At 70.6% G+C, this 115,343-nt stretch carries 104 protein-coding genes, 1 tRNA gene and 1 pseudogene (1 of these 106 running past the window's edge); 62 read left to right on the top strand and 44 right to left on the bottom strand.

Going from position 1 to position 115,343, the window contains the following annotated elements; genetic code table 11:
- The 5 genes from Aco03nite_RS22120 to Aco03nite_RS22100 all read left to right on the top strand — a co-directional run.
- A protein-coding gene (locus Aco03nite_RS22120) for a peptide ABC transporter substrate-binding protein (RefSeq protein ID WP_203797448.1) crosses the window boundary here: on the top strand, positions 1–421 show its 3' portion. Its footprint begins 1,214 nt before the window's first position; the window shows 421 of its 1,635 coding nt (coding positions 1,215–1,635); the start codon falls outside the window, past its left edge; its stop codon occupies positions 419–421.
- Positions 422–526: 105 nt separating this feature from the next.
- Positions 527–1,453: an ABC transporter permease gene (locus Aco03nite_RS22115; RefSeq protein WP_203797447.1), complete on the top strand. Its 927-nt coding sequence runs from the start codon at positions 527–529 to the stop codon at positions 1,451–1,453.
- Positions 1,446–2,312, top strand: a complete 867-nt coding sequence (locus Aco03nite_RS22110; protein WP_203797446.1) for an ABC transporter permease — start codon at positions 1,446–1,448, stop codon at positions 2,310–2,312. The genes Aco03nite_RS22115 and Aco03nite_RS22110 overlap by 8 nt, the downstream gene beginning before the upstream one ends.
- 8 nt (positions 2,313–2,320) lie before the next feature.
- A complete protein-coding gene (locus Aco03nite_RS22105) occupies positions 2,321–3,352 on the top strand; it encodes an ABC transporter ATP-binding protein (RefSeq protein ID WP_203797444.1) in 1,032 nt (343 codons plus the stop codon).
- Positions 3,345–4,319, top strand: coding sequence for an ABC transporter ATP-binding protein (locus Aco03nite_RS22100; protein ID WP_203797442.1), 975 nt, complete (start codon positions 3,345–3,347; stop codon positions 4,317–4,319). The genes Aco03nite_RS22105 and Aco03nite_RS22100 overlap by 8 nt, the downstream gene beginning before the upstream one ends.
- 29 nt (positions 4,320–4,348) lie before the next feature.
- Here Aco03nite_RS22100 and Aco03nite_RS22095 read toward each other — a convergent pair whose 3' ends face one another.
- Both Aco03nite_RS22095 and Aco03nite_RS22090 read right to left on the bottom strand, forming a co-directional pair.
- A complete protein-coding gene (locus Aco03nite_RS22095) occupies positions 4,349–4,645 on the bottom strand; it encodes a chorismate mutase (protein ID WP_203797440.1) in 297 nt (98 codons plus the stop codon).
- Positions 4,646–4,879: 234 nt separating this feature from the next.
- Positions 4,880–6,643, bottom strand: coding sequence for a bifunctional metallophosphatase/5'-nucleotidase (locus Aco03nite_RS22090; RefSeq protein WP_203797438.1), 1,764 nt, complete (start codon positions 6,641–6,643; stop codon positions 4,880–4,882).
- Positions 6,644–6,729: 86 nt separating this feature from the next.
- Here Aco03nite_RS22090 and pcrA point away from each other — a divergent pair, with 86 nt between their 5' ends.
- Positions 6,730–9,156: a DNA helicase PcrA gene (gene pcrA, locus Aco03nite_RS22085; RefSeq protein ID WP_239145336.1), complete on the top strand. Its 2,427-nt coding sequence runs from the start codon at positions 6,730–6,732 to the stop codon at positions 9,154–9,156.
- Between the two features lie 94 nt (positions 9,157–9,250).
- On the opposite strand, the pseudogene Aco03nite_RS53070 reads toward pcrA, so the two are convergent.
- Positions 9,251–9,535: pseudogene (locus Aco03nite_RS53070) on the bottom strand (M23 family metallopeptidase); the annotation flags it as partial.
- Between the two features lie 521 nt (positions 9,536–10,056).
- Positions 10,057–10,800 carry a M23 family metallopeptidase gene (locus tag Aco03nite_RS22075; protein WP_203797436.1) on the bottom strand — a complete coding sequence of 248 codons (744 nt, stop codon included), beginning with the start codon at positions 10,798–10,800 and terminating at the stop codon, positions 10,057–10,059.
- A 375-nt stretch (positions 10,801–11,175) separates the two neighbouring features.
- Here Aco03nite_RS22075 and icmB point away from each other — a divergent pair, with 375 nt between their 5' ends.
- The 7 genes from icmB to mdh all read left to right on the top strand — a co-directional run bounded on the left by icmB (position 11,176) and on the right by mdh (position 18,942).
- Positions 11,176–11,580 carry a coenzyme B12-dependent isobutyryl CoA mutase small subunit gene (gene icmB / locus Aco03nite_RS22070; protein ID WP_203797434.1) on the top strand — a complete coding sequence of 135 codons (405 nt, stop codon included), beginning with the start codon at positions 11,176–11,178 and terminating at the stop codon, positions 11,578–11,580.
- A gap of 493 nt (positions 11,581–12,073) precedes the next feature.
- On the top strand, positions 12,074–13,252 hold the full coding sequence (gene sucC / locus Aco03nite_RS22065; protein WP_203797432.1) for an ADP-forming succinate--CoA ligase subunit beta: 1,179 nt from the start codon (positions 12,074–12,076) through the stop codon (positions 13,250–13,252).
- 4 nt (positions 13,253–13,256) lie between these two features.
- On the top strand, positions 13,257–14,138 hold the full coding sequence (gene sucD, locus Aco03nite_RS22060; RefSeq protein WP_203797430.1) for a succinate--CoA ligase subunit alpha: 882 nt from the start codon (positions 13,257–13,259) through the stop codon (positions 14,136–14,138).
- Between the two features lie 106 nt (positions 14,139–14,244).
- Positions 14,245–15,663, top strand: coding sequence for a cell division protein PerM (locus Aco03nite_RS22055; protein ID WP_203797428.1), 1,419 nt, complete (start codon positions 14,245–14,247; stop codon positions 15,661–15,663).
- 30 nt (positions 15,664–15,693) lie between these two features.
- Entirely contained in the window at positions 15,694–16,311 is a 618-nt protein-coding gene (gene purN / locus Aco03nite_RS22050; protein WP_203797426.1) for a phosphoribosylglycinamide formyltransferase, read from the top strand.
- The gene (purH, locus tag Aco03nite_RS22045; RefSeq protein WP_203797425.1) at positions 16,308–17,873 is read left to right on the top strand and encodes a bifunctional phosphoribosylaminoimidazolecarboxamide formyltransferase/IMP cyclohydrolase; all 1,566 of its coding nucleotides are present in this window, start codon (positions 16,308–16,310) and stop codon (positions 17,871–17,873) included. Before purN ends, purH begins: the two co-directional genes overlap by 4 nt.
- Before the next feature lie 115 nt (positions 17,874–17,988).
- The gene (gene mdh / locus Aco03nite_RS22040) at positions 17,989–18,942 is read left to right on the top strand and encodes a malate dehydrogenase (RefSeq protein WP_203797424.1); all 954 of its coding nucleotides are present in this window, start codon (positions 17,989–17,991) and stop codon (positions 18,940–18,942) included.
- 59 nt (positions 18,943–19,001) lie between these two features.
- Here the strand turns inward: mdh and Aco03nite_RS22035 are convergent, their stop codons facing one another.
- The gene (locus tag Aco03nite_RS22035; RefSeq protein ID WP_203797423.1) at positions 19,002–19,526 is read right to left on the bottom strand and encodes a hypothetical protein; all 525 of its coding nucleotides are present in this window, start codon (positions 19,524–19,526) and stop codon (positions 19,002–19,004) included.
- 132 nt (positions 19,527–19,658) lie between these two features.
- Between Aco03nite_RS22035 and Aco03nite_RS22030 the strand changes: the two genes are divergently transcribed.
- The 3 genes from Aco03nite_RS22030 (at position 19,659) to Aco03nite_RS22020 (ending at position 24,548) form a co-directional block, all read left to right on the top strand.
- The gene (locus Aco03nite_RS22030; protein WP_203797422.1) at positions 19,659–20,876 is read left to right on the top strand and encodes an NADP-dependent isocitrate dehydrogenase; all 1,218 of its coding nucleotides are present in this window, start codon (positions 19,659–19,661) and stop codon (positions 20,874–20,876) included.
- A 30-nt stretch (positions 20,877–20,906) separates the two neighbouring features.
- Positions 20,907–23,540, top strand: coding sequence for a bifunctional acetaldehyde-CoA/alcohol dehydrogenase (adhE, locus tag Aco03nite_RS22025; RefSeq protein ID WP_307837653.1), 2,634 nt, complete (start codon positions 20,907–20,909; stop codon positions 23,538–23,540).
- Between the two features lie 120 nt (positions 23,541–23,660).
- Positions 23,661–24,548 carry a carboxypeptidase-like regulatory domain-containing protein gene (locus Aco03nite_RS22020; protein ID WP_203797420.1) on the top strand — a complete coding sequence of 296 codons (888 nt, stop codon included), beginning with the start codon at positions 23,661–23,663 and terminating at the stop codon, positions 24,546–24,548.
- Between the two features lie 56 nt (positions 24,549–24,604).
- On the opposite strand, the gene galT is transcribed toward Aco03nite_RS22020, so the two are convergent.
- The 4 genes from galT to Aco03nite_RS22000 form a co-directional block, all read right to left on the bottom strand.
- A complete protein-coding gene (gene galT, locus Aco03nite_RS22015; protein WP_203797419.1) occupies positions 24,605–25,690 on the bottom strand; it encodes a galactose-1-phosphate uridylyltransferase in 1,086 nt (361 codons plus the stop codon).
- A complete protein-coding gene (locus Aco03nite_RS22010; RefSeq protein WP_203797417.1) occupies positions 25,687–26,463 on the bottom strand; it encodes a DeoR/GlpR family DNA-binding transcription regulator in 777 nt (258 codons plus the stop codon). The genes galT and Aco03nite_RS22010 overlap by 4 nt, the downstream gene beginning before the upstream one ends.
- 70 nt (positions 26,464–26,533) lie before the next feature.
- A complete protein-coding gene (locus tag Aco03nite_RS22005) occupies positions 26,534–27,448 on the bottom strand; it encodes a glycosyltransferase family A protein (RefSeq protein WP_203797416.1) in 915 nt (304 codons plus the stop codon).
- Entirely contained in the window at positions 27,448–28,380 is a 933-nt protein-coding gene (locus tag Aco03nite_RS22000; RefSeq protein ID WP_203797415.1) for a sulfotransferase, read from the bottom strand. The genes Aco03nite_RS22005 and Aco03nite_RS22000 overlap by 1 nt, the downstream gene beginning before the upstream one ends.
- Positions 28,381–28,442: 62 nt before the next feature.
- Between Aco03nite_RS22000 and Aco03nite_RS53065 the strand changes: the two genes are divergently transcribed.
- Positions 28,443–30,296, top strand: coding sequence for a WecB/TagA/CpsF family glycosyltransferase (locus Aco03nite_RS53065; RefSeq protein ID WP_239145334.1), 1,854 nt, complete (start codon positions 28,443–28,445; stop codon positions 30,294–30,296).
- A 194-nt stretch (positions 30,297–30,490) separates the two neighbouring features.
- Here the strand turns inward: Aco03nite_RS53065 and Aco03nite_RS21985 are convergent, their stop codons facing one another.
- The gene (locus Aco03nite_RS21985) at positions 30,491–31,072 is read right to left on the bottom strand and encodes a DUF4262 domain-containing protein (RefSeq protein ID WP_203797414.1); all 582 of its coding nucleotides are present in this window, start codon (positions 31,070–31,072) and stop codon (positions 30,491–30,493) included.
- Positions 31,073–31,191: 119 nt separating this feature from the next.
- On the opposite strand from Aco03nite_RS21985, the gene Aco03nite_RS21980 reads away from it, so the two are divergent.
- Positions 31,192–31,566, top strand: a complete 375-nt coding sequence (locus Aco03nite_RS21980; protein ID WP_203797413.1) for a VOC family protein — start codon at positions 31,192–31,194, stop codon at positions 31,564–31,566.
- Here Aco03nite_RS21980 and Aco03nite_RS21975 read toward each other — a convergent pair.
- The 8 genes from Aco03nite_RS21975 to cysC form a co-directional block, all read right to left on the bottom strand.
- Positions 31,556–32,548 (bottom strand): glycosyl hydrolase, encoded by a 993-nt coding sequence (locus tag Aco03nite_RS21975; RefSeq protein WP_203797412.1) that lies wholly within the window; start codon positions 32,546–32,548, stop codon positions 31,556–31,558. The two genes, Aco03nite_RS21980 and Aco03nite_RS21975, sit on opposite strands and share 11 nt — an antisense overlap.
- Positions 32,541–33,275: a methyltransferase domain-containing protein gene (locus Aco03nite_RS21970; RefSeq protein ID WP_203797411.1), complete on the bottom strand. Its 735-nt coding sequence runs from the start codon at positions 33,273–33,275 to the stop codon at positions 32,541–32,543. The genes Aco03nite_RS21975 and Aco03nite_RS21970 overlap by 8 nt, the downstream gene beginning before the upstream one ends.
- Complete coding sequence (locus tag Aco03nite_RS21965) at positions 33,272–34,762, bottom strand: lipopolysaccharide biosynthesis protein (RefSeq protein WP_239145333.1); 1,491 nt, start codon at positions 34,760–34,762, stop codon at positions 33,272–33,274. Before Aco03nite_RS21965 ends, Aco03nite_RS21970 begins: the two co-directional genes overlap by 4 nt.
- Positions 34,759–35,637, bottom strand: coding sequence for a sulfotransferase family protein (locus Aco03nite_RS21960; protein ID WP_203797521.1), 879 nt, complete (start codon positions 35,635–35,637; stop codon positions 34,759–34,761). Before Aco03nite_RS21960 ends, Aco03nite_RS21965 begins: the two co-directional genes overlap by 4 nt.
- 5 nt (positions 35,638–35,642) lie before the next feature.
- Positions 35,643–36,872, bottom strand: a complete 1,230-nt coding sequence (locus Aco03nite_RS21955; RefSeq protein WP_203797410.1) for a hypothetical protein — start codon at positions 36,870–36,872, stop codon at positions 35,643–35,645.
- On the bottom strand, positions 36,869–38,236 hold the full coding sequence (locus Aco03nite_RS21950) for a hypothetical protein (RefSeq protein WP_203797408.1): 1,368 nt from the start codon (positions 38,234–38,236) through the stop codon (positions 36,869–36,871). Before Aco03nite_RS21950 ends, Aco03nite_RS21955 begins: the two co-directional genes overlap by 4 nt.
- A complete protein-coding gene (locus Aco03nite_RS21945) occupies positions 38,233–39,891 on the bottom strand; it encodes a Wzz/FepE/Etk N-terminal domain-containing protein (protein ID WP_203797406.1) in 1,659 nt (552 codons plus the stop codon). Before Aco03nite_RS21945 ends, Aco03nite_RS21950 begins: the two co-directional genes overlap by 4 nt.
- 91 nt (positions 39,892–39,982) lie before the next feature.
- The gene (cysC, locus tag Aco03nite_RS21940) at positions 39,983–41,503 is read right to left on the bottom strand and encodes an adenylyl-sulfate kinase (RefSeq protein WP_203797404.1); all 1,521 of its coding nucleotides are present in this window, start codon (positions 41,501–41,503) and stop codon (positions 39,983–39,985) included.
- Positions 41,504–41,684: 181 nt separating this feature from the next.
- Here cysC and Aco03nite_RS21935 point away from each other — a divergent pair, with 181 nt between their 5' ends.
- The 6 genes from Aco03nite_RS21935 to Aco03nite_RS21910 all read left to right on the top strand — a co-directional run bounded on the left by Aco03nite_RS21935 (position 41,685) and on the right by Aco03nite_RS21910 (position 47,380).
- Positions 41,685–43,004: a glycoside hydrolase family 26 protein gene (locus tag Aco03nite_RS21935; protein ID WP_239145332.1), complete on the top strand. Its 1,320-nt coding sequence runs from the start codon at positions 41,685–41,687 to the stop codon at positions 43,002–43,004.
- 89 nt (positions 43,005–43,093) lie between these two features.
- Entirely contained in the window at positions 43,094–44,008 is a 915-nt protein-coding gene (locus Aco03nite_RS21930; protein WP_203797401.1) for an ABC transporter ATP-binding protein, read from the top strand.
- Positions 44,001–44,867, top strand: coding sequence for an ABC transporter permease (locus Aco03nite_RS21925; RefSeq protein ID WP_203797399.1), 867 nt, complete (start codon positions 44,001–44,003; stop codon positions 44,865–44,867). The genes Aco03nite_RS21930 and Aco03nite_RS21925 overlap by 8 nt, the downstream gene beginning before the upstream one ends.
- Positions 44,864–45,817, top strand: a complete 954-nt coding sequence (locus tag Aco03nite_RS21920) for an ABC transporter ATP-binding protein (protein WP_203797398.1) — start codon at positions 44,864–44,866, stop codon at positions 45,815–45,817. Before Aco03nite_RS21925 ends, Aco03nite_RS21920 begins: the two co-directional genes overlap by 4 nt.
- On the top strand, positions 45,817–46,527 hold the full coding sequence (locus Aco03nite_RS21915; RefSeq protein ID WP_203797397.1) for an ABC transporter permease: 711 nt from the start codon (positions 45,817–45,819) through the stop codon (positions 46,525–46,527). The genes Aco03nite_RS21920 and Aco03nite_RS21915 overlap by 1 nt, the downstream gene beginning before the upstream one ends.
- 202 nt (positions 46,528–46,729) lie before the next feature.
- Complete coding sequence (locus Aco03nite_RS21910; RefSeq protein ID WP_203797396.1) at positions 46,730–47,380, top strand: SMI1/KNR4 family protein; 651 nt, start codon at positions 46,730–46,732, stop codon at positions 47,378–47,380.
- Between the two features lie 48 nt (positions 47,381–47,428).
- Here the strand turns inward: Aco03nite_RS21910 and Aco03nite_RS21905 are convergent, their stop codons facing one another.
- From Aco03nite_RS21905 to Aco03nite_RS21880, 6 genes are all read right to left on the bottom strand, one after another.
- Positions 47,429–47,746 (bottom strand): helix-turn-helix domain-containing protein, encoded by a 318-nt coding sequence (locus Aco03nite_RS21905; protein WP_203797395.1) that lies wholly within the window; start codon positions 47,744–47,746, stop codon positions 47,429–47,431.
- Positions 47,739–48,107 carry a type II toxin-antitoxin system RelE/ParE family toxin gene (locus tag Aco03nite_RS21900; protein ID WP_203797394.1) on the bottom strand — a complete coding sequence of 123 codons (369 nt, stop codon included), beginning with the start codon at positions 48,105–48,107 and terminating at the stop codon, positions 47,739–47,741. The genes Aco03nite_RS21905 and Aco03nite_RS21900 overlap by 8 nt, the downstream gene beginning before the upstream one ends.
- Positions 48,108–48,226: 119 nt before the next feature.
- A complete protein-coding gene (gene ppc, locus Aco03nite_RS21895; RefSeq protein ID WP_203797392.1) occupies positions 48,227–51,025 on the bottom strand; it encodes a phosphoenolpyruvate carboxylase in 2,799 nt (932 codons plus the stop codon).
- A gap of 100 nt (positions 51,026–51,125) precedes the next feature.
- On the bottom strand, positions 51,126–52,070 hold the full coding sequence (locus Aco03nite_RS21890; RefSeq protein WP_203797390.1) for a glycoside hydrolase family 6 protein: 945 nt from the start codon (positions 52,068–52,070) through the stop codon (positions 51,126–51,128).
- Positions 52,052–54,001, bottom strand: a complete 1,950-nt coding sequence (gene glxA, locus Aco03nite_RS21885; protein WP_203797388.1) for a radical copper oxidase GlxA — start codon at positions 53,999–54,001, stop codon at positions 52,052–52,054. The genes Aco03nite_RS21890 and glxA overlap by 19 nt, the downstream gene beginning before the upstream one ends.
- Complete coding sequence (locus Aco03nite_RS21880) at positions 53,998–55,800, bottom strand: glycosyltransferase family 2 protein (RefSeq protein WP_239145331.1); 1,803 nt, start codon at positions 55,798–55,800, stop codon at positions 53,998–54,000. Before Aco03nite_RS21880 ends, glxA begins: the two co-directional genes overlap by 4 nt.
- A 216-nt stretch (positions 55,801–56,016) precedes the next feature.
- Between Aco03nite_RS21880 and mfd the strand changes: the two genes are divergently transcribed.
- The 4 genes from mfd to Aco03nite_RS21860 all read left to right on the top strand — a co-directional run bounded on the left by mfd (position 56,017) and on the right by Aco03nite_RS21860 (position 63,057).
- Positions 56,017–59,634 (top strand): transcription-repair coupling factor, encoded by a 3,618-nt coding sequence (mfd, locus tag Aco03nite_RS21875; protein ID WP_203797386.1) that lies wholly within the window; start codon positions 56,017–56,019, stop codon positions 59,632–59,634.
- Positions 59,635–59,730: 96 nt separating this feature from the next.
- Positions 59,731–60,426 (top strand): hypothetical protein, encoded by a 696-nt coding sequence (locus Aco03nite_RS21870; RefSeq protein ID WP_203797383.1) that lies wholly within the window; start codon positions 59,731–59,733, stop codon positions 60,424–60,426.
- Positions 60,423–61,382 (top strand): nucleoside triphosphate pyrophosphohydrolase, encoded by a 960-nt coding sequence (locus Aco03nite_RS21865; RefSeq protein WP_203797382.1) that lies wholly within the window; start codon positions 60,423–60,425, stop codon positions 61,380–61,382. Before Aco03nite_RS21870 ends, Aco03nite_RS21865 begins: the two co-directional genes overlap by 4 nt.
- 58 nt (positions 61,383–61,440) lie before the next feature.
- The gene (locus Aco03nite_RS21860) at positions 61,441–63,057 is read left to right on the top strand and encodes a DUF885 domain-containing protein (RefSeq protein WP_203797381.1); all 1,617 of its coding nucleotides are present in this window, start codon (positions 61,441–61,443) and stop codon (positions 63,055–63,057) included.
- A gap of 193 nt (positions 63,058–63,250) precedes the next feature.
- Here Aco03nite_RS21860 and Aco03nite_RS21855 read toward each other — a convergent pair whose 3' ends face one another.
- Positions 63,251–63,916: a PilZ domain-containing protein gene (locus Aco03nite_RS21855; RefSeq protein ID WP_203797380.1), complete on the bottom strand. Its 666-nt coding sequence runs from the start codon at positions 63,914–63,916 to the stop codon at positions 63,251–63,253.
- A gap of 168 nt (positions 63,917–64,084) precedes the next feature.
- Between Aco03nite_RS21855 and eno the strand changes: the two genes are divergently transcribed.
- The 17 genes from eno to Aco03nite_RS21770 all read left to right on the top strand — a co-directional run bounded on the left by eno (position 64,085) and on the right by Aco03nite_RS21770 (position 77,553).
- Positions 64,085–65,368 (top strand): phosphopyruvate hydratase, encoded by a 1,284-nt coding sequence (gene eno / locus Aco03nite_RS21850; protein WP_203797379.1) that lies wholly within the window; start codon positions 64,085–64,087, stop codon positions 65,366–65,368.
- A 102-nt stretch (positions 65,369–65,470) separates the two neighbouring features.
- Positions 65,471–66,049, top strand: a complete 579-nt coding sequence (locus tag Aco03nite_RS21845) for an FtsB family cell division protein (RefSeq protein ID WP_203797378.1) — start codon at positions 65,471–65,473, stop codon at positions 66,047–66,049.
- Between the two features lie 10 nt (positions 66,050–66,059).
- Positions 66,060–66,563, top strand: coding sequence for a DUF501 domain-containing protein (locus tag Aco03nite_RS21840; RefSeq protein WP_203797376.1), 504 nt, complete (start codon positions 66,060–66,062; stop codon positions 66,561–66,563).
- Positions 66,560–67,054, top strand: a complete 495-nt coding sequence (locus tag Aco03nite_RS21835; protein ID WP_203797374.1) for an amino-acid N-acetyltransferase — start codon at positions 66,560–66,562, stop codon at positions 67,052–67,054. The genes Aco03nite_RS21840 and Aco03nite_RS21835 overlap by 4 nt, the downstream gene beginning before the upstream one ends.
- Before the next feature lie 46 nt (positions 67,055–67,100).
- Positions 67,101–68,012 (top strand): Ppx/GppA phosphatase family protein, encoded by a 912-nt coding sequence (locus Aco03nite_RS21830; protein WP_203797372.1) that lies wholly within the window; start codon positions 67,101–67,103, stop codon positions 68,010–68,012.
- A gap of 125 nt (positions 68,013–68,137) precedes the next feature.
- Positions 68,138–68,467, top strand: a complete 330-nt coding sequence (locus Aco03nite_RS21825; protein WP_203797370.1) for a PadR family transcriptional regulator — start codon at positions 68,138–68,140, stop codon at positions 68,465–68,467.
- Positions 68,464–69,414: an HAAS signaling domain-containing protein gene (locus Aco03nite_RS21820; RefSeq protein WP_203797368.1), complete on the top strand. Its 951-nt coding sequence runs from the start codon at positions 68,464–68,466 to the stop codon at positions 69,412–69,414. Before Aco03nite_RS21825 ends, Aco03nite_RS21820 begins: the two co-directional genes overlap by 4 nt.
- Positions 69,415–69,476: 62 nt before the next feature.
- Positions 69,477–70,190, top strand: a complete 714-nt coding sequence (locus Aco03nite_RS21815) for a uracil-DNA glycosylase (protein ID WP_275415884.1) — start codon at positions 69,477–69,479, stop codon at positions 70,188–70,190.
- Positions 70,191–70,231: 41 nt separating this feature from the next.
- Positions 70,232–70,924 carry a DUF4129 domain-containing protein gene (locus tag Aco03nite_RS21810; protein ID WP_203797366.1) on the top strand — a complete coding sequence of 231 codons (693 nt, stop codon included), beginning with the start codon at positions 70,232–70,234 and terminating at the stop codon, positions 70,922–70,924.
- Positions 70,921–71,508, top strand: a complete 588-nt coding sequence (locus tag Aco03nite_RS21805; protein ID WP_203797364.1) for a hypothetical protein — start codon at positions 70,921–70,923, stop codon at positions 71,506–71,508. Before Aco03nite_RS21810 ends, Aco03nite_RS21805 begins: the two co-directional genes overlap by 4 nt.
- Positions 71,509–71,521: 13 nt before the next feature.
- Positions 71,522–72,511 (top strand): AAA family ATPase, encoded by a 990-nt coding sequence (locus Aco03nite_RS21800; protein ID WP_203797362.1) that lies wholly within the window; start codon positions 71,522–71,524, stop codon positions 72,509–72,511.
- The gene (locus tag Aco03nite_RS21795) at positions 72,504–73,862 is read left to right on the top strand and encodes a DUF58 domain-containing protein (RefSeq protein ID WP_203797360.1); all 1,359 of its coding nucleotides are present in this window, start codon (positions 72,504–72,506) and stop codon (positions 73,860–73,862) included. The genes Aco03nite_RS21800 and Aco03nite_RS21795 overlap by 8 nt, the downstream gene beginning before the upstream one ends.
- A 3-nt stretch (positions 73,863–73,865) precedes the next feature.
- Positions 73,866–74,432, top strand: coding sequence for a hypothetical protein (locus Aco03nite_RS21790; RefSeq protein WP_203797358.1), 567 nt, complete (start codon positions 73,866–73,868; stop codon positions 74,430–74,432).
- A gap of 87 nt (positions 74,433–74,519) precedes the next feature.
- Positions 74,520–75,890 (top strand): NAD(P)/FAD-dependent oxidoreductase, encoded by a 1,371-nt coding sequence (locus Aco03nite_RS21785; protein ID WP_203797356.1) that lies wholly within the window; start codon positions 74,520–74,522, stop codon positions 75,888–75,890.
- An 82-nt stretch (positions 75,891–75,972) separates the two neighbouring features.
- A tRNA-Leu gene (locus Aco03nite_RS21780) sits at positions 75,973–76,057 on the top strand.
- Between the two features lie 183 nt (positions 76,058–76,240).
- Positions 76,241–77,080 (top strand): Bax inhibitor-1/YccA family protein, encoded by an 840-nt coding sequence (locus tag Aco03nite_RS21775; protein ID WP_203797354.1) that lies wholly within the window; start codon positions 76,241–76,243, stop codon positions 77,078–77,080.
- Positions 77,081–77,238: 158 nt separating this feature from the next.
- The gene (locus tag Aco03nite_RS21770) at positions 77,239–77,553 is read left to right on the top strand and encodes a hypothetical protein (RefSeq protein ID WP_203797352.1); all 315 of its coding nucleotides are present in this window, start codon (positions 77,239–77,241) and stop codon (positions 77,551–77,553) included.
- A 66-nt stretch (positions 77,554–77,619) separates the two neighbouring features.
- Here Aco03nite_RS21770 and Aco03nite_RS53060 read toward each other — a convergent pair whose 3' ends face one another.
- From Aco03nite_RS53060 to Aco03nite_RS21750, 4 genes are all read right to left on the bottom strand, one after another.
- Complete coding sequence (locus Aco03nite_RS53060) at positions 77,620–78,933, bottom strand: hypothetical protein (RefSeq protein WP_239145330.1); 1,314 nt, start codon at positions 78,931–78,933, stop codon at positions 77,620–77,622.
- Positions 78,934–78,984: 51 nt separating this feature from the next.
- Positions 78,985–80,229, bottom strand: a complete 1,245-nt coding sequence (locus Aco03nite_RS21760; protein WP_203797350.1) for an acetyl-CoA C-acetyltransferase — start codon at positions 80,227–80,229, stop codon at positions 78,985–78,987.
- Between the two features lie 83 nt (positions 80,230–80,312).
- On the bottom strand, positions 80,313–81,104 hold the full coding sequence (locus tag Aco03nite_RS21755) for an SGNH/GDSL hydrolase family protein (protein ID WP_203797348.1): 792 nt from the start codon (positions 81,102–81,104) through the stop codon (positions 80,313–80,315).
- Between the two features lie 16 nt (positions 81,105–81,120).
- Complete coding sequence (locus Aco03nite_RS21750) at positions 81,121–82,164, bottom strand: SGNH/GDSL hydrolase family protein (RefSeq protein WP_203797345.1); 1,044 nt, start codon at positions 82,162–82,164, stop codon at positions 81,121–81,123.
- A gap of 153 nt (positions 82,165–82,317) precedes the next feature.
- Here Aco03nite_RS21750 and Aco03nite_RS21745 point away from each other — a divergent pair, with 153 nt between their 5' ends.
- The 3 genes from Aco03nite_RS21745 (at position 82,318) to Aco03nite_RS21735 (ending at position 84,533) form a co-directional block, all read left to right on the top strand.
- Positions 82,318–82,662 (top strand): YkvA family protein, encoded by a 345-nt coding sequence (locus tag Aco03nite_RS21745; protein WP_203797344.1) that lies wholly within the window; start codon positions 82,318–82,320, stop codon positions 82,660–82,662.
- 3 nt (positions 82,663–82,665) lie between these two features.
- Positions 82,666–84,024, top strand: a complete 1,359-nt coding sequence (locus Aco03nite_RS21740) for a cystathionine beta-synthase (RefSeq protein ID WP_203797341.1) — start codon at positions 82,666–82,668, stop codon at positions 84,022–84,024.
- A gap of 182 nt (positions 84,025–84,206) precedes the next feature.
- Positions 84,207–84,533 (top strand): hypothetical protein, encoded by a 327-nt coding sequence (locus tag Aco03nite_RS21735; RefSeq protein ID WP_203797339.1) that lies wholly within the window; start codon positions 84,207–84,209, stop codon positions 84,531–84,533.
- 326 nt (positions 84,534–84,859) lie between these two features.
- Here Aco03nite_RS21735 and Aco03nite_RS21730 read toward each other — a convergent pair whose 3' ends face one another.
- The 4 genes from Aco03nite_RS21730 to Aco03nite_RS21715 form a co-directional block, all read right to left on the bottom strand.
- Positions 84,860–85,363: a GNAT family N-acetyltransferase gene (locus tag Aco03nite_RS21730; protein WP_203797337.1), complete on the bottom strand. Its 504-nt coding sequence runs from the start codon at positions 85,361–85,363 to the stop codon at positions 84,860–84,862.
- 2 nt (positions 85,364–85,365) lie between these two features.
- Positions 85,366–86,259, bottom strand: coding sequence for a ribonuclease Z (locus Aco03nite_RS21725; protein WP_203797335.1), 894 nt, complete (start codon positions 86,257–86,259; stop codon positions 85,366–85,368).
- A gap of 283 nt (positions 86,260–86,542) precedes the next feature.
- The gene (gene ppk2, locus Aco03nite_RS21720) at positions 86,543–87,484 is read right to left on the bottom strand and encodes a polyphosphate kinase 2 (protein WP_203797333.1); all 942 of its coding nucleotides are present in this window, start codon (positions 87,482–87,484) and stop codon (positions 86,543–86,545) included.
- A 44-nt stretch (positions 87,485–87,528) separates the two neighbouring features.
- On the bottom strand, positions 87,529–88,950 hold the full coding sequence (locus Aco03nite_RS21715; protein WP_203797331.1) for a CYTH and CHAD domain-containing protein: 1,422 nt from the start codon (positions 88,948–88,950) through the stop codon (positions 87,529–87,531).
- A gap of 93 nt (positions 88,951–89,043) precedes the next feature.
- Here Aco03nite_RS21715 and Aco03nite_RS21710 point away from each other — a divergent pair, with 93 nt between their 5' ends.
- Entirely contained in the window at positions 89,044–89,217 is a 174-nt protein-coding gene (locus Aco03nite_RS21710) for a hypothetical protein (RefSeq protein ID WP_203797329.1), read from the top strand.
- Here Aco03nite_RS21710 and Aco03nite_RS21705 read toward each other — a convergent pair.
- From Aco03nite_RS21705 to Aco03nite_RS21685, 5 genes are all read right to left on the bottom strand, one after another.
- Complete coding sequence (locus Aco03nite_RS21705; protein WP_203797327.1) at positions 89,214–89,534, bottom strand: hypothetical protein; 321 nt, start codon at positions 89,532–89,534, stop codon at positions 89,214–89,216. The two genes, Aco03nite_RS21710 and Aco03nite_RS21705, sit on opposite strands and share 4 nt — an antisense overlap.
- A 122-nt stretch (positions 89,535–89,656) precedes the next feature.
- Positions 89,657–90,166, bottom strand: a complete 510-nt coding sequence (locus Aco03nite_RS21700; RefSeq protein ID WP_203797326.1) for a GNAT family N-acetyltransferase — start codon at positions 90,164–90,166, stop codon at positions 89,657–89,659.
- Between the two features lie 6 nt (positions 90,167–90,172).
- The gene (locus Aco03nite_RS21695; protein ID WP_203797325.1) at positions 90,173–90,454 is read right to left on the bottom strand and encodes a type II toxin-antitoxin system TacA family antitoxin; all 282 of its coding nucleotides are present in this window, start codon (positions 90,452–90,454) and stop codon (positions 90,173–90,175) included.
- 233 nt (positions 90,455–90,687) lie between these two features.
- A complete protein-coding gene (msrA, locus tag Aco03nite_RS21690; protein WP_203797324.1) occupies positions 90,688–91,341 on the bottom strand; it encodes a peptide-methionine (S)-S-oxide reductase MsrA in 654 nt (217 codons plus the stop codon).
- Between the two features lie 2 nt (positions 91,342–91,343).
- Positions 91,344–91,790, bottom strand: coding sequence for an HIT family protein (locus Aco03nite_RS21685; RefSeq protein WP_203797323.1), 447 nt, complete (start codon positions 91,788–91,790; stop codon positions 91,344–91,346).
- Between the two features lie 24 nt (positions 91,791–91,814).
- Here Aco03nite_RS21685 and Aco03nite_RS21680 point away from each other — a divergent pair, with 24 nt between their 5' ends.
- Genes Aco03nite_RS21680 through ilvA form a run of 3 tightly spaced genes read left to right on the top strand, consistent with a single transcriptional unit; the run spans position 91,815 to position 95,621 of the window.
- The gene (locus Aco03nite_RS21680; protein WP_203797322.1) at positions 91,815–92,966 is read left to right on the top strand and encodes a cystathionine gamma-synthase; all 1,152 of its coding nucleotides are present in this window, start codon (positions 91,815–91,817) and stop codon (positions 92,964–92,966) included.
- A gap of 27 nt (positions 92,967–92,993) precedes the next feature.
- Entirely contained in the window at positions 92,994–94,352 is a 1,359-nt protein-coding gene (locus tag Aco03nite_RS21675; protein WP_203797319.1) for an amidase, read from the top strand.
- Between the two features lie 24 nt (positions 94,353–94,376).
- Positions 94,377–95,621: a threonine ammonia-lyase gene (gene ilvA / locus Aco03nite_RS21670; RefSeq protein WP_203797317.1), complete on the top strand. Its 1,245-nt coding sequence runs from the start codon at positions 94,377–94,379 to the stop codon at positions 95,619–95,621.
- A gap of 60 nt (positions 95,622–95,681) precedes the next feature.
- Here ilvA and greA read toward each other — a convergent pair whose 3' ends face one another.
- Both greA and Aco03nite_RS21660 read right to left on the bottom strand, forming a co-directional pair.
- The gene (greA, locus tag Aco03nite_RS21665) at positions 95,682–96,218 is read right to left on the bottom strand and encodes a transcription elongation factor GreA (RefSeq protein ID WP_203797315.1); all 537 of its coding nucleotides are present in this window, start codon (positions 96,216–96,218) and stop codon (positions 95,682–95,684) included.
- A 134-nt stretch (positions 96,219–96,352) separates the two neighbouring features.
- Positions 96,353–96,772: a DUF4307 domain-containing protein gene (locus tag Aco03nite_RS21660; protein WP_239145329.1), complete on the bottom strand. Its 420-nt coding sequence runs from the start codon at positions 96,770–96,772 to the stop codon at positions 96,353–96,355.
- A gap of 118 nt (positions 96,773–96,890) precedes the next feature.
- Between Aco03nite_RS21660 and mca the strand changes: the two genes are divergently transcribed.
- The 4 genes from mca to Aco03nite_RS21640 all read left to right on the top strand — a co-directional run bounded on the left by mca (position 96,891) and on the right by Aco03nite_RS21640 (position 101,731).
- A complete protein-coding gene (gene mca / locus Aco03nite_RS21655; RefSeq protein WP_203797311.1) occupies positions 96,891–97,772 on the top strand; it encodes a mycothiol conjugate amidase Mca in 882 nt (293 codons plus the stop codon).
- Between the two features lie 80 nt (positions 97,773–97,852).
- Positions 97,853–98,143: a hypothetical protein gene (locus tag Aco03nite_RS21650; RefSeq protein ID WP_239145340.1), complete on the top strand. Its 291-nt coding sequence runs from the start codon at positions 97,853–97,855 to the stop codon at positions 98,141–98,143.
- 243 nt (positions 98,144–98,386) lie between these two features.
- Positions 98,387–100,885 carry a putative bifunctional diguanylate cyclase/phosphodiesterase gene (locus tag Aco03nite_RS21645; protein WP_203797300.1) on the top strand — a complete coding sequence of 833 codons (2,499 nt, stop codon included), beginning with the start codon at positions 98,387–98,389 and terminating at the stop codon, positions 100,883–100,885.
- A 234-nt stretch (positions 100,886–101,119) separates the two neighbouring features.
- A complete protein-coding gene (locus Aco03nite_RS21640) occupies positions 101,120–101,731 on the top strand; it encodes a DUF3455 domain-containing protein (protein WP_203797298.1) in 612 nt (203 codons plus the stop codon).
- A 15-nt stretch (positions 101,732–101,746) separates the two neighbouring features.
- On the opposite strand, the gene Aco03nite_RS21635 is transcribed toward Aco03nite_RS21640, so the two are convergent.
- Genes Aco03nite_RS21635 through Aco03nite_RS21625 form a run of 3 tightly spaced genes read right to left on the bottom strand, consistent with a single transcriptional unit; the run spans position 101,747 to position 103,209 of the window.
- Entirely contained in the window at positions 101,747–102,106 is a 360-nt protein-coding gene (locus Aco03nite_RS21635; protein WP_203797295.1) for a hypothetical protein, read from the bottom strand.
- Between the two features lie 39 nt (positions 102,107–102,145).
- The gene (locus tag Aco03nite_RS21630) at positions 102,146–102,946 is read right to left on the bottom strand and encodes an MBL fold metallo-hydrolase (RefSeq protein WP_203797293.1); all 801 of its coding nucleotides are present in this window, start codon (positions 102,944–102,946) and stop codon (positions 102,146–102,148) included.
- Between the two features lie 47 nt (positions 102,947–102,993).
- Positions 102,994–103,209 (bottom strand): CDGSH iron-sulfur domain-containing protein, encoded by a 216-nt coding sequence (locus tag Aco03nite_RS21625; protein ID WP_203797291.1) that lies wholly within the window; start codon positions 103,207–103,209, stop codon positions 102,994–102,996.
- Positions 103,210–103,280: 71 nt separating this feature from the next.
- Here Aco03nite_RS21625 and Aco03nite_RS21620 point away from each other — a divergent pair, with 71 nt between their 5' ends.
- The 4 genes from Aco03nite_RS21620 (at position 103,281) to purE (ending at position 108,004) form a co-directional block, all read left to right on the top strand.
- The gene (locus Aco03nite_RS21620; RefSeq protein ID WP_203797289.1) at positions 103,281–104,246 is read left to right on the top strand and encodes an iron-containing redox enzyme family protein; all 966 of its coding nucleotides are present in this window, start codon (positions 103,281–103,283) and stop codon (positions 104,244–104,246) included.
- Positions 104,247–104,319: 73 nt separating this feature from the next.
- Entirely contained in the window at positions 104,320–106,323 is a 2,004-nt protein-coding gene (locus Aco03nite_RS21615; RefSeq protein WP_203797287.1) for a thioredoxin domain-containing protein, read from the top strand.
- A gap of 40 nt (positions 106,324–106,363) precedes the next feature.
- Complete coding sequence (locus Aco03nite_RS21610) at positions 106,364–107,506, top strand: 5-(carboxyamino)imidazole ribonucleotide synthase (protein WP_203797285.1); 1,143 nt, start codon at positions 106,364–106,366, stop codon at positions 107,504–107,506.
- A complete protein-coding gene (gene purE / locus Aco03nite_RS21605; protein ID WP_203797283.1) occupies positions 107,507–108,004 on the top strand; it encodes a 5-(carboxyamino)imidazole ribonucleotide mutase in 498 nt (165 codons plus the stop codon).
- 3 nt (positions 108,005–108,007) lie between these two features.
- On the opposite strand, the gene Aco03nite_RS21600 is transcribed toward purE, so the two are convergent.
- The gene (locus Aco03nite_RS21600; protein ID WP_203797281.1) at positions 108,008–113,017 is read right to left on the bottom strand and encodes an SCO7613 C-terminal domain-containing membrane protein; all 5,010 of its coding nucleotides are present in this window, start codon (positions 113,015–113,017) and stop codon (positions 108,008–108,010) included.
- A 225-nt stretch (positions 113,018–113,242) separates the two neighbouring features.
- Between Aco03nite_RS21600 and Aco03nite_RS21595 the strand changes: the two genes are divergently transcribed.
- Complete coding sequence (locus tag Aco03nite_RS21595) at positions 113,243–114,397, top strand: acyl-CoA dehydrogenase family protein (protein WP_203797280.1); 1,155 nt, start codon at positions 113,243–113,245, stop codon at positions 114,395–114,397.
- 434 nt (positions 114,398–114,831) lie between these two features.
- Positions 114,832–115,343, top strand: a 512-nt coding sequence (locus Aco03nite_RS21590) for a condensation domain-containing protein (protein ID WP_203797276.1), incomplete at its 3' end; no start/stop codon positions are given.

Here is a 115,343-nt window from a genome sequence, read left to right as displayed (position 1 = left end):
CGGCCAGATCACCGCGTCGCTCGGCGTCACCTGCGTCGGCAACCCGGTGGGTAAGTTCGCCGACCTCCAGGCGATGGCCCGGGCCCACGAGCCGATCGGTATCTTCCGTCTCAGCTGGTCGATGGACTACCCGCTGATGGAGAACTACCTCGGCCCGCTGTACAGCTCGAAGGGCTCGTCGAACTTCTCCGGCTTCGCCAGCGCGAAGTTCGACCAGCTGCTGAAGCAGGGCTCGGCGGCGTCCACGCCGGCCGCGGCGATCAAGAAGTGGCAGGACGCCGAGGACATCCTGGTCCAGCAGATGCCGTTCATCCCGCTGCGCTTCTCGAACAACGTCTACGGCTACTCGGAGAAGGTCACCAACGTCGAGATCGACCTGTTCATGAAGGTGAACCTGTACGAGATCGAAACCATCGCCTGATCTGATCGGCGAGAACAACGGTGGCGTCACGGGGAGCAAACGACCGTGACGCCACTACTGTGTTGACGTTCTACTGATCTCCGTCGCCGAAGAGGCCGAAACCGAATGTTCCGCTACATCGTGCGGCGCTTACTACAGATGATCCTGACCTTCTTCGGGGCCACCTTCGTAGTCTTCGCGCTGATGTTCGCCAACCAGGACGACCCGATCCAGGCGCTGGCGGGCGAGAAGCCGGTCAGCGACAACGTGCGTGCCGTGCTGACCGAGCGGTACCACCTGGACGAGAGTTTCCCGGTGCAGTACTGGTACTACATGAAAGGCCTGCTCACCGGCGATCTGGGCCGGTCGATGGCGGGCCGGGACATCGGCGAGATGCTGTCCGGCGCCTGGCCGGTGACACTGAAGCTGTCGGCTCTGGCGATCGTCGTCGCGGCGCTGATCGCGATCACCGCGGGGGTCTGGTCGGCGATCCGGCGCGGCGGCTTCTTCGACAACAGCACCCTGCTGATGACCCTGCTGCTGCTGGCCGTGCCGATCGTGGTGCTCGCCCCGGTGGCCCAGCTGGTCTTCGCGATGGAGCTGCGCTGGTTCCCGGCGACCACGACGGCCCGGGCCGGGCTCTACGACCTGCTGCTGCCGGCGGTGGTGCTCGCCTGTTCGGTGATGGCCACCCAGCTGCGGGTCACCCGTACCTCGGTGGTGGAGAACCTGCGGGCCGACTACGTGCGGACCGCCCGGGCCAAGGGCCTGACGCCGCGCCGGGTGACCTGGGTGCACGTGCTGCGCAACTCGCTGATCCCGGTGATCACCCTGATCGGTGTCGACCTGGGCATGCTGATGTCCGGCGCGATCATCGTCGAGGAGGTCTTCAACATCCCGGGGGTCGGCTTCAACCTGGCCCGCGGCATCCGCGCCGAGGACGGCCCGCTGGTGGTCGGTTTCGTCAGCGTCCTGGTCGTCGTCTTCCTGGTCGTGAACCTCGTCGTCGACCTGCTCTACGCCGCCCTGGACCCGAGGATCCGTTATGAGTGACACCCGCAGTCGTAGCCTGGCCGGGGACGCCTGGACGGACCTGCGCCACAACAAGATCTTCTGGGCGTCCGGCGTGCTGGTCGCCCTGATCCTGCTGATGGCGGTCGTGCCGTCGCTGTTCACTTCGGCCGATCCCGCCGTCTGCACGCTGGCGAACCAGAATCAGGGACCAAGTTCAACCGCCTGGTTCGGGTACGACTTCCAAGGCTGCGACGTCTTCGCCCGGACCGTGTACGGCACCCGTGACTCGCTCGAGGTCGGCCTGCTCTCCACCCTGCTCGCCGGTGTTCTCGGCCTGATCGTGGGGATGGCCGCCGGCTGGTTCGGCGGGGTCGTCGACGCGGTGCTGTCCCGGCTGACCGACATCATGCTGGGCGTGCCGCTGCTGCTGGCCGCGGTGGTCTTCTCCGGCCGGCTGTCCAGCCCGTTCGAGGACGGCGTCTTCGCGGTGACACTCACCCTGGGCCTGCTGACCTGGACCGCGGCGGCCCGGGTGATGCGGTCCGCGGTGATCACGGCGAAGTCCCAGGATTACGTGGCGGCCGCCCGGATGCTCGGCGCCGGCCCGGCCCGGCTGGTGTTCCGGCACGTCCTGCCGAACTCGATCGCCTCGTTCATCGTGGTGATCACGATCCTGCTGGGCACCAACATCGCCGCCGAGGCGACGCTCTCCTACCTCGGTGCGGGGCTCGGCGGCGACGCGATCAGCTGGGGCCTGCAGATCGCCGAGGCCCGGAATTACGCCCGGATCGCGGCGTCCCCGCTGGTCTGGCCGTCCGTCTTCCTCGCCGTGACCGTGCTGGCCTTCATCATGCTGGGCGACGCCATCCGCGACGCCTTCGACCCGAAGCTGCGGTGACCCACACCATGACCGACATCAAGGGGCAGGTGGACGCCCTGCCGGGGACCGACCCCCGCGCGCCCCTGCTCCAGATCAACGACCTGCACGTGGAGTTCCACACCCGGGACGGTGTCGCGAAAGCCGTCAACGGGGCGAGCTTCTGGCTGAACCCCGGCGAGACCCTGGCGATCCTCGGCGAATCGGGCTGCGGCAAGTCGGTGACCGCCCAGGCGATCATGGGCATCCTGGAGACCCCGCCCGCTCACATCACCCAGGGCGAGGTCCGGTACCGCGGCGTCGACCTGCTGAAACTGCCGGAGGCGCAGCGCCGGAAGGTCCGCGCCAACCGGATCGCGATGATCTTCCAGGACGCGCTGTCCGCGCTGAACCCGGTCTACTCGGTCGGTTTCCAGCTCGCCGAACTGTTCCGGGTGCACCGCGGGATGTCCCGCGGCGACGCGCGGAAACGGGCCGTCGAACTACTCGACCAGGTCCGGATCCCGGGCGCGAAGAGCCGCGTCCACGACTACCCGCACCAGTTCTCCGGCGGCATGCGGCAGCGCGTCATGATCGCGATGGCGCTGGCGCTCGACCCCGAGGTGCTGATCGCCGACGAGCCCACCACCGCGCTCGACGTCACGGTGCAGGCGCAGATCATGGGCCTGCTCGCCGAGCTGCGACGCGAGCGGAACATGGGTCTCGTGCTGATCACCCACGACATGGGTGTGGTCGCCGACGTCGCGGACCGGATCTCGGTGATGTACGCCGGCCGGGTCGTCGAGGAGGCGCCGGTGTACGACATCTACGCCCGCCCCGGCCACCCGTACACCCGGGCGCTCCTGGAGTCGATCCCGCGCCTGGACCTCAAGGGCCAGCAGCTCAGCGTGATCCAGGGGCTGCCGCCGGCGCTCACCGACATCCCCGCGGGCTGCGCCTTCCACCCCCGCTGCCGGTACGCCAAGGACCCGTGCCGTCAGGACCCGGCGCCTCCGGCGTACTCGATCGCACCGCACCGCACCGCCCGCTGCCACTTCTTCCGGGAGGTCCTCGGTGAGTGACGTCGTCCTCCAGACCCGGAGTCTGGTCAAACACTTCAAGAGCCGGGACGGCGCGGTACGGGCGGTCGACGGCGTCGATCTGCAACTGCGGCGGGGCGAGACGCTGGGTGTGGTCGGCGAGTCCGGCTGCGGCAAGTCGACCCTGGCCAAGCTGCTCGTCGGGCTGGAGAAGCCGACGTCCGGGGCGATCGCGGTACGCGGCCAGGACATGGTCCGGCTCAAGGGCGGTGACCTGCGCCGGGCCCGCCGCAACATCCAGATGGTGATGCAGGACCCGTACACCTCGCTCAACCCGCGGATGACGGTCGGCGACATCATCGGCGAGCCGTTCGAGATCCACTCCGACGTGGTGCCGAAGGGCAAGCGCCGGCAGGCCGTGCAGGATCTGCTGGACACCGTCGGACTGAACCCGGACCACGCCGGCCGGTACCCGCACCAGTTCTCCGGCGGTCAGCGGCAGCGCATCGGCATCGCCCGGGCGCTGGCGCTCAAGCCGGAGATCCTGGTCTGCGACGAGCCGGTGTCGGCGCTCGACGTGTCGATCCAGGCGCAAGTGATCAACCTGCTGGAGCGGCTGCAGGACGACTTCGGGCTGTCGTACATCTTCATCGCGCACGACCTGTCGGTGGTCCGGCACATCGCCGACCGGGTGGCCGTGATGTACCTGGGCAAGATCGTCGAGCAGGGGCACGACGTGGCGATCTACGACCAGCCGACCCACCCGTACACCCAGGCGTTGATCTCCGCCGTGCCCGTGCCGGACCCGCGCCTGCGGGGCCGCCGGGACCAGATCGTCCTCGAAGGGGACGTGCCGTCGCCCGCCGATCCGCCGTCCGGATGCCGCTTCCGCACCCGCTGCTGGAAGTCACAGCACGTCTGCGGCGAGCAGGAGCCGGTCCTGCAGATCCGGGAACGCTCGCCGCACCCGTCGGCCTGCCACTTCGCGGAGGTGCGCCGGGTGCGGTGAGCGCCGGATCGTCGCGACGGTACGCCGGATCAGAGGGGGCCGCGGCCCGAGCGGAGCAGGAGCAGGGCGACCTGGGTGCCGTCCGGGCCGAGCGCCTCCCGGAAGTGCTCGATGATCTCCCGCTCCCGGGCCAGCACCAGGCGGGTGCCGCCACTGGCCATCCGGGTCTTGCCGACCTCCTGGGAGAGCGCCGAACGCTCCAGCCAGAGGTCGATGATGGTCTTGTCGATCTCGTTGATCCGCTCGCGGATGCCGCGGATCTTCTCGGCGGCCGCGTCCTCGCCCGCGCCCGCGCCGGTGGTCTGGTCCATCAGGTCGGCGGTCATGTCATGCTCCTCAGGTGCTGACGTCCCGGCCACCCCGGCCCGGACAGCATCAAGCCCCGAGCTGGAGAGCCCGGGGCTTGATGTAGGTCTGGGGTTCAGGCGCGACCTACGGCTGCCGGGGCTCCGGTGCCATAGGTAAAAAATCGCGCCTGCTGGATCACGAGCCGAGTATGCCCCCGTCCCGGACGGTCCCGCAAGGAAACCGCCCGAGTGTTGGGACGGGTTCTCCGCTGTTCAGGAGGTGGTCGTGATCCGGTTCGCCGGCCCCGGCGGGATCGGGCCGGTGGCGAGCAGGGCCACCAGCGCGTCCACGTCGAAGCCCGGCGCGGTGACCCGGCCGGTGCCGACCGTCAGGTTGCTGAATCCGTCACCGCCGTTGGCCAGGAAGTCGTTCGTGGTGACCGAGTAGTTCGCGGCCGGGTCGATCGGGACACCGTTCAGGGCCAGAGCGCCGACCTTCGATCCGGCCGGGGCCGAGGCGCTCCAGGTGTACGTCAGACCGGCCGACACCTGCAGGATCCGCTGGACGGTCTGCCCGGCGTACCCGGCGAACTGCTGTTCCAGCACGTCCTTGAGCTGGGCGCCGGTGAAGGTCTGGGTGACCACCAGGTTGTTGAACGGCTGCACGGTGAACGCCTCGCCGTAGGTGACCTGCCCGTACGCCTCACCGCCGGAGGACTGGTCGGCGTCCAGGTCGGCGCGGATGCCACCCGGGTTCATCAGGGCGATCTGCGCGTTCGTGTACGAGCGTTGCGCGTCGGCGATCACGTCACCGAGCGGGCTCTCGCCGGCCGGTGTCGCGGTCCGGGTGATGTCCGCGCTGATGCTCCCGACCAGCCGGTTCGCGATCGGGGCGACTGCGGTCCGGTACTTGTCGGCCACCTTCTTGGCGGCGGGGTCCACGGTGTCCGGGTTGCGCAGGTAGGCGCCGGCCGCGTCCTTGCGCCAGCCGCCGCTGCCGTCCGGGATGCCGTTCTCCACGATCACGTTCGTCGCGGTGATCCCGGCGAACCGGCCGGTCCGCTTGTCCAGGGTGTAGTCGATGTCGGTGACCAGCTGGCCGTTGTTGCCGGCGCTGGTGACGACGGTGCGGGCGCCGGTGCGGTTCGGCAGCTCGCACTGGTAGAAGCGGTGCGTGTGCCCGGAGACGACCACGCCGATCTCCGGGTTGAGCCCGGCGACGATCGGCACCACCGGGCCGGTGAACCCGGTGCAGTCCGAGACGCCGGGTGTCGGGGTGACCGCGGCCTGCGTGCCGCCCTCGTGCAGCAGCAGCACCTGGGCCCGGACCCCGAGGGTGCGCAGCACGTTGCTCCACTTGTTGGCGGTCTGCACCTCGTCGGTGAAGGTGACCCCGGTGATGCCGGCCGGGTTGACGATGCCCGGGGTGCCCTCCAGGGTCATGCCGATGAACCCGACCGGGACACCGCCGACGAACCGGATGTCGACCGGCGGCAGGATCGGCAGCTTCGTCTTCTTGTCGATGGTGTTCGCCGCCAGATAGGAGAACTTCGCACCGCGGTACGGATCGCCGTCCTGGCATCCGTCGACCGGGTGACATCCGCCGCGCTGGATCCGGATCAGCTCGGCCACGCCCTCGTCGAACTCGTGGTTGCCGACCGAGCTGACCTGCAGCCCGATCTGGTTCATCAACTCGATCGTCGGCTCGTCGTGGAAGGCCGCGCTGACCAGCGGGGTCGCCCCGATCAGGTCGCCGGCGCCGGCGGTGATCGTGTGCGGGCTCCCGGCCCGCAGCCGCTTCAGGGTGGTGGCGAGGTACTCCACCCCACCGGCCGGGGTGCTGACCCCGCCCGCGTTGACCACCGCGCCGGTGCCGGTCGGTGGGTCGATGGCGCCGTGGAAGTCGTTGTAGCTGAGGATCTGGCCCTTGACCACGGCGGCGCCCTGGGCCGCCGCGCTCGGCGCCGCCGGGATGACCGCGGCTGTGACCAGTGCGGCCACCGACATGACGATGCGCTTTCCCCGGGAAGGAGGCATGACCCCACACTAATCGTCAGGCGTGGATACGGTGGGCGATCGGCCGGGAAAACGTGTCGGTGGGTCGGCATACACTGGCTCCCGCCATGCGACCTTCCTCAGAACCTTCCGACGCCCTGTTCTCCCTCCCCGCGGTGCGGGTGCCGGAGACGCCCCGGCCGGTGTCCCGCCGGATCGACCCGGAGTCGCTGCTGACCGGCCTCAACGGCCCGCAGCGGGACGCGGTCACCCATTCCGGGGGGCCACTGCTGATCGTGGCCGGCGCGGGTTCCGGCAAGACCCGGGTGCTGACCCACCGGATCGCCTATCTGCTGGCCGAGCGGGACGTGCATCCCGGCGAGATCATCGCCATCACGTTCACCAACAAGGCCGCCGGTGAGATGAAGGAGCGGGTCTCCCAGCTGGTCGGGCCACGTGCCCGGCTGATGTGGGTGTCGACGTTCCACTCGGCGTGTGTGCGCATCCTGCGTGCCGAGCACGAGCACGCCGGGCTGAAGAGCACCTTCTCGATCTACGACGCGGACGACTCACGCCGCCTGATGACGCTGGTCGCCCGCGAGCTGGACCTGGATCCGAAGCGATACACCGCGCGCAGCCTGGCCGCCCAGGTGTCGAACCTGAAGAACGAGCTGGTCGAGCCGGAGGAGTACAAGGCGAACGCGAAGGGCCCGAACGAGCGGGCCGTCGCCGAGGCCTACGAGCTGTACCAGCGTCGCCTGCGCGAGGCGCACGCGCTGGACTTCGACGACATCATCATGTCCGTGGTGCACCTGTTCCAGTCGCGCCCGATGATCGCCGAGACGTACCGGCGCCGGTTCCGGCACGTCATGGTGGATGAGTACCAGGACACCAACCACGCGCAGTACACGCTGATCCGTGAGCTGGTCGGGGTGCCCGGCGGTGACGTCGAGCCGAGCGAGCTGTGCGTGGTTGGTGACGCCGACCAGTCGATCTACGCGTTCCGGGGCGCGACGATCCGCAACATCCTGGAGTTCGAGCGGGACTACCCGCAGGCGCGCACCATCCTGCTGGAGCAGAACTACCGGTCCACCCAGACCATCCTGTCGGCGGCCAACGCGGTCATCGACCGGAACACGTCGCGCAAGCCCAAGCGGCTCTGGAGCGACCAGGGGCAGGGCGAGCAGATCGTCGGTTACGTCGCCGACACCGAGCACGCCGAGGCCGACTGGGTGGCCCGCGAGATCGACCGGCTCACCGACAACCACGACGTGCGCCCCGGTGACGTGGCGGTCTTCTACCGGACCAACGCGCAGTCCCGGGTGTTCGAGGAGGTGTTCATCCGCGTCGGCCTGCCGTACAAAGTGGTCGGTGGGGTGCGCTTCTACGAGCGCAAGGAGGTCCGCGACGCGCTGGGCTACCTGCGCGCGATCGTGAACGACGACGACACGGTCAGCATCCGCCGGGTGCTGAACACCCCGAAACGGGGGATCGGCGACCGGGCCGAGGCGTGTGTCGAGGCACTGTCCAACCGGGACCGGGTGTCGTTCGGGCAGGCGCTGCGCCGGGCCAAGGACGCGCCGGGCATCTCCACCCGGGCGGTCAACAGCATCAACGACTTCGTGCAGCTGCTCGACGACCTGCGGCAACTGGCCCTGGCCGCCCCGCCGGAGGAGGTGCTGGAGGCGGTGCTGCAGCGCTCCGGCCTGCTCGGCGAGCTGGAGGAGAGCCTGGACCCGCAGGACCAGGGCCGGGTGGAGAACCTGCAGGAGCTGGTGAGCGTCGCCCGGGAGTACACCGAGCGCGTCGAGTCATTGGCCGAGGAGGGCGAGGAGCAGGTCGCCACGCTGGCCGGGTTCCTGGAGCAGGTGGCGTTGGTCGCCGATGCCGATCAGCTGCCCGACGACGACCCGGAGAACCAGGGTGTGGTCACCCTGATGACGCTGCACACCGCGAAGGGCCTGGAGTTCCCGGTGGTGTTCCTGAGCGGCCTGGAGGACGGCGTGTTCCCGCACATGCGGGCGCTCGGCGACAACTCCGAGCTGGAGGAGGAGCGCCGGCTGGCCTACGTCGGCATCACCCGGGCCCGGCAGCGGCTCTACCTGTCCCGGGCGGTGACCAGGTCGGCGTGGGGTCAGCCGCAGTACAACCCGCCGTCCCGGTTCACCGACGAGCTGCCGGCCGAGCTGGTCCGGTGGGAGCGCACCGGCGGGTCGTACACCTCGTGGTCCGGCACCGGTGGCGGGGTCGGCGGCCGCGGCGGTGGTTACGGCGGCGGCGGCGACCGCCAGCGCGGTGGAGGCTTCGCCGGGGGCACCCCCAAGGCCCAGCGCATCGCCGACCGGTTCGGCATCGACGCCAGCAAGCTCACGACGGCGAGTGAGCTGAAGCAGACGCCGAAGGTGGACGCGGGCGATCGGGTGAACCATCAGCGCTACGGCTTGGGCCGGGTGCTGGCGGTGGAGGGACAGGGGCCGGGGACACGGGTCCAGATCGACTTCGGGGATCAGACGATGTGGCTGATCCTTCGTCATGCTCCGATCGAGAAGCTGTAGACGGCGGCATCACACAGCCGGGGATCGGAACCCCGTGGGCGCGCATCCACCGGGTCGGCTCGACCGGGATCCGGAACGGCCCCTGACGCACCTCGAAGTGCAGATGGGGCCCGGTGGAGTGCCCGGTCGACCCCTCCATGCCGATCTGGTCGCCGGCTTCCACGGACTGTCCTGTCTCGACCATGATCACCGCCAGGTGACCGTAATTGGTCAGCCAGCCGTCGCCGTGGTCGATCAGGATCGCGTTGCCGTACCCGCCGTTCGGCCCGGCCGAGAGCACCACGCCGGCGCCGGCCGCGAGGATCGGGGTGCCGGGCGGGGCGGCCAGGTCGATGCCGGCGTGCAGCCGTCCCCAGCGCTGGCCGAAACAGGAGGTCATCCGGGCGGTGGGATTCGGGTGCACCCACTGGGCGGCCGGTGACAGCCGGTCCTGGGCGACGGGCAGCGGCCGCTCCCGGAGCCGGACCCGGGCGGCCATCGGCCGGTTCGCCCGCTGCTCCCGCGGGATCGGATCGAGGCGGGGGTAGAGCTTGCCCGGAGCGTCGTCACCGGCCGGCGGGACGATCGGCAGGGCCGCGGGCGCGTGCGCGGCGGTCGGCAGATTGGGTGTGCGGGTGCGGTCGCCGCGGATCGGGGCGGCTGCGGCGGCGACCCCGGCGATGCCCAGCGCGGCGGCCAGGGTGGCGCTCAGAGCGGCCAGAGAGACCAGGGAGTGGTTGCGGGGCGGCGGTTGACTCCGCCGGTGTCTGCCTACGCGGCGAGGTGACGAATGCTGCCGCACGGTTGACTGCTCCCTCCCGGCCGGGGGCGACTGGTGCTGTCACCTGTCCTGTCGGCGGGAGGAGTGGAACCGATGAGCGTTTCCGGGTTTCGGACGCTCGTGGTGGGAAACGGGAGAGGTCAGGAAGCCTCTGCCGCGGCGATCCCGGCGTAGACGGATTCCATCTGGAGCTTGATGTCGACACCACGATCGCGCAGGAAGGTGATCGGGTCGACCGGGGTGCCCTTGGAGTGGACCTCGAGGTGCAGGTGGTAGCCGTACGAGTAACCGGTGTTGCCCACCTCGCCGATCACCTGACCGGCCTTGACCACGTCGCCCTTCTTCACCAGCACCCGCCGGGAGTGGGCGTAGACGATCTCGGTGCCGTCGTCCTGCCGGATCGTGATGGCGTTGCCGTAACCACCGGCGTAGCTGGCCTGGACCACCGTGCCCGAGTGCACCGCCTTGTAGGGGGTGCCGTCCGGGGCGGCGAGGTCGATGCCGGCGTGCAGCTGGCCGAAGCGGACCCCGTAGCCGGAGGTGAACTCGTACTCGTCGAGGGGCAGCAGGTAGGCGTCGGCCGCCTGCTCCTCGGCGCTGAGCTCGGTGTTGTCGGTCGCCCGGTTCTCGCCACGGGAGGCGGCGCTGTTGTCGGCGCGGTTCTCCAGGGCCTCGGTGGCGACCGAGGAGCTGCGGTTCAGACCCTGCAGAGCTTCCGGGTCGATGGTCTTGCTGTCCGTCAGGTTCGCCGAGGCGCCGAGGGCGACGATGCCGGCGCCGACGAAGGCCGAGGTGACGACGACCGCGTAACGGCTGCGCGGAGGGGTGGGTACGCGACGCCGACCGCGATAGCGATCGGGCTCAGACGACAAGCGCTGGCGCACGAAGGATCCTCCGTCAGTGGCATTACGGCGGCGCGGCGCAGGTTCGAACCCCGGGAATTGGGTTGAACAGGAGACCGGCCGGGCTGTCGCTGTGGGGGAACCTGTGTGACAGCCGTGGCCACGGTAACGAAACGGCAGCCCCGTCACAAGTCGCAGCGCCAATTTCGTGACAGTTCCTGGTCTACATTGATCAGCTATTGTCCGAATTGGTTACGTTTCTCAAACCGCGTTCCGGCGACCCTCCGTAAGGGGCGCGGAAACGGAAAGTAATGTGACCCGGGTAACTATTCCGGTTACCGGCGTCCGGCCCGCCGGGTTACCGTTCGTTCAGGTGACCGCGGACACCGGGGTCCTGGAGCCCGAAGAGGGGTCAGCATGCGAGCACGGATCAGGGTCGTCGTCGCCAAGCCTGGGCTGGACGGACACGACCGTGGCGTCAAGGTCATCGCGCGCGCTCTGCGGGATGCCGGCATGGAGGTCGTCTACACCGGTCTGCACCAGACACCCGAGCAGATCGTCGAGACGGCGATTCAGGAGGACGCCGACGGCATCGGCCTGTCGGTTCTCTCCGGAGCACACATGACGCAGTTCCGCAGAGTGCTGGAACTATTGGCGGAGCGTGATGCGGCCGACATCGTGGTATTCGGCGGCGGCATCATTCCGGAGGAGGACATCACCGAATTGCAATCACTCGGTGTAGCCGCACTATTCACGCCGGGTGCGTCGCTGGAATCCATCGTCGAATGGGTGCGCGCCAATGTGACCGCCCCGGTCGCGTGAATTGACTGGTCAAAGCCGGGAAACAGGGCAAGGGGAGAGGCCGGACGCACCCCTCACACGTCCGGCCCCTCTATGCGCGATGCCCCGCCGCCACCCCTCGACCGACAGGGCATCGGCCGTTTCCTTGCCAGGCGCCTGAGCGCTCCGACATCACACTCAACGACCCCCTGTCGGGCGGGTTACGGCGCGCTCCCATGACTTTTTCGCCGCGCCGGCCCGGGTTCCCGGCGGGCACTCCGTGCCCGGTCGCCCCAACCGCCCCGGAGCAGCGATTTCGTACCTCTGGTGTGTGGTCTTGCACACCGTGTACCCGCGCGGGCACGGAGCCCGATTCGGTCGCTAGTCTGCGAATGAAGGCCGTTCGGCAGGTTCCTGTCGCCCGGCCGGACGATCCTCACGCTGGCGGCGCTTGAGCGACGCGCCGCGCGAACAACAGGTCGGGACGCAATGGTGCGGCTTGCCGGCGCTTGGCGTCGCGAGCGAAAGGAGACACGTGGACCTGTTCGAGTATCAGGGGCGCGACCTGTTCGAACGGCACGGGCTGCCCGTGCTGGGCGGCGGCGTCGCCGAGACCCCGCAGGAGGCCCGGGCGATCGCCGAGCGCCTCGGTGGCAAGGTCGTCGTCAAGGCCCAGGTTAAGGTCGGTGGCCGCGGTAAGGCCGGCGGCGTCAAGCTGGCCGACGGCGCCGACGAGGCCGAGGCCCGTGCGACCGACATCCTGGGCATGGACATCAAGGGCCACACGGTCCACAAGGTGATGCTGGCCGAGACGGCCGACATCGTGGAGGAGTACTACTTCTCCTACCTGCTGGACCGGGCCAACCGCACGTTCCTCTGCATCGCCAGCGTCGCCGGCGGCATGGAGATCGAGACGGTCGCCGAGACCGACCCGGACCGGGTCGCCAAGGTCGCCATCGACGCCAGCAAGGGCGTGGACGAGGCGAAGGCGCGCGAGATCGTCGCCCTCGCCAAGTTCCCGGCCGACGTCGCCGAGCACGTCGTCGACATCGCGGTGAAGCTGTGGCAGGCGTTCGTCGCCGAGGACGCCACGCTGGTCGAGGTCAACCCGCTGGCCAAGGTCGGCGACGGCCGGGTGCTGGCGCTGGACGCCAAGGTGACCCTGGACGAGAACGCCGGCTTCCGGCACCCCGACCACGAGGCGCTCGAGGACAAGTCCGCGGTCGACCCGATCGAGCAGGCGGCCAAGGCCAAGAACCTCAACTACGTCAAGCTGGACGGCGAGGTCGGCATCATCGGCAACGGCGCCGGCCTGGTCATGTCGACCTTGGACGTGGTGGCGTACGCGGGTGAGTCGCACGGCGGCGTCAAGCCGGCCAACTTCCTCGACATCGGCGGCGGCGCGAGCGCCCAGGTGATGGCGAACGGCCTGGAGATCGTCCTCGGCGACCCGGCCGTCAAGTCCGTCTTCGTGAACGTCTTCGGTGGCATCACCGCCTGCGACGCGGTGGCCAACGGCATCATCCAGGCGCTGGCTCTGCTCGCCGACCGCGGCGAGACCGTCACCAAGCCGCTCGTGGTCCGCCTCGACGGCAACAACGCCGAGGCCGGCCGCGCCATCCTCGACGGTGCCAACAACCCGCTGGTGCAGCGGGTCGACACGATGGACGGAGCGGCCGCTCGCGCCGCCGAGCTCGCGGCTGCGGGGAAGTGAACTAATGGCTATCTGGCTCACCAAGGACTCCAAGGTCATCGTCCAGGGCATCACCGGTGGCGAGGGTTCCAAGCACACCAAGCGGATGCTCGCCGCGGGCACCAACGTGGTCGGCGGCGTGAACCCGCGCAAGGCCGGCACCAAGGTCGACTTCGACGGCACCGAGCTGCCGGTCTTCGCGTCGGTGGCCGAGGCGATCAAGGAGACCGGCGCCGACGTGTCGGTCATCTTCGTGCCGCCGGCGTTCACCAAGGCCGCCGTGGTCGAGGCGATCGACGCCGAGATCCCGCTGGCCATCGTGATCACCGAGGGCGTGCCGGTGCAGGACTCGGCGTCCTTCTGGTCGTACAACGTGGCCAAGGGTGAGAAGACCCGGATCATCGGCCCGAACTGCCCGGGCATCGCCTCGCCGGGCGCCTCGAACGCCGGCATCATCCCGGCCGACATCACCCCGCAGGGGCGGATCGGCCTGGTCAGCAAGAGCGGCACGCTGACCTACCAGCTCATGTACGAGCTGCGGGAGTTCGGTTTCTCCACCGCCGTCGGCATCGGTGGCGACCCGATCATCGGCACCACCCACATCGACGCGCTCAAGGCCTTCCAGGAGGACCCGGAGACCGACGCGATCGTGATGATCGGTGAGATCGGCGGCGACGCCGAGGAGCGTGCGGCCGAGTTCATCAAGGCCAACGTCACCAAGCCGGTCGTCGGCTACATCGCCGGCTTCACCGCCCCGCCCGGAAAGACGATGGGCCACGCCGGCGCCATCATCTCCGGCTCGGCCGGTACCGCCGACGCGAAGAAGGTCGCCCTGGAGGCGGCCGGTGTCAAGGTCGGCAAGACGCCGTCCGAGACCGCCCAGCTCATGCGGGACATCTTGAGCTGATCACAGCGATGGTTTCGGCGCGCCGGCGATCAGGGAAGGACCTGATCGGCGGCGCGCCGTGCTTTCTGCGTCGCCGTAGTGGCCACGGCATGGAAAAGTAGGCGCGATGTCCCGTACAACCGACCGGCCCGGCGGCTCGGAGGACCCGTTCGCGGTCGCCGAGGCGCTCCAGTCCGTGGTGCGTGACACCGCGGCGACAGAGCGGCCCGTCGAGGACGGGTCTGCCGAGGACCGGCCCACCGAGGCGGTGGAGGCCCGGGACACCGTCGTCGTCGACGACGCGATGCTCGCCCGCAAGGACACCGTCCGGGTGCCCACCCAGCGCCGTCCGTCGTCCGGCCGCCGGGCGCCACTGCTGGTCGCGGCGCTGTTCGCGACCTTCTGGGCGGCGCTGCTGAGTTATCTGCCGGTGGCCGCGGTGATCGGGCTGGCCCGCACCCTGGAGGGCTCCGGCGGGCTGACCGGGGCGATCCACGCCGGGGCGGCCGGCTGGCTGCTCGGGCACGGCGTGCCGATCGGCACCTCGATCGGGCCGCTGGCTCTCGCGCCGCTGCTGCTCACGATGCTGATGATCTGGCGACTGAACCGGGCCGGGCTGCACGTCACCCGGGCGACCGGGGCCCGGCACAGCGGCTCGGTGAAACGCGCGCTGCTGGTCACGGTGGTGGTCGGTACGGCGTACGCCATGGTCGGTGCCCTGACCGCCGTCCTCGTCGACGGCCGCGGCACCGAGGTCTCACCCGCCCGCGCCGCGGCGCACTTCCTGGTCCTCGGCCTGTTCGGCACGCTGATCGGCGCGGTCCGCGGGACCGGAGCCGTCGCCACCCTGGCCCGGCGGGTGCCGCCGGCGGTCCGGCACGGTGCCCGGACCGGGCTGGTCGCGGCGTTCCTGATCCTCGGCGCCGGCGCGGTGGTCGGCGGGCTCGCGGTCGCGCTCGGCGGCGCTCAGGCCGCCAAGATCATCTCCGGTTACCAGACCGGTGTCGCCGGTCAGGCCGGCATCACCCTGGTCAGCATCGGCTACGCGGTGAACGCCTCGATCTGGGTCACCGCCTACCTCCTCGGGCCGGGTTTCGCGCTCGGCACCGACACCGCGATCGGCCTCACCGACGTCACCTACGGCCCGCCGCCGATGCTGCCGCTGGTCGCCGGGCTGCCCGAGGGCCCGATGGGCGCGACCGGCACCCTGCTGCTCGCCCTGCCGGTGATCGCCGGCGCGGTGGCCGGGTGGACCCTCACCCAACGGCTGCGGTACGGGCGGGACAGCGCCTGGCGCGCCACCCGGAAGACCGCCGCCACCGAACCCTCCTGGCAGCTCGTGGTGCTGTCCGGGCTGCTGTCCGGCCCGGTCGCCGGGGTCATCCTGGGAGTGCTCGCCGGGGCCTCCGGCGGGGCGCTCGGTTCCGGCCGGCTCTCGCAGATCGGGCCCGACCCGATACAGGTCGGCGTGGTCGCCGCGATCGTGGTGGCGGTGTCGGCGGGTGTCGGAGCGGCCGCCACTAGGGCCTTCTCCCGCCGCGCCTGAGCGGTCGGGCAGGCGATAGGGTGTGCAAACGTGACTGACCCCGCGCCCGCCCGCCTGGTCGTCCTCATCTCCGGATCGGGCAGCAATCTGAAAGCTCTTCTCGAAGCGACAGCCGATCCGGCGTACGGGGCCGTCGTGGTCGCCGTCGGCGCCGATCGGGACGGGATCGCCGGCCTGGAGATCGCCAGTGCCGCCGGGATCCCGACGTTCGTCGACTCGGTGAAGGCCTACCCGACCCGTGACGACTGGGACGCCGCCCTCACCGGCCACGTCGCCGAGCACCGTCCCGACCTGGTCATCTCGGCCGGCTTCCTGAAGCTGGCCGGCAAACAGTTCCTGGACGCGTTCGGCGACCGCTACATCAACACCCACAACGCGCTGCTCCCCGCGTTCCCCGGCATCCACGGCCCGCGGGACGCGCTCGCCTACGGCGTGAAGGTCGCCGGAGCGACGTTGTTCTTCGTCGATGCCGGTGTCGACACCGGGCCGATCATCGCCCAGACCGTGGTCCCCGTGCTCGACGACGACACGGAGGACACCCTCACCGAGCGCATCAAGGTGGCCGAGCGGGTCCAGCTGGTCGACCACGTCGGCAAGCTGGTCCGGGACGGCTGGACCATCCAGGACAGGAAGGTAAGGATCCCGTGAGCACCTCTACCGAGGGGCGTCGTCCGGTCAAGCGGGCGCTGCTGAGCGTCTGGTACAAGGACGGCATCGTCGAGCTGGCCCAGGCCCTGCACGCCGCCGGTGTGGAGATCGTCTCCACCGGGTCGACCGCGTCGACCGTGGAGAAGGCCGGTGTGCCGGTCACCCGCGTGGAGGAGCTGACCGGCTTCCCCGAGATCCTCAGCGACCGGGTCAAGACGCTGCACCCGAAGGTGCACGCCGGCCTGCTCGCCGACCTGCGGCTGGACGGGCACGTCCAGGAGCTGGCCGAGCTGGGCATCGAGCCGTTCGACCTGCTGGTCAGCAACCTCTACCCGTTCACCGAGACGGTCGCGTCCGGCGCCGGTGTCGAGGACTGCATCGCGAAGATCGACATCGGTGGCCCGGCGATGGTCCGGTCCGCCGCCAAGAACCACGCGTCGGTCGCGGTGGTGACCTCGGTCGACGCTTACGGGCTGATCGCCGAGGCGGTCAAGGCGGGCGGTTTCACCCTGGCCGAGCGCAAGGTGCTCGCCGCCCGGGCCTTCGCGGACATCGCCGAGTACGACGTGGCGGTCGCCCGCTGGACCGCCACCGCGCTGACCGAGAACGCCCAGTGGCCGGCGTTCGAGGGCCTGGCCCTGAAGCTGGAGAACACCCTGCGGTACGGGGAGAACCCGCACCAGCAGGCCGCGCTCTACGTCGACGCGGCGGCGCCCGCCGGTCTCGCCCAGGCCGAGCTGCTGCACGGCATCGAGATGTCGTTCAACAACTACGTCGACGCGGACGCCGCGTGGCGCAGCGCCAACGACTTCACCGAGCCGTGCGTGGCGATCATCAAGCACGCCAACCCGTGCGGTATCGCGGTCGGCGCCGACGTCGCCGAGGCGCACCGCAAGGCGCACGCCTGTGACCCGCTGTCCGCGTACGGCGGTGTGATCGCGGTCAACCAGGAGGTGACCGTGGAGTTGGCGAAGCAGCTCGACGGCATCCTGACCGAGGCGATCGTGGCTCCCTCGTACCAGCAGGAGGCCCTTGAGGTCTTCCGGGCGAAGAAGAAGCTGCGTGTCCTCGCGGCGCCCGCCTGGAACCCGGCCCCGGCCGAGATCAAGCAGGTCAGCGGCGGTGTGCTGGTGCAGTCCGCGGACCGCGTCGACGCATCGGGCGACGACCCGGCGAACTGGACCCTGGCCACCGGCGAGGCGCTGACCGGCGCCGACCTGGCCGACCTGGTGTTCGCCTGGCGGGCCGTGCGCGGCGTGAAGAGCAACGCGATCCTGCTGGCCAAGGACGGCGCCACGGTCGGTGTCGGGATGGGCCAGGTCAACCGGGTCGACTCGGCGCACCTCGCGGTGAACCGGGCCGGCGCGGAGCGGGCCGAGGGCAGCGTGGCGGCGTCCGACGCGTTCTTCCCGTTCCCGGACGGCCTTCAGGTGCTGATCGACGCGGGTGTGAAGGCGGTCGCCCAGCCGGGCGGCTCGATCCGGGACGCCGAGGTCATCGAGGCGGCGGCCAAGGCCGGCCTGACCGTCTACCTGACCGGCACCCGGCACTTCTACCACTGATAGCGAGCCGGTCGGCTGAGCGTGGCTTATCTCCCGTTCAGCCGACCGGCTGGTAACCAGCCGTTAACCGGCTGATACGGTCGCGAAAAATCGCCAGGACTGGGAGAGCAGAGCTATGGGCAAGAAGGTAACCGTCGTAGGCGCCGGTTTCTACGGGTCCACGACAGTGCAGCGTCTCGCCGAGTACGACATCTTCGAGACGGTTGTCCTCACCGACATCATCGACGGCAAGCCGGCCGGTATCGCGCTCGACATCAACCAGTCCCGGGCGATCGAGGGCTTCGAGACCAAGGTCGTCGGCGTCTCGACCGACCCGGCCACCGGCGCGGGCTACGAGGCCATCGAGGGCTCCGACGTGGTCGTGGTGACCGCCGGTCTGCCGCGTAAGCCGGGCATGAGCCGGATGGACCTGCTCGAGGTCAACGCCAAGATCGTTCGCCAGGTGGCGGAGAACATCAAGAAGTACGCGCCGAACGCTGTCGTGATCGTGGTGTCCAACCCGGTCGACGAGATGACCGCGCTGGCCCAGCTCGCCACCCAGTTCCCGAAGAACCAGGTCTTCGGCCAGGCCGGCGTGCTCGACACCGCCCGTTTCACCAACTTCATCGCCGAGGAGCTGAACGTCCCGGTGGCCAGCGTGAAGGCGCTGACCCTGGGTTCGCACGGCGACACCATGGTGCCGGTCCCGTCGCGCTGCACGGTCGACGGCAAGCCGCTGTCCGAGCTGCTCCCGGCCGAGAAGATCGAGGAGCTGGTGGTCCGCACCCGCAACGGTGGCGCCGAGGTCGTGGCGCTGCTGAAGACCGGTTCGGCCTACTACGCCCCGTCGGCCGCCGCGGCCCGGATGGCGAAGGCCGTGGCCGAGGACTCCGGTGTGGTCCTGCCGGTCTGCGCCTGGGTCGACGGTGAGTACGGCATCTCCGGCGTCTACCTGGGTGTCGAGGCCGAGCTGGGCGCCTCCGGCATCAAGAAGATCGTCGAGGACAAGCTGACCGACTCCGAGATCGCCGGTCTGAAGGAGGCCGCCGAGGCGGTCCGGGCCAAGCAGGCGGACGTCGCGAACCTCTGATCCGTTTTCGGGAGGAAGCCGGGGCTGACGCCCCGGCTTTTTTCATGGGCGGGTGAGACTCATGGGGCCAGTACGACGGCGGCGATCATGGTCGCGATCAGGACGGTGGCCACCGGGGCGACCATCATCAGGCGCAGGGTCCGGTCGTCGAACCGGGCCCGCAGCGACTCGTTGAAGACCACGAACGGCACCACCACGGTCGGGATCAGCCCGCCCAGGGCCCCGTTACGGGCCCCGGCCACGAAGGCGGCCCCGCCGGGCCCGGTGATCGCCTCGGCCAGCGTCTCGTTGTAGCCGCCCGGGAAACACGCCAGCGTGGCCGGCGTGAGCAGGATCAGCAGCCCGAGACAGACGACGGAGTCGGGGCCCCGGAGCAGCACCGCCCAGAGCAGCCCGAACGGCGCGAACCAGAAGAGCCAGCCGATGACCGCCATCGCCCCGAGGTGTCCGCCGGTGGCCCAGCGCGCGGCGATGACCAGCGCTTCCACCGTGTATCCACCGACCAGGAACAACCCGATCAACAGCGTGACGATCAGGGCCACGGACCACCATCGGTACTGTTTCCACAACAGATCGAGGATCACCGCTAGATGCTAAACCGGCATGGCGAGTCGGCCGGGCCTGGGATGGTAGAGCGGGGCCGCCCGGCGATCTCCGGCGGGTGGGCAGTACGCTCGTACTGCTAAGCGTGTGTTTCGGGAGAGGAGCGCCGGCCGATGGCGAAAATCAAGGTCAAGAACCCGGTCGTGGAGATCGACGGCGACGAGATGACCCGGATCATCTGGAAGCAGATCCGGGAGCAGCTCATCCTGCCGTACCTGGATGTCGAGCTCGAGTACTACGACCTGTCGATCCAGTACCGGGACGAGACCGACGACCAGGTCACGATCGACGCGGCGAACGCCATCAAGCGGCACGGCGTCGGCGTCAAGTGCGCCACGATCACGCCGGACGAGGCGCGGGTCGAGGAGTTCGGCCTGAAGAAGATGTGGCGGTCGCCGAACGGCACGATCCGCAACATCCTCGGTGGCGTCGTGTTCCGTGAGCCGATCATCATGAACAACGTGCCGCGCCTGGTCCCGAGCTGGACCAAGCCGATCATCATCGGCCGCCACGCCCACGGCGACCAGTACAAGGCGACCGACTTCGTCGCGCCGAAGGCCGGCAAGTTCACCGTCACCTTCACGCCGGAGGACGGCTCCGAGCCGATCGAGTTCCTGGTCACGGACTTCCCGGCCGGTGGCGTCGGCATGGCGATGTACAACTACGACGAGTCGATCCGCGACTTCGCGCGTGCCTCGTTCCGGTACGGCCTGGCCCGCAACTACCCGGTCTACCTCTCCACCAAGAACACGATCCTGAAGGCCTACGACGGCCGCTTCAAGGACCTGTTCGCGGAGGTCTTCGAGACCGAGTTCGCGGAGACCTTCAAGGAAGCCGGCATCACCTACGAGCACCGGCTGATCGACGACATGGTCGCCGCCGCGATGAAGTGGGAGGGCGGCTACGTCTGGGCCTGCAAGAACTACGACGGTGACGTGCAGTCCGACACCGTCGCGCAGGGCTTCGGCTCGCTCGGCCTGATGACCTCGGTGCTGATGACCCCGGACGGCGAGACCGTCGAGGCCGAGGCCGCGCACGGCACGGTCACCCGGCACTACCGGCAGTGGCAGAAGGGCGAGAAGACCAGCACCAACCCGATCGCCTCGATCTTCGCCTGGACCGGTGGCCTCAAGCACCGCGGCAAGCTGGACGGCACCCCCGAGGTCACCAAGTTCGCCGAGACGCTCGAGCAGGTCTGCATCGAGACCGTCGAGGGTGGTCAGATGACCAAGGACCTCGCGCTGCTGATCAGCAAGGACGCCCCGTGGCTGTCCACCGACGAGTTCCTGACCGCGCTCGAGGAGAACCTGGCGCGCAAGCTCGCCGCCTGAGTGCTCGTTAACTGACAGAAGGTCCCGCCTGTGGCGGGACCTTCTGCACTCTCGGGGTTCCCACCTCCGCGACGACGATTGAAGTCGACGAAGGAGCGTGAGATGAACGAGATCGACGTCCTGGTCGGTGCCGCGGAGAAGGCGCTGGCCGCCTACGCGGACTTCACCCAGGAACAGGTCGACCACATCGTCGGCAAGGCCTCGGTGGCGGCCCTGGACAAGCACGGTGAACTGGCCCGGCTGGCGGTCGAGGAGACCGGGCGCGGGGTGTTCGAGGACAAGGCCGTCAAGAACATCTTCGCCTGCGAGCACGTCACCAACAGCATGGCCGGGATGCGTACGGTCGGGATCATCCACCGCGACGACGTCGACGGGATCACCGAGATCGCCGACCCGGTCGGGGTGGTCGCTGCGGTCACCCCGGTCACCAATCCCACCTCGACCACCATCTTCAAGGCGCTGCTGGCGCTGAAGACCCGCAACCCGATCGTCTTCGCCTTCCACCCGAACGCCCAGGAGTGCAGCGCCGCGGCGGCCCGCGTGGTCCGGGACGCGGCGATCGCGGCGGGCGCCCCGGAGGACTGCGTCCAGTGGGTCGAGCAGCCGTCCATCGAGGCCACGAGCGCGCTGATGAACCATCGTGGGGTCGCGACGGTGCTGGCCACCGGTGGCAACGCGATGGTCCGGGCCGCGTACTCGACGGGCAAGCCCGCCCTCGGCGTCGGCGCCGGCAACGTGCCCGCCTACATCCACCGCACCGCCGACGTGGTCCGGGCCGCCCACGACATCGTCACCTCGAAGACCTTCGACAACGGCATGATCTGCGCCTCCGAGCAGGCCGTCGTCCTGGACGCGTCGATCGCGGAGCAGGCGCTCACCGAACTCCGCCGCCTGCACGCCCACCCGGCGACCGCCGACGAGACGAAGTTGCTGCGGGACTTCGTCTTCCCGGACGGCCGGAAACTCAACGCCGCGGTGGTCGGGCAGTCCGCCGCCTGGATCGCCGAGCGGGCCGGATTCAGCGTCCCCGCGGACACTTCGATCCTGCTCGCCGAGATCACCGAGGTCGGGCCGGCCGAGCCGCTGAGCCGGGAGAAGCTGTGCCCCGTTCTGGCGGTGCTCAAGGCCGAGACCGAAGAGCAGGGTTTGCGGTACGCCGAACAGATGGTCGAGTTCCACGGCCTCGGGCACAGCGCGGTCGTGCACGCCACGGACACCGCCCTGGCGGAGCGGTTCGGTAAGCGGATGAAGGCGGTCCGGATCATCTGGAACGCGCCCGCCTCGCAGGGTGGCATCGGCGACATCTACAACGGATTCCGCCCGTCGCTGACCCTCGGCTGCGGCTCGTACGGGCACACCTCGGTCTCCGACAACGTGTCCGCCCTCAACCTGCTCAACATCAAGCGCATCGGCCGTAGGACGAACAACATGCAGTGGTTCAAGGTGCCCGCGAAGATGTACTTCGAGCCGCACGCCATCCGCTATTTCCGGGACATGCCCGAGGTCAGCCGGGTCACCATCGTCACCGACCACACCATGACCCGGCTCGGGTACGTGGACCGGATCAGCAACGTGCTGCGCGAGCGCCCGGAACCGGTGACGATCCAGGTGATCGACGGGGTCGAGCCGGAGCCGAGCATCGACACCGTGCGTACCGGCGCCGCTCTGATGGGATCTTTCCGGCCGGACACGATCATCGCCCTGGGCGGTGGCTCGCCGATGGACGCGGCCAAGGTGATGTGGCTGCTCTACGAGCACCCGGACGTCGACTTCGCGGACATGAAGGAGAAGTTCTTCGACGTCCGCAAGCGGGCCTTCAAGTTCCCCACGCTCGGCAGGGTCGCCAAGCTGGTCTGCGTGCCGACCACCTCCGGGACCGGCGCCGAGGTCACGCCGTTCGCGGTGATCACCGACACGGCGACCGGGCAGAAGTACCCGCTCGCCGACTACGCCCTCACCCCGAGCGTGGCGATCATCGACCCGCACCTGACCGCCGACCTGCCGCCGGTGGTGACCGCGGACAGCGGCTTCGACGCGCTGACCCACGCCACCGAGGCGTACGTGTCGGTCTACGCCAGCGACTTCACCGACGGTCTGGCCCTGCACGCGATCAAGCTGATCTTCCAGAACCTGGAGCGCGCCGTCGTCGCCGGCGCCGAGGACCCGCGGGCCCGGGAGAAGATGCACAACGCCGGAACCATCGCCGGGATGTCGTTCGGCAACGCGTTCCTCGGCATCGTGCACGCGATGGCACACACCCTGGGCGCCAGTTTCCACGTGGCGCACGGCCGGACCAACGCGATCCTGCTGCCGCACGTGATCAGGCACAACGGCACCGTCCCGGCGAAGCTGAACAGCTGGCCCAAGTACGAGCGGTACGTCGCCCCGGAACGTTTCCAGGACATCGCCCGGCACCTCGGACTACCGGCGGAGACCCCGGAGCAGGGCGTCGAGTCGTACGCGAAGGCGGTCGAGAGACTCCGCGACGCGGTCGGCATCCCACCGTCCTTCCAGGACGCCGGAGTCGGCGAGCGGGAGTTCCTGGACGCGCTGCCACAGCAGGCGATGAACGCTTACCTGGACCAGTGCGCCCCGGCCAACCCACGGATGCCGATGCTGGCCGACATGACCCGAATCATGACGAACGCATACTACGGCGCGTAACCCGCCGACCACCCACATCGTTCGACAATCGAAGGGGAGCCTTGTCCCGGGCTCCCCTTCGACATCGATCAACACTATGATCTCCTGTGGATGATCAATCTATTTCCACGGGGGAAATGAATGACCAACTCTCTGCTGGGACGACTCTGCCTGGCGGCGGCCACCGGCCTGCTCGCCACCACCGCGCTCGCCGCACCCGCGTTCGCCGCGGGCGCCGGCACCGTGCAGGGCGTCTTCACCACCGCGGCCGGAGCGCCGATCGACGGCGCGATGATCAGCATCTGGAACGGTGACGGCTCCGACCACTACCAGCACGCCTGGACCGATGCCGCCGGGCATTACGAGACCACCGTGCCGGCCGGCGACTTCATCATCGCCTTCGACAACGACGGGCTGGCCCAGTGGTCGCCGGGCCGGGTCGACAAGGCAGCGGCGCAGGTCTACACGGTGGCCGACGGCGCGACCCGCATCGTCGACGAGCAGCAGCTGCCGCTCGGCACGATCAGCGGCGTGGTGACCGATCCGGCCGGGGCCCCGGCTTCCGGCGCCCATGTTCGATCGGGCGCGGTCTACGGGTCCACCGGCTCGGACGGCTCCTACGCGCTGACCGTCTTCGCGGGTGCCCACCAGGTCTCCTTCCAGGCGTCCGGCGGGTCGGAGCAGTGGGCGCCGCGGGCGATCACACCGGCGAGGGCGGGCACCTACACCGTGGTGGCGGGCGGCAACACCCGTCTCGACGAGCAACTGCTGGGCACCGGCACGGTCGTCGGGCACGTCACCCGGGCCGACGGCACGCCCCTGTCCTGGGGCGAGGTCGTCCTCTACCAGGACGGGACCGTGGTCAGGCAGGCGGACACCAACGACGACGGCGACTACGTCATCAACTCGGTCTTCGCCGGTGACTACACGGTGGCGATCTCGACACGGGACGGAGCCCGCCAGTTCGTGCCCGGCATCTGGACCGTGGTCACGGACCAGACCCTCACGGTCGACGGCGCCCTGGCGTAAACAGAAACACAGCGGGGCCGGTGGGTTCACCCACCGGCCCCGCTGTCGTTTTCTGATCAGATGTCGCGCAGGCGCTGGGCGGCGGCCTCCGGGACGATGTCGTTGACGAAGGCGCCCATCGCGGACTCCGAGCCCGCCAGGAACTTCAGCTTGTCGGCCGCGCGGCGGATGCTGAACAGCTGCATGTGCAGGTAACCCAGGTCGCGGCCCTCGCCGGTGACCGCCTGGTGCCAGGCCGAGATGTACGGCATCGGCTTACCGAACAGGCCGTCGAACCGGCGCAGGATGTCCAGGTAGAGCGGGCCGAACGCGTCCCGCTCGGCGTCGGTCAGCGCGGGCAGGTCGGGCACCTGCCGGTGCGGGGCGATGTGCACCTCGAACGGCCAGCGGGCGGCGGCCGGCACGTACGCCGTCCAGTGCTCGTTCGCGGCGACCACCCGGACCTTCGCCTCCTGCTCGGCGGCGAGCACGTCGGCGTACAGATTGCGGCCGGTCTCGTCGAAGTGCCGTTTCGCGGCGCGCAGGTAGGCGGCGGTCTTCGGGGTCACCGTCGGGTAGGCGTAGATCTGACCGTGCGGGTGATGCAGCGTCACACCGATCTCGACACCCCGATTCTCGAACGGGAAGACCTGTGCGATCTCCGGGTGCCGGGACAGCTCCGCGGTCCGGTCGGCGAGGGCGTCCACCACGGTCCGGACCCGGGAGGCCGGGAGCGCGCCGAAGGCGCTGTTGTGATCGCTGGTGAAGCAGACCACCTCGCACCGGCCGTGCCCCGGGCGCACCGGCACCATCTCGGTGACCTGGGTGATCTCGTCCGGCACGATGCGGTCGGAGAACGACGGGAACTGGTTCTCGAAGACCACCACGTCGTAGCTCGGCGCGGGGATCTCGCTGGCGAACCGCTCGGTCGTCGGGCAGAGCGGGCACGCGTCCGACGGCGGCAGGAACGTGCGGGTGTTGCGGTGCGCCGCGACCGCGATCCACTCGTCGGTCAGCGGGTCGTAGCGCAACTGCGAGGCCGGCGGCGGGGGCGGCAGCTGCCGCCGGTCCGCGAACCCGGCCCGGCCGCTGTCGGGGGTCTCGTCGAAATAGATCAGCTCACGGCCGTCGGAGAGGCGGACGGTCGACCGGGTCGGGCTCACTGCGGGTTCACCACCACGAGTTCAGGAACGGTTTCCGAAAGAAGTTCGCGCGCGCCCTCGTCCAGGCCGTCGTCGGTGATCAGCACATGGGCGCGGGACAGCGGGACGATCGAGGAGATGCCGACGGTGCCCCACTTGGTGTGGTCGGCGAGCACCACCAGGCGCTCGGCGGCCTCCACCAGGGCCCGGTTCACGTCGGCTTCCATCAGGTTGGGCGTGGTGTAGCCGGCCCGCTCACTCATGCCGTGCACACCGAGGAAGAGCATGTCCAGATGCAGGGTGCCGATCGCGGCGACGGCGACCGGACCGACAAGAGCATCACTGGGCGTACGTGTACCCCCGGTCAGCACGACTGTCTGGTCGGCCCGCCCGGCCCGGTAGAACACGTCGGCGACCGGGATCGAATTGGTCACCACGGTCAGCGCCGGCACGTCCACCAGGCGCTGGGCCAGCTCGGCCGTGGTGGTGCCGGCCGACAGGGCGATCGCGTCGCCGGGGGAGACCAGGGCGGCGGCCCGCATCGCGATCGCCGTCTTCTCCCCCCGCTCGCGCACCGACTTGGCGGTGAAGCCGGGCTCGTGGGCCGAACCGGGGGCGACAGTGGTCGCGCCGCCGTGCACCTTGGCCAGCAGGCCACGCTCGGCCAGCGCCTCCAGGTCGCGGCGGATCGTCATGTCGGAGACGCTGAACTCGGCGGCCAGCTCGGTGACCCGGACGCCGCCGGTGGCCCGGACCCGGTCCAGGATCGCGGCCTGGCGTTGCTGCGCCAGCATCAGGTCGTCCGCACTATTTCGAACACACTCGAACAGTACCTGGTGATCGGGTGAGTTCGAAAGGGTGTGCTCAGATACCGCGTCCCCGCCTGTGCAGGACCGACAGCACATTCTCCACCTTCACCGCACCGGTCATCGCGGCGAGCGCGATCGCGGCCCGCGGCTCCCGCCAGTTCGCCCGCACCGCCTCCCGGGTGTACCGCCACGCCGCCCCCCGATTGCCGGACGCCGCCGACCAGCACGCCAGCTGACCGTAGACCCGGGCCGCACCCGGACGGCAGCCGCTGATCTCCGGATGCCGGCGCATCATCCAGCGCAACGACGAGATCTTGGTGGCGTACTCGTACGCGTAATGCGAGGTTCGCCCCCACAGCACCCGGACCAGCGGCTCGTCCACATGCACGATCGGCGTCCGGCGGGCCGCCCTGAGCAGAAGATCCCAGTCCTCGTTCTGACTGCCCGGCGCGTCCTCGGCCACCAGCCCGATCGCGTCGGCGCCCAGAGCCTCCCGGCGCATCAGGAACGACGACGAATGCAGCATCGACATCCGGGACCGGGCCAGATCGTCGATCGACACCCGGCTCCGGCCGGCCAGCCGGGCCGTGCACCGGCCCTCGTACTCCACCTCGATCGCACAGGTCGCGAACTCGGCCTCCGGCTCGGCCAGCAGTGCCGCCACCTGACGGCGCAACTTGTCCGGCAGCCAGCGGTCGTCGTCGTCGCAGAACGCGATCAGATCGGTGTCCAGCGCCAGCACGCCGGTGTTCCGCGCACCGGCCAGGCCCTCGGCCCGCATGTTCGTCAGCACCAGCACCGGCACGTCCCCGGCCGACGCCAGCTGATAGTCCGGATCGGCCTGGTCGAAGACCACGACCACCCGCAACTCACCCGGATACTTCTGCGCGCGGACCGCGTCGATCGCCCGGCGCACCAGCTCGGGGCGGTTCCGGGTGGGGATCACCACGCCCGCGGACGGCCAGTTCATCACACCTCCGGGACGATCGAGATCGGATAGCCGTACGCCCGGAGAAGGGGTCCGCAGACCGCGCCCACCAACCGGCGCTGCGACCGCGGGAACGCCCGCACCCAGGCGTCGTCGCGGCGCAGCGTCAGACGCCCGACGGTGAACCGCATCGGATTGCCGGCCGCGCTGTGCCCGGCCCGCAGATCCGCGTGCCCACCCCGCAGGAAGTGCAGATCCGCGTCCGACAACGGCAGCCCGGCGAACCCGGCCAACTCCAGCAGCCCGGCCCGCGGATCGGCGAGGAACTCCTCGTAGCGGATCCGGCGCACCGGCACACCCCGGCGGGCGAGCAGGCCGAACGCGGCGTTGTGCGCGTTCCACAACAGCGCCGACCGGCCGGGGGAGTAGCGGGTCATCTGGTCGGCACCGTCACTCTCCGGACGGGAGACGGTCTTCGTCCATGAGTACGCCACCCCGCGCGCGTCCCGGACCACGTGCACCACCCGCAGATCCACGTCGTCGGCCCAGCGCAGGACATGGGCCAGCGCCGAATGCTTCGACGAGTCGATCACCAGCCGGGCGCCGGACACCTCGGCCGCGGCGGCGTAGACCCGGGCGTAGTAGGAGGCGTACTCCCGCACCTCGCCGGAAGCGGTCGAGGCCGAGGCCAGGCGGGGGATGTGCCGGGTCCGCTCGACCGCGTCCCGCAGTTGATGCACCCGGGCCACGTCGACGTTCGCCCAGCCGTCGAAGGCCTGGTCACCGACCCGGCGCCAGAAGTCGCAGCCGGAGAACCGGTCCCCGCAGCCACAGCGCTCGTCGTCGCGGATGTCACGTTGCCACAGGTGGACGACCTCACCGAGAGCACACACCCCCGGCAGCTCACCGAGAAGACGTTCGACCAGAGTGGTTCCGCTTCGTCCGAATCCGCCTAGAAAAAGCACTTGTGCCACTTTGGCCCGCCTTCAATCGTTTCGCTCAGGTAACGAGTGAATCAGGCAAAAGGAGTCGCTAGGTGTCTATCGAGGCTTTCGACCGTGTGGACCTCGACGGTACGGGCGTCGACCGCATCACCGAGGACGAGGTAGTGGCCGTGGTCCGCGATTCGCTGTCCCGAGGCCGCGGCGGCCGCATCATCACCCCCAACATCGACATCCTGCGCCGCATCTCGGTCGACCCGTCCGCCCGCCGCCACCTGGACGACGCCGACCTGATCGTCGCCGACGGCATGCCCTTGATCTGGGCCAGCCGCCTGGGCGGTTCCCCCCTCCCGGAACGGGTAGCCGGCAGCAGCCTGATCTGGTCCCTGGCCGCAGGCTTGGGAAGAGACGCCCGAAGCATCTTCGTCATCGGCGGCGCCCCCACCACCAACGACTCCACCGCCAACCACCCGGCCTCTGTCCGTGCGGCGGGTGATCGTGCGGTCGCCGACCTTGCCACCCCCGACCGCACGAAAACCGCAGACCGCGAGGCATCCGACCGCACCACCGCCGACCGCACCACATTCGCCGACCGCGAGACCTCTGACCGTGAGACCTCTGACCGTGAGGCGTCCGGCCGCGCCGAACTTGCCGACCTTGTGTCCTCTGACCGCGTCACCTCCGACCGCGCGGTCGCCGATCGTGCCGCTTCTGGCCGTGCGGCCTCCGGTCGGCCTGCCGCCAGAGGAGCGGTTCCGGTGCCCAAGGCGCGCGTCACCAAAGCGCGAAGCCGGGCCGCAACCGCTCGAGCCCACGCCACGATCGCCAAGGCCCGCGCGGCAGCGGCGAAGAAGGGTGGCCAGGTCTCCGCACCACACGCGGCCACCGAGACAGACGAGGTTGGCATGTCCCTCGCGGCGGACTCAGTGGGCGACGGCATTGCTGCCCAACCGGCGGCGGCAAAGAGGACGGACCTGGAATCTTCCACTCACCCGGCAGCCGGATCGGATGAAGGCAACGCGGCCAGGACGGCAGTCGCGGCGAGTGAGGCAGAAGCGATCTGCACGGTAGTAGCGGTGGTCGAGGGTGGCTCGGCCCGCGGTGCAGCTGACGTGGATATGAGCGGCATGACCCACACCAAGGTTGCGATGAGTAAGGACGGCCTGTCCCGGACAACCTCCGCAGCGGGTGAAGGTGATGCATTTGCGGCGAATGAGGACGATACAGACCGAGCCGCAGACCTGGTGAAGGAAAGCGGTGCGGTTGCTGTGAGTGATGGGGCTGTGGATGACCTCGCCGCCGAGCGGGAAGGTGTTGTCGTGGTCCGCGGCTCCGGGGTGAAGAGCGATGGCCGAGGTGGACATGGCGTCCCTGGTACCTCTGACGTCAAGGCCTCAGGCATCGGTGCTTCCGGCACCAGTGCCTCTGACCACGGCGCTTCCGACATTGGTGCCTCTGGCATCGGTGCTACTGAAATGAGTGCTTCTGAGATCGGCGGCGCTGTGGGCATCGGGGATGGGGCGGCTCGAGCGGCGGCTCGGCTCCTGCGGGCGAGTCCCGGCCTGCGGATCGCCGGAACCCTCAGTCCGGCCCATGGGTTCGAGGAGGATGAGGCCGGGTTTGCCGAGGTCTGCGCCCGTGTCATCGAAGCTCAACCTGACCTGGTCTTTGTCGGACTGGGGTTTCCCAAGCAGGAAGTGGTGATCGAACGCCTCCGTCCTGAACTCCCCAACACCTGGTTCGTCGGATGCGGCGCCGCGGTCAACTTCGTTGCCGGTGATGTGGCGCGCGCTCCACGATGGATGCAGCGAACCGGCCTGGAATGGGCGCATCGCCTCGGCACCGAACCGCGCCGCCTGGCCGGCCGCTACCTGCGACACGATGCGCCTTATGCCCTCCGGCTCCTGGCCTCGGCCCCGCGCCGCCGGGCCGCGGCTGCCCGCCCCTGATCCCGGCCCCCGCCCTGACCGCGATGTGGCGCACCGGGTCGCGGTCCGGGAAGGAAGCGTTCAGTCAGCGGTCTGGGAGGGGAAAGGCTCGGGCCGCGGCCAGGGACCGGAAGCGTTCGGGGCGCCGTCAGGGAAGGGAACGGTCGCACCGCGGGTCCGGGCGCTGACCGCACGCGCCCGGATCCGTGGGTGGGTCAGTTGCCGCCGCCCTCTCCGCTCGGGTGGGAAGCGCGGGCCGCCCGGTGGCGGTGGGCCCGGCGGGCCCGGCCTCCGGGGACGCCCCGGAAAGCGGTGCACCGCCGGGACGCCCGGCGGCGCAGGGCTCCTATCGTCGGTTGGGGGAAGGCGCCCGCGTCGTAGCCGGACTGCCAGGGGAAACGGTCTGCGGGGTCGGGCCAGGCGATCTGCAGCAGGGTGACCCGGTCGTCGCCGTAGCGCATCAGGGCCGCGCCGGGGAACAGCGTCTCGTCGGCCTCGCCGGCCACGATGCGCACCTCCTGGCCGTTGATCAGGCCGCGGATCCGCTGGCCGTGGCCGAGCAGCAGGCCCTCGTCGCGGACCCGCCCGGCGACCTCGTTGAGCAGCACGTGGCCGGTCTCCGGTGGCAGGCCGGCGACGGTCAGCTCGGGGAAGCCGTAGCCGGTGAGGCCGACGGTGTAGGCGAACGGCACGGTCTCGGCCGGGTCGTCGTCGGTCGGCAGCACGTGGACCACGGCCCACCCGAACCGGCCGATGATCTCGCTCTGTTCGTCGAAGAAGTCGTCGAGGTGGGACATCGGTGACACCCCCGTTGGTCAGGTCGTTGTTGACTGCCCCCACTATGGAACACACGTACGACATTTTTCGGCGCGGCCGAGGAAAGCAAACCGTACGTACGTCTTGCTAAGATGATCCCATGACCTTCCGTATCGAAGACCTGCACCACGTCCAGCTCCTGATCCCGCCCGGCGGCGAGACCGCGGCCCGCGACTTCTACAGCGGCGTCCTCGGCATGACCGAAGTGATCAAGCCGCCGGTGCTGGCCGCCCGTGGTGGCTGCTGGTTCCGGGCCGGCGGCTGGGAGGTGCACCTGTCCCCGGTCCCCGACTTCACCCCGGCCCGCAAGTCGCACCCCGGTGTGCTGGTCAGCGACCTCGACGCGCTGGCCGCGACGCTGGAGGCCGCCGGGCACCCGGCCGAGTGGGATCCCCACTTCCCGGGTCACCGGCGGCTCTACTCAGCGGACGTACACGGAAATCGCCTGGAGTTCCTGGAAAAGATCAAGGATTGAAGTAGGGATCCTTGGCCAGCCGCAGCAACGCCCGGAAGGCCCGTTTGTCGCCGGTGAGCTGGAACTGCTGGTTGGGCCCGTTCCCCTCGGGATCGGACTCGAAGTAGGCGACCGCCTTGATCTGCCGGTTCGCCTTGAAGGTGCGGATCGCGTCCTTCATCCAGGCGGCGCGGGCCTCCGATCCCCACGCCTTGGCCACCCCGAACTCGCCGATCACGATCGGTTTCGGTCGCTGGGCCGCCCATTCCAGGAACGGTCCCATCAGCTGCCCGATCGGCCGGAACTCGAATCCGGCGTAGACGTCCACACAGGTCCAGTCGACCTGGTCGTCACCGGGGTAGAAGGCCGGCGCGTCACCCCGGACGAACCCCTCGGCGGTGGGGCACCACACCCAGGAGACGTTCTCGGTCTTCTCCTCGCGGAAGATCTTCCGGACGTACCGCCAGGCGGCGATGTAGTCCTCCCCGGACCACATGGTGGCCCGCAGGTTGGGCCGGTCCATCTCCCAGCGCATCCGCAGCATGACCGGTTTGCCGATCTTCCGGACCGCGACCGCCTGTTTACGGATCAGGTCGTCGTGTTCACCGGCCAGGATGGACCGGTTGTCGCCGGTCGCCCAGCTGATCATCAGGGACGCGTTGTCGTCGAGGAACGCCTGGTCCGACGACGTGCCCATCATCTGCTCGAACCGCCGGTAGGTGTTGAGGAAGTCCAGCTGCCGCCCCATCGACTGTTCCAGGGTGCCGACCGCGGCGATCCGGCCGACGTGGGTGAGCTGTTCGGGTTTGATCCAGGCGCCGAAGTAGGCCCCGCGCGCCGGTGGGGCGAACGGCCCGGCCCGGAACGGTCCCGGGTTGACCGCGACGGCCCGGGGCGACGCGGTCAGGTCGGGGGAGGGCTGTGGCGCGGGCGGGTCCGGGGGATCCGAGAAACAACCCCCCAGCAGCAGTACGACCACCAGCAGGAGAAGTCCCCTACGCATGGATCCGCCGAGCCGTGTAGAGCACGTTCACCGCGTACGCGTCACTGCCGGGCAGCCGCCGGGCCGCCGCGTCGGCGAACCGGGCCACCCGGTTGCCGTGCAGTGACGGGGTGAGCATGGAGAACCCGCGGCGTTCGACGATCTCGAAGCCGTGCCGGTTCATCAACGCGGCCACGTCGGCGTGCGCGAGTTCGGCGAACCAGCGTTCCCCGTCGTGCCGGCGGGCCCGTAGGTGGCGTACCGAACCGGCGTTGCCGTGGTTCTCCACCACCAGCAGCCCGGATCCGCGGTGCGGCAGCACCTTGGCGGCGAACGCCATGGCCCGGTCGCGGACCCGTTCGTCCACGTTGAGCAGCAGCCGGAAGATGGTGACGATCGCCGGGAACCCGGCGGCCACCGGCTGCGGCACCGGACCGTCCCCGGCGACGGTGTGCCACTCGGCCCGTGACCCGACCTCGGCGGCTTTCGCCATCATCTCGGCCGACGTGTCGTAGCCGTGCGCCTCCCGGACCAGCCCGTGCAGCGCCCGGACGGCCCGGCCGGTGCCGCAGGCGAAGTCGTGGTGCACCGGCGGGTTCGCGGTGTACTCGCGGCGCACCAGGGCCCGCAGGTAGTCCCGTTGCCGGTCGTTGATCCGCGACGCGTAGCTGTCCGGTGCGTACGTCACGGTCTCGTACTTCTCGACCGCTTCGGTGTCCCGGAACACCGCGGTGTAATCGCTGGTCATCTGTTCCTCCTGAACGCTGCGAGCATCAGTCGCCCGCGTAGCAGCCACGCCCCCGTGGCGTAGGCCGGTACGGCGACCACGAGGGCCGCCGGGAAGACGACGACGGTGCCGAAACAGGCGGTCGCCAGCAGCGCCGCGCAGAGGGTGCCGGGGCCGAACGGGTGCAGTCCAGTGCCGTGGTGGACCTGCGCCAGCGGCAGCAGGTTGTTCACCACCATCGCCCCGGCCAGGCCGATCGCCGCGCCGAGCGCGCCCCAGCGGGGGATCAGCAGCACGTCCAGGCCGACCGTGACGGCGAGCGCGATCAGCACGTTGCCGAGGTTCGCCGAGGTGCGGCCGGCCATCGCCAGCACCATGTCGACCATGCCGCAGCCGGTCGCCACCAGCATCGCCCCGGCCAGCACCAGCACCACCGGCACGCCGGCCGCGTACTCGGCGCCGAACAGCCGCAGGTACCACGGCGCGAACGCGATCACCAGCAGGCAGATCGGCCAGGTGACCAGCACCAGCCAGCCGGTCGCCACCTGGTAGAGACGGCGGGCCGCGTCGTGGTCGCCGGTGCTCAGCGCCTCGGCCAGCCGCGGCTGCACCGACTGCGACAGCCCCTGGTTGGCGAACTGGATCAGCACCACGAACCGCCCGGCCACCGCGTAGATCGCCGCCGGTGTCAGCCCGCCGAGCGCCGCCACCAGCAGCACGTCCACCCGTTGCAGGGCCAGCTGGGCGACCGCCGCGACCGCCCGGGGCCCGGTGAAGACCCAGAAGTCCCGGCGCAGGCGCCGTCGTTCGGTCCGGGTCGGCGTCCCTTCGAGATCAAGTCCGCTGCGGTACGCCCGCCGAGCCGCGAATCCGGCCAGGATCACCACCGGCAGGTACGGCGCGGCCCACGCCAGGGCGAACACCGGCAGGGAAGCGGCCGCCCACAGCGCCGCCACGCCCGCGGCGCTGACCGCGAGCAGCTGCAGCCCGCTGCGCAGCACCCGGTCCAGCAGCACGGTCGGGCGCATGCTCCGATAACCGCGGGTCACCGTGAGCAGCACGTCGGTGAGCGCCTGCAACGGCACGAAGACGGCGAGCACCCGCAGCCCGGCGGTGTGCTGCGCGACCACGTGCGGGGCCTCGCCCGCGGTCAGCCGGGCCAGCCACGGCGCGGCCAGCCACATCGTCACGGCCAGCGCCAGCGCGAAGACGGCGACCGGCGGGATCCCGGTTCGCAGACAGGCGCCGAGCAGGTGGTTCTGCCCGGTGGCCCGCAGCCGGGCCGGCCAGTAGACCAGCCCGGTGTTGGTGCCCAGTTTCGCCAGGCCGCCGGCCAGCACGAACGCGGCCGTCGCGGCGAAGAAGGCGCCCGCCTCCTCGGGCCCGAGAGCCCGCGCCACGATCCAGGTGACGACCACTCCGGTGCCGCCGGCCAGCACCGATCCGGCCATGTTGGCCAGGCCGCCGCGGGCCGCTCCGGTGGTCGCCTCGACGGTGGCGGCCGTCACCCGCGGCGCCACACGGGGGTGTGCCCCAGCCAGGCGCCGAGCGCCTCGTCGTGCGACCGGTAGTACTCGCTCAGGTCCCGCCGCAGCCCCGGATCCATGTCGGACTCCCGGGGGCGGGCGTTGTGCTGCTCGAACACCGGCCGCTCCAGGTCGGCCGGTAGCCCGAGGAACGCGCAGATCTCGTCGTACACCGGTTCCGGGTCGCTGAAGAACCGTTCGCTCTCCACCACGTGGATGCGTTCCCGGCCGACGTGCTGGACCATCACGCTCAGGTAGCGGGCGTACTCGCCGCGGGCCCGGTACGCGTGGTGCTGGTGGGCGAAGCTGTAGTGCCGGGGGTCGAGGGCGAGCCGGACCTCCTGCCGTTGCACCCGGGCCGGTTCCAGGGCGAGCGCCGACCCGAAGTCCCGTTCCGTCTCGTAGGAGCGGGCCACCTCGTGATGGTGCTGCGAGAAGGCGCGTTCCACCGGGTCACGGACCAGCACCACGATCTTCGCGGCCGGCAGGTCCTTGGCGATCCGGGCCGCCGCCTGCGGGTGGTACATGTAGTACGGGCTGGACTCGAAGGTCTGCGCGAGCATCCCGTACTTGTCGGCGATCTTCTCGGCCCGGCGGATCTTCGGGAAGTGCCCGCGGTACCACTCCGGCCCCCGGTGGTACGACGTGTCGAAGTAGTGCACACCCTTGTGCAGCACCGCCTTGAGCACCACCGGGTGCTGGGCCAGGGCGCGGTAGAGCGACGTGGTGCCGCACCGCTGCCCGCCGCAGATCAGGAAGGACGGCAGCATCCGGCTCTCCGACGTGAGCCGCCCGTACCCACGGGAACCCAGGTGCACGACCCGTTTCACCGGGGCCGGAAGATTGCGTACCCGCAAGCCCATCAGAGTTCCTCCACCCGCCGGATCAGCACCGGCAGCAGCCAGGTGCCGAGGACACCCAGCCGGGCCCCGGCCTCGGCCTGGCGGTCGGTCAGGTACCGCACGGCCAGGTCGACCAGGTAGAGCAGGGCGGTGATCTCGCGGGCCACCGGCGCCACCCCGAACGGGGCGAGCAACTCGTCGGCCCGGGCCAGGGTCGCCTCCACTGCGGCCCGGGCGTCACCCGTGGACTGGATGCGTTTCTGCAGCTCGTGGTGGATGGCGTCGAAGCCGAGCGGCACCCCGGTGGCGAACCGTTCCCAGTCCCAGACGAGCAGCGCGTCGTTCAGGTTGGCCATGTTCCACGGGGACCAGTCGCCGTGCCACGCCCCGTACCGCAGTGCCGTCCCGCCGCTGTGCGCGGCCAGCACGTCGACCGCGGCGAACAGTCCGGAACCCTCCGGGCGGGCGGCCACCGCGGTGAGCCGGTTCCGCAGCTCCTGCCAGTACCCGCTGCTGGTCAGCGGCCCGACGGTGTACCCGCAGCAGCCGGCCACGTCGAGCATCGCCGCGGTCAGCCGGCGCGGGGTGAGCGGGGCCCGGGGCAGCCAGACCGGCAGCGCCGACTGGACCAGCACCCGCATGCCGCGCCACTCCCCGGAATGCAGCACCCGCGGCACGGTCAGCTTGGTCAGCTGACTGGCCGACAGCGCGATCAGCGCCGCGGTCTCCGCCTTGACCAGCCGCCGGGTCAGCGGCCCGGTGCCCAGCTTGCCGAAGGCGAACGTGTCACCACCCGGGGTGAGCAGCTGCAGCACCGGTTTGCGGTTGGCGCGGACCGGGCCGATGTGGATGCTCACCGCCAGGTCCCGGCGCAGCGCGTCACTCAGATAGCCGTCGATGCCCGCGGTGGCCGGTCCGGTCACCCGGATCCGGTCCCGGAAGAGCAACCCGGTGGTACGGGTGTGCACCGCCGCCACCACCGCGTCCCGTTTGAGTCGCGCCATCCGGCCCTGCGGCTCGGCGTAGCGGCGGACGGCCGCCGCGGCGACCGCGGGGGAGACCGACGGGACCAGCAGGCGGGGCCGGCGGGCGTTCGGGACGACCAGGTACTCCGCGACGAGCGGGCCGTCCGTGCCGTCGGTGCGGCACGGCTCCGGATAGAGGAGCCCGAGAACCTCGGTCAGGTACTGGGTCCGCAACGCGGCGTCCCCTGCGGTCAGTTCCGCGGGCGCCGTACGTACCGGGCTCATGTTGTGAGTTCCCCCTCGAGCTGATTGCGCCAGAGCAGCGCGTATGCCAGAACCATGAAGGCCAAGGGGGTGACCAGCGAGTTGTACCAGAGCATCGCGGAGAACGAGGAGACGAGCGAGGCGCTGCCGGCGATCCCGATCGGGCTCCGGTCCCGGCGGAACCGCCACAGCCCGTACGCGAAGAAGCCGAGATAGCCCGCGGTGCCCACCGCGCCGTGCGAGTAGAGAAGCTGCCAGAGCTGGCCGTTGCCGCCGACGGTGAAGTTGCCGCAGCGTTCACAGCCGGCGCTCTCGCCGACGGTGATCGAGTTCCGTCCGCCCAGGGTGTTCCGGGTGCCGCCGTAGCCGATCACCGGCGAGCCGGCGAACCCGTCCAGCGCCCGCTCGATCAGGAACGACCGGACCCCGTTGGACTTGCCGTTGTCCATCCGGGCCGCCACCGTGCCACCGAGCGGGGTGAGGACCAGCGCCGCCGCCAGCGCGCCACCGAGCAGCGGCACCACCAGCAGGATCCAGATCCGGCCGGCCAGCACGTAGCGCAGCGCCACGTATCCCAGCAGCAGTCCGACACCGATCCACAGGCCGCGGTTCAGCGACGCGACCGCAGGCGCCACCGACACCGCCAGGCAGGCGACGGCCAGCAGCTTGCGCCCGGCGCCGCGACTCCACCAGGCGGCCACCACCAGCCACGGCAGCAGCAGCCCGAAGTTGTTGCCCCAGGTGTTGGTGTAACCCCAGGGCGCGGCCGGGCGTGGCTTCTCGCCACCGACGAGATCCATGATCTGCGCGGCGTACGGGTGGACCAGCGACCTGACGAATCCCTTGGTCCGGATGTTCCCGGGCAGCAGCCACTCGACCGGCGAGGTGAACTCGAAGTCCCCGGCCGCCATGCCGAGCAGCCCGCCCAGCACGGTCAGCACGAACATGCCGGCCAGCAGGCGCACCATCCGGCGGCGGGACAGCTCGGCCTCGGTCAGGTTGCCCGCGTAGACCAGCAGCACCGTCAGGGCGGCGTACATCGCCATCTTGTAACCGACCGCGAGGACCCGCTCACCGGCGCGTTCGGCGACGGTCCCGGCCGGGTCGGTGCCCAGCGCGGCGACACTCAGCACCACCGCGGCCAGGAAGACCACCCACCACACGAAACCCGGCGGGAGCAGCACCGGACGGCCCGCGGACCGGCGGCGGACCAGCAGGAACAGCATCGGCACGGCCATCAGCGGGAAGATCAGCACACCCAGGCCGAGCGCCCACCACATCGGATAGAGCAGCAGGATCCAGGCCACCGGCCAGGCCGGCAACGAGCAGTTCCTGGTGGTACGGGGTGCGGTCCCGGCGAGCGGTGGCGCCGCGACCACGGTCACTGTTCGTCGCCGTCCGTACCGGCACCGGCCCGGTCGGCGGCCTCGTCGGCCCGCTCCCGCTGTCGTCCCGCGTACGAGAGCTGCTGGGTCGGACCTTCGGTCTCCGCCGTCAAGGTCACCGCCGGGCTCACCGACTGGTCACCGGGTTGCGGGGCGGGCAGCTTGGGCAACACGACCGCGCCGAGCAGGGGAGTGCCGACCCGCTGCAGCTGCTCGGCGGCGTCGACCAGCGCGGGCCGCAGCGAACGCCGCAGCTCGACCGCGAGGATGGCCGCGTCGGCGAGACTGGCCAGGCTCTGCGCGTCCGCGCTGGAGGTGGTCGACGGCGCCTCGATGATCACGAAGCCGCCCTGCCGGTGCAGGTGCTGCAGGGTGTCCTTGAGCCGCTGCGACTGCATCAGCCCGGCCGCGGTGGCGGCCCCGCCGGTGGTGATCACCCGCAGCGACGGGATGCGCGGCGCGCGTTGCAGGGTCCGGCCCAGGCTGACCCGCCCGGCCAGCAGGTCGGAGAGCCCCGGGGTGGGGGCGACACCGAACATCCGGGCCAGCGGCGCGGCGTCCACCACGCTGTCCGGCAGGTGCGCGCCGATCAGGACCACGTCACTGCCGGTCCGGGCGAGTGCCGCCGCCAGGTTCGCCGCCACCAGGGTGCTGGCCGAGCCGCGGCTGGTCCCGGTCACCACGATGATCCGGTCGTCCTCCTGGAGACTGGCCAGCACCTCGTTGCGCAGCCGGTTGAAGATCCGCCCGCCCGGCCCGTACGGCTGGAGAACGTCGTCGTAGTGCGGGGTGCTGCGCTCGTCCAGCGCCGCCAGCACCTGCACCCGGCCCCGGTCCCGGACGTCACCGGCCGAGATCAGGCGCCTGTCGAAGCGTTCCCGCAGATAGGCCAGCCCCAGACCGAGCAGCAGCCCGATCATGCCGCCGGTGCCGATGTTCAGCCACTTGTTGGGGCTGGTCGGCTCCTCCGGCAGCCGGGAGTCGCTGATGATGCTGCCGCCGCCGACCATGGTGGTGGTCAGCTCGTTGAGTTTGCCGGTCAGCGAGTTGAGCTGGTTCTGCGAGTTGTTGCGCAGGCTCTGCAGGTTGCTCTCGGTGGGGCTGCCCTTCTTCGCGCCGGCCAGCTTCGCGTTGAACCCGGTGAGCGCAGTGGTCAGCTGCTTCACCTTCAGGTTCAGCGAACGGATCCGCCGGTCCAGCAGCGCCCGCGCGGTGTCCTCCCGGTTGCGCAGGTACGCCTCGGCGAACGCGTGCGACCCGGCCTGTGCCCGCTCCGGGGTGTCCGCCCGGAAGGTGATCACCAGGACCGTGGTGTTCGGCGGCACCTGCACCGACACCGACTTGGCCAGCTCGACCGGCGACAGATCGCTGCGCAGCAGGGTGGTGGCCTTCACCAGGACCGCGCCGGAGGCCACCAGCTGGGCCTCGGTGTCCAGATTGACGGCGCTCTTGGTCCGCCCGCCCTCGGCGTTGGAGTCCTGGTCCATCGGCTGCACCAGCACCGAGGCCGACGACTCGTAGACCTTCGGCATGGTGTGCGCCAGGACCGCGCCTCCGCCCAGGCCGGCACCCGTGGCCACCAGGGCGATCCACCAGTGGCGGCGGAACGCACCGAGGTAGTGCGAGAGATCGGACGAGGGGCGGGACGATTCCATCAGTCTTCGGCGGCCCTTCCGGGAATGGAGTGAGGGTTCGGGCGTTTCGCCCCGAAGGGTCCAACGCCCGACCTCCGCCGTAAGTGATGGTCTACGCCATCTTGGGCTCCACCCAGCCGCTTTCCACCAGGTAGTTGAGCACCACGTCGACCGCTTCCGGAACCGTCATCGTGGTGGTGTCGATGGTCAATTCCGGATCTGCCGGAACCTCGTACGGGTCGTCAATACCGGTCATGCCACGCAACTGGCCCGCACGTGCTCTCGCGTACAGCCCCTTGCGGTCCCGGCTCTCGCACACCTCCAGCGGGGTGGCGACGTGCACCAGGATGAATCCGCCACCGGCCTCCACCGACATCCGCCGGGCCGCCGCACGGGCCGCTTCATATGGTGCGATCGGGCAGGCCACCGCCATGCCCCGGTGCCGGGCCACCTCGGCCGCCACCCAGCCGATCCGGCGCACGTTGCGGTCCCGGTCGGCCTTGCTGAAACCGAGCCCGGCGGTCAGCTCCCGGCGCACCACGTCGCCGTCGAGCAGGGTGACCGTACGATCCCCGTTCTCCCGCAGCGCGTCGGCCAGGTTCCGGGCGATCGTCGACTTGCCGGAACCGGACAGGCCGGTGAAGAAGACCACCAGGCCCCGGTGCCGGCGCGGCGGCCGGACCTTGGACAGCTCCTTGGCCACGGCCGGCGGGGTGTGCCACTCGGGCAGCGGGAAACCCCGGTCCAGCAGGTCGTCGATCTCGGACGGGGTCATCGCCAGCCGGCGGTTGCGCGGCGGGATGTCGTCGCGCCAGCGCCACTGCCCGTCCCGGTTGTCGTAGGCCAGCTCGCGGGGCAGCAGCACCCGCACCCCGGCGCCGGACAGCGTGTCCTCGGTGGACAGCACGTGGCTCACCCCGTAGGACTGGGCCACCCGCGCGCGGAGCAGCGCGTCCCACATCTCGTCACCGCGGCTGTGCAGCGGGACCGCCACCACCGTCGCCGGGGGCATCCGGTCCCGGGCCGCGAAGATCGCGCGGACCAGCGCCTCCGGAGGCAGTCCGTCCGGTCCCGGCCCGCTGACCGGGATCAGGATCAGGAGATGAGCCGCGAGAGTACGGGCGGCGTGCGAGATCTGCGCCAACTGTGGCCGGTGCAGCGGCCGGTCGGCGATCACCCCGAGCACCCGGCCGGCCGGGAGCAGGGCCCTGACCTCCTCCGGAGTCCGGCGCAGGCGCTGGAACGGGCCGTGCCCGCCGTCGCCCATCCGGCGCACCGGCCCACCGATGGCGAACCTGTTCTCCCCGGTCTGCCAGACGTCGGAGACCTCGATCGCGGCGACCGGCGCGCCCTCCGGGTCGGTCAGCACCAACGTGCGGCGGGCCGGATCGGCCGGGTCCAGCGCGGACGCGACCTCCCCCGGAACCTCGCACGTCACCGGCACCGGCCACGGGGTGCCGTCGGCGAGACGGCCGCTGCGGGCGAGCGTGGCCATGTCGGCCCGCCCGACGAACCCGGTCAGCGGCGCATAGGCGCCGGAGAGCAGCAGTTCGAGGTCTGCCAGCTCGTAGGGGCGCGGGGTGAAGGAGGGAGCATCCCGGAGCACGTCCTCGGGCAGTACCGAACCATTCACTTCGAATCCCCCTGCACGTATTTGGGCAACAGTTTCCCAGGCGCGATCGAGGCGGTCGAGTCGGGCTCACGGTCCAATTCCGATCTTTCCCCGGGCAGGATGAAACTTGCATACCGTCAATTTCGGTGGAAAATATCCGAATACTGGACAAGTCGATACGATCCTTTGATACTCGGCCTTTGTGAATCAGACCCGTTCCCGACTACTGCAGGTCGTTGCACTGACCACGGCGTTCGCCATGTCCGTCACCGCCACGCTGGCCTGGGCGCGGACCGGTGACACGGACGTCGTCGACCTCCCCATCGAGACACCCGTCCCCGTCGTCGCTTCACCGACCGTCCCGTCCGCACCCGCCGCCCCGTCCGCCGCCTCGCCGTCCGCGTCCGATTCCCCGGCCGGGTCGCCGTCCGCGGCGCCCAGCGTGTTCCGGTTGCCCACGGCCACCGTCGAACCGTCGCCGAAACCCACCTACCGGCCGCTGCCACTGGCGACCGACGACGGCACCGACCACCTGCTGCGCCATCCGGAGGAATCACAGACCCGGAGCCCCCGCGGCTGTACGGTCGGATCCCGGCTGGTGCCGACCTGCGGCATCCTGTGGGGCGTCGCGCCGGGAGCACGCACCGAGTCACGGGGTGTCCGGGCGCTCGCCGACTTCGAACGCAAGACCGGCCGCCGGCAGGCGATCTTCCACGGCTACCACCGCGGGATCCGGCAGATGTTCCCCACCGAGCAGGAGATCGCCATCGCCCGCGAACCGGGCCGCAAGCGGATCCTGCTGCTCAACTGGAAACCCGAGACCACCACCTGGGCCGCGATCGCCCGAGGTGACCGGCGCACCGACGACTTCCTGGACCGGATGGCCGCGCACCTGCGGGAGAACTTCCGGGACCGGTTCTTCTTCGCCGTGCACCACGAGGCCGAGGACCAGGTCCGCGAACGGCCCGGCTCCGGCTACACGGCGCGCGACTACGCGGCCATGTTCCGGCACGTGGTGAAGCGGCTGCGGGCCAAGGGCGCGACGAACGTGGTGACCGTTCTGGTTCACATGGCGTACGTGCCGCACACCACCCGGAGCTGGTTCCGGCACATGTACCCGGGCGACGACGTGGTCGACTGGATCGGGTTCGACACCTACTCGTACAGCGAACCCGGGTACGGCCACGGCGACTTCGCCGAGCTGCTCAACCGGCGGTCGGCGAGCAAACCCGGCTGGCCCGGGTTCTACAACTGGGTGCGCAAACGGCACCCGTCCAAACCGCTGATGATCGCCGAGTGGGGGGTCTGGTTCTCCAAACGCAACCCCGACCACATGGCCGAGTTCTATCGTGAGGTGGGGGAGCAGATCGAAGACTTCCCCGGGATCAAGGCGATGGTCCACTTCGAGACTCCGGCCAACCACAAACGGCAGGACTCCCGGGTGGACAGCACTCCGGACGCGCTGCGCGAGTACCGGCGCCTCGGCCGGCTGCCGGTCTTCCAGGTCTCCGTCGGCGGATAAACGTTCCTGAGAGGCCGCTGAGAAACCCTGAGGCCGACTCAGGGAACTTCCGGATCCACCGGCTCGCATCACCTCCATAGGCTGGGCCTGTGACCATCATCGTTACGGACGGGCTGACCAAGACGTACGGCGGCGGGGTGACCGCCCTCGCGGACCTGACCGTTGCCGTCGATGCCGGCGTCATCGGACTGGTCGGCGCCAACGGCGCCGGCAAGAGCACCTTCATCAAGATCATGCTCGGGCTGGTGCCACCCAGTGGCGGCACCGTCCGGGTCTTCGACCTCGACCCCGTCGTGCAGACGGACAAAGTGCGGGCCCGTGTCGGCTACATGCCGGAGAACGACTGCCTGCCGCCCGACGTCTCGGCCGCCGAGTTCGTCACCCACCTGGCCCGGATGAGCGGCCTGCCGAAGACCGCGGCCCGCGAGCGCGCCTCCGAGGCGCTGCGGCACGTCGGCCTCTACGAGGAGCGCTACCGGCAGATCGGCGGCTACTCCACCGGCATGAAACAGCGGGTCAAGCTCGCTCAGGCGCTGGTGCACGACCCCGACCTGCTGCTGCTCGACGAGCCCACCAACGGCCTCGACCCGGCCGGCCGGGACGCCATGCTCTCCCTGATCCACCGGATCGGCTCCGAGTTCGGCATCTCCGTGGTGGTCTGCTCGCACCTGCTCGGCGAGGTCGAGCGGATCTGCGACTCGCTGATCGCCATCGAGGGCGGCCGGCTGCTGCGCGCCGACCGGATCTCCACGATGACCGAGGCCTCCGACGTGCTCGCGGTCGAGGTCGCCGACGGCACCGACGAGCTGTTCGCCGCCCTCAGCGAGCAGGGCCTGCCGGTCACCCGGGACGGCCGGATGCTCCTGGTCGCCATGGAGTCCGACGCGGCGTACGACCGGATCCTGCGCTCCGTCGCCGACCTCGACCTCAACCTGCACCGCCTGGACCAGCGTCGGCACCGCGTCGCCGAGCTCTTCACCAAGAAGGAGACGGCCGATGTCTGAGACCGGCGTCATCCATGACATCGGGTACCAGCGGTACTCGGGCGTCCGCCTGGGCCGCCTGGCCCTGCAGAACTCGCTGTTCGTGCACGGCCTGCGTGCCGCGTTCGGGCTGGGCCGCTCGGCCAAGGCGAAGATCTTCCCCTGGCTGGTCTTCGGCATCATGCTGCTGACCGCGGTGATCCTGGCGGCCATCCGGTCCCAGACCGGCCAGGAGTTCATCACCTACGCCGGCTTCGCCGACAGCATGAGCTTCCTGATCATCTTCTTCGTCGCGATCGTCGCGCCCCAGCTGGTCTCCCGTGACCTGCGGGCCGGCACCCTGCCGCTCTACTTCAGCCGGCCGTTGCGCGCCGCCGACTACGTCTTCGCCAAGTTCGCCGCCATGGCGGCCGCGATCTGGCTGCTGCTGGGCGTGCCGCAGTTCATCATGTTCCTGGGCGCCGCGTTCACCACCAAGAAGGGCGCCGAGGGTGTCTTCGACGAACTCGGCGGCCTGGTCCCGGCCTGGGGCTACAGCCTGCTCTGGGCGCTGACGTTCGCCGGCATCGGCCTGCTGATCGCCTCGTTCACCGGCAAGCAGGCGTTCGCCGCCGGCGGCATCGTCGCGGTGTTCCTGATGAGCACACCGATCGTCGGGGTGCTGGCCTCGCTGCCCTCCACCACCGCCAACGGCCTGGCCGGCCTGGCCAGCCCGATGACCCTGATCGGCGGCATCGGGTACTGGGTCAGCGGCGGCAGCAACGGATTCGACCTCCCGATCGGCCGCTTCGGCCCGATCTACGCCATCGAGGCGGTCTGCCTCATCGCCGTCACCATGCTGCTCCTGCTGGCCCGCTACCGGAAGGTGGCCTCGCTGTGACCACCCAGACCCTCCAGGCCGAGACCAAGGCCCCGACCTCCGGCGTGGTCGAGCTGTCCACCGTCTCCCGGTGGTACGGCAACGTGGTCGCCGTCAACGACATCAGCATGACGCTGAACCCCGGCGTGACCGGCCTGCTCGGCCCGAACGGCGCCGGCAAGACCACCGTGCTGCACATGATGGCCGGCTTCCTCGCCCCCTCCAAGGGCGCTGTCACCATCGACGGCAAGCCCACCTGGCGCAACCCGGCCGTCTACCGCGACCTCGGGCTGGTCACCGAGCGGGAGTCGGTGCACGGCTACCTGACCGCCGGCCAGTTCGTCACCGCCTGCGCCAAGATGCAGAAACTGCCCGACCCGGCCGCCGCCGCCCGCCGCGCCCTGGAACAGGTCGAGATGACCGGCGCCGCCGACCGCCGGATCGAGACCTTCTCCAAGGGCATGCGGCAGCGCACCCGGGTCGCCGCCGCCCTGGTCCACGAGCCGCGCGTGCTGCTGCTCGACGAGCCGTTCAACGGCATGGACCCGCGCCAGCGCATGCACATGATGGAGCTGCTGCACCGCCTCGGCGACAACGGGCACACCATCCTGTTCAGCTCGCACATTCTGGAAGAGGTCGAGCAGGTCGCCGGGCTGGTCCAGGTGATCGTGGCCGGCCGGCTGGCCGCCTCCGGCGACTACCGGCGGATCCGCCGCCTGATGACGAACCGGCCGCACGTCTTCGCCGTCCGCAGCTCCGACGACCGCCGGCTGGCCGTCGCGCTGATCGCCGAGAAGTCGGTCGCCGGCATCGAGATCGAGGCCACCGGGATGACCGTGCGCGCCGCCGACTACGGCAACTTCACCCGGGTGCTGCCCCGCATCGCACTCGACCAGGGAATCCGCCTGCAACAGGTGGTCCCGTCCGACGAATCCCTGGAGAGCGTCTTCTCCTACCTGCTGGAGGGCTGATGTCCACCGTCGCTCTGATCACCGCGCGCGGACTCTTCGGCCGCCGCCGGGCCCTGCTCCTGCTGCCCCTGCCCCTGCTGCTGGTCGGCCTCGCGGCCATCTGCCGGGCGTACGGCGTGTCCCCCGACATGTGGGGCACCGCCGTGATCGTCGGCCTGGGCACCAGCGTGGTGCTCCCGGTCGTCGCCCTGATCGTCGGCACCGGCGTCCTCGGTTCCGAGATCGACGACGGCACGATCGTCCACATCCTCACCAAGCCGCTGCCCCGCCGCGACATCATCCTGGCGAAGTACGCGGTGGCCGCCTCGGTGACCGCGGTGACCACAGCCGTCCCGCTGTACCTGACCGGTCTGCTGGCCGGTTCGGCGAAACTGGGCGCGGCGCTGGCCGTGGCCGCGGTGGTCGGCGCCCTGGCGTACTCCGCGCTGTTCCTGCTGTTCAGCCTGGTCAGCCGCCGCCCGGTCCTGCTCGGCCTGGTCTACATCCTGGTCTGGGAGGGCCTGCTCGGAAACTTCGTCAGCGGCACCAAGATCCTGTCGGTCGGCCAGTACGTGGCGACCATCGCCGACAAGATGGCCCCCACCACGATCATCGAGTCCTCGGTCGGCCTGACCACCGCCCTGGCGATGTCCGCCATCTTCGTCGTGCTCGGCACGATCTTCGCCATCAACCGCCTGGGCTCCTTCAGCCTGGCCGGCGAGACCAGCTGACCCGCTCCTTTCCACCGGATCCTTGTCGGGCCCCGTCGAAGGGCTCTGCACCGGCCGACTCCCCTCGGCCACCGGCGGTCGCCTCCCCGCGACCCCACCGATCGGCCCGCCGCCCGCTCTCCCGGGCCGGCGGGCCGTCGCCTGTCCCGCCCACACCGGCGGCCTCCGGGAAATGTCGGAGGGCGCGTCTAATCTGCGCGGTGTGACAGACATCGACTGGTCGGACATCCGCCCTCGCCTGGCCGCCCTGGCCGCCCACCCGCGCTCCGGCGAGGTGTTCGGCAGCGGCGGGCACGAGTGGGTGCTGGAGCCGGCGCTGACCGGGCCCGAGCTGGCCGACCTGGAGGCCCAGTTCGGCGTCGAGCTGCCGGCCGACTACCGCGCCTTCCTCCGCCAGGCCGGCCGTGGCGGTGCCGGCCCGGCCTACGGCCTCTTCCCGGTGCTCCGGAAAGGCGACAGCTGGCGCTGGTCCGGCGACGGCGCCGACCTGACCGAGACGGCCCGCCTGGCCGAGCCGTTCCCGCACACCGAGGCGTTCAACCCGGCCGAGGGTTTCCCCGAGCCACCCGACGAGGAGGAGGGCGAGGATGCCGAGGACGCGTACTGGGAGGAGCACACCCGGATGCTGGCCGAGGTGAGCACCCCCGGCCTGCTCTACCTGTGCCACCTCGGCTGCGCCTACCGCGAGGCCCTGGTGGTCTCCGGCCCGCACCGGGGCGTGATGTGGGCCGACGACATGGCCGACGACGGCGGCTACCGGCCGGTTCCCGACACCGACGGCCAACCACAGACCTTCACCCGTTGGTACCGAACCTGGCTCGACCAGGCCGAAGCGACGGTGTCAAAGCCGTGATTTCCGCCCCGCTGCGGCGCCATGCCGGACTGGCCCTTGCCGAAGCGATCAAGCGATAGCGGCGATGTTGCCGTCGTCGAAGTGGATCGCCTGGTGGAGCCGCCCGCCCAGGGCGGACGCATAACGGGCCAGGACTTCCTGCCCGGAGATCTTTCCCTGCTCGATCTGGGAGACCCGCCCCTTGGTGACACCCATCCGGTCCGCGACCTGTTGTTGGGTCAGACCCCGGCCCCGCCGCACCTCGGACAGCCGGTGCCCGACGACGGTCGCGAGCATCTCCCGCTTTCCCTCGGCGACGATCTCTTCGCCGCCGGCCCGCTCGACGAACTCGTCCCGAATGTCCGCCCACCGTGCGTAGCTACTCATCGCGGTCCCCCTCCTCGTCGGCGCGTTCCTTGAGGTAGATCTCGTAACGTTGCTCAGCCAGCGGGACTGCTTTGCGGTACCACTCGTTCCAGCGCCCCGACTTGTCACCGGCCACCAGAAGGATGCTGGACCGCCAGGGATCGAAGGCGAACAGGATCCGGACCGTGCCGGGTCGCAATTCTTTCAGATTGGCGACCGAGGATCCGTGGATCGTGTCCACGAGTGGGCGGCCGAGGCCGGGCCCGTACTCAGCCAGAAGATCAACCGCCTCGGTGACGCGCCGGCGCGCGGACTCGTCGAGGCCCTCGATCCAGTGCCGGACCTCGGCAACCAGATAGATATCCCACTCCGTTGTGGCCATGGCGAAAGTTTAGTTATCGGTAAACCTTATCGCGGTCACCCGGCAGGGGGACAAGCGCTGACGCAAAAGAGCCGCCCCGGAGCGGGGTGCGCCGGGGCGGTTCTTTCGGGAGCGGTGGGTCAGCCGGTGTTGCGCATGCCGGCTGCGATGCCGTTGACGGTGGTCAGCAGGGCTCGTTCCAACGCGGTCGAGTCGGACGGGCCCCGGCGTGCTCCGGGGGCCGTCGGCATCTGGCGGCCGGCCTCGCCCAGGTCGCGGTACTGGCGGAGCAGGGCCACCTGCAGGTGGTGCAGCGGCTCCAGGTACGTGTCGCGGACGCTGAGGGTTCGGGAGAGTTCCGGCTGCGAGTCGAGCAACGCCGAACCGCCGGTGATCTTCAGGACCTCCTGGGCGGTCAGCTCGTACTCCTGCTCGATCTTGGCGAAGATCGGGTGCAGGTTCTCCGGGACCAGGGTCTCCACGTAGCGCCGGGCGATCGACAGGTCGGTCTTGGCCAGCATCATCTCGACGTTCGACAGGAACGTGCGGAAGAACTGCCAGTTCTCGTGCATCGCGTCGAGTTCGTTGCCGAGGCCGGCGGCGCGGACGGCGGCGAGGCCGGAGCCGACACCGAACCAGCCGGGCACGATCTGCCGGGTCTGGGTCCAGCCGAACACCCACGGGATGGCCCGCAGACCGCTCAGACCGGCGTCGGCGTTGGGGCGCTTGGCCGGGCGGGAGCCGATGTTGAGGGCGCCGAGCAGCTCGGTCGGGGTGGCGGCCCAGAAGTAGGCGGCCAGGTCCGGGTCCTCGACCAGGGTGCGGTACCTGGTGAACGCCGCGTCGGAGGCGGTGTCCATCACCGAGTCCCACACCTTGAGGCGCACCGGGTCGACGGAGATGCTGGTGTGCAGCAGGGTCGCCGACAGCACGGCGGCGACGGTGAGTTCGAGGTTCTCCCGGGCCAGCGACGGCACGGTGTACTTGTCGGAGATGACCTCACCCTGCTCGGTCACCTTGATCGCGCCGTCCAGCGTGCCGTACGGCTGCGCCAGGATCGCCTCGTGGGTGGGGCCACCGCCGCGGCCGACGGTGCCGCCCCGGCCGTGGAAGAGCTGCAGTCGCACCCCGTGCCGGGCGGCCACGTCACGCAGCGAGCGCTGCGCCTTGTGGATCCGCCACTGGCTGGTGGTGATGCCGGCCTCCTTGTTGGAGTCCGAGTAGCCGAGCATGACCTCCTGGATGTCGCCGCGGGCCCGGACGATCTCCCGGTACGCGGGCAGCGACAGCATCTCGTCGAGCAGGTCGCCACCGGCGTCGAGCTCGGCGGGGGTCTCCAGCAGCGGCACGATGTTGATCTGCGCGCGGCCGGTGTGGATGTCGACGAGACCGGCCTCCCGGGCCAGCACGGCCGCGGCGAGCACGTCGTCGACGCCGAGGGTCATCGAGATGATGTACGTCTCGATCACGTCCTCGCCGAACCGGGCCTGCGCCTCCCGAATCGTGTGGAACACGTCGAAGGTCTTGCGGGCCGAGTCGGTGAGCGGGGTGTCCTTGTTGGACAGCGGCCGGCGCCCGGTCAGCTCGGTGGCGAGCAGCTTGGTGCGGTCGGCCCGCTCCAGGGTGGCGTAGTCGTCGACCTCGCCGACCTGGGCGTACATCTGCTGGAGCACCTCGTGGTGCTTCTCGGCGTGTTCGCGCACGTCGAGGGTGGCCAGCTGCATGCCGAACGCGGACGCGGTCCGGATGGCGGTGGCGACCACACCGACGGCGGGCAGCTGCCCGGAGTTGCGGGCCAGCGACGCGCGCATCAGCTCCAGGTCGGAGATCAGCTCGCTGGAGCCGAGGTAGTCGCGGCCGGGCACGTGCGGGGTGCCGTTGGTCAGGCGGGCCCGGGTGTTCGCCAGCTTCGCCTTGACCGCCCGGACCTTCAGCCGGTACGGCTCCTCGGCGTTGACCCGGCGGAAGCGCTGCTGCACCTCGGGCAGGTTGTCGAGGTCCTGGGCGAGGCTGGCGGACAGGTCGAGGGAGACGCCGCGCAGCCGCCGGGAGACGGACAGCTCGTCGATCAGTTTGTCCATCGCCAGCTCGGTGGCCTGGATGCCGTGCTCATGTTGGATGAGCAGGACCTCACGGGTGACGGCCGGGGTGACGAACGGGTTGCCGTCGCGGTCGCCGCCGATCCACGAGCCGAAGGTGAGCGGGCGCGAGGTGGGCGCGGTCTCCACCCCGAGGCGGCGCAGCGTCTCGGCGAGGTCGTCGAGCACCTGCGGGGCGGCCTCGGCGTACAGGTCCTTGAGGTAGTAGACCGCGTTGCGCGCCTCGTCGGTCGGGTCCGGCCGGTCCAGGCGCAGCTCGTCGGTCTGCCAGAGCAGGTCGATCAGCTCGGCGAACCGCCGGGTGGAGACGGTGGTGTCGGTGTCGCCGAACAGTGCGGCGGCGGCCGACTCGGCGTCCAGCGAGTCGGCGACCTGGCGCAGCTTCGACAGGATCGAGCGCCGGGACGCCTCGGTCGGGTGCGCGGTGAAGACCGGGCGGACGGCGAGGCGGCGGGCGGCGGCGGCGATCTCGTCGGCCGGCACACCCTTCTCGGCGATCCGCTTGGCCGCCTGGTCCAGCCAGCCGCCGTCCCGGGCGCGGCGGCGCCGCAGGTCCCGGGAGCGATGCACCTGCTCGGTGATGTTGGCCAGGTGGAAGTACGTGGAGAAGGCGCGGGCCAGCTTGGTGCCGGTGGCGATGTCCATGGCGCCGAGGCGCTCGGCGGCGGCCGGCGCGTCCTGCCGGACCAGGGCCCGGATCTCCTCGACCAGGTCGAGCAGCGGCCGGCCCTCCTGCCGGGCCAGGGTCTGCCCGAGCAGGGTGCTGATCCGGCGGATGTCGGCACGGAGTGCGGCGTCGGGACCGTCGAAATCGTCGACTTGGGCAGGCTGGTCGGTCATCGGGGCGCTCCTTCGCTCGGATGGCTCCAGGACGGCGCTGTCCCGACTTCGCCGATGTTATCGGCGTACCCCTCTCAGGGGGTGAATTGAGTCAAGAGTCTCACGACCCGGTAAGTGAACGTGCATAGGCCGGGTACCACTGACCTGCGGGTGGTGCGCCTTTTCCACAGGCGCCGTCGGATTCACCGGGACGCTTTATCCATAGGTAACCGTCAGTGAGCGAATTGCCGGTGCGCAGCGTGGGCGCCTGACCGAGTCGCCGGCCGGGTGGATTGCACCACCGGCCCTGGGGGGCGGGACCGGCGCCGTTGCGGCTGGTGTCGACGACGAAGTGTTTTCCGGCCAGCAGACGGGACAATTCCTCCCCGTACCGCAAATTGGCATTGGTTGTCTGGAAGTTGGCGACGTTGAGTGAGAAACCGCGAGCCCGGGTGGCGCCGGCGGTGCGCAACGCCGGCGCGATCTGCGCGGCCGGATGCCATCCCGGGTGCCCGGCGTCCAGGTAGACCGCGACGCCGGGCTCGGCCCGCAGCTTGTCGACCGCGTACGCCAGCAGCGCGAGCCGGGTCGCGGTGGCCGCCTTGTCCAGGCAGCCGCGGACCGCATCGGGCACCGCGTCCGGTTCGAGGATCACCAGGGCCCGCCGGCCGCGCAGGGCGTGTGCGAGCGAGGAGACCCAGTTGCGGTACGCCCGGGCCGTGCGCGCGCCGCCCGCGGAGTACCCCCGGCAGTCCCGTTTCGGGATGAAGTAGAGCGCCAGCACCGGCAGTTTCCCGGCCGAGTTCGCCCTGGTCACGACGGTGCGCGCCCGATCGGCGAACCCACTGCTGGCATCGGTGAACCAGATCGCGGCGGGCTGGTCGGCGATCCTCCGCATGATCGCGGCCTCGCCGTCCCGCCCGGCGCGTTCCAGTTGCCGCACGTACCGCGGGGCCTGCCCGTCCGGATCGACGTAGAGATCGACTGCCGGGGCCGGCGCGGCGGTCCAGCCGGCTCCCAGCGCGGCGGCGAGCAGCAGGGCCCACATCAGCGCACTCGCACCCATCGGGCCACCGACGGGACGCCCTTGTCATCCACGAGGAACAGCATGTACCAGCCGGAGGGGACGAGTCCGGCCTTTTCCGGCACGGTCACTCGGGCACCGTACGGGGTACCGGCCACTTTCAGCGCCACCGACCGCTGATCGACATCGGTCACGTGGGTGACGGCGCTGGGGCGGACCAGGCGGGCCGAGACGATCCGGGGCCCCTCCGGCGTACCGAAGTAGGTCTCCTCGCCGCGGGACACGGCTTCCGGGCCGCTGACGATCCGCGGGCGCTCGCCCCGGAAGAGGTAGGGCGGGCTGTAGATCTCGATCCGCTGCTCGAAGGTGCCGGCGTTCTCCCCGGTCTTGTCGTAGAGCGGGTCGCCGCCCAGGGTGATGACCCGGCCGTCGGGCAGCAGGATCGCCTCGGAGTGGTAGTTGCGGCCGACGGTGGACTCGGCCGCGGTCGCGAACACGCCCCGGTCCGGGTGGTAGATCTGCGCGTTGAACAGGTCGCTGCGCGGGGCGCCCCGGTAGACGCCGCCGCGGTAGCCCGACGAGCCGCCGGTGGTGAGCACGGTGTCGTCCGGCAGCACCACCGCGGACAGGTAGCGGGCGGGTTTCGGCAGGTCCGGGCCGGGCCGGTAGCGCGGGTTCCGCTCGTTGAGGTCGACGATGTCGGTACGCGCGGTGGACTGCTCCGACTCGCCCACCCCGCCGCCGCCGAGGATCATCACCCGCTGCTCCTGTGCCGGCGGCAGCAGCACCGACGAGCTGGTCTCGTTCATCTGCGGATCCCGCAGGCCGGGGACCGCCTTGAAGGTGTTGCGCTCGACGTTCCACAGGCCTGGGGTGCGGCCCTCGGTGTCCGAGCCGTACCCGGAGTTGGAGCCGGAGTAGAAGATCCGGCCGTCGGCCATCAGGTGCAGGCCCGGATAGGTGGGGAAGTAGCGCTTCAGCCCGGGTGCGGCCACCCACCGGCGTTCGGCGGTCAGGTACCGCTCGTTGCGGCCGGGCAGGATCCGGCCGAACTGATCAAGACCGGACACGGCCAGTACGTCGCCGCTGTTCGTGCCGATCAGCGTCGGGTACCAGCGGTGGTCGGTCATGTCGCCGGTCCGGACGTAACGCTCGGTCACCGGGTCGAACTCGTACGACGTCTTGTCCCCGCCGTACTCCTGCTTCTCGCGGGTGATCTTCTCGGCGATGCCGTAGAGGTTGCGGGACTCCGGACCGGTCAGGCCGTCGATCGAGTACTGCGCCGGGGCGGTGACCACCGGCCCGTCGCCCTCGGCCACCGCGTCGGCCCAGGCCTCGGCCTCGCCGGCGTGCGTGACGACCTTGCCGGCGTGCGTCATCTTGCGGGCCGCCGGCACGACGACCTCATTCCTCAGCCGGTACGCCTGACCGGTCGCCGACCGCAGCGTGGTGCCCTTCGGGAAGGTCCGCGGCCCGTCGTCCGGCGACTCGTTCTTGATCTTCATGACCCCGGCCGCGTGCTCCACGTCCGCTTCGAGCACCTCGTACGACTTGGTCCCGCCGGCCACCAGCAGCTTGCCGTCCGGCAGGAAGGTGTGCCCGGCGCAGAACACGTCACTGGGCGTCTCCACCTCGGTGAACCTGTCGTTGCCCGGGTCGTAGAGCACGGTCCGGAACGACTCCTCCTCGAACGCGTCCCGGTTGTTCCCGCTGCCCGCGATGATCAGCACCTTGCCGGTGTGCAGCAGCGCCGCGTGGATCGCGTTGACCTTGAAGTCGCCGGGGACCGGCAGGCGCGACCAGAGCCCGTACGTCTCCTTGTAGGACTGCCGATTGATCTTCAGGGTGTGCAGGGCGTCACCGGCCACCGCGACCATCGGCCGGTTCGCGACCACCGCGACGCCCAGCACCACCAGCGTGGCCAGGCCACTGGTGAGCCGGCGGGCGAGGGACGGAGGGGTGTGTGGCTTCATGCCGACGGCTCCTTGGTTCTGCTGATCAGCCACAGCGCCACCGGGGCGAGGCAGATGGCCAGGTTGAGGGCGGGCCAGACGTACATCGCCGGGTCGACGTGGTCGACGAACGGCGAGACGGCCAGCAGGACGGCGTAGAGGGCGGCCCAGCGCAGGCCGGGCGCGAACGTGGCGAGCCGGTCCGGGCTGGTCGAGTCGCCCTTCGGGGTCACCACGAACCCGGACCGGCGGCGCAGCAGCGCGGACACGAACGACGACACGTAGACCGGCGTGCACAGGGTGGAGGCGAGCATCCCGGCCAGCCCCGACGATCCGGACTTCTCGTGCGGGCTGACGTTGTGCCGCCGGTTGAACAGGTAGAGGCCGATCTGGAAGAGCGCGGCGTCCACGTAGAGCATCAGCCACACCTCGCCCGGCACCTGCACACCCTTGGCGCCGAGCAGCAGGAAGCAGGCCGCGTTCACCGCGCCGAGCAGCCAGGCCGCCGCGGTCAGCGGGTAGTACGACATCAGCAGCGCGTAGTGCAGCGCCCGGGCCGGGCCGAGCCGCCACGCCGTGGTCAGGAAGTTCCGGACCACCACCTCGTCGGTGCCGCGTGACCAGCGGTGCTGCTGGGTGAAGAAGTCGGTCCAGGACGACGGGCCCTCACCGACGGCGAGCACGTCCGGGGTGTAGACCGAGGTCCAGCGTCGTCCGGTGGCCGGGTTGACGGTCGCGTGGATCCGCAGGCTGGTGGCCATGTCCTCGGTGATCGAGTCCTGCAGGCCGCCGATCTGCTTCAGCGCCGGGATGCGTACCGCGTTGTTGGTGCCGACCAGCATCGCGATGCCGCGCCGGTTGCCGGCCCGCTGCAGCAGCGAGTGGAACAGGTACTGCTGCGACTCGGCCCAGCGGGTGACCCGGTTGTCGTAGTTGCCGTAGATCTGCGGGCCGACCACGAACGCCACGTCGTCGTCCCGGAAGTAGCCGAGCAGCCGTTCGCACAGGTTCGGCGCCGGTACGTGATCGGGGTCGACCGAGACGAACACGTCGTAGTCACCGCCGTGCGACGTCAGCCACGAGTTGTAGTTGCCGTGTTTGGTGCGCGCCTTGTACCGGCCGGCCGGGGTGTTGTACTCGGGCATGCCGTGCCGGGTGAAGTGGTGCACCCCGAGGCGCCGGCACATCAGCCGGACCACCGGGTCGTCACCCTCGTCGAGCAGCCACACGTCGTAGGGCCCGTCGTAGCGGACCTCCAGGGCGGCCCGCAGGGTGCGTTCCACCATCTCGACGGGTTCCTTGCCGGGCACGATCGTGGTCAGGAACGCGACCCGGGTGCCGGTGTCCGGTACCACCGGCTGGGGATCCCTCGCCCAGAGCGTTGCCAGACACAGGGTCACGACGTTTACCAGACGGAACAGCTCGATCGCGGCGGTCGCCACGATCATGAAGCAGGTGGCCAGGTAGAGGGTGGTCTGCAGATCGCGGTCCGGCAGCTCGATCGAGGTGAGCAGCCAGCCGAAGAAGGTGGACTCGAAAGCGAAGGCGAACAGCGTGATCAGCATCGTCCGGATCGGACGCCGGCGGGCCATCCGCCGCATCCGCACCCGGTACGGCAGGCCCTCCGGCGGCGCGTCCTCGGCCGGGCCGGCCAGCACGCTGTACGCGCTGTAGGTGGACTGCCGTGGCAACAGATGGGTGCTGCCCATCTCGTCGTTCGGCATCGGTGTGCGCCCGGTCGGTGGCCGCTGGGGCGGGATGACCGACGTGATCGGGACGGGCTGGGTGGCCCCGGGATCCGGGGGGTGGATGGTGGTCATGAATCAGGTGTTCACCCGATATCGGAATTTTCGCATTTAGCCTCCCCGGAACCGAATGAGTGCAACGTCCGGGCACTTTTCCATGAGCGACACGACAAGATGTCGGACATGCTGTGCGATAACGGTTCTCACGTTCCGGCGGACTAAGCTGGGAACCACACCCCCGCCCCTTTCCGGTCCGGGGTCGTTCGTCGTGCCCTCGGGGGGTCGCTCGTCATGCAACTGTCCGGTCTGATTCCCGCCGCCCTGCGTGACCGGGGCCTCGCACGCGCGCGCGACCTCGCCGCCAAGGGCTTCGTCGACTCCGACGCGCTCGACCTGACCGCGCCGGTGTCGATGCGCCCGTTCGTGGTCGCCACCGTCGCCGGCCGGCCCGACGTCGGCGGCGCCGCCCGCCCGGTGCTCGCGGTGACCGCCACCTCCCGCGAGGCCGACGACCTGGCCGACGCCCTCGGCTGCCTGATCGACCCGGACACGGTCGCCGTCTACCCGTCCTGGGAGACGCTGCCGCACGAGCGCCTGTCACCGCGCTCGGACACCGTCGGCCGCCGCCTGGCCGTGCTGCGCCGGCTCGCCCACCCCGGCGAGCACCCGCTGCGGGTCGTCGTCGCGCCGGTCCGCTCCCTGCTCCAGCCGCAGCTGCGGGGTCTCGGCGACCTCGAGCCGGTGGAGCTGATCAGCGGCCGCGAGGCGGAGCTGGAGGAGGTCGCGCGGCGGCTGTCCGACATGGCGTACGCGCGGGTCGACCTGGTCACCAAGCGCGGCGAGTTCGCGGTCCGCGGCGGCATCCTGGACGTCTTCCCGCCCACCGACGAGCACCCGTCCCGGGTCGAGTTCTGGGGCGACGAGGTGGAGGAGATCCGCACCTTCGCCGTCGCCGACCAGCGCACCATCGACCAGGTCTCCCGCCTGTGGGCGCCGCCCTGCCGGGAGCTGCTGCTCACCCCCGACGTCCGGGCGAAGGCCGCGGACCTGGCCGCGCAGCACCCCGAGCTGGCCGAGATCCTCGACAAACTGGCCGAGGGCATCCCGGTCGAGGGCATGGAGTCGCTGGCCCCGGCACTGCTCAGCGGCACCGACAGCATGGAGCTGCTGATCGACTGCATGCCCGCGGGCACCCACGTGCTGCTCTGCGACCCGGAGCGGATCCGGACCCGGGCGCACGACCTGACCCGCACCTCCGACGAGTTCCTGGAGGCCTCCTGGGCGGCGGCCGCGGTCGGCGGTCAGGCGCCGATCGACGTGGGCGCGGTCGCTTTCAAGACCCTTGCTGACGTACGGGCCCATGCCGGCGTCCTCCAGCAGCCGTGGTGGACCGTCTCGCCGTTCGGCCTGGCCGACCCGGCCGCCGGGGCGGAGGCCCTGCCGTGGGAGGACGCGGCGGCCGTCGAGGTGAGCCCGGACCAGGGTGACGCCATCGCGCTCGCCGCCCAGCCGGTCCCGCTCTACCACGGCGAGACCGCCCGGCTGGCCACCGATCTGGCCGGCTGGACCGGTCAGGGCTGGGCCGTCGCGCTGGTCTTCGAGGGCAAGGGCACCGCCCAGCGGGCCGCCGAGCTGCTGCGCGACGCCGGTCTCGGTGTCACCATGGCCGACTCGATCGAGAAACCGATCGCCGACGGCCAGCTGCTGATCACCTGCGGCGGGCTGAACCACGGTTTTGTCGACGAGGCGTCCCGGCTCGCGGTGATCACCGGCAATGACATCTCCGGCGGCCGGGGCGCGTCCACCAAGGACATGCGCAAGCTGCCGGCCCGCCGCCGCAACACCATCGACCCCCTCGAGCTGAAGACCGGCGACTTCGTGGTGCACGAGCAGCACGGCATCGGCCGCTACATCGAGCTGGTGCAGCGCAAGGTCAACGGCGCCGACCGGGAATACCTGGTGATCGAGTACGCGGCGTCCAAGCGCGGCCAGCCCGGCGACCGGCTCTTCGTCCCCACCGACCAGCTCGACCAGCTCTCCCGGTACGTCGGCGGGGAGGCGCCCACCCTGCACAAGATGGGCGGCGCCGACTGGCAGAAGAGCAAGGCGCGGGCCAAGAAGGCGGTCAAGGAGATCGCCGCCCAGCTGATCCAGTTGTACGCCGCCCGCCAGGCCTCCTCGGGCCACGCGTTCGGGCCGGACACCCCGTGGCAGCGGGAGCTGGAGGACGCCTTCCCGTTCACCGAGACCCCGGACCAGATGGCCGCGATCATCGAGGTCAAGCAGGACATGGAGCTGCAGGTCCCGATGGACCGGCTGATCTGTGGCGACGTCGGTTACGGCAAGACCGAGATCGCGGTCCGGGCGGCGTTCAAGGCGGTGCAGGACGGCAAGCAGGTGGCCGTGCTGGTGCCCACCACACTGCTCGCCCAGCAGCACTTCAACACCTTCACCGACCGGATGAGCCAGTTCCCGGTGCAGATCCGGCAGCTGTCCCGCTTCCAGACGCCGAAGGAGACCACGGTCACCCTGGAGGGCGCCGGCAACGGCACGGTCGACATCATCATCGGCACCCACCGGCTGCTCGCCAAGTCGACCCGGTTCAAGAACCTCGGCCTGATCATCGTGGACGAGGAGCAGCGGTTCGGTGTCGAGCACAAGGAGCAGCTCAAGGCCCTGCGCGCCTCGGTGGACGTGCTGACCATGTCGGCCACCCCGATCCCGCGGACCCTGGAGATGGCGATCACCGGCATCCGCGAGATGTCCACCATCGCCACGCCGCCGGAGGAACGCCATCCGGTGCTGACCTACGTCGGGGCGTACGACGAGAAGCAGGTCTCCGCCGCCATCCACCGTGAGCTGCTCCGCGACGGTCAGGTCTTCTTCCTGCACAACCGGGTCGAGTCGATCGACCGGACCGCCGCGAAGATCCGTGAGCTGGTGCCGGAGGCCCGGGTCGCGGTGGCACACGGCCAGATGAGCGAGGAACAGCTGGAGAAGGTGATGGTCGGCTTCTGGGAGAAGGAGTTCGACGTCCTGGTCTGCACCACGATCGTGGAGTCCGGCATCGACATCCCGAACGCCAACACCCTGATCCTGGACCGCGCCGACCTGCTCGGCCTGGCCCAGCTGCACCAGATCCGCGGCCGGGTGGGTCGAGGGCGGGAGCGGGCGTACGCCTACTTCCTCTACCCCCGGGAGAAGCCGCTGACCGAGCACGCCCACGAGCGGCTGGCCACCATCGCCCAGCACACCGAACTGGGCGCCGGCATGTACGTGGCGATGAAGGACCTGGAGATCCGCGGCGCCGGCAACCTGCTCGGCGGCGAACAGTCCGGGCACATCGAGGGTGTCGGCTTCGACCTGTACGTGCGGATGGTCGGCGAGGCGGTGGCCCAGTTCAAGGGCGAGCGCCAGGAGGAGGAGCCGGAGGTCAAGATCGACCTGCCGATCGACGCGCACCTGCCCACCGACTACATCGCCGTCGAGCGCCTGCGCCTGGAGGTCTACCGCAAGCTCGCCGAGGCCCGGGACGCCGCCCGCCTGGACGAGGTGGTGGCCGAGATGACCGACCGGTACGGCAAGCCGCCCGCGCCGGTGGTGAACCTGATCGAGGTGGCCCGGTTCCGGCTGCTGGCCCGCGCGTACGGCCTGACCGACGTGTCGATGCAGGGCAAGCACCTGCGCTTCTCGCCGCTGTCGCTGCTGGACTCCAAGCAGATGCGCCTGAAGCGGTACCACCCGGACTCGGTCTACAAGCCGGGCGCCGACCAGGTCAGCGTCCCACGCCCGAGCACCCGCCGGATCGGCGGCGAGCTGCTCCGCGACCAGGCCCTGCTGCAGTGGTGCGCCCAGTTGCTGAAGGACGTCCTCGGCGACGTCCCGGCCCCGGCCGTCGCGGCACGCTGAGGCCGGGGTGCCAAAGATCACATCGGACGTGAGAGAGTGTTGACCATGCAGCGTGCCCGGAGAATCGCATCCATCGCCGTCGTTGCCTCTCTCGCCGTGGGTGGGCTGGGAGCCTGTGGGTTCCGGCCGGCGGACATGGCCGCCCGGGTCGGGGACGGCGAGACGATCACCGAGGACCGCGTCCAGCGGATCTGGGACGAGAGCCGCGAGACGCTGCTCGACAAGGCGCCGGCCGCCGGGGCGTCGGCCGAGCCGGTCCGGGTGCCGTACACGCGGGGTGATCTGGTCCGGGCGATCGTCAGCCGTGACCTCTACGGCCGGCTGGCCGCCGAGAAGGGCGTGAGCCTCCCGGCCGGGGTGCCGTACGACGAGGCGGGCGCGCAGTTCGGCCTGCCCGGTACGGATGAGTACGTGCGGCTCTACACCGAGAACGCGGTGCTGCAGAACTCGCTGACCAAGGCGGTCACCAACCCGCCCGCGCCGACCGAGGCCGAGGTGCGCGACGTCTTCGACCGGATCAGCGCCAACGGCGGCATCCAGCCGGGCACCGACTTCGCCTCGTTCAACTCGATGCTCAGCCCCGAGGACCGGACCGCCCTGAGCGCCGCCCTGTCGGTGCGCCGGGACCTGCTGGCCCTCGCCGACCAGGCCGACATCGAGGTCAACCCGCGCTACCAGCCGTTCGAGCTGGGCCTGCTCGGGGTCAGCAACCAGCAGACCGGGCAGTCGTACTCGGTGGTCGCGGCCACGCTCGGCGAGGATCTGCGGGCCCCGGTGGCGGACGTCTCTTGAGCACTGTCACCACCCGGATCGTCCTGCTGGTCACCTCACCCCGGCTGCCGGCCGGGCTGCTCACCGCCGAAGCCTGGGACGCCGTCCGGGCGTACCCGGTCTACGCCGCGGCGGAGAGCGCCCAGGCAGCCGCCCTGCGGGCCAACGGGGTGCCGGTGACCGTGCTGGAGACCGACGCGCAGGGCCTGCTCGACACGATCGCCGGGGAGCCCGCGGTGGTGTGGCTCGCCGGGCCGACCGGGGACCAGCCGTTCGCCCGCCAGCTCGGGCTGCGCCTGACCCGGGATCCGGACCTGGCCGAGATGGAGCTGATGTACGGCTCCTGGGATCCGCCCGGCGCCCGGCTCCTGGACGCGGTGGCCGTGATGGACCTGCTGGTGTCACCCGGCGGCGACCCGTGGAAACGGGAGCAGACCCACCGGACGCTCGCCCCCTACCTGCTGGAGGAGAGCTACGAGGCGTACGACGCGATCGTCGGCGACGACCTCGGCACGCTGCGCGAGGAGCTGGGTGACGTCCTGCTGCAGGTGGTGCTGCACGCCCGGCTCGCCGAGGACCACGACGAGAGCGCCCGGTGGACCATCGACGACGTGGCGGGTGACCTCGTCGACAAGATGATCCGCCGCAACCCGCACGTCTTCGCCGGTGAGCAGGTCGCCGACCTCGAGGAGATCACCGCCAACTGGGAGCGGATCAAGCGCGAGGAGAAGTCCCGGGACTCGGTGCTGGACGGGATCGCGCTCAGTCAGCCCGCCTTGGCCCTGGCCGCCAAGATCCTGCACCGGACCGAGCGCGGCGCGGTGGACGTGCCGCTGCCGGACGGCGACGGGCTCGGGACGCTGCTGCTCAAGGTGGTGGCCGAGGCGCGGGCCGCCGGGCTGGACGCGGAGGCCGAGTTGCGTACCGCCGCGCTGGCGTTCGCCGACGCGGTGCGGGCGGCCGAGCGGGGCCGGTGACGGAGCCGTCCGGCGCGTCCGCCATGCGAGGTTGAAAAAGGTTCAGTAACTTTCAGGCATGCCGGAGTTCGTACCGCTCGCCGAGCGCATCGTCGACGCCCTGTTGGAGAGCGATCCCGCGACCGCCTCGTACGCGGGCGACCACCGCTACGACGACCGACTGCCCGACCACTCCCCGGCCGCGGTGTCCGGCCGGGCCGCCATGCTGCGCGACGCCGCCGACGCGCTCAGCGGTGTCGACCCGGACGGCCTGGACGCCGAGGAGCAGGTCGACCACGCGATCCTGTCGGCCCGGGTGGAGCGGGAGCTGTTCGAGCTGACCGACGTCCGCGAGCACGAGTGGAACCCGCTGCGGCACAACCCGGGCCCGCTGCTGCACGGCCTGATCGCCAGGCCGTTCGCGCCCCTCGACGAGCGCCTGACCAGCCTCTCCGGCCGGCTCGCCGCGATTCCCGACACGCTGGCCACCGCCCGCGCGGTGCTGCGCGACACGCCCCGGATCCACACCGGGACGGCGCTCGTCCAGTTCGCCGGCGCCGCCCGGCTGATCCGCGACGAGGTGCCCGCCCTGCTGGAGCGGGAGCCCGGCATGCGCGCCGCGGCCGAGCCGGTGGCGGCCGCCGCGCTGGCGGCGTTCGGCGAGTTCGAGGGCTGGCTGCGGGACCGGCTGGACAGCGGCGAACCCGGCCGGGATCCCCGGCTCGGCCGGCCGCTCTGGGAGGCCCGGCTCTGGCACACCCTGGACACCGAGCTGTCCGCCGGCGAGGTGCTGTCCCGGGCCCGGGAGAACGTGACCCGGGTGGGCGAGGAGCTGCGGGCGGCGGCGGCCGAGCTGATCGGCGGACCGGCTACCGACGAGACCGTGCGCCGGGCCCTCGGCACGCTGGCCGAGAAGCACCCCGACGGCTCCACGATCGTCGCCCTGGCCCGTTCGACGATGGACGAGGCGATTGATTTCGTACGCGTCAACGACGTGCTGTCCCTGGTGGACGACCCGTGCGTGATCGAGGAGATGCCGGAGTTCGCCCGCGGGGTGGCGGTGGCGTACTGCGATCCGCCCGGCCCGCTGGAGACCGCCGACGTGCCCACCTTCTACTGCATCGCGCCGGCCCCCGCGGACTGGAGCGAGGCCCGGGTGGCCAGCCTCTACCGCGAGTACAACGACGAGATGATGCGTAACCTGACCGTGCACGAGGCGATGCCCGGGCACTTCCTGCAGCTGGCGCACGCGCGGCGGTTCCGGTCCGCGACCCGGGTGCGGGCGCTCGGCTGGTCCGACCCGTTCGTCGAGGGCTGGGCGGTCTACGCCGAGGAGCTGATGGCCGGTCTCGGCTTCGGCGGGCTGCCGGTGCGGTTGCAGCAGCTCAAGATGCAGCTGCGGATGAGCCTCAACGCGATCATCGACCAGTTGACGCACTGCGAGGACCTGCCGGAGGCCGAGGCGATGGCCCTGATGACCGGCACCGGGTTCCAGGAGGAGGCCGAGGCGGCCGGCAAGTGGCGCCGGGCGCTGCTCACGTCGACCCAGCTCTCCACCTACTTCGTCGGGTACTCCGAGGTCGCCGGGATCGCGGCGGCCCGCCCGTTCGGCGCCACCCCGAAGGCCTGGCACGACGCGATGCTGGCGCACGGCTCCCCGCCGCCGCGCCACCTGCGCACCCTGCTCGGCGTCTGATCCCGGCCGACGGCCGGGCGATACCGGCGCGGGGCGGCGGGCACGAGACCACCCCGGCATGTCCGCCGACCCCGCGTTATCGAGTATCCGTCGGCGGCCGTCGATGATTCCAGGACGAATGGCCTGACAATTAAGGGGCCGGAAGTCCTCCATTCATTCCGGCCGCCCGGTGGAATTAAAATTCGAATCCGGATTATCGGAGCGCGATGATCCGGGCCGTCGGAGCGGGTTCCGGGGAGTCGTCGGACCGGGCCTGTCGCCGGGCCTCCAGCTGGAGCCGCATCACGTACCGGCGGATGATCCTGGCCTGTCGCTCGTCCTGCTCGAAGATCGCCACGACCTCGGTCAGCAGCGGCCCGCGGACCGGCACCTGCTGACGGATCGTGGCAGCTCGCAGCACCCGCGCCGGGAAGTCGACCACCCCGTCGCCGGCCAGCTGGACCCGCAGCCGGGTGTCCTGGCCGGGCTCGAAACCGACACCGTTGAAGAAGGCGCGCACCGAGCGTTCGCTGATGTCGTGCACCCGCCCGTAGCGCTCCGGCGCGCCGGGTATCACCAGCTGCACGGTCTCCCCGCCGCCCCCGCGCACGTAGTCGCGCAGCTGCTCGATCTCCGGCTGCCCGGCGAACCGGACGTGGACCCGGTTCTCGTCGGTCGCGGCGACCGTCCCGCGCAGCGCGTACCGGCCCCGGAGCCCGGCCGGCCAGCGGACGGTCACCTCGTCACCGGGATTCATCTCGATGTCGTCGAGGGCCAGGGAGAGGGTCACCGCGGTGTCGGTGGCCCGGAACACCCGGACATCGGGCAGCACCCGGGTTCCGTGGGCCATCTCCACCCGGGATCCGTCGGAGAGAAACATGTCCAGAGGTTCGGCAGGTACGTGCCGGGTTTGAGGCGAATCGACGGCGGAGTTGACCGGCCCCTCGAACACGTCATTGCCGGACTCGATACGCTCCTACGGTGTGGTCGGCCCGCAGGGTCGCGGACCGAAACTGTATTCGTACAACTGTTAGGGAGCGACACACTAATGGCCACCATTGAAGCGATCGTCGCGCGCGAGATCCTCGATTCCCGCGGCAACCCGACCGTCGAGGTCGAGGTCGGCCTGGACGACGGCTCGGTCGGCCGCGCGGCGGTGCCCTCCGGCGCCTCCACCGGCGCCTTCGAGGCGCTCGAGCTCCGCGACGGTGACAAGGACCGTTACCTCGGCAAGGGTGTTCTCAAGGCGGTCGAGAACATCGAGGAGAAGCTGATCGACGAGCTGGTCGGCTACGAGGCGTCGGACCAGCGCCTGGTCGACCAGAAGATGCTCGACCTGGACGGCACCTCCGACAAGTCGGAGCTGGGCGCCAACGCCATCCTCGGCGTGTCGCTCGCCGTCGCCAAGGCCGCCGCGGCCTCCGCCGAGCTGCCGCTGTTCCGCTACCTGGGCGGCCCGAACGCGTCGCTGCTGCCGGTGCCGATGATGAACATCCTGAACGGTGGGTCGCACGCCGACTCCAACGTCGATGTCCAGGAGTTCATGATCGCGCCGATCGGCGCCCCGACCTTCCGCGAGGCCGTCCGCAGCGGCGCCGAGGTCTACCACGCGCTCAAGTCGGTGCTGAAGAAGAAGGGCCTCTCCACCGGCCTCGGCGACGAGGGCGGCTTCGCGCCGAACCTGTCGGCGAACGTCGCGGCCCTGGAGCTGATCGCCGAGGCCGTGCAGGCCGCCGGTTACACCCTGGGCAGCGACATCGTGCTGGCCATGGACGTCGCGGCGACCGAGTTCCACAAGGACGGGTCGTACGTCTTCGAGGGCACCCCGAAGTCGACCGACGAGATGATCGCCTACTACGCGAAGCTCGCCGCCGACTTCCCGATCGTCTCCATCGAGGACCCGCTGGACGAGGAGGACTGGGCCGGCTGGTCCGCGCTGACCGCGCAGATCGGTGACAAGGTGCAGATCGTCGGCGACGACCTGTTCGTCACCAACCCGCAGCGCCTGGCCCGCGGCATCGCCGAGCAGGCCGCCAACGCCCTGCTGGTCAAGGTGAACCAGATCGGCTCGCTGACCGAGACGCTGGACGCCGTGGACCTGGCCCACCGGGCCGGCTTCAAGACGATGATGTCGCACCGGTCCGGCGAGACCGAGGACGTCACCATCGCCGACCTGGCCGTCGCGGTCGGCTCCGGCCAGATCAAGACCGGTGCCCCGGCGCGGTCCGACCGGGTCGCGAAGTACAACCAGCTGCTGCGCATCGAGGAGCAGCTGGAGAGCGCCGCCCGGTACGCCGGTGCGGGCGCGTTCCCGCGTTACCGCGTCGCCTGACGCGTAAACGCCGGATCATCGAGTTTGGTGGCACCCGTACCGGAGGAATAGGTTCTCTGCGGGTGTCACCAAAAACGTGAGACGTCGGCGGGGAGGTCGGAGATGACGGAGCGCCGTACACCGAGCGGCCAGGGCCCGACCCGGCGCCGCACCGGTGCCGGAGGCCGCCCGACCTCCACCCGCACCAGGACCGCCTCGTCCCGGACCACGGCCCGCAACACCGGCCCGGTCCGGGTGCCGTCGGCCCGCCGCCCGTCCGGGGCCACCCGGTCCGGCGCCGAGCGCACCGACGCGCCCCGCCCCCGCGCGCTGACCAGCCGGGCCACCGTGCTCATCGCGCTGGTCGTCGCCCTGGCGCTGGCCTACACCTACCCCCTCCGGGTGTATCTGGAGCAGGAGTCCCAGATCGCCGAGATGGAGAGCGCCACCGCCGCGCAACGGGCCGAGATCGCCGAGACGGCGAAGAAACTGGCCAAGTGGCGCGACGACGACTACCTGCGCATCCAGGCCCGCGAGCGATACTTCTACGTGCGTCCCGGCGAGACGCCGCTGCTTGTCGTGGACGACAAGGAGGGCGCCGCTCGCAAGGCCGCGGAGCAGACCCCGGCGGCCGCCCCGGACCGCTGGTACGACACGCTGTGGAGCAGTGTCGAAGCCGCCAACGCAGAGCCTCAGGACTGAACCCGGACCGATGGAACAACCCACACCCGCCGACCTGGACATCGTCGCCGCCCAGCTGGGCCGCCGCCCACGGGGCACCCGTGCGGTCGCGCACCGCTGCCCGTGCGGTAACCCCGACGTGGTGGAGACCTCGCCACGTCTGGACGACGGCACGCCCTTCCCGACGCTCTTCTACCTCACCTGCCCGCACGCCACGGCCGCCTGCAGCCGCCTGGAGTCGGCCGGTGTGATGCGTGACATGCAGGAGCGTCTCAGCACCGATCCCGAGCTGGCCAAGAAGTACGCCGAGGCGCACCAGGACTATCTGGACCGGCGGACCGCCATCGAGGACGTGCCGGAGATCAAGAATGTTTCGGCCGGTGGCATGCCGGACCGGGTGAAGTGCCTGCACGTCCACCTCGGGCACGCGCTGGCCGCCGGGCGGGGTGTCAACCCGTTCGGTGACGAGGTGCGCGACGCGATCGAGCCCTACTGGGCCGGTGGGCCCTGCGTGCGGATCGCGACCGACGAGTGATCATCCGTCGGGCCAGGACCGGGGACATCCGGTCGATCCGGTCCCTGGTGGACACCTACACCACCGATCGCCGGCTGCTCAGCAAGGCCACCGTGACCCTGTACGAGCAGGTGCAGGAGTTCTGGGTGGCCGAGGCCGAGGACGGCTCGGTGGTCGGCTGCGGGGCCCTGCACGTGATGTGGGAGGACCTGGCGGAGATCCGCACGGTCGCCGTCGATCCGGCCCGGCGCGGGCAGAAGATCGGGCACCGGATCGTCGCGGCCCTGATCGACCAGGCGCGTGAGCTCGGTGTGCGCCGGGTCTTCTGCCTCACCTTCGAGACCCGGTTCTTCGGCTCGTTCGGGTTCACCGAGATCGACGGCGCCCCGGTGCCGCACAAGATCTACGAGCAGCTTCTCCGGTCGTACGACGAGGGTGTCGCCGAATTTCTTGATCTTGAACGGGTCAAACCCAACACCTTGGGGAACACGAGAATGCTGCTGCACCTGTGACCGGGGCGGTTTCCCCGGCGGGCCGGAGCGGCGCGGAGGTCTTGGCATGAGCGTGCGGGTAGCAGCCATCGACTGCGGCACCAACGCCATCCGTCTGCTGATCGCCGACGTCAGTGGGGACGAGCTTGTCGATGTCGCCCGGCGGATGGAGATCGTCCGGCTCGGTGAGGGGGTGGACCGGACCGGCATGCTCGCCCCCGCGGCGATCGAGCGGACCAGGAAGGCCCTTCTCGGGTACGCCGCGGAGATCGCCGAACTGGGCGTCACCCGGGTGCGGATGTGCGCCACCTCGGCCAGCCGGGACGCCTCCAACGCGCAGGACTTCCGGGACATGGTCCGCGGGGTGCTCGGCATCGACCCGGAGGTGATCACCGGCGCGCAGGAGGCCCAGCTCTCCTTCGACGGGGCGGTCCGCGGGCTGGACGCCGAGGGGCCCTACCTGGTCTACGACCTGGGCGGCGGCTCCACCGAGTTCGTCACCGGCACCAAGTCCGTCGAGCAGGCGATCTCGATGGACATCGGCTGTGTCCGGATGACCGAGCGGCACCTGCACAGCGATCCGCCGACCGCGGCCGAGCTGGCGGCGGCCGAGGCGGACATCGTCGCGGCGATCGACACCGCCCTGGCGGCGGTCGGCGGGCGTGCGGCGAAGACCCTGGTCGGGCTGGCCGGAACGGTCACCACGGTAGCGGCGCTGGCGCACGAGCTGGACGAGTACGACTCCGAGCGGATCCATCACAGCCGGATCGACGCGCCGGTGGTGGCCCGGGTGACCGATGAGCTGCTGGCGATGACGGTGGCCGAGCGGCTGGCGCTGCCGGTGATGCACCCCGGCCGGGCCGACGTGATCGGGGCCGGCGCCCTGATCATGAAGCTGATCAGCGAACGGTCCGGTCACGACTTCGTGATCGCCTCCGAACACGACATCCTCGACGGCATCGCCTTCGGGTTGGCTTAGACCGTTGTCAAGCGATCTTCTTGACAGCGGTCTGGGCCGTCGATCTTAGAAGAGATAGAAGTGCACTGCCCTTCGGGGTAGTGCGCTGTTGACGGTACTTCGCATTGCGCAGTACTGTCCACGGCGTGGATGCGACCCAGTTGCTCAAGGGCGTGCTCGACCTCGCCGTCCTGGCCGTCCTGCGGGACGAGGACGGCTACGGGTACGACATCCTGCGCCGCCTGCGGACGGCCGGGCTGGAGGACGTCGGTGACGCCTCCGTCTACGGCACGCTACGACGGCTCTTCAACAACGGACTGCTGAACAGCTACGTGGTGCCCAGCGACGAGGGCCCGCACCGGAAGTACTACGCACTGAACGAGGCCGGCCGGACCGAGCTGCAACGCTCCACCAAGGTCTGGGACGGCTTCGCGTCGATCATGGAAGATCTGCTTCGCGAGCGGGGGAAGGCGTGAACCTCACGGCACAGGACGAGATCGCCGTCTATGTGGAGGGCGTCCGGCTGGCACTGTCCGGTCTGCCGGCCGAGATCCGGGACGAGCTTCTCGAAGACCTGCCCGAGCATCTGGCCGAGGTGCTGGCCGAGGGCGGCGGTTCCCTCGAGGACCGCCTCGGCCCGCCCGATGTATACGCCGCCGAGCTCAGCGCCAGCGCGGGCCTCGGCGCGAACCCGGCCCCACCACGGACCGACGCCCGGTCCCGCGCCGCCGCCAAGGCCGCCGCGCACCGGGCCCGGCTGGCCGGTCGGGTGCGTGTCGCCGACGAGTTCGTCGGCCGGTTGCTGGGGTACCCGAGGGCCCGGGACTTCCTGGTGCTCCTGCGCCCGGCCTGGTGGGTGCTCCGGGGCTATCTGGCGGCGATGGCGGTGTCCTTCTTCGTGGAGGAGAGCGAGAACTCGATCGGGCTGCTGCCCCGGATCAACGGCGAACTCGTGCTGGGTCTCGCCCTGCTCGCGGTGGCCGTCATCGGCTCGGTCTGGCTGGGCCACCGGGGCGGCCCGGCCGGACGTGGCAAGCGGCGGGCGCTGAAGTTCGCCAGCGCGGTGCTGGTCTTCTTCGCCGTCGTCGGGTTCGTCGAGGCCGACGAGGCGGCCCGCCGGGACTACTACGAGCCGGTCGGCTACCCGCAGTCGAAGTACGACGACGTGCGGGACGTCTTCGTCTACGACCGCGACGGCCGCCTGCTCACCGACGTGCAGCTCTACGACCAGGACGGCCGGGCGATCCACTTCGGCGACGGCTACTGCGTGAACGCGGAGACCGGCGAGGTCAAGCCGAGCCGGGCGGTGGGCTACCCGGGCTGTGCGAACGACGCGCCGTTCGTCTCGCTGACCCCGGAGCCGTCGGGGGTTCCCGCGGAGGATCCGTCGGCGGTTCCCTCGGCCCCGGTGGTGGGCGGCTAGCGCCGGGATGCTGTGCTGGACGGGTGCTCCCGTCCAGCCTGTCCGCGCGTACCGCCGGGGAAGTGGAAAGAGAGGCGACCGCGACCGCCTCGCTGCCCCTGCTGGACGACCGCATCGCGGATTGTTTCGCCTGCCCCCGCCTGGTCACCTGGCGCACCGACATCGCGGTCACCAAGCGGGCCGCCTTCCGGGACCAGGAGTACTGGGGCCGCCCGCTGCCCGGTTTCGGGGTCGCCGATGCCGAGATCGCGATCCTCGGGCTGGCCCCGGCCGCGCACGGCGGCAACCGGACCGGCCGGCTCTTCACCGGCGACCGCTCCGGTGACGTCCTGTTCGCCGCCCTGCACCGGGCCGGTCTGGCCAACCAGCCGACCAGTGTGTCCGCCGACGACGGCCTGGAGTTGCGGCACACCCGTATCTTCGCGGCGGTGCGCTGCGCCCCGCCGGACAACAAGCCGACACCCGAGGAACGCGACACCTGCGCCCCCTGGTTCCGGCGCGAGCTGCAACTCCTCCGGCCGACGCTGAAGGTGGTGGTGGCGCTCGGCGCGTTCGCCTGGGCCGCGTGGTGGCCGGCGATGACCGCGGCGTACGGCCGTAGGCCCCCGGTCCCACGCCCGAAATTCGGGCACGGCGCCCTGGTGACGGTGCCCGGCGCCCCGGTCCTGCTGGGGTGTTTCCACGTCAGTCAGCAGAACACCTTCACCGGCCGGCTGACCCCCTTGATGCTCGACGAGGTGTTCGGCCGTGCGAAGGATCTGGCGGGTTTGGCATGATGCGAGCGCCGACAATCTTCGAGTCACGGATCTGAGCCCGCATGGATTTCGCCGCACTGCGCCGATGGTGGCCCTTCGCCGCCGTCCTCGGGCTGCTCTTCGTCATCGCGCTGGCCGCCACCCGGTCCGCGCCGCAGCTCGACCGGATCCAGCCCCGATCGACCGCGGCCACCACCAAACCGCCGCTGCTGCCGCCCGAGCCGTCGGTGCGGCCCAGCTTCCAGGATGCCGTCCCGGAGCCGGCCCAGTCGCTGCCCGGCTGGGTGGGCACCGCCACCCTGATCGTGCTCGGCGCCGGCGCCCTGCTGATGGTGATCGGCCTGACCTGGGCGCTGGTCCGGGACTACCTGCGCCGCCGCCCGGCCCGGTCCGGCAAGCACACGCCGCGCCGTCCGCAGCGGACCGCCGACGACCTGGTGGCCGCGCTGGACGCCGGCCTGGAGGAGCTGTCCGACACCGACCGTGACCCGCGCCGCGCGGTGATCGCCTGCTGGGTGCGGCTGGAGGACGCGGCCGCCGCGGCGGGCACCCACCGGCATCCCGGCGACAGTCCCACCGACTACGTCGGGCGGCTGCTGGCCGAGCAGCAGGTCGACGCCGGGGTGCTGGCGGCGCTGCTGGCGGTGTACCGGGAGGCGCGGTACGCGACGCACACCGTCGACGACCAGATGCGCCAGCAGGCCCGCTCCGCGCTGGAACGCCTGCGCGCCGACCTGGGTGGGGTGCAGGTATGAGTGACGGTGGACTCGACGACCTCTTCGGGGCGGGTGGCACCACCAGCCGGCGCCGCGTCGAGGAACCGGAAGCGGTCGTCAAACGCCGCTCGATCGCGGTCACCCTGATCGGCAACGCCGTCGTGATCGGCCTGGCCGCGGTGGTGATCACCGCCGGTCTGCGGGCCGTCGACCTGACCATCTCACTGCTGCTGCTGATCGCGCTGCTGGTCGGCCTGCGGCTGGTGATCCACGCGGTCCGGGCGGTCGCCCCGCCACCCGCGCCCAAGCTGCGTTCCAAGACCGGCGCCGAGGCCGGGCCGTCCGCCGACGCGCTGCGGTCCGCGGTCCGGCGCTGGGAGCGGAACCTGGACCGGGCCAACTCGGACCCGGAACTGTATGCGCGTAACGTTCTGCCGGTGCTCGCCGAGCTCACCGACGAACGGCTGCGACTGCGGCACGGCATCACCCGGGCCACTGACCCCCGCCGCGCCCGCGAACTGCTCGGCGACGAGCTCTGGTCGGCACTCGCCGACCCGGGCCGCCGGCGCGGTCTGAAGGCGCGCGACGTCGAGACTTATCTAGACGCCATGGAACGACTGTGAGAAAGGTGCAGCGGTGACGCAGGCTCTTCCCCCGTACGAGGTCGGGCGGCTGGCCGGGGCGGTGCTCGACTCGGTCGGCTCGGTCGTGGTGGGCAAGCGGGACTCGCTGGAACTGGTGCTGGCCGGGATCCTGGCCGGCGGTCACGTGCTGCTGGAGGACATGCCCGGCCTCGGCAAGACGCTGACCGCCCGCTGTTTCGCCCAGGCGCTCGGGCTGGACTTCCGCCGTCTCCAGTTCACCCCCGACCTGCTGCCCGCCGACGTCACCGGCTCGTTCCTCTACGACCAGCGCAAGGGTGACTTCGCCTTCCGGGCCGGCCCGGTCTTCACCAACATGCTGCTCGCCGACGAGATCAACCGGACGCCGCCGAAGACCCAGTCCGCCCTGCTCGAGGCGATGCAGGAGAAGCAGGTCTCGGTCGAGGGCGTGACCTACCGGCTGGACCCGCCGTTCCACGTGATCGCGACCGCCAACCCGATCGAGTACGAGGGCACCTACCCGCTGCCCGAGGCCCAGCTCGACCGGTTCCTGCTGCGGGTGTCGTTCGGCTACCCGACGGCCGAGGAAGAGTGGTCGGTGCTCCAGCGCCGGATGTCGCGGCGCCAGGAGGAGGCGACCCTCTCCCCGGTGGTGGACGCCCGGACCCTGCAGGTGATGCAGGCCGCCCTGGAGTCGGTCGCGGTCGAGGACTCGATCGGGCGCTACATCGTGTCGCTCGCCTCGGCGACCCGGGAGCACAGCGCCGTCCTGGTCGGCTCCTCCCCGCGTGGCTCGCTCGCCCTGCTCCTGCTGGCCCGCGCCCGGGCCGCGATGGCCGGCCGGGACTACGTGGTGCCGGAGGACGTGAAGGACGTCGCGATCCCGGCGCTCGCCCACCGGATCACCCTGCGCCCGGAGATGTGGCTGCGGCAGGTCAACCCGACGTTCGTGGTCCAGGAGGTGCTCTCCGCCGTTCCGGCCCCGGCCAGCGGGGCGCTCCCGACGTACGCCCGGCATGACTGACCCGACCAGGCTGAGACCGGCCGTCCCCGTCGACGAGGAGGGGGCCGAGCAGCCGTTCGGCCCGATCTGGGCGCCGACGCGTGCCCTCGGCCGGACGGTGCTGCTCACCGGCGTACTCCTGCTGCTCGGGGTGGCCCTGGGCCGGGTCGACCTGGCGCTGCTCGCGGCCCCGTTCGCGATCGGCGCCGCGATCCACCTGCGCCGGATCCCGGCCGCCGCCCCGGAGATCACCATCCGGGCCGACGAGTCGCACCTGGTCGAGGGCGGCGAGGTGGACGCCGGGCTGATCGTCGCCAACCCGGACGCGATCGGTTACGACCTGGTCGTGGTCCGGACCCGGAACTCGCGCTGGCTCCGGCTGGAGCACGCCGACCGGCCGTTCGCGATCACCGTGGGCGCCGACGGCTGGGCCGCGATCGACCTGCCCGGCGAGGCTCTGCGCTGGGGCCGGCAGGACGTCGGCCCGGCTGCCGCGCGCGCCGCGGCCTGCGGTGGTCTGCTGGCCTGCCGGCCGGTGGTCACCCCGGCCAAGGGCGTGCGCGTCTATCCGGTCACCGAGCCGTTCAAGGCGGTCGAGGCGATGCCGGCGGCCGCGGGGCTGGTCGGTGCGCACCGCTCACGGCGTCCGGGTGAGGGCGGAGAGCTTGCGGGTGTACGCCAATTCGCCCCCGGGGACCGCCTGCGCCGCATCGACTGGCGGGTCTCGCTGCGGACCCGCGACCTGCACGTGGCCTCGACCCTGTCGGACCGGGACGCCGAGGTGCTGCTGCTGCTCGACGTGCTCGGTGAGATCGGGCTCTCCGGCGGGGTGCGCGGCGGCTCGTCGGTGCTGGACACCACGGTCCGGGCCACCGCCGCGATCGCCGAGCACTACCTGCACCGGGGCGACCGGGTCTCGCTGCTGGAGTACGGCGCCGACTCCCGTCGCCTGCGTCCCGCCTCCGGCCGCCGGCAGTACCTGACCGCGCTGGAGTGGCTGCTCGACGTGCGGCCCCAGCCGACCGAGACCGAACAGTACGAGAACGTCTTCGGCGCGCACCACGTCTCGTCGTCGGCGCTGGTGGTGGTGCTCACCCCGCTGGTCGACCCGCGGGCGGCCGACATGCTCGCCCAGCTCACCCAGTCCGGCCGCTACGTGGTGGCGGTCGACACCCTGCCGCCGGACGCCGCTCCGCCGGTGCAGAACCAGTGGACGCCCGCGGCCACCCGGCTGTGGCAGATCGAACGGGAGAACGTGCTGGGACGGCTGCGCGAGCACGGTGTGCCGGTGGTGGCCTGGGCCGGGGCCGGCAGCCTCGACCTGGTGCTGCGGGACGTGTCCCGGCTGGCCTCGGTACCGAGGGGACGCTGACACGTGCTGAGCGCAGTGACCGGACGGGTGGACCGGTGGAAGACCGCCCTGGGGCGGGCCACCGCCGTACCGTTCATCGTCCGTTGCGGTGTCCTCGTCACCGGCCTGCTCGCCTTCGGCGTCGCCTGGCCGATCGAGCTGCTGAGCAGCCCGCGGTTCTTCCTCACGGTCGCCGCGGTCGCCCTCTGGCCGGCGCTGGCACCGAAAGGCCGCGGCGGTACGGCCGCCGCTCTCGTGGTGATCGCCGGCTGGCTGGCCGACACCACCGCGTTCGGCTCGCCGGTCACCCTGATGCGGGTGCTGGCGCTGTCCACACTGCTCTACCTGGCCCATACACTGACCGCGCTGGCCGCTGTGCTGCCGTACGACGCGATAGTCAATTTCGACGTGCCGGGGCTGTGGATCGTACGATCGCTGGTGGTGGTGTTGATCTCCGCCGTGGTGATCATCCTGGCTCTGGGTCTCACCGCTGACCTGGGCGGGGACGCCTTCGAGCTGGCGACCCTGGTCGGTTTGGGCGCGGCTGCCATTGTGACGATGGTCCTAGCACGTCTGACCCGTCGTGAGTGAATTCTGAGTGTTTCGTCACTTGACTTCGGCCGTTGTGATCGTCACAGAACGACGCATCAGACCCCTTCCGCGCGCGACAATAGGTGGGTGAATCCGCCGCGCATAGTCGTCGTTGGAGCAGGTCACGTCGGGCTTTACGCCGCCCTCCGCCTGTCCAAAAAGCTGAACCGGAACCAGGCCGAGATCGTCGTCATCGACCCTGTTCCACACATGACTTACCAGCCGTTCCTGCCTGAGGCAGCGGCCGGTAACATTTCGCCGCGACACGCCGTGGTGCCGCTGCGCCGGGAGCTGAAGAAGTGCCGCATCGTCTCCGGTGAGGTCACGAAGCTCGAGCACGCTCGTAAGACCGTCACCATCCAGCCGATCGACGGCCCGGCCTACGAGATGGAGTACGACCACATCATCGTGGCGCCCGGCTCGGTCTCCCGGACCCTGCCGATCCCCGGCCTCAGCGACATCGGCATCGGTCTGAAGACCATCGGTGAGGCCATCTACCTGCGCAACCACATCCTCGACCGGCTCGACGTCGCCGCCGTGACGCCGGACGAGGAGGTTCGCAAGGCCTCGCTGAACTTCGTGTTCGTCGGTGGTGGCTTCGCCGGTATCGAGGCGCTCGCCGAGATGCAGGACGTGGTCTCCGACGCGCTGAAGTACTACCCGGAGCTGGACCCCAAGGAGGTCCACTTCATCCTGGTCGAGGCGACCAACCGGATCCTGCCCGAGGTGGGCCCGGAGATGGGCGCCTACGCGGCCCGGCAGCTCGCCGCCCGCGGCATCGACCTGCGGCTGGGCACCTTCCTCCAGTCCTGCGTCGACGGCAAGATCGTGCTCTCCGACGGGGACTCCTTCCGCGCCGAGACGCTGGTCTGGACGGCCGGTGTCAAGCCGTCGCCGATGCTGGCCAACACCGACCTGCCGCTCGGCCCGCGCGGTCACGTCAACTGCCTGCCCACCCTGCAGGTCGCCGACAACGACACCAGCGAGCCGCTCGACGGCGCCTGGTCCGCCGGTGACTGCGCGCAGGTCCCCGACCTGACCAACCCGGGTGGCTGGTGCTCGCCGAGCGCCCAGCACGCGGTCCGTCAGGCCAAGGTGCTCGCCGACAACATCGCCCAGGTGATCCGGGGCGGCGCCCCGGTGGAGTACCGGCACAAGCACGTCGGTGGTGTCGCCGGCCTCGGCATCAACAAGGGTGTCGCGCACGTCTACGGCATCAAGGTCAAGGGCTACCCCGCGTGGCTGATGCACCGCTTCTACCACGTGAGCCGGATCCCGTCGTTCAACCGCAAGATCCGGGTCGTCGCCGACTGGGTGCTGGCGTTCCTGTTCAAGCGGGAGACCGTGGCGCTCGGCCAGCTGCACCGCCCGCGTGAGGACTTCCTCGAGGTGACGCCGCCGGTGGCGCTGCCCGCCGAGAAGGCTCCGGAGAAGAAGGTCACCGCCGCGTCGCGCTGATTCTCCCGGCCATGGTCGCCTGATTTCGTGGCCATGGCCGTTTCCACTGCCTGGGCGGCACCAGCTACGGTGTTCGCAGGCCGCCCGGGTGGTGGAATGGCAGACACGGCCGCCTTAAAAGCGGCTGCCCAAAAGGCGTGCGGGTTCGAGACCCGCCCCGGGCACCACTTCCCGCGGTCGCGGCTCCATGCCGCGGCCGCGTTGTTGATGTGCTTTCAACGTGCTCTGAGCTGCGTGAACATCTCTCACTCTCAGGTGGCTCACAGCTACACGTTGCGGCGGTTGTCATGAGAACCGCTTACCCTTGAGCGACAGGCATGGTGCCTGATCCTCGAGGGAGGCTGGAAACAGTGAAGACTTCAAACCCGGTGCTCTCGCGCCTCGGCCAGGCGGCCGAGCGGGAGCGAGCGGCCGGGTACGGGCCATATGGGCCGGCCGCGCAGCCGGGTTACGGTCAGCCCGGTTACGGCGATCCCTACCCCACGGCTTCGGGTTACCCGTCCGCACCGCCGGCCGTCCAGCCGATGACCGTCGACGACGTGGTCGTCAAGACGGTCACGCTGCTCGGCATCACCGGCATCTCCGCGGTCGCCGCGTGGAACCTTGTTCCGGACGCGATCCTCGGTCCGGTGTTCTTCGGCGCCGCGATCGTCGGCCTGGTGCTCGGTCTGATCATCAGCTTCATGCGGGTGGCCAACCCGGCGCTGGTCATCGGTTACGCGGTGGTCGAGGGCGCGTTCGTCGGCCTGGTCAGCAAGTTCTACCAGGAGATCATGGGCTTCGAGGGCATCGTCCTTCAGGCCGTGGTCGCGACGTTCGGTGTGTTCTTCCTGATGGCGGCCCTTTACAAGGCACGTGTCATCCGGGCCACGCCCAAGTTCACCCGCGCGATGATCGCCATCATGGCGGGCCTGTTCGGCGTCATGATGATCAACCTGGTGCTGGGCCTCTTCGGTGTCAGCACCGGCCTGCGTGAGGCCGGCCCGATCGGCATCGGCTTCAGCATCATCTGCATCCTGGTCGCCTCGTTCAGTTTCATCCTGAGCTTCAACGAGGTCGAAGAGGGCGTGCGGATGGGCCTGCCCCAGAAGTACTCCTGGACCGCGGCGTTCGGCATCCTGGTCAGCCTGATCTGGCTCTACATCGAGATCCTCCGCCTGCTGAGCTACTTCCAAGGCGGCGACGACTGACGGTTCGCCGGTCGTCACCTCACAACGCCCGGCCCGTCTCCCCACGGACCGGGCGTTGTCCCCGCTCCACGAGAAACCCACCCCACGCTGCGGCGGCGGGGTGGGTTTTCCCGTTCCCGGCCGCCGTCCGGCATCCGGGTTCCGGGTATCGTCGCCGGATGCCCGACTTCGCCACCTCCGTCGACCGGCTGCTCACCCAGATCCACCACTGGGACGAGCGACGGTGGCGGGCGGCGCCGGCCGGAGGCGGAGCCGGCACCCGATCCGAGCTGGTCCAGGGCCTGGTGCAGCGCCTGGCGGATCTGGGGGCCGAGGCCGGGCAGACCCCCGAGCGACAGGTGCCGCACGTGCACGATCTGGTGCTGCGGGATCAGCTACGGGTTCTCGCCGACGACATTCTCGCCGCCGGACCCACGGCGGACCTGCTGGCCCGCGCGACCGCGATGACCGACGAGATCCGCGCGGCCCTCTGACCCACGGCGGACCTGCTGGCCCGCGCGACCGCGATGACCGACGAGATCCGCGCGGCCCTCCGACCGCTACCCTTCGGCGGGGGTGCTGTCCGATGACGGGACCAGCCACGGGACCGTCTGAAGGTCTGCCAGGTCGGGGACCGGGCTGCGTTCCTCCCGGCACAGGACGGTCAGGATCCGGGTGGCCTCGTCGACAGTCACGTGCCGGCCGCGGGAGAGGTTCTGCTCCGGATACGGGGTCTCCAGCCACAGCGGGGGGTCGTGATCCTCGTGGGCGAGCTGGACCGTCGCGCCGGAGCGGGAGCGGAAGACCGCCCAGTTCCCCGGCGTACGCACGATGTGGTTCTTGATTCTCTTGGCGCAGCTTTCCAGGGTTGCCAGGAACGGGCGCTCGGCGTGGCCGCAGTCGGCGGTCTGGTAGGTCATCTCCAGGATGTCCTCCTCGGGGCTGCCGGGGACGACCAGGTTCGCGTGCGGGATCGGGTCACCGGCGAAGATCGGGGCCAGCAGCGGCCAGACCTCCTGCCGGGGGATGTCGACGGGCAGCGGGGCCGCCGCGGTGGCGTCCGGACCCGCCGGGGTCGCCGGGGTTGCCGGGGCGTCCGGGCCTGCCGGGGTTGCCGGGGTTCCCGGGGCGTCCGGGCCTGCCGGGGCGGCCGGGGCCGCCGGGGCTGTTGGGGTTGCCGGGGATGCGGGGGCTGCCGGGAGCAGCGTGCCGGTCAGGCGGTCCCAGGAGCGGGTGAGCACCAGGCGGTGGCCGCGGACGTCGGTGAGTTCCAGGCGGACACCGGCGGGGATGCCCTGGGCGACCCCGGTCAGCTGGGACTCGGCCGACATGGGGTGGGCCTGGTCGGAGACGTCCAGCGGGCCGCCGGGCCATTCGTCGAGGAGCCGGGTGTCGGCGCGTGGGGTCGGCGAACGGGACCACTCGGCCAGCCGCAGGTTCAGCACACCGCCGGTCACCAGCGCGAACGCCTCCGGGGACTCGCCGGGGCGGACCTCACCACGATGGGCCGGCGCGGCCAGCGTGGTGATCGTGTTCAGTTCGGGGCGGCGGCTGAACGCGTCCACCGGGTGCAGGACCACCGCCCGGTCCAACGGGAAGCCGTCGACGGTCAGCGGACGGGTGTGGACCTGCCGGCCCGGATCCCCGACCTGGTCGACGGCGTCGAGGAGGGCGATCGCCACGTCCTCGCGGTACGTGCCCTTGGCCGCCCGCAGCAGGGTGAGCCGGCCGTCCCCGATGCGGAACACCGTGGTCAGCAGCCCACCGCCCACCTCGAAGCTCATGATCCGGACCTGGTGGTCGCCGAGGCGCGCCGGTTCGCTCTCCCGGTGGTACGCGCGGTGCAGCGCTTCGATCATCTCGTCGTCGGTCATCAGGGCCTCCACACCGGGAATTGTGCCCGGTGTGGAGGCCCGGTGATCCGCTCAGCTCAGGCGTTCGACGATCAGGGCCATGCCCTGGCCGCCGCCGACACACATGGTCTCCAGGCCGATGGACTTGTCGTGCCAGTCCAGGGAGTTGAGGAGGGTGCCGGTGAGGCGGGCGCCGGTCATCCCGAACGGGTGGCCGACGGCGATCGCGCCGCCGTTCACGTTGAGTTTCTCCAGCGGGATGCCGAGATCCTGGTACGACGGGATCACCTGTGCCGCGAACGCCTCGTTGATCTCCACCAGGTCGACGTCGCCGATGGTCATGCCGGCCCGCTTCAGGGCCTGCCGGGAGGCTTCGACCGGGCCGAGGCCCATGATCTCGGGGGAGAGGGCGGTGACGCCGGTGGAGACGATCCGGGCGAGCGGCTTGATGCCGAGCTCCCGGGCCTTGGTGTCACTCATGATCATGACCGCGGCGGCGCCGTCGTTGAGCGGGCAGCAGTTGCCGGCGGTGACCCGGCCGTCCTCCCGGAAGACCGGCTTGAGCTGGGAGACCGCGTCGATGGTGACGCCGGCGCGGGGGCCGTCGTCCTTCGACACGACGGTGCCGTCGGGCAGGGTCACCGGGGTGATCTCGCGCTCCCAGAAGCCGTTGGCGATGGCCTTCTCGGCGAGGTTCTGGCTGCGGACGCCGAACTCGTCCATCTCCTCCCGGGTCACGTTCTTGACCTGGGCCAGGTTCTCCGCGGTGTAGCCCATCCCGATGTAGATGTCCGGGGTCAGGCCGTCGGCGCGCGGGTCGTGCCAGGTGGTGCCGTTCTTCGCGGAGGTCACCGTGCGGGCCTGGGCCTCGTCGAAGAGCGGGTTGGTCCACCGGCCGCCGACGATCTCCTGGGCGGCCGAGGGCAGGCCGTCGGAGCTGCCGCGGGCGAACCGGGACACCGTCTCGACACCGGCCGAGACGAAGATGTCGCCCTCGCCGGCCTTGATCGCGTGGAACGCCATCCGGGTGGTCTGCAGCGAGGACGAACAGTAGCGGGTGACGGTGGCGCCGGGCAGGCCGTCCAGGCCGAGCTGGGTGGCGACCACCCGGGCCATGTTGAAACCCTGCTCGCCGCCGGGCAGGCCGCAACCGAGATACAGGTCCTCGATCAGGGTGCGGTCCAGCTGCGGCACCTTGGACAGGGCGGCGTCGACGATCGTGGTGGCGAGATCGTCGGGGCGCAGATCCTTCAGCGAACCCTTGTGAGCGCGGCCGATGGGGGAGCGGGCAGTGGCGACGATGACAGCTTCCGGCATGCGCCCAGTTTACTCACCGGTAACATCGACGGAAGGGCGAATTTGTCACATGGCGTGCATGAAGTCACGCCACCCTTTGTCTGTCACGCCGAGCGGAAGGACGCCGCCTGCGCCACCGCCGGGTAGAGAGCGTGCGCCCACACCCGATAGCCGTCCGCCGATGGGTGGAAGCCGTCGTAACAGAGCGTCCCGGCGTCGGCCCGGAAGACCGCGCCGGTCTCGGTGGCCAGGTCGACCACCACCCCGCCGGCCTCCTCGACCGCCCGGGCCTGCGCCCGCGCCATCCGGCGCCCGACCACCCCGGCGATCTGCCGCAGCGGCGGCGCCATCGACCGGGACGCGCCCAGGTCGGGGCAGGTGCCGACGACCACCTGGACACCGGCCGACCGCAGCCGCCGGACCGCCTGGCCGAGATGACCCGAGGCGTCCTCGGGGCGGCGGCCGGAAGCGGCGTCGTACGCCCCGATCAGGACCACCGCCACGTCCGGCCGGTCGCCGAGCAGCGAGCGCGCGACCTGGGTGGCGAGATCGCTGGACCGGGAGCCGGCCACGCCGACGCTGGAGAGCAGCACGTGCCGCTGTCCGCCGTCCGGCCCGCCGTCGGCCAGCAGCCGGGCGAGCTGGCCACCGACCGTGTCGGACAGCCACTCCACACCGACCCCGACGGCGGCCGAGTCACCGAGCAGCACCAGGCGCAGCGGCGGAGCGCTCTGCGGGCCCATCGACGTCCGCAACGCCAGGCCCATGGTCGGCTTGGCGTACCGCCGTGCCCGCGCGGCGATCAGCTCGCCGGTGATCAGGGCGAAACCGCCCACCGCCCCGGCCAGCAGACCGGTGGCCGCGGTCTTGGCCAATCGTCCCGGCAATCCAGCCACGTCCCGCCTCCTTGCGTCAGCCGACCTGATGATCCTCTGGGGTATACCCTACGGCCCCGTGTTGTGGGTCACCGCCGACGTTGGCCGTCGAGCGAGTGCTGAACCACCGGTACTTGCGCATCCGGGCCCACCTGCCGACCGGCGCCACCTCGGTGCCGGGCGCGCGGACCGCCTCGTCGGCGGCCTCGGCCAGCGCACGGACGTCCTCGGCGACCGGAGCGGTCACCCGGTCCTCGGTGCCGAGCACCGCCAGCACGGTCGGCATCATGACCGACACCGCTCTGGCGTACCCCTCGGCCGACGGGTGGAAACGGTCGGAACTGTACATTCGCACCGGATCGGCCTCGAACATCGGGCCGAGCAGGTCACCCAGCGACACCGTACGACCGCCGGCCTCGACCACCGCGACGGTCTGTGCGGCGGCCAGATCACGGCTCCAGCTGCGGGCCAGCCACTTCAGCGGCGGCTTGATCGGCTTGATGGCACCGAGGTCGGGACAGGTGCCGACGACCACCCGGCAACCGGTGGCCCGCAGCCGTCGCACCGCGTCACCCAGATGGCGGACGGCGGCCGGCCGGGCCGAGGCGTGCGTGACGTCGTTGCCGCCGATCAGGATCACCGCGATGTCCGGCTCGTGTTCCAGCGCGGCGTCCACCTGGTACGGCAGGCCCGCGGAGACGGAACCGACGACGGCGAGCCGGTGCAGGCGGACCGGGCGGCGCAGCCGGCGGGAGATGCCGGTGGCGAAGAGGGCGCCAGGCGTCTCACGGGGACGGTGCACGCCGTACCCCGCCGCCGAGGAGTCCCCCAGAATCACCAGCACCAGGGGTTTCCCGCCGAACTTCGTGCCGTAGACACCGTCACCGCGCGGCGGAGGAGCCTCGGCCAGCGGAATGACCCGGCGCGCGTCGGCGGCCTGCCGCCACAGGAGGGTGGCGGAGAGCGCGGTCAGTCCGGCCACCGCCCCGCCCGCGGCGCCGGCCACCCGCCCGGCGGTCCGGAGCCGTCGCAGGTCCGTTTCGGTCAGTCCACGGGACCTGGTCACGTCTGTGGTGCTCATAGTCTCCCTCGCTGTCGCTCGAAGGGAACCATCCATCGGCGGGTGCTGTCGGATTTCGAGGCTAACGCGTGCCCGCGAGAGGCTTACGAAAGCCCTGGAGAGGCAATCATGGCGTGACCACGTCATGCTGGAGTGGCGGAGAGGGGAACATTGATGGCCAAGACTTTGAAACGTGCGGCGGCGTTCACCGCGCTGGCCCGGTCGCTCAGCTCGGGGACCAAGGGCGGGCCCTCGCTGGGCCAGCGGCTCGGCGCCCTGCCACGGATGATGCGGGCCACCGCCAAGGGGGAGTACGACGGTGGCATGCGGCTCGCTCTGATGGCGGCCGCGACGGCCTACGTGGTGTCCCCGATCGACGCCGTCCCGGAGATGTTCCTCTGGGTGTTCGGCCTGATCGACGACGCGGTGGCGGTCACCTGGCTGGCCGGCACGATCCTCAGCGAGACCGAGCGGTTCCTGGAGTGGGAGAGGACGCGGCCCACGCTGGGCGTAAAGTGAGTCGTGCGCTATTACGACAACGTCGTCGAGATCATCGGTAACACTCCGCTGGTCCGACTCAACAGCGTGACCGACGGCATCAGTGCCACAGTGCTGGCCAAGGTCGAGTACATGAACCCAGGTGGCTCGGTCAAGGACCGGATCGCGTTACGGATGGTGCAGGACGCCGAGGAGGCGGGCCTGCTCAAGCCGGGCGGCACGATCGTCGAGCCGACCAGTGGGAACACCGGTGTCGGCCTGGCCCTCGTGGCACAGCAACGCGGTTACAAGTGTGTCTTCGTCTGCCCCGACAAGGTCAGCGAGGACAAACAAAACGTGCTCCGGGCGTACGGCGCGGAAGTGGTCGTCTGCCCGACCGCCGTCGCCCCGGAGGACCCCCGCTCCTACTACAACGTCTCCGACAAGCTGACCCGGGACATCCCGGGCGCCTGGAAACCGGACCAGTACAGCAACCCGGCGAACCCGCGCTCGCACTACGAGCAGACCGGCCCCGAGCTGTGGGACCAGACCGCCGGGAAGATCACCCACTTCGTGGCCGGCGTCGGCACCGGCGGCACCATCAGCGGTGTCGGCCGCTACCTGAAGGAACAGGGCGACGTGCGGGTCATCGGCGCCGACCCGGAGGGTTCCGTCTACTCCGGCGGGACCGGCCGGCCGTACCTGGTCGAGGGTGTCGGTGAGGACTTCTGGCCCACCGCGTACGACCGCAGTGTCACCGACGAGGTGATCGAGGTCAGTGACTCGGACTCCTTCGAGATGACCCGGCGGCTCGCCCGCGAGGAGGGCCTGCTGGTCGGCGGCTCCTGCGGGATGGCCGTGGTGGCCGCGCTCGAGGTGGCCCGCAAGGCCGGCCCGGACGACGTGATCGTGGTCCTGCTGCCGGACGGCGGCCGTGGCTACCTCTCGAAGATCTTCAACGACAAATGGATGGCCCGGTACGGGTTCCTCCGCACGCAGGAGGGCACGCCGACCGTCGCCGACGCGCTGGCCGGCAAGGCCGAGGGCATCCCGCCGCTGATCCACGTGCACCCGACCGAGACGGTGCGCGACGCCATCGACTACATGCGGGAGTACGGCGTGAGCCAGCTTCCCGTCCTCAAGGCCGAGCCGCCGGTGGTCACCGGTGAGGTCGCCGGATCCATCTCGGAGAAGGCGCTGCTGGACGCGCTCTTCACCGGGCAGGCCCACCTGCACGACACGATCGAGCGGCACATGGGCGACCCGCTGCCGATGATCGGTGGCGGTGAGCCGGTCGCCGAGGCGGTCGGTCTGCTGGAGAAGGCGGACGCCGCGATGGTCCTCGTCGACGGCAAGCCCGCCGGTGTTCTGACCAGGCAGGATCTGCTCGCCCACCTGAGCTGAACCCGCGTTCCCGGCCCGTTCCCGGCTCGTTCCCGGCCCCGTTCCGCACCCGCGGAGCGGGGCCGAACACCGTCCTGGTCACGGATAGTCGCCGCAATCGCACAGACAGTCCGACCGGGTCTTGGCGCATCACGGTTGTATGTGTCGAGACGGTGCTATCGAATCGGACTAAGGGGTCAAGGATGGTCGACGTCGACGATTCGGCACCCGCCGGCATCGTGGACCGTCTGCTGTGGCGGGACGCGCAGCAGATGCTCGGGCGGCACCTGGCCGGCCCGGACGGCAGATGCGACTGGTGTGGCTGGCGCTGGCCGTGTTCGGCCCGCACGCTCGCCGAACGAGCCGAAGCCGTGTCCCGCCGGCCCTGGCGTGACGTGTGGACCATGCGGCACGACCTGAACAGCATGCGGGAGCTTCCCGGGCGACGGTCCGGGGTGGAGGAGATCGGGAACCGGTACGCCGCCGGCCCGTACCACCGCAATGACGATTTCCGGAGGTATCGGAGCTAGCCAGAATCAAGACGTCGCCACAAAGCTTGACCGTCCCCCGGCAAGCACGGCTTCCCGGCCCGGGCGACGTCGCCCAGCGGTGACATCGGCACGCCCCGCCAGCGCTGTCGATATCCCGCGCCCAGACCCGTTCCAGAACCGGATCCCAGATCGGCACGCCTCCGTCGATCGAGCGCCTCCGGCCAGGCGCATCCGGTTCGGGCGGGGCGGTGGGCGGGAGCACGCGATCACAGGTTCCCCCGCATTCACTCGGTCGCGTGTTCCCGCCCCACCAGCAGGGTCACGGAACGTCTGCCGCACCCCACCGCGGCAGGCGTTCCGTGGCCTCAAAGGTGTTTTGAATACCGCAGCTGTGGCAGGTCTCGATCGTTGACTGCCGAGACCCTGGTCTCGCCGTCCGGCGTCCAGCCGCCGAGTTCGTAGAAGCGCCGTGCGACCGGGTTGTCCTCCAGTACCCACAGCACCGCTCGCTCGGCCTCGAAACCAGCCAGCTCGGTCAGGGCGTTCGCCATCAACTGCCGGCCGACCCCGGTGCCGACCCGTTCCGGGGCGACGTGGATCGCATACAGCTCGGCGGCCCCCTCCGTCTCGCTCGGGCCGACATAGGTGAACCCGGCCAGCTCACCGTCGTCGTCGGCGACTGCCATCCGGTGCGTCTCGCGCTCCCACTTCCAGCGCTCCTCCCACCATGCGGTCATCGCGTCCGGCCCGCGCGCGGTGAACGTCTCCGGCGACAGCAGATGCGCGTAGGCGGCGGCCCGCGAACGGTGATGCAGCGCACCCACCGCCGACACCTCGCCGTCCTCGACCGGCCGGATCACGATGGTCATGGTCACCTCCGAGTAGGGAACGGCACCTTCAACAGATCCTCGGCGGCGACGACGTCGCCGTCGAACTCCTTGGCGGCTTCCTCCAGGAAGCGGGACGGGTCCGGATAGCGCTGGGAGAAGTGCGTCAGAACCAGCTTTCGTACGCCGGACTCCCGCGCCACCATCCCCGCCTGCCCCGCGGTGAGGTGCCCGACCTGGGCGGCCATCGCCGCGTCCTCGGCCAGGAAGGTCGACTCGATCACCAGCATGTCGACTCCCCGGGCCAACTCGAAGACGCTGTCGCACAGTCCGGTGTCCATCACGAACGCGAAACTCTGCCCGGGGCGGGCCTCGCTGACCTGCTCGATCGTCACGTCCCCGAGCCGTCCGGCCCGCTGCAGCTCGCCGACGGCCGGGCCCTTGATGCCGTGCTGTGCCAGCAGGGCCGGAACCATCCGGCGGGAGTCCGGTTCGACCAGGCGGTACCCGTACGTCTCGATGGGGTGCAGCAGCGGCAGAGCGGTGAGGCGCCCCGCGGACGTCTCCACCGCGAATCCGGCGCCGACCGGGCCGGGCACGATCTCCGCGTTGTCCCAGTAGCTGGTGGCGTGCCGCAGACGATCGTAGAACTCCTGCCCACCGGCCGGATAGTGGACCGTCACCGGGTGCGGCACCTTGTCCAGCGAGATGCGCTGCAGGATGCCGGGCAGGCCGAGGCTGTGATCGCCGTGGAAGTGGGTGATGCAGATCCGCTTGAGTGGGGTCACCGGGGCGCCGGCCAGCAGCATCTGCCGCTGGGTGCCCTCACCCGGATCGAAGAGGATCACCTCGTCGTCCCAGCGCAACAGGTACCCGTTGTGGTTGCGGTGCCGCGTGGGAACCTGGCTCGCCGTGCCGAGCACAACAAGCTCGCGCATCTCTGTGACTCCCCGATATAAGGACGACCCCCGGGGACTTCCTCGCTGCGTACAGCGAGGTCCGGTCGGACTAAACCGGATCCCCAGGGGTCGGGTGGCTGTCTGTTTTTCGCCGAGGCCGTTGCCACACGGTCTTGACGCTGTTGCAAAGAGCTGTCAAGGACAGCGGCTAGCGGACAGCCACCTCACGAGTCCCATTGCTACACAACTTTGGACCACCTCCTCTCACGTGTACGGCCACGTTATCCACGATCCAGAGGCGGTGCCAATGATTTTGAATCACCTACAGGCGCGGGAATACCATCGGCGAGTCGTCGGAGTTCTCGACCACCAGCGAGGCCGGCCCGAGGATCTGCGGGTCCGGTGCGGCGACGATCTCCGGGTCCTTGCCGTGGTACGGGAAGCGGTTCAGCACGTACCGCATCGCGGCCAGCCGGGCCCGCTTCTTGTCGTTGCTCTTCACCACCGTCCACGGGGCGTCCGCGGTGTCGGTGTAGAAGAACATCGCCTCCTTGGCCTCGGTGTAGTCGTCCCACTTGTCCAGCGACGCCAGGTCCATCGGTGACAGCTTCCACTGCCGCACCGGGTCCACCTGCCGGATCGCGAACCGGGTCCGCTGCTCGCCCTTGGTCACCGAGAACCAGAACTTGACCAGCCGGATCCCGGACCGGACCAGCATCCGCTCCAGCTCCGGGGTCTGCCGCAGGAACTCCAGGTACTCCTTGCGGTTGCAGAAGCCCATCACCCGCTCGACACCGGCCCGGTTGTACCAGGACCGGTCGAAGAGCACGATCTCACCGGCCGCCGGCAGGTGCTTGATGTAGCGCTGGTAGTACCACTGGGTGCTCTCCTTGGGGTTCGGTTTCTCCAAGGCCACCACCCGGGCGCCACGCGGGTTCAGATGCTCCATGAACCGCTTGATCGTGCCACCCTTGCCGGCCGCGTCCCGGCCCTCGAACAGGATCAGCAGACGCTCGCCGGTGTCCTTGCACCAGTTCTGCAGCTTGAGCAGCTCGATCTGGAGCAGGCGCTTGTCGTGGTCGTACTCGGCGCGGGACAGCCGCTCGTCGTAGGGGTAGTCCTCGCGCCAGGTGTCGACCGGCAGGCCGTCGGCGTTCAGCAGTTTCGGGTCGTCGTCCTCGTCGTCGACGACCCGGTAACCGTTCAGCTCGGCGATCGGACCTTCATAGGGCGGGGTGGCCCGCAAGTCGAACTCGGATTGCATGACTCGATTCATACCCGCCCCCGCCAAGACCACAACCAGCTGGATCAGAACACTCGGCGAACTTTCCTGCGCCGCGCCTTGCGGGCCAGTGCCGGAACCTTCGCCAGCTCGTCCCGGCCGACCTGTTCCTGCCGGCCGTACAACACCCCGAACTGGAAACTCTTCTTACCCAGTTCGCGCAGCACCCCACGGGCCACATTCGAGTCCTGGTACGCGCCGAGACCGTCCTGCAGGTCGGTCAGTGCGTTGATCAGCCGTTTCGCCGCTTTGCCCTGTTCCGGTTCGAGAATTTCGACAGCGTACCGCGCCTGTTTGAAACCCTTGCGGGAATCGTGGATCTCCTCCTCCACCCCGGACTCCAGTGCCGCGTCCAGCTTGAGGTCCGCCTTCGCCAGCACCTTCCGGGCCCGTTTCGCCGGGTCGGCGGTCCGCGGCCGCTGCGTGACCAGCTCGTCGATCCGGTCCAGCAGATCCAGATAGCGGCCCGAGTCGAGAGCCGTCACCAGATCCCGCCGGCCGGTGGCGATCGCCTTCTCCAGATGCGTGCGGACCCGGTCGGCGGCCGGCTCGAACTCCGGACCGGCCTCCTCGACCAGCGCCAGCAGCTTCTCCTCCAGCACCTGCGGATCCCGCACGTCGCCCAGCACCCCGGCCAGCCAGCGCAGCTCGTCACGAAGGTCAGATTCCGGAAAGCTTTTCTGGTACGTCTTCAGAGTGCTGCGCAACCGTCGCGTGGCCACCCGCATCTGGTGCACCGACCGCTCGTCACCCTGACGGGCACCCGGGTCGTGGGCGAGAATCGCGTCCCGCTGCTCCCCGGCGTACACCATCACCGGATCCTTGGTCCTGCCCTTGGTCTTCGCCTTGTCCTTCTCCGCCGCCAGCCGGTCGGCGAGCGCCCGCGACACCTTCGACGGGCCCCGCGCCGGGCGGGCGCCGGCGGCGAACAACCGCTCCTCCACCGCGTCCAGCACCGCCGGGTCGCCGGCGACGAACTCCACCTCGACCTCCTGCCAGACGGTCTCCACCCCGGCCGACTCCGCGCGGACCTGATCCTGCGCGACGAGCGCCAGGGTCCGGCCGCCGGCGTCCTTGAGCGGGGTCTCCACCCGGTGAGTGCGCAGCCGGGCCACCGGGGCCAGCGGGCTGCGCCGGACGATCGCCCGGACCACACCGACCAGCTCGTCCGGCACCGTGTCACCGTCGCCGTCGAGCCGGTGCTCGGTGCGGCCCACGCCGTCACCGGGCGTCTTCAGGTGCCAGCCGGCGTCGTTACCGCCACTGCGTTTCCGGAGTGTCCGACGATTTCTCATCAAGCGGAGGTCGTCGGTGTCGAAGTAGGTGGCGTCGAGATCGTGGATCTCAGCGCCGTCGGAGCCGGCTACCTCGCCGGCCCCGACCAGGTCAGGAAGCTGGAAGTTGTCGGGAACGTCGTATTTTCGCTCGGTCTCGGTAGCGATCTCCACCTTGACCATGGTGCCCGGAGTCACGACGTCATGCACAGCGGTGTCTCAGGATCACCTGACATCGTGGTGTCCCGGCCCGATGAGGAGAACCGTATGGAGAAGAAGTCCGAACGCCGTCCGATCACTCTCGCCGCCTCGCTCGCCGGCCTGCGCCTCATCGGTGCCGGCGCGGTCCTCGGTCTCGCCCTGACGGTGCCCGCCGCACCAGCCCAGGCCGACCCGCCCCGCCCGCCGGCGACCACGCAGGACACCGTCGAGGAGTCCTAGAAACGGGCTCCGTCGCGCGAGTGCAGGTAAAGGGCGCGCGCGAAATTCGCGGACGCGGCGTTGTAATACATCGTCGCGAGACCGACGTGGAAGTTGTTGTTGGTGATCGCGTTCTTGGCGTTGGCCGACGCCGAGTAACGGATCTCTGCGTCGGATTGGCTTATCCCGCGCCGTTCACACCGCAGCCGGTTCATCTCTTTACCGGTCCGCCAGGTGTCCATCGCCTTCTCGGCCTCCGCCATCATCTCGCGGGCCTTGTCCAGCAGAGACTCGGCAAGCTCCCAAGAGTCCCGCTCATCCTCGAACCTGGGCGACACAACGCACCTCCCACACTCACACTCCCCGCCCCGAGTCTGTGCGTTGCGCAGTTGCCAGTCGACCCATGTCTATCGCGAGTGTGAATCCCGAAAATCCCTCTTGCCGCCCGCGGAATCCCTGATTACCGCGGGGGTGGTGGATCCGGTTCCAGCGCCGCGGCGATGTCACCGATCTTCTGGATCAGTCGCATGGTGCCCGGAATCTCGCGGAAGCCGTGATGGCGGTAGAAGCCGTGTGCCCCCTGATCGATCGCGTCGACGACAACGAAGCGGGCGGCGACGACCCGGGTGGCGATGACGATGCGTTCGAGCGCGTCCGCGAGGAGTGCTCCGCCCAGGCCCTGCCCGTGCAGGGTCTTGTCGAGCGCGAGTCGTGCCAGGAGGACGGCCGGGATCTGTCCCGGGTTTCCCCGGCCGATGGCTTTCGGCAGCTCTTCTCGCACGATGAGATGCGCGGCGATGGTGTAATACCCGACCACTTGGCCGTTGTCCTGCCAGATGAACGTCCGGCCGGTGCGGCGGGCCTCGGTCGTCAGCGCATGCTGCTGAAGCCAGGTGACCAGGGCTGGTTGGCTGCTGTCGAAACGTCGGGTGGTGTGCTGCTCGTTCAGTGCTTCGCTGATGAAGGCCACGAGACGTTATCGCCGTTCCACGATGCCTCGGCTGCGCCGTGCGGCTTCCCGCAGCGCGGAGTTCGGCATGGTCGGCTCGTCGAGCGCCCGCAGGAGGTCGTCGAAGAACGCTCCCGGCACGACCGTGGCCGCGGAATGCGCCTGAAGGACCCGGTCGGCGCGTTCTTCTGCGGCGGTCCGGGCGAAGTCCGACGTGCTCTCGTGCACCAGCTCGGCTGCCTGCTCTATGCGGCTCTTCGCCTCTGGGCGGAGGCGGAACTCGAACCTGGCTGACGCGGCGATGGTCATTGAAGTACTCCTCCCGTGTACGGACGAGTGTACGTACACGAGAGGTTGATCCTCGAATACTTTGCGCCGCTCGGTCCGAAGCGTGACCTTGGCGAGTCGTCGTCGACGTCGATCCATGCCTGAACCTTACGCGGCACTTGCTCCGAAACTAGTCCCCGCGCGGGTGAATCAGCTGCTCCAGGCCGCCGGCCGTCAGGTCGGCGGCCTGTCCGTCAGAATCCGGAACCGGGCGATCAGGCGGTGCGGGCGATGCCGACCGGGCAGGTCATGCCGTTCGGGCCGTGGTTGCAGTAACCGCCGGGGTTCTTGTCCAGGTACTGCTGGTGGTAGTCCTCGGCGAAGTAGTACTCACCCAGCGGCTTGATCTCGGTCGTGATCGTGCCGTGGCCGGCCGCGGTGACCACTGGCTGGAAAGCGTCCCGGGACGCTGCGGCGGTGGCCGCCTGGGCGTCCGTGGTGGTGTAGATCGCGGAGCGGTACTGGGTGCCGGTGTCGTTGCCCTGGCGCATGCCCTGGGTCGGGTCGTGGTTCTCCCAGAAGGCCTTCAGCAGGTCCTCGTAAGTGATCTTCGCCGGGTCGTAGACCACCTGGACCACCTCGGCGTGCCCGGTGGTGCCGAAGCAGGTCTCCTCGTAGCTCGGGTTCTTCGTGAAGCCGCCGGCATAACCGGCCGAGGTCGAGTAGACGCCCGGCAGTTGCCAGAAGATGCGCTCCACACCCCAGAAACAGCCCATCCCGAAGACGGCGACCTCGTGGCCGGCCGGCCACGGGCCCTTCAGCGGCGTACCGAGAACGGTGTGCCGGTCGGCGACCCACACTTCCTCGTCGCGGCCGGGCAGGGCGGTCTCGGCGGTGGGCAGGTCGAGCTTCTTGTACCGCAGGAACACGGTCACTCCCTTCGTCCGCTGTCTGTAACGCTGAGGCGGAGGTATTCCTTACCAATGGTCTCCGCGATCGTGGCGGCCTCGTCGTCGCTGTCGTACTTCCGTCGCGGCCAGAAGAATCCTCGCAGGCCGTCGCCCTTGGTGCGCGGCACCACATGGGTGTGCAGGTGCGGCACGGACTGCGAGACGATGTTGTTCATCGCGACGAAGGTGCCCTGGGCATCCATCGCGACGGGAACCGCGGCGGCGATGGAACGGACAAATCCGAAATAGGCCGGCAGGTCGGCGACGGGAAGGTCGGGAAGCGTCACCACGTGCGCGCGGGGGACCACCAGGACGTGACCCTTGAAGACCGGGCGGACGTCGAGGAACGCGACCCCGGACTCCGACGACGCGACCACGAAAGCGGGCGTCGATCCCGCCACTATGCCGCAGAACACGCAGTCCGCCATCCCGTGAGACTAGCCTTGCGCAACATGACGGCTAACAACTATGGGTTCGACACCCTCGCCATCCACGCCGGCCAGGAACCGGATCCGCGGACCGGCGCCGTGGTGCCGCCGATCTACCAGACGAGCACCTACGCCCAGGACGCCGTCGGCGCCCCCCGCCTGGGTTACGAGTACAGCCGCTCCGGCAACCCGACCCGCGACTCGCTGCAGGAGTGCCTGGCGGCGATCGAGGGCGGCCGGCGCGGCCTGGCCTTCGCGAGCGGCCTGGCGGCCGAGGACACCCTGCTGCGTACGGTGTGCCGCCCCGGTGACCACGTGGTGATCCCGAACGACGCGTACGGCGGCACGTTCCGCCTGTTCAGCAAGGTGGCCGAGAAGTGGGGGCTGGACTGGACGGCCGCCCCGCTGGACGACATCGACGCCGTGCGGGCCGCGTTCCGTCCCGGGCACACCCGGCTGATCTGGTCCGAGACGCCGACCAACCCGCTGCTCAACGTCAACGACATCGCGCAGCTGGCCGGCCTGGCCCACGAGTACGACGCCCTGCTCGCGGTGGACAACACCTTCGCGTCCCCGTACCTGCAGCAGCCTCTGACCCTCGGTGCCGACGTCGTGATCCATTCGACGACGAAGTACCTGGGTGGTCACTCGGACGTGGTCGGCGGCGGTCTGGTCACCGCGGACGAGGGCCTCGGTGACGAACTGGCGTTCCACCAGAACGCGATGGGCGCGGTGAACGGCCCCTTCGACGCGTGGCTGACCCTGCGGGGCATCAAGACCCTGGGCGTACGCATGGACCGGCACTGTGACAACGCGGAGCGGATCGTCGGCTACCTGAGCGAGCACCCGGCGGTGTCCAGCGTGCTCTACCCGGGCCTGGCGACCCACCCGGGTCACGAGGTGGCGGCCAAGCAGATGAGCCGGTTCGGCGGCATGGTCTCGTTCCGCGCCGTGGGCGGCCCGGAGCAGGCGATCGCCATCTGCAACCGGGCGAAGCTCTTCGTGCTCGCCGAGTCGCTCGGTGGTGTCGAATCGCTGATCGAGCACCCGGGTCAGATGACACATCTGTCGGCTGCGGGCTCAGCGCTTGAAGTTCCCGCCGATCTCGTGCGACTGTCTGTCGGCATCGAAACCGTTGACGATCTGCTCGCCGACCTCGAGCAGGCGCTCGGTTAAATAGCCCGACGCTGGAGAATCTGCGCGATGGACACGACGACCTGGGTGGGAGCAACCGCCAAACAGATCGCCCGCGCGGTACGCCGCGGCGACACGAACGCCACCCAGGTCGTCGCCGACCATCTGGAGCAGATCGGTATCTCCGATCCGGCGCTCGGCGCGTTCCGGGTGGTCCGCGACGTCGAGGCGATCCGCGAGGCGGAGAAGGTCGACGACCAGGAGGACCTGGCGAACCTTCCGCTGGCCGGAGTGCCGGTCGCGGTCAAGGAGAACACCGCGGTCGCCGGCCTGCCGACCTGGAACGGCTCGGCCGCGGCCCGCAGCGCCGAGGTGGCCGAGGTGGACCACGAGGTGGTCCGGCGGCTGCGCGGTGCGGGCGCGGTCGTGGTCGGGGTGACCAGGATGCCCGAGATGGGACTCTGGGCGCTCACCGACGACGCGGACGGCCCGGCCCGGAACCCGTGGGATCTGGAGCGGACGCCGGGCGGATCGTCGGGTGGCTCGGCGGCGGCGGTGGCGGCCGGGCTGGTCCCGATCGCGCAGGGCAACGACGGGCTCGGTTCGATCCGGATCCCGGCGGCCTGCTGCGGCCTGGTCGGGCTCAAGCCGGGCAAGGGCGTGGTCCCGGTGGACTTCGGGGACAAGGACTGGTTCGGCCTGGTGGAGAACGGCATGCTGGCCACCACGGTGGCCGACGCGGCGCTGGGCTTCTCGGTGCTGGCCGGGCAGGCCCCGGCGAAACTGGTGGAGCCGGCGAAACTGCGGATCGGGGTCTCGCTGCGGTCGCCGGTGGCCGGGGTGAAACCGGACGAGCCGAACGTCTCCGCCGTCGGTACGGCGTCGAAGCTGCTCGTCGATACCGGCCATGACACGGTGAAAGCCGATCCGGTCTACTCGACCGGGGTGGCGCTGGGCGTGCTGGCGACGTGGTTCGCCGGGGCGTTCGTGAACTCCGAGGGCCTTCCGGTCGACCGGCTCCAGGCCCGGACCCGGCAGCACATCCGGCTCGGTAAGGCGGCGATGAAGGCCGGGCTGGTCCGGCAGCGGCAGCGGGACGCCTGGCGGGAGCGGTCCATCCAGTTCTTCGCCGACAGGTCGATCGATCTGCTGCTCACCCCGGCGCTGGCGAGCGCCCCGCCGTCGGCCGGGCAGTTCTCGTCGGCGTCGTGGCGGAAGAACATGATGACCAACGCCAACTACGCGCCGTACGCCGCGCCGTGGAACTATGCCGGGCTGCCCGCGATCGTGGTGCCGGTCGGGTTCCGGCCGGATGGGCTGCCGCTCGCCGTGCAGCTGGTCGGGCCGCCCGGATCGGAGTTGCTGCTGCTCTCGGTGGCCGGTCAATTCGAGGTGGCCAATCCCTGGCAGCGACACGCGTTGGTGTGACGAGCGGTGGCACGATAGGTGTTCATGACCGCCGGTACACCGCTCGATCTGCTCACCCTCGCCGACGTCGAGGCCGCCCGTGACCTGTTGGCCGGGGTGGTCAAACAGACGCCGCTGATCCCGTCCCGGCTGCTCGGTGAGATCACCGGGATGCCGGTCTGGCTCAAGTGCGAGAACCAGCAGCGCGCCGGGTCGTACAAGGTTCGTGGGGCGTACACCCGTATCTCCCGCCTCTCCGCCCAGGAGCGGGCGCGTGGTGTGGTCGCGGCCAGCGCCGGGAACCACGCGCAGGGGGTGGCGCTCGCCGCCGGCCTGGTCGGCACCCGGGCCACCGTCTTCATGCCGGAGGGCGCCCCACTGCCCAAGGTCACCGCCACCCGGGGGTACGGCGCGGCCGTCGAGTACGCCGGGACCAGCGTCGACGACTCCCTGGAGGCGGCGCACGCCTTCGCCCGGGAGACCGGGGCGGTGCTGATCCACCCGTTCGACCACGCCGACGTGATCGCCGGTCAGGGCACGGTGGCGCTGGAGATCCTGGCGCAGTGCCCGGAGGCGGCGACGATCGTGACCGCGGTCGGCGGCGGTGGCCTGGTCTCCGGGGTGGCGGTGGCGGCCAAGGCGCTGCGGCCGGACATCCGGGTGGTCGGGGTGCAGGCGGCCGGCGCCGCGGCGTACCCGCCCTCGCTCGCCGCCGGGGTGCCCCGCAAGCTGACGTCGAGCGCCACGATCGCCGACGGGATCAACGTTCTGCGGCCCGGTGACCTGACGTTCGCGCACGTCGCGAAGCTGGTCGACGAGATCGTCACGGTCCAGGACGAGGATCTGTCGGCGGCCCTGCTGGTGCTGCTGGAACGCCACAAGACGGTGGTCGAGCCGGCCGGGGCGGCGGCCGCGGCGGCGCTGCTGACCGGGGCCTACGTGCCGACCGGCGGCCCGGCGGTGGCGATCCTGTCCGGCGGCAACATCGATCCGATGCTGATGCTGCGGGTGATCGAGCACGGGCTGGCGTCGGCGGGCCGGTTCCTGCGGCTGGCGGTGCGCTGCGTGGACCGGCCGGGGGAGCTGACCCGGGTGCTGGGCGAGATCGCCGCGCAGCGGGCCAACATCGTGGACGTGAACCACTCGCGGCAGAGCCCGCGGCTGAGTTTCGGTGAGGTCGAGGTGGCGCTCTCGGTCGAGACCCGCGGCCCGGAGCACTCGTCGGCGCTGATCAGCGCGTTGCGCGAGGCCGGTTACCGGGTGTCGCAGCTGGCGGACACCACGCCCTGACAAGGTTTGGAGATGCGAAGAAGCCCGCGGCGGTGGCGCCGCGGGCTTCCAGCACGGATGTCAGCCCTCGAACGGGCCGAACTCGACCACGGTGACCTTGATGTCGGCGCCGCTCGGGGCCGTGTAGGTCACGGTCTGGCCGGGGCGGGCGCCGAGGATGGCCTTGCCCAGCGCCGACTCGGGGCTGTAGACGGTCAGCTCCGTGGTGGAGGAGATCTCCCGGGAACCGAGCAGGAAGGTCTCGGTGTCGCTCTGGTCGTCGTCGAAGTAGATCGTCACGACCGAGCCGGTGGCGACCGTCTCCGAAGCCTGGACCTCGCCGATCACCGAGTTGCGCAGGAACTCCTTCAAGTACAGGATCCGGCCCTCCTGGCGGCTCTGCTCCTCACGGGCCGCGTGGTAGCCGCCGTTCTCGCGGAGGTCGCCCTCCTCACGGCGAGCGTTGATCTCCGCGGACACGGCCGGCCGGTTGGCGATCAACTCGTCGAGTTCGGCCTGTAGCCGGTCGTGAGCGTCCTGGGAGAGCCAGGTCTTCGGCGCCTCGGAACTGGACACGGTCGATCTCCTTGCTGGAACTGGGCGATTGACGCTGAACATCAAGCGACGCTGCATATGGGGCGGAAACACCCCACGTGAACGTGAGGTGTTGAACGCAGCGAATCACCAAGCTTACCAGCGGTATGCGGGCCGCCCGGAAGACGAAACGTTGTCGGATCCTGGCGGCCGGCGGGTCAGGAGGCCGGCCGGCAGCCCATCACGTCGCCCACCGCACCGCGCTCCTTCGTCGGCACCGCCTCGCGGACCTCGACCGTGCCGCCGCCGTCCGGAGCCGGCACGGTGACCGCCCGGCGGCCCACCTCGTAACCCTCGAAGTCGCGGGCCCGCAGCATGCACATCGCGGTGGCGCCCTCCGGCACCCGGACCCGGAACTCGATCACCATCTCCCGGTCCGAGGAGTCGCTCCAGCCGATGATGTCGGCGGTGTAGTCGGTGCTCCCGTAACGGACGTAGTAGCCCCAGGTGAGCCCACCCAGGCCGAGCGCGAAGACCAGCGTCCAGACGATCGGGACCAGGCGGCGGGGCCCACCCTCACGCCGCCGGCCGTAGCGGCCCGGCGGGAAGACCGGTGTTGTGGCGTGCGTCTCGCTCACCTGTCGCCCTCTCGTGCAGTTCTTACCTGTGGAATCGGCAAGAATGGCAGAGTTCCATCTTCGCAGCCGATCCCGGCCCGCCCCAGGCAGGCCTGGTCGAGAGGATCTCAACAACACCATGGCCGAGCAGTTGCGTCTGATGACCGTGCACGCGCACCCCGACGACGAGTCGAGCAAGGGTGCCGCCACGATGGCGAAATACATCGCCGAGGGTGTCCAGGTGCTGGTCGCCACCTGTACGGGTGGGGAGCGCGGCAGCGTCCTGAACCCCAAGATGGACCGGCCGGAGGTCCTGGAGAACATCACCGAGATCCGTCGTGCCGAGATGGACCGGGCACGCGAGATCCTCGGGGTCGACCAGGCCTGGCTCGGGTTCGTCGACTCCGGGTTGCCCGAGGGCGACCCGCTGCCCCCGCTGCCGGAGGGGTGCTTCGGTCTGCAGGACCCGCAGGAGGCGGCGAAACCGCTGATCAAGCTGATCCGCGAGTTCCGCCCGCACGTCATGACGACCTATGACGAGAACGGGGGGTACCCGCACCCCGACCACATCATGTGCCACAAGATCTCGGTGGTGGCCTTCGACGCAGCCGGCGACCCGGAGCTCTACCCCGAGCTGGGTGAGCCGTGGCAGCCGCTGAAGCTGTACTACAACTCCGGCTGGACCCGGGCGCGGATGCTCGCGCTGCACGAGGGCATGCTGGCCGCGGGGCTGGAGTCGCCGTACGCGGAGTGGCTGGAGAAGTGGTCGGAGCGGCAGGACCGCGGGGACAAGCTGACCACCCGGGTCGAGTGCGGGGAGTATTTCTCGGTGCGTGACGACGCGCTGCGGGCGCACGCCACCCAGGTCGACCCGGACGGGTTCTGGTTCCACATCCCGCTGGAGATGCAGCAGAAGGTGTGGCCGACCGAGGACTTCGAGCTGGCGCGGTCGCTCGTGGACAGCCCGATTCCGGAGTCCGACCTGTTCGCGGGTATCCGGGAGAAGGCCGACACGCACTGAGCGGTTACTCTGCAGGTGTGTACTTCACCCAGGATGTCAACAACTTCGGCGACACCCGGTCGGGCGGCCTGGCCGGCCCGATGGGGCTGTTCCTCATCGTCCTGATGTGTGTGGCGACCGTCCTGTTGATCCGCAACATGAACAAGCGCATTCGTCGGCTTCCCGACAGTTTCGAGGTTGCGGGCGAGCGGGACGGTGTGGCAGAGATCGCCCGGACCGGTGACGGTTCCGGGCGTTCCGCCACCGCCGCGCCCGGCGAGGTCGAGGCCGGTCGATCGGAGACCGCCGCCCAGGCCGAAGAACCCGAGGTCGCGGGCGTGCGCGACGATTCCGGCGATTCTCCGGCCGACGACGGCGGCAAGCGGTCCTGACCGTTTCGGCCCCCGCCCGGCCCGCGTGGTTCGCCCCGCCGAACGGCGAGTGTGTCCGTCTCGGCCCCGTCAAGCCCTGTTGCGTTCTTCGCGATTGATTTAGCCTTCCGCCGGGGACTGCACCGTCCCTGGACCCTGCGCGGAAGGGGGCGCCGACATGCACACTGTCCGGCGCAAACTCTCCGTAATCGAGATGCACGTGCAGACAGTTGTGCACCGTGCCGTGCAGCACCGGGCGGTCCCATGACCGCCCTCCAGGGCTGGTGGACGAGTCCCCGCCCGGTCCGCATCCTCACCGTCGCCGTGGTGATCGCCGCCGCCGCCGCAGTGGTCCTCGGCGCCCTCCAGCCGGTCCCCGAGGTGAGCGGCCGCCCGCTCTCCCCGGTCGACGGCGTCTGTGTCGCCGCGGTGCTCGCCGCCATCGCCCAGCTCGCCGGCCTCCGGTTCCGTCTCGGGCCGGACGCCATCTCGGTCAGCTGGGCCGAAGCGGCCGTGGTGGTCGGTTTTGTGGTCGCCCCGGCCGGCTGGCTGCCCGCCGCCACCCTGGCCGGCACCGGCGCCGCCTGGCTGCTGCTGGCCTGGCTCACCGGCCTGCGCAACGCCGCCGAGATAGTGCACCTGGTCGCCTCGATGACGCTCGGCGTCGCCGGCGCCGCCCTGGTCACCTCGCTCCTGGCCGGGGACGTCCCGGTGCACAGCGCCCGGCTCCCGCTGGCCCTGGCGGCCGGCGCGGGCACCTACCTCGCGATCACATTCGGACTCGTCGTGCTGACCCTGATGCTGCACCGTGACGCCCAGCCCGGCCAGATCGCCGCGCGGGTGCTCTCCGCCAAGCTGCCGATGTCGGTGGGCAACGTCGTGGTCGGCGTCCTGGCCGTCTACGCCCTGGTCCGCGAGCCGCTCTGGCTGCTCGCCTTCGGCCCGGTGCTGTGGCTGCTGCACCGCACCTACCGGTTCCACCTGCGCGCCGCCGAGGAGCGCCGGATGTGGGAGGCGTTCGCGGCCGCCACCGCCCGGCTGCCCGGCGCCAGCGAGGCCGAGGTGGCCCGGGCCGGGCTGCGCGGCGCCCTGGACGTCTTCGGGGCCCGCCGGGCCGAGCTGGAGGTCCGCACCGGGCATGGCCGGCGACGGTACGCCCAGGACGGCCCCGGGCTGGAGGGCGTCGCCGGCACCCGCTCCGGCCCGGCGATCACCCGCAGCATGGCGGTGGCCGGGCGCCCGGTCGGCGAACTCACCGTCTGGCTCGGCGAGCCCGGCCTGCCGGTGCCGCGCGACGAGGCGGCGATCGCGGCGTACGGCGAAGCCCTGGCCGGCGCCCTGCGTGACGCCGCCACCCGGCGGCACATCGCCGACCTGGACTCGGCCGCCCTCGACATGCGGGTGCGCGACCCGCTCACCGGGCTGATCAACCGGTCCGCGCTGGGATCGGAGGGCGACCCGCTGCTGCGCTCGCTCGACCGGGCCCAGCACGTGGCGCTGCTGCTGCTCGACGTGGTCTCGTTCCGCGAGGTGAACAGCACCCTCGGGCACGCCGGTGGCGACGAGGTGCTGCGGCTGATCGGTGACCGGCTCACCGGGCTGTCCCGTGGTGGCGAGCTGGTCGCGCGTACCGGGGACGACGAATTCGCCCTGCTCGTTCCGGTCGCCACCCTCGCCGACTCGGCGGCCGCCCAGCGCGGTGAGCCCCACTCGCTGCCGACCGCCCTGCGCCGGGCCCGGGAACTGGTCGAGCAGTTGCGGCTGCCGATTGAGGTGGCCGGGGTCCGGCTCTCCGTCGAGGTGACCGTCGGGGTGGCCGTCTGCCCGGCCGGCGAGTCCGAGGTGGGCGAGCTGCTGCGCCGGGCCTCCCTGGCCGTGGACAGCGCCAAGGAGCTGGGCATCACGGTCGGGACGTACGACAGCGGTCAGGACGTCAGCAGCACCGACCGGCTGGCCCTGCTCGCCGACCTGCAGGACGCGTTCGCCGTCGACGACCAGATCCTGCTGCACCTGCAGCCCGCCGTCGACCTGGTCACCGCCGAGCCGACCGGGGTGGAGGCGCTGGTCCGCTGGCGGCACCCACGGCGCGGCCACCTGTCACCGGGCGAGTTCCTGCCGCTGGTGGAGCGCAGCGAGCTGCTCATCCCGTTCACCAGGCGGGTCCTCGACCTGGCGCTGGCCTCGGCCGCGGACTGGACGGCGAGCGGGATCGAGGTGCCGGTCTCGGTCAACGTGTCGGCGCGCAGTCTCACCGACCCGACGTTCCCGGCGCAGGTCACCGAGGCGCTGCGGCGGCACCGTACACCCGCGTCGCGGTTGGTCCTGGAGATCACCGAGTCGGTGGCGGTCAGCGAGCAGGACATCGTGGACGAGGTGCTGGCCCGGCTGCGCGCGTCCGGGGTGCAGGTGTCGCTGGACGACTTCGGCACCGGGTTCTCGTCGCTGTCGTCGGTGACCCGGATGCCCGTCGACGAGATCAAGATCGACAGGTCCTTCGTGGACGAGATGATCGACTCGGCGGCGGCCGGCGCGGTGGTCCGCGGGGCGGTCGAGCTGGGCGCCCGGCTGGGTGTGCGGGTGGTGGCCGAGGGCATCGAGACGATCGAGCAGCGGGCCGCGCTGATCGCGCTGGGTTGCCCGTCGGCGCAGGGTTACCACTTCTGCAAGCCGATGCCGGCCGACAAGATCGTGCAGGCGCTGTCGCAGCTGGCCCGGTCCGCCCCGGCCAACGTCACGCAGCTGCGCACCGACGAGGTCTCCTGACCACATCTCCAGGTCGACACCGTTGCTCGGGTACGCCTATAGAACGCGATTTGTCCACTTGTGGCAGCAAACGTGAATCCGTTGCTTTACTGGTGGGTAACGGTACTTTCGGTCAAGCGGTATGGCCCGAACGTACCAACAATTAATCGATCTTGATCTGTCCTGAGGTCGTCTCCGTGAATCGGGTCGGCGGGCCGCTCAACCCGCCTTCCGGATTCCCAGGGGGGAAATCTCATGCTCAGCACCAAGCGTTCCCGTGTGCGTGCCCTCGCCGGTGTCGGCATGGCGGCGGTCGTCGCCGGCATCGGCACCGTCACCTTCAACGCCTCCGCCGCCGAGGCCCCGATCGCCGCCCCCGCCGCGGTCGGCCCGGACGCGCGCGCCGTCTCCATCCCCGGCATCCCCGCCGCGATCAAGCCGCCCAAGGGCTCCAAGCCGATCGGCGCGTACGTGGTGACCGACGGCACCCAGAACTACACCTGCGCCGTCCCGGCCGGCGCCACCACCGGCGGCTACACCGCGGCGTCCACTCCCGAGGCGCAGCTCGTCGGCACCGGCGGCCGGATCCACCACTTCGGCGGCCCGAGCTGGCAGTCGCTGCGGGACAAGTCGCTGGTCACCGCCACCAAGAAGGCCGCCGGACCGGACCGGGCCGGCACCATCCCGGAGCTGCTCCTGGAGATCAACAGCCATACCGGAACCGGCATCCTCAGCAAGGCCGACTTCATCAGCCGGCTGCACACCTCGGGCGGCGCCGCCCCGGCCGGCAGCTGCACCGCCGGTCAGGTCGTCAAGATCCGGTACGGCGCGGTCTACGTCTTCTGGGACGCCCCCGCCGCCGCCTGACGGTCTTCACAGGCTTTAAAGGGCGGTCCAGCCCGCGCCTTTGCAGGCGTCGATGAGGGTGTTCGCGGCAGCCTTCCACGTCGCATCGTCGTCGGCGTTCCGGCCCAGCTCACCGGAGCGCCGCCCGATCGCGTCGTTCTCGGTGCGGGCCGACGCCGCGAGTGTCCGGTCGGCCAGCCGCAGCCGAGCGGTCCGGCTCTTCGCCTTCGGGTACTCCTTGGCGAACGAGTCGCACGTCGTCCTGGCCGCGTCGTCGAGCGGGCCCGCCACGGCGGGCTCCTCGGACTTCTTCCGATTGCCCATCACCAGCACGATCGCCACGGCCACGGCCGCGATGACCAGCCACTGCATCCGGCTCGGCTTCTTGAGCTTCACCACTTCAGGCTAACGTGGACGACCGCACTCGCTCCGCGTTCATTCACGCGCCACCGCCGCCAGACTGACCGTCTCACCCCGCTCCAGGGTCCGGACACCGGTGAGGGTGCGGTCGCGGCACTCTCCGAGGAAATCGGCGATCGGGCTCTTCATCACCGTGTAGTCGTCGTAGTGGATCGGCAGGGTGAGCCGCGGCCGGATCAGACCGGTCAGTTCGGCGCCCTGCCGGCCGTCCATGGTCAACAGCAGGCCGAGCAGCCGGGTGCCACCGAGGTGGATGAGCATCACGTCGATCTCGCCGTACCGCTGCCGGATGTCGGCGAGTCCGGGACGGTACAGCGTGTCGCCGGTGACGTAGAGCCGCAGCCGCCGTTCACCGTCCACCTCCCACTCGATCAGGGAGCCCATCACGTCCGGGAGCAGGCGGTCGACGAATCCGGGGCCGTGCCGTCCGGGCACCGCGGTGACACGTAGCAGCTGCCCGTCGCGGCGCCACTCCCGCGCGTCCCAGGTCGGCAGCCCGGTGGCGGTGAATCCGCGCCGGGTCAGGCGGCGCCGGGCCTGCGGGGTGGTGACGATCGGCAGGTCCGGGGGCACGGCCCGGCGGGCGGCCCGGTCGAAGTGATCACCGTGCAGGTGGGAGAGCAGGACCAGATCGAGGGACGGCAGGTCGGCGTACGACATCGCCGGGTCCTTGCGGCGGCGGGTCCAGGCGCCGTACCCGAGATGGACCCGGCTGCCCGCCGGCCCGAACGCGGGGTCGGTGAGCAGTGTGAACGTACCGAGCCGCAGCAGGGTGGTCGCGTTGCCGATGAAGGTCACGCCGGTGGTGGGTGTCATCCGGCGCGGATGCCCGGCCGGCGGGTGGTGAAACGCCGGGGTGCCGGTCAGCGTGGGGCCGGGGTGTCACGGTCGGATCCGGCGCGGAAGTTCACTGCCCGGTGGGTTCCGTCGCAGAACGGCTTGATCGCGGACTTTCCGCAGCGGCACAGGGCGACGGTGCCGCGGCCGGGGTCGATCCGGGTGCCGTCCGGCGTGCGCAGATCGAAGTCGCCGCGGACGATCAGCGGGCCGTCCTCGTACGGGACGATGGTGGAGGTCATGGTGATCGAATCCCCTCCCGGCGGCGCTTGAAACGGTGTTTACCGATGCCGGTCCCGGGAAGCCTGACGACATGAAACTCCCTGCTCCTCGCGGTTCCGCCTCGGCCGCGCTGATCGACACACTCGGCGGGCGGGGAACCGTTCTGCCGTCCACTCCGGTGCCGGACGACGACGAGGATCTGCACCTGGCGCTCTTCGTCTGTTACGAACTGGCCTATCGGGGCTGGGACGGTGTCAACGACCGCTGGGAGTGGGATCCCGCCCTGCTGGGGTTCCGCCGTGCGCTGGAGGACCGCTTCGAGGCCGAGTTGCACATGCTCGCCGGGCCGCCGGAGCCGGTCGCGGCCGCCGACGTGCCGCGCCTGCTGAACGAACTGGTGGCCGCCGACGGCGGGCCGTCGCTGTCGAAGTATCTGCGGGGCCGGGCCACCCGGGAACAGTTCCGGGAGTTCGTCACGCACCGGTCGGTCTACCACCTGCGGGAGGCCGATCCGCACACGTTCGCGATCCCGCGACTGGCCGGGCGGGCGAAGGCGGCGCTCATCGAGATCCAGATCGACGAGTACGGCGTCGGGGCCGTCGCGAAGATGCATCAGGAGCTGTTCAAACGCACGATGCGGTGGTTCGGTCTGGACCTGACGTACGGCGCGTACGTGGACGACGTCGGCGCCGCGACCCTGGCCACGAACAACGTGATGTCGCTGTTCGCGCTGCACCGCCGCAACCGTGGGGCACTGCTGGGACACCTGGCCGCGTACGAGATGACCTCCTCGCTCCCGAACCGCGCGTACGCCAACGGGCTGCGCCGGCTCGGCGGGGACGCGGACGCCACCGCCTTCTACGACGAGCACGTGGAAGCGGACGCGGTGCACGAACAGATCGCCGCCCACGACATGTGCGGTTCGTTCGCCGCCGCCGAACCCGAACTGGCCGGAGACCTGCTTTACGGCGCCCGGTGCGCGCTGGCGCTGGACACCCGGTGGGCCGGCGCCGTCCTCACCGACTGGGCGGACGGCCGCTCGTCGCTACGGGGTTGACCCGTCACTACGCCGGGCGTGGCGGGATTCGGGTCTCGATGGTGGTGCTTTCCGGTGTGAGAGGCTGAGCGGCGTGAACCGTTTGGGTGCTGTGACCTCGCCGTATCTGCTTCAGCACGCGCAGAATCCGGTGGACTGGTGGCCCTGGTGTCCGGAGGCGTTCGAGGAGGCCCGGCGGCGTGACGTCCCGGTCCTGATCTCGATCGGCTACTCGAGTTGTCACTGGTGTCATGTCATGGCTCGAGAGTCCTTCGAGGACCTGGCCGTCGCCGCTCAGTTGAACAGTGACTTCGTGGCGGTCAAGGTGGATCGGGAGGAGCGGCCGGACGTCGACGCCGTCTACATGACCGCCACCCAGGCCATGACCGGGCAGGGTGGCTGGCCGATGACCGTGTTCGCCACCCCGGACGGGGTGCCGTTCTTCTGCGGGACCTACTTCGCCAAGGACGACTTCGGGCGGCTGATGACCTCGGTCACCAGCGCCTGGCGGGACCAGCGGGCCGACGTCGTCGCCCAGGGCGCCGCGGTGGTGCAGGCCATCGGCGGGGCTCAGCTCGTGGGCGGGCCCACCGCGCCGATCTCGGCGGAGCTGCTCGACGCGGCGGCCGCGGGGCTGGCCGGGGAGCAGGACGACACGTACGGCGGGTTCGGCGGGGCGCCCAAGTTCCCGCCGCACATGAACCTGCTGTTCCTGCTCCGGCAGCACGAGCGGACCGGGTCGGCGGAGTCGCTGGAGATCGTCCGGCACGCCGCCGAGCAGATGGCCCGCGGTGGCATCTACGACCAGCTGGCCGGCGGGTTCGCCCGCTATGCGGTGGACGCCCGGTGGGTGGTGCCGCACTTCGAGAAGATGTTGTACGACAACGCGCTGCTGCTCCGGGCGTACACCCAGGTGTGGCGGCTCACCGGGGACACCCTGGCCCGCCGGATCGCGGACGAGACCGCGGCCTTCCTGGTGCGAGATCTCGGCACCCCGCAGGGCGGTCTCGCCTCGGCGCTGGACGCCGACACCGACGGGGTCGAGGGCCTGACCTACGCGTGGACCCCGGACCAGCTGACCGAGGCGCTCGGCGCCGCCGACGGGGCCTGGGCCGCCGACCTGTTCCGGGTCACCGCCGACGGCACGTTCGAGCACGGCCGCAGCGTGCTGGTGCTGGCCCGGGACATCGACGAGGCCGATCCGGCGCTGGTCGAGCGCTGGCAGGACGTTCGGCGGCGGCTGCTGGCCGTCCGCGCGCAGCGCCCGCAGCCGGCCCGCGACGACAAGGTGGTCGCGTCCTGGAACGGGCTGGCGATCACCGCCCTGGCCGAGTACGGCGTGCTCACCGCGGACCGGGCGATCCTGGACGCGGCGGTCGCGCTGGCCGGGGTGCTCGCCGACCGGCACCTGGTCGACGGCCGGCTGCGGCGAGTCTCCCGGGACGGCGTGGTGGGCGACCCGGCCGGGGTCCTGGAGGATCACGGGTGCGTGGCCGAGGCGTTCCTCGCGGTGTACCAGGTGACCGCCGAACCGCGCTGGCTCGACCTGGCGAAACAGCTGCTGGACGTGGCGCTGGACCGGTTCCCGAGCGGCAAGGGCGGGTTCTACGACACCGCCGACGACGCGGAGGAGCTGCTCACCCGGCCCGCCGACGCGACCGACAACGCGACACCGTCCGGGACGTCGGCGATCTGTGCGGCCCTGGTCGGGTACGCCGCGCTGAGCGGGGAGACCTCCTACCGGGAGGCGGCCGATGCGGCGCTGGCCACGCTCGGGCCGCTGATCAGCGGGCATCCGCGGTTCGCCGGGTACGCGGCGGCCGTCGCCGAGGCGGCGCTGGCCGGGCCGTACGAGATCGCGGTGGCCACCACCGATCCGGCGGATCCGCTGGTCGCGGCGGTGTACCGGCACGCGCCCGGTGGATCGGTGATCGTGACCGGGGAACCGGACCGGGCCGGCGTCCCGCTGCTGGCCGGCCGTCCGCTGCGGGAGGGCGCCGCGACGGCCTACGTGTGCCGCGGTTTTGTGTGCGAACACCCGGTCACGACGGCGGCGGAACTGGCCGGGCGATTCACGCGTACCGGCAAGCGGGTGTGATTTGGGGGTTGAACTGCGCGATCGCTAGGCTGACCGGGCGATGGATACCCGAACCGGTCTGCCCGTAGTCGGCATGGTGGGGGGCGGCCAGCTGGCCCGGATGACCCACCAGGCCGCCATTTCCCTCGGCCAGTCACTGCGTGTGCTCAGTGAGAAGCCCGATGACAGCGCCGCGCTGGTCGCGGCGGACGTTCCGATCGGCACGCACACCGATCTCGCGGCTCTGCGTGAGTTCGCGAAAGGGTGCGACGCCGTCACCTTCGACCACGAGCATGTGCCGACCGAGCACATCGAGGCGCTCGAGGCCGAGGGTGTGAAGATCTTCCCGGGGTCGAAGGCGCTGGTCTTCGCCCAGGACAAGGGCCTGATGCGGGAGCGCCTGGCTTTTCTCGACGCTCCGATTCCGCGCTGGGCCCGAGTGGGCTCAAAAACCGACATAGAGGATTTCGCGGCCGGTTCCTGGCCGGTGGTGGCCAAGGCGACCCGCGGTGGGTACGACGGACGCGGCGTCTGGATGGTCGGCTCGCCCGAGGCCGCTGCCGACCTGGTGTCGACGGGTGTCCCACTGATCGTCGAGGAGAAGGTGCCGCTCCGGCGGGAGCTGGCGGCCCTGGTGGCCCGGTCCCCGTTCGGGCAGGTCGCGGCCTACCCGGTGGTGGAGACCGTGCAGCGCGACGGCATCTGCGTCGAGGTGATCGCGCCCGCCCCGGGCCTGTCCGACGAGCTGGCCCTGGCGGCGCAGCAGCTCGCCATCGACCTGGCCAACGAGCTGGGCGTGGTCGGTCTGCTGGCGGTCGAGCTGTTCGAGACCGACACCGGCATCGTGGTGAACGAGCTGGCCATGCGCCCGCACAACTCCGGCCACTGGACCATCGAGGGCGCCCGGACCTCGCAGTTCGAGCAGCACCTGCGGGCCGTGCTGGACTACCCGATGGGGTCGACCGCGCTGGCCGCCCCGGTCGTGGTGATGGCGAACGTGCTCGGTGGCGAGCCCGGCGGCATCAGCGTCGACGAGCGGCTGCACCACCTGTTCGCCGAGGTGCCGGACGCCCGCGTCCACCTCTACGGCAAGCAGGTCCGGCCGGGCCGCAAGATCGGTCACGTGACCGTGCTCGGCGACGATCTGGAAAAGGTGCGGGCACGAGCCGCCCGCGCCGCGAAGTGGCTTCAGGAAGGCGTTTAGATGTCCCCGCGCGTCGGCATCATCATGGGCAGCGACTCGGACTGGCCCACCATGGAGGCGGCGGCGGTCGCGCTCGCCGAGTTCGAGGTGCCGTTCGAGGTCGGGGTGGTTTCCGCCCACCGCACGGTGAAGAAGATGGTCGACTACGCCGCGTCGGCGGCCGGCCGGGGCATCCAGGCGATCGTCGCCGGGGCGGGCGGCGCCGCGCACCTGCCGGGCATGGTCGCCGCGCTGACCCCGCTGCCGGTGATCGGCGTCCCGGTGCCGCTCAAGCACCTGGACGGGATGGACTCGCTGCTGTCGATCGTGCAGATGCCGGCCGGGGTGCCGGTGGCGACCGTGTCGATCGGCGGGGCGCGTAACGCGGGCCTGCTCGCGGTCCGGATCCTCGGCGCCTCGGACGCCGCGCTGCGCGACCGGATGGCGGCGTTCCAGAAGAGCCTCGAGCAGATGGTCGAGGAGAAGGACGCCGCCCTGCGCCGGAAACTGATGGGCTGACCGTCACCTCATCTTCGACAGGACCTCACGGAACTCCTGGGTGCGGCGGCGGTTCTCGCTCGACGCGCCCAGGAAAAGCAGGACCACACCGACCGGGATCAGCATCAGCCACGGGCCGCCGACGGTGGTCGCGAACGCCAGCGCCGCGAACACCGTGGCGATCGTGCCGACCACCACCGGCGCCTGCTGCCGGGTCCGCGAGCCGATCAGCAGCGTGACCACCGCACCCAGCAGGAGCAGGACCGCCCGCAGATCGCCGCCGTTGCCGGTCAGCACGATCCCGATCGTCGGTACGAACGCGGCCAGCAGCGCCGGACCGTACGCCGCCCAACTGCTCAGGTCCGGCCGGTGATGCGCTTCCACCACGCCGACCGCCAGGGCCAGGGCGGCGAACGGCAGCGTGTACGCCTCCGGCAGCCCCACCTCGGCCAGTGAGATGAACAGCCACCAGCCGACGATCTCGAACCCGACCGCGGTCCAGAACAGCGTGCGCCGCTGACTCTCGCTGCGGTCCGGCCGGGACGCCGTCAGGCCCAGCACCGCACCCCACGCCGCGAGCAGCGCCGCCAGGTGCGCGAGGGAACCGAACGCCAGCACCCCGGCGATGGCCGCCGACGCGTAACCGCACCACTCGACGGTGACCGCCTCGGCCCGGTACTGGGTCAGCCCGAGCCGCGGCAGCGCCGCCTCCAGCGACAGCAGCACCGCACCCACGGCCAGCACCCCGAACGCGGCCCAGTGCCGTTCCAGCCCGGCCGACAGCGACACCGCGAGCACGAACATCTGCCCCATCAGCGCCGCGAACAGCCAGCCCAGCAGCCGGGCCATCTGCGACCGGCCGTTGAGCGCCGCGACCAGCCCGACACCGACCGCGCTGCCCACCGTGAACAGGGTCATCGGCTCCTGCGCCAGGCTCCCGGCCAGGCCCGCGCCACCGGCGAGCAGGCCGATCACGAAGACGGCGCTGCGGGTCAGCCGCAGGATCGGCGCCCGGACCGCGACCGGCGGCGGGGTCAGCGCCAGCCCCAGCATCGAGATGGTGAAGACCACCAGCGCCGCACCGGTGGCCGCCGGATATCCGGCGTTCAGCGCGATCGGCGTGATCAGCAGGGTGAGCGCGACGCCCGGCAGGATCACCGGCACCGCCTCCGCGGCCCGGCCCCCGAAACCGACAGCGGCCAGCGCCGCCGCCCCGGTGAGCAGGATCGCGGCGAGGGCGCTGGTGCCGTCCACGGTGCCGACGGCCGGATCGGTCAGCGCCGGGACCGGGCCGGCCCAGATCGCCGACAGCTGGTCCAGCGGGTCGATCAGCGCCGCCCGCAACGCCGGGGCCAGCGAGAACAGCGCCAGCAGGGTGGGCAGCAGGGCCAGCATCACGGCGCCGGCGGCCGGGTCGGTGAGCCAGCGCTCACCCCACCCGGAGTGCCGGATCCGCATGTAGCGGCTGGCGGCCGGGCTGTCGTCGAACGGCGCGACCCGGGCCTGGGTCGGCGGGGGCGGCACCGCCGCGCGCAGCATCTCGGCGAGCACCCCGACCAGGGCGGCGGCGGCCGCGTACAGCGCCGTCGGGTAGTCGGTCGGCAGACAGGCCAGCGCGGTCACGGTGGCGCCCAGGACCACCCCGATCGTGGCCCACGGCAGATATTGCGGCAGGTAGCGGCCCAGCGCGGCCAGCAGCGCCAGCCCCAGCGTCGAACCGGCCAGCGCCGCGGTCAGCACCACCTGGATGTCGTGCCCCTGATCGGCGGCGACCGCGGCCAGGAACCCCGGCAGGGCGAGCAGCACCGCGGCGGTGGCCGCGCCGCCGATCTGCGCCCGGTGCCGGGGCAGGACCGGGCCGGTCTCCTCGTCGACGATCGCGGTCCTGCCCGGGATCCGGGCCATCGCCGCCACCAGCAGGCCGAGAAGCACCACGATCAGCAGGGCCAGCGCCGTCGACCAGGGCAGGGCCAGCGCGGCCGAGGTGGCGTGCAGCAGCACCAGGGTGGCGACCCCGGCCCGGGCCCGGGCCGAGTGCGGGTCGTTCGTCGCCACGGCGCCCAGGGCGTAACCCACCGCGACGGCGGTGCCGACGACCAGCGGGGACCACCACGGGAGGCCGAAGGCGTACGGCACGGAGATGGTGGCCAGCGCCGCGGCCAGCCCGGACGCGTACGGCGCCCAGGGGCGCGGCATCGCGACCGCCGCCGTGATCGCGATCGCGACCAGGGCGAACGGGGCCTGCCACGCGCCGGGCGGGGCGGTCGCCGGATAGGCGCTCACGTCGGCCGCCCACAGCGGGCCGGGCAGCGCCAGCACCTTCAGCCCACCGGCCAGCGCCAGATAGCCGGCGATCGCGCCGACCAGCAGAGCGGCGATGCCCAGACCGCGGGCCGGGCCGGGCCGCCAGTCGTCCGGCAGCACCATCACACCCATGCCGACCAGCAGCACCATCACCGCGGCCACGGCCAGCGGCGCGGCCGGGAAGGCGAGCGCGGCGACCCGGGCCAGGGCGCCGCAGATCGCCACGGTGGCCGCCGCGGCGGCGATGTCCGGACCGTCCAGCACCCGGTCCGTACGGCCGCGGCTGTCAATGGATTTGGCGAAGAACAGCAGGCCGGCGGCGGTCAGCAGCAGCGCGCCCACCCAGACGTCGGGAGCCTCGGCGCCGGGTGCGAAGAGCGCGGCCAGGGCCATCGCGACCGCGCCCAGTCCGGTCCCGGCGGTCAGCGGCAGGCTGATCTCGCGGCGGGCGACCTGGAAGACGGCCGCGTAGCTGAGCGTCGCGGCGACCGCGAGGAACCCGGCGGCCAGGGCCGGAACGGTGGAACCGGCGTTCGGCGGCGGGCCGCCACCCGGGTCGGAGACGGCCAGCGCCGCGGTCACCGCGGCGCCCGGGACGGCGAGGGCGGCGGCGCCCGACGCCCAGTCACCGACCACCCAGGCGAAGATCCGCACCGGGATCTGCCGGGCCGCGATGGTGACCATCATCCCGGCGCCGGCCAGCGCGGTCAGCACCGCCGCGGTCAACCAGGACGCGCTCAGCGCCGCGGCGGCCCCGAAGACGCCGACCACCCCGGCCGCTGCCACATGGGTGATCGCGATCCGGCGGGTGTCCGCCCACAGGCCGGCCGCGCCCAGGCCGATCGCCGCCAGCACCAGCGGCCACGGCGCCTCCGACCAGGGCAGGCCCAGCGAGGCCGGTACCGCCAGGGCGGTCACCGCGATACCGACGACGGCGCCCTCGTGGCGGATCGTGGCCGGCAGCGCCAGCGCGGCGCCGATCGTCATCAGCAGGGCGCTGAAGGCCAGCAGCCAGCCGCTCGGCCCGACCGCCTCGGCCAGGCGCTGGGCGTACGCCGCGCTGTCCGCGTCCCAGACCGGCCGCGCCGCGGCGACCGGGGCGATCGCCGCCCGCAGCGCGTCCACCCCGACGACCAGGCCGATCAGGACCAGCACACCCGTCGACGCCAGCTGCGGGCCGCGGCGGGTCTCCTCGGGGATCCGGGCCACCACGGCGCCGGCGATCGCGACGGTCGCGGCGGCGGCCACCACGCTCCAGTGCGGGGCGATCACCCCGGCGATCCGGGCCGTCGCCCCGATCACCGCGAGGGTCAGCACGGCGCCGGCCACGTTCATCGCGAACGGAACCCGCAGCAGGCGGGCCGCGGCCACCCCGGTCGCCGCGGCGGCCACCAGGATCAGGCCGGACCGCAGCGCGTCCGCCACCACCTGCGCCTGCAGCAGCGCCACCGACGAGTAGAGCAGGGCGCCCGCGCAGGCGAGGCAGAGCAGCGCGAACGTCAGCTCGCGCAGCCAGCCGGCCGACGGCGGGGCGGCGGCCCGGGCCTGCGGGCCGGGGAACAGCGACCAGCGGGACCGTCGCCCGCCGGAGACGACGAAGTCGGGCTCCTCCGGCTGGGACTCCGGCCGGGTCAGGTCGTCCTCGTCGCCGGTTGCCGGGCGGCCCAGCGGCCACTTCGGCACCAGGCGGCCGGTCCGGATCACCGTGGTCAGCAGCAGCAGGTCCAGCAGGGCCACGGCGGTCAGCGCCACGCCCCAGCCGGCCGGGCTCTGGATCAGCGGGTACGCCAGCAACGGCGCGACCGGCTGGGTGGCGATGACCGTCGCGTACCGGGGTGCGGCCAGCCGGGTGGCGCCGGCGTAGGCGAACGCGGCCACCGCGGTGATCGCGAACGTGACACCCAGGTAGAGCGAGAGCGGCACGTCACCGCCGACGAGCGGGCTGTCGTGCAGCGCGTACAGCGTCATCGGGAGCATGGCCAGACCGATCGCCGCGACCGTCTCGCCGGTCGAGGACAGCCCCTGCCGGGCCACCCCCGGCGCCACCGCCAGGGCGATGCCGGTGACCAGGGCCAGGATCAGCGTGCGCGCGAACGGGTTGGAGACCGCGACCCCGGCGAACACCACGGCCGCCACGCCGAGCAGCAGCGCGCCCAGGACGAGCAGGATGTTCTGCACCGACTGGGTGGAGGCCTCGGGCGGGTGCTCCATGGTGGCCAGCGGGGGCCGGCGGGGCGGCCGGGGCGGTGCCGGGCGCTCGGTCGGCGGCGGGTCGTCGACCAGCAGGGCCGCGCCGTCGGTGGCGACCCCGGGCGGGCCGGTGTGGTCGGTGCCCGGTTCGGCCCAGTCGGGGGCCGGCTGTCGTTCCCGGGTTTCCCGGTGCTCCCGGTTTTCGCGGCTTTCCCGGTTTTCGCGGCGTCGCTCCTCCGCGGTGGGCTGCTCCTCGACCGGAGGGGCCTCCGCGGCGTGCGGGGTGCCCGGCGGCGGGGGCGGCGGAAAGTCCTCGGGCGGGCGGCGGCGGGTGGTCCGCCTGGCCTTCGCGCCCTTCTGCTGTTTCTGGGCGTGCGAGTGCGCGAGTATGTCGCGCTGGAACATGGCAGCCTGCAGTTTGCTGGCGATGGTGGTCCGCTCCGCGGCCGCCGCCATGTCGCGGATCTTGAGGTCCGCTATGGAGGCGTCTATGCGAGCCAGTTGATCGTCAAGGTGATCGGGCTCGTCAGCCTTCGCCACAGAACCTCCTAGACCAGCCGCTCTCAGTAGTTAGAGCATGCCGCTATGACACCTCATTAGAACAGTCTCAACCGGGTGGAGATCTGTGGAAACGGACCCGAACCCGGCAGTTTCCCAGGATGCCCAGGTGGGAGCCGCGATATTCGGCACATCGGACGCTGTTGCCCGCGCCACGCTACGCGCCGGTAACATAGCCTCGGGATCGCCTTAGGGAAGGTTAAGGAAATGGCTGACTTCGACGTCTACCGTCTGCCGGAGGACCACGAGACGATCCGCGCCGCGGTGCGCGAGATCTGCGACGCGCGGGTCGCCCCGCACGCCGCCGAGGCCGACGAGACCGGAACATTCCCCAAGGCGTCGTACGACGCCCTGCGCGCGTCCGACTTCCACGCCCCGCACATCCCGGTCGAATACGGCGGAGCCGGCGCCGACGCCCTCGCCACCGCGATCGTGATCGAGGAGGTGGCCCGCGCCTGCGCCTCGTCCTCGCTGATCCCGGCGGTCAACAAGCTCGGCACCATGCCGCTGATCCTGGCCGCCTCCGAAGACCTCAAACAGCGCTACCTGCCCAAGGTCGCCGCCGGCGAGGGCATGTTCTCCTACTGCCTGTCCGAGCCGGAGGCCGGTTCCGACGCCGCGTCGATGACCACCCGCGCGGTCCGTGACGGCGACCACTGGGTGCTCAACGGGGTCAAGCGCTGGATCACCAACGCCGGTGAGTCCGAGTACTACACGGTCTTCGCGGTCACCGACCCGGCCGCCCGCTCCCGCGGCATCTCCGCGTTCGTGGTGGAGAAGAGCGACGCCGGGGTCAGCTTCGGCGCGCCGGAGAAGAAACTCGGCATCAAGGGCTCCCCGACCCGCGAGGTCTACTTCGACAACGTGCGGATCCCCGCCGACCGGATCATCGGCGCCGAGGGCACCGGCTTCGCCACCGCCATGCAGACCCTCGACCACACCCGGGTCACCATCGCCGCGCAGGCTCTCGGCATCGCGCAGGGCGCGCTCGACTTCGCTTTGTCGTACGCCAAGGAGCGCAAGCAGTTCGGCAAGCCGATCGCCGACTTCCAGGGCCTGCAGTTCATGCTCGCCGACATGGGCATGAAGCTGGAGGCGGCCCGTCAGCTCACATATGCGGCAGCCGGCAAGAGCGAGCGCGGCGACGCCGACCTGACCTACTTCGGGGCGGCGGCCAAGTGCTTCGCCTCGGACGCGGCCATGGAGATCACCACCGACGCGGTCCAGATCCTCGGCGGTTACGGCTACACCCGCGACTACCCGGTCGAGCGCATGATGCGAGACGCCAAGATCACCCAGATCTACGAGGGTACGAACCAGGTCCAGCGCATCGTGATGGCGCGGCAGCTCCTCAAGGGCTGATTCGAGGCGTACCAGCAGGTCGAGGTGGAGTCGGCCGCGTGGACATCTACGAGTGACCGGGGTCATACACCACTTCGGTGGACGTGACCCAGCGTCCGTCCGGGTGATGTCATCGTGGCGGTGAAAGTCAACGGGCGGGCATCAGCGAGCCGGCGCTGAACCGGCTGTTCGCCCCCGGCAAAGCATCGGAATGTCTCGCCGGCGAGACGCCGAGTCGGCGAGATGCCGAGTCGGCGAGATGCCGAGTCGGCGAGATGGCCGCAGAGTCGGCACTTTAGAGAATCGTGCCGGCGATTCCATACCGCTGATCGAGTCTCTTCCGCTCCCCGGTGCCGGCCCGTCGCCGGTCGTGCGACAGCGAAATAGCGTCTCAGCTCGGGACTTGCCGGGAACCGTTTCGGCCGCTTTTCACTGCGTCGCATGGGAGCAATCTGATGAACACCTCTGACGACCGGACCTCCTCGGCGCGGCTTCTCGCGCGGATGCGTCAGCGTGCTGGTTCGTCGGTGCCGGAGTCGCCCATGCGGCGCCGGGAAGCGGGGGAGCCCGCGCCGTTGTCGTTCGCGCAGCAGCGCTTGTGGTTCCTGAACCAGTTCGCTCCGGACAGTGCCGAGTACATCCTGCCGTTCCCGCTGCGTGTCACAGGTCCACTTGACCTGCCGGCTCTGGAGCGGGCGCTGACGGCTCTCGTCGAACGGCACGAGGTGCTGCGTACCCGATTGGTTGTCGACGCCGAGGGCGATCCGGAACAGCTTGTGGACGACCCTTGGACGGTTTCGGTTCCGGTGGTCGATCTGACCGGTGTCGCCGGCGCGGAACTGCGCGAGAGTATGGGCCGCGACGCGATCGAGAAGGAGATCGGCAAACCTTTCGACCTGGCCGGCGGGCCTCTTCTCCGGGCGCTCCTGGTCCGGCTCGGTGCCGGCGATTCCCTGCTGTTGCTGTG

Origin of the sequence: Actinoplanes couchii (genome assembly GCF_016862075.1) — a bacterium.
GTDB lineage: Bacteria > Actinomycetota > Actinomycetes > Mycobacteriales > Micromonosporaceae > Actinoplanes > Actinoplanes couchii.
Note: the sequence above shows the minus strand (reverse complement) of the source record. Positions and strands in the feature narration are given on the sequence as shown.

Coding starts and splice junctions, on each gene's coding strand:
- Aco03nite_RS21880 (WP_239145331.1), bottom strand. CDS start 55,800: ATGACCACCATCCACCCCCCGGATCCCGGGGCCACCCAGCCCGTCCCG.
- Aco03nite_RS22090 (WP_203797438.1), bottom strand. CDS start 6,643: ATGCCTCCTTCCCGGGGAAAGCGCATCGTCATGTCGGTGGCCGCACTG.
- Aco03nite_RS21595 (WP_203797280.1), top strand. CDS start 113,243: ATGGCTGACTTCGACGTCTACCGTCTGCCGGAGGACCACGAGACGATC.
- Aco03nite_RS21980 (WP_203797413.1), top strand. CDS start 31,192: ATGACCTTCCGTATCGAAGACCTGCACCACGTCCAGCTCCTGATCCCG.
- Aco03nite_RS21855 (WP_203797380.1), bottom strand. CDS start 63,916: ATGTTTCTCTCCGACGGATCCCGGGTGGAGATGGCCCACGGAACCCGG.
- ppc (WP_203797392.1), bottom strand. CDS start 51,025: ATGACCGACCAGCCTGCCCAAGTCGACGATTTCGACGGTCCCGACGCC.
- Aco03nite_RS21900 (WP_203797394.1), bottom strand. CDS start 48,107: ATGGCCACAACGGAGTGGGATATCTATCTGGTTGCCGAGGTCCGGCAC.
- mca (WP_203797311.1), top strand. CDS start 96,891: ATGGCCGAGCAGTTGCGTCTGATGACCGTGCACGCGCACCCCGACGAC.
- Aco03nite_RS21645 (WP_203797300.1), top strand. CDS start 98,387: ATGACCGCCCTCCAGGGCTGGTGGACGAGTCCCCGCCCGGTCCGCATC.
- Aco03nite_RS22020 (WP_203797420.1), top strand. CDS start 23,661: ATGACCAACTCTCTGCTGGGACGACTCTGCCTGGCGGCGGCCACCGGC.
- Aco03nite_RS21945 (WP_203797406.1), bottom strand. CDS start 39,891: ATGGAATCGTCCCGCCCCTCGTCCGATCTCTCGCACTACCTCGGTGCG.
- glxA (WP_203797388.1), bottom strand. CDS start 54,001: ATGAAGCCACACACCCCTCCGTCCCTCGCCCGCCGGCTCACCAGTGGC.
- Aco03nite_RS21795 (WP_203797360.1), top strand. CDS start 72,504: ATGACTGACCCGACCAGGCTGAGACCGGCCGTCCCCGTCGACGAGGAG.
- mfd (WP_203797386.1), top strand. CDS start 56,017: ATGCAACTGTCCGGTCTGATTCCCGCCGCCCTGCGTGACCGGGGCCTC.
- Aco03nite_RS21685 (WP_203797323.1), bottom strand. CDS start 91,790: ATGGCGGACTGCGTGTTCTGCGGCATAGTGGCGGGATCGACGCCCGCT.
- Aco03nite_RS21680 (WP_203797322.1), top strand. CDS start 91,815: ATGACGGCTAACAACTATGGGTTCGACACCCTCGCCATCCACGCCGGC.
- Aco03nite_RS21840 (WP_203797376.1), top strand. CDS start 66,060: ATGGAACAACCCACACCCGCCGACCTGGACATCGTCGCCGCCCAGCTG.
- sucD (WP_203797430.1), top strand. CDS start 13,257: ATGGCTATCTGGCTCACCAAGGACTCCAAGGTCATCGTCCAGGGCATC.
- Aco03nite_RS21905 (WP_203797395.1), bottom strand. CDS start 47,746: ATGAGTAGCTACGCACGGTGGGCGGACATTCGGGACGAGTTCGTCGAG.
- purE (WP_203797283.1), top strand. CDS start 107,507: ATGTCCCCGCGCGTCGGCATCATCATGGGCAGCGACTCGGACTGGCCC.
- greA (WP_203797315.1), bottom strand. CDS start 96,218: ATGTTCAGCGTCAATCGCCCAGTTCCAGCAAGGAGATCGACCGTGTCC.
- Aco03nite_RS21890 (WP_203797390.1), bottom strand. CDS start 52,070: ATGGGTGCGAGTGCGCTGATGTGGGCCCTGCTGCTCGCCGCCGCGCTG.
- Aco03nite_RS21640 (WP_203797298.1), top strand. CDS start 101,120: ATGCTCAGCACCAAGCGTTCCCGTGTGCGTGCCCTCGCCGGTGTCGGC.
- Aco03nite_RS21650 (WP_239145340.1), top strand. CDS start 97,853: ATGGGGCTGTTCCTCATCGTCCTGATGTGTGTGGCGACCGTCCTGTTG.
- Aco03nite_RS21750 (WP_203797345.1), bottom strand. CDS start 82,164: ATGAGCACCACAGACGTGACCAGGTCCCGTGGACTGACCGAAACGGAC.
- eno (WP_203797379.1), top strand. CDS start 64,085: ATGGCCACCATTGAAGCGATCGTCGCGCGCGAGATCCTCGATTCCCGC.
- Aco03nite_RS21975 (WP_203797412.1), bottom strand. CDS start 32,548: ATGCGTAGGGGACTTCTCCTGCTGGTGGTCGTACTGCTGCTGGGGGGT.
- Aco03nite_RS21915 (WP_203797397.1), top strand. CDS start 45,817: ATGTCCACCGTCGCTCTGATCACCGCGCGCGGACTCTTCGGCCGCCGC.
- Aco03nite_RS21745 (WP_203797344.1), top strand. CDS start 82,318: ATGGCCAAGACTTTGAAACGTGCGGCGGCGTTCACCGCGCTGGCCCGG.
- Aco03nite_RS21810 (WP_203797366.1), top strand. CDS start 70,232: ATGGATTTCGCCGCACTGCGCCGATGGTGGCCCTTCGCCGCCGTCCTC.
- Aco03nite_RS21695 (WP_203797325.1), bottom strand. CDS start 90,454: ATGACCATCGCCGCGTCAGCCAGGTTCGAGTTCCGCCTCCGCCCAGAG.
- Aco03nite_RS21620 (WP_203797289.1), top strand. CDS start 103,281: ATGAAACTCCCTGCTCCTCGCGGTTCCGCCTCGGCCGCGCTGATCGAC.
- Aco03nite_RS21710 (WP_203797329.1), top strand. CDS start 89,044: ATGGAGAAGAAGTCCGAACGCCGTCCGATCACTCTCGCCGCCTCGCTC.
- Aco03nite_RS21970 (WP_203797411.1), bottom strand. CDS start 33,275: ATGACCAGCGATTACACCGCGGTGTTCCGGGACACCGAAGCGGTCGAG.
- Aco03nite_RS53060 (WP_239145330.1), bottom strand. CDS start 78,933: ATGACCGACGACGAGATGATCGAAGCGCTGCACCGCGCGTACCACCGG.
- Aco03nite_RS21610 (WP_203797285.1), top strand. CDS start 106,364: ATGGATACCCGAACCGGTCTGCCCGTAGTCGGCATGGTGGGGGGCGGC.
- Aco03nite_RS21730 (WP_203797337.1), bottom strand. CDS start 85,363: ATGACCATCGTGATCCGGCCGGTCGAGGACGGCGAGGTGTCGGCGGTG.
- Aco03nite_RS21760 (WP_203797350.1), bottom strand. CDS start 80,229: ATGCCGGAAGCTGTCATCGTCGCCACTGCCCGCTCCCCCATCGGCCGC.
- Aco03nite_RS21845 (WP_203797378.1), top strand. CDS start 65,471: ATGACGGAGCGCCGTACACCGAGCGGCCAGGGCCCGACCCGGCGCCGC.
- Aco03nite_RS21735 (WP_203797339.1), top strand. CDS start 84,207: ATGGTCGACGTCGACGATTCGGCACCCGCCGGCATCGTGGACCGTCTG.
- Aco03nite_RS21625 (WP_203797291.1), bottom strand. CDS start 103,209: ATGACCTCCACCATCGTCCCGTACGAGGACGGCCCGCTGATCGTCCGC.
- Aco03nite_RS22055 (WP_203797428.1), top strand. CDS start 14,245: ATGTCCCGTACAACCGACCGGCCCGGCGGCTCGGAGGACCCGTTCGCG.
- Aco03nite_RS22105 (WP_203797444.1), top strand. CDS start 2,321: ATGACCGACATCAAGGGGCAGGTGGACGCCCTGCCGGGGACCGACCCC.
- Aco03nite_RS21805 (WP_203797364.1), top strand. CDS start 70,921: ATGAGTGACGGTGGACTCGACGACCTCTTCGGGGCGGGTGGCACCACC.
- mdh (WP_203797424.1), top strand. CDS start 17,989: ATGGGCAAGAAGGTAACCGTCGTAGGCGCCGGTTTCTACGGGTCCACG.
- Aco03nite_RS21725 (WP_203797335.1), bottom strand. CDS start 86,259: ATGCGCGAGCTTGTTGTGCTCGGCACGGCGAGCCAGGTTCCCACGCGG.
- Aco03nite_RS22110 (WP_203797446.1), top strand. CDS start 1,446: ATGAGTGACACCCGCAGTCGTAGCCTGGCCGGGGACGCCTGGACGGAC.
- Aco03nite_RS21985 (WP_203797414.1), bottom strand. CDS start 31,072: ATGTCCCACCTCGACGACTTCTTCGACGAACAGAGCGAGATCATCGGC.
- Aco03nite_RS21770 (WP_203797352.1), top strand. CDS start 77,239: ATGCCCGACTTCGCCACCTCCGTCGACCGGCTGCTCACCCAGATCCAC.
- Aco03nite_RS21630 (WP_203797293.1), bottom strand. CDS start 102,946: ATGACACCCACCACCGGCGTGACCTTCATCGGCAACGCGACCACCCTG.
- ilvA (WP_203797317.1), top strand. CDS start 94,377: ATGACCGCCGGTACACCGCTCGATCTGCTCACCCTCGCCGACGTCGAG.
- pcrA (WP_239145336.1), top strand. CDS start 6,730: ATGCGACCTTCCTCAGAACCTTCCGACGCCCTGTTCTCCCTCCCCGCG.
- Aco03nite_RS21860 (WP_203797381.1), top strand. CDS start 61,441: ATGCCGGAGTTCGTACCGCTCGCCGAGCGCATCGTCGACGCCCTGTTG.
- Aco03nite_RS22095 (WP_203797440.1), bottom strand. CDS start 4,645: ATGACCGCCGACCTGATGGACCAGACCACCGGCGCGGGCGCGGGCGAG.
- ppk2 (WP_203797333.1), bottom strand. CDS start 87,484: ATGCAATCCGAGTTCGACTTGCGGGCCACCCCGCCCTATGAAGGTCCG.
- Aco03nite_RS21830 (WP_203797372.1), top strand. CDS start 67,101: ATGAGCGTGCGGGTAGCAGCCATCGACTGCGGCACCAACGCCATCCGT.
- icmB (WP_203797434.1), top strand. CDS start 11,176: ATGCGAGCACGGATCAGGGTCGTCGTCGCCAAGCCTGGGCTGGACGGA.
- Aco03nite_RS22005 (WP_203797416.1), bottom strand. CDS start 27,448: ATGAACTGGCCGTCCGCGGGCGTGGTGATCCCCACCCGGAACCGCCCC.
- Aco03nite_RS21955 (WP_203797410.1), bottom strand. CDS start 36,872: ATGAGCCCGGTACGTACGGCGCCCGCGGAACTGACCGCAGGGGACGCC.
- Aco03nite_RS22115 (WP_203797447.1), top strand. CDS start 527: ATGTTCCGCTACATCGTGCGGCGCTTACTACAGATGATCCTGACCTTC.
- Aco03nite_RS22030 (WP_203797422.1), top strand. CDS start 19,659: ATGGCGAAAATCAAGGTCAAGAACCCGGTCGTGGAGATCGACGGCGAC.
- Aco03nite_RS21675 (WP_203797319.1), top strand. CDS start 92,994: ATGGACACGACGACCTGGGTGGGAGCAACCGCCAAACAGATCGCCCGC.
- Aco03nite_RS21925 (WP_203797399.1), top strand. CDS start 44,001: ATGTCTGAGACCGGCGTCATCCATGACATCGGGTACCAGCGGTACTCG.
- Aco03nite_RS22010 (WP_203797417.1), bottom strand. CDS start 26,463: ATGCTGGCGCAGCAACGCCAGGCCGCGATCCTGGACCGGGTCCGGGCC.